Annotated in this window: 96 protein-coding genes and 1 tRNA gene (2 of these 97 only partly in view); 43 read left to right on the top strand and 54 right to left on the bottom strand. The window is 49.6% G+C overall.

The window, feature by feature from the left end; genetic code table 11:
* From ACYVJM_RS23660 to ACYVJM_RS23635, 6 genes are all read right to left on the bottom strand, one after another.
* Positions 1–32 carry the start of a lipocalin family protein gene (locus ACYVJM_RS23660; RefSeq protein WP_461150712.1) on the bottom strand. It extends 478 nt beyond the left edge of the window, so only the first 32 of its 510 coding nucleotides appear in the window; it begins with the start codon at positions 30–32; its stop codon lies beyond the left edge, outside the window.
* A gap of 197 nt (positions 33–229) precedes the next feature.
* Complete coding sequence (locus ACYVJM_RS23655) at positions 230–1,132, bottom strand: LysR family transcriptional regulator (RefSeq protein WP_461150711.1); 903 nt, start codon at positions 1,130–1,132, stop codon at positions 230–232.
* A gap of 169 nt (positions 1,133–1,301) precedes the next feature.
* Positions 1,302–4,235 carry a PQQ-dependent sugar dehydrogenase gene (locus tag ACYVJM_RS23650; protein WP_461150710.1) on the bottom strand — a complete coding sequence of 978 codons (2,934 nt, stop codon included), beginning with the start codon at positions 4,233–4,235 and terminating at the stop codon, positions 1,302–1,304.
* Positions 4,236–4,247: 12 nt separating this feature from the next.
* Positions 4,248–5,201 (bottom strand): sugar phosphate isomerase/epimerase family protein, encoded by a 954-nt coding sequence (locus ACYVJM_RS23645; RefSeq protein WP_461150709.1) that lies wholly within the window; start codon positions 5,199–5,201, stop codon positions 4,248–4,250.
* A gap of 149 nt (positions 5,202–5,350) precedes the next feature.
* Positions 5,351–5,950 (bottom strand): YceI family protein, encoded by a 600-nt coding sequence (locus ACYVJM_RS23640; RefSeq protein ID WP_461150708.1) that lies wholly within the window; start codon positions 5,948–5,950, stop codon positions 5,351–5,353.
* A 68-nt stretch (positions 5,951–6,018) separates the two neighbouring features.
* The gene (locus tag ACYVJM_RS23635; RefSeq protein ID WP_461150707.1) at positions 6,019–8,631 is read right to left on the bottom strand and encodes a TonB-dependent receptor; all 2,613 of its coding nucleotides are present in this window, start codon (positions 8,629–8,631) and stop codon (positions 6,019–6,021) included.
* Between the two features lie 254 nt (positions 8,632–8,885).
* On the opposite strand from ACYVJM_RS23635, the gene ACYVJM_RS23630 reads away from it, so the two are divergent.
* The 3 genes from ACYVJM_RS23630 to ACYVJM_RS23620 all read left to right on the top strand — a co-directional run bounded on the left by ACYVJM_RS23630 (position 8,886) and on the right by ACYVJM_RS23620 (position 11,241).
* On the top strand, positions 8,886–9,953 hold the full coding sequence (locus ACYVJM_RS23630) for a sensor histidine kinase (protein WP_461150706.1): 1,068 nt from the start codon (positions 8,886–8,888) through the stop codon (positions 9,951–9,953).
* Entirely contained in the window at positions 9,950–10,714 is a 765-nt protein-coding gene (locus ACYVJM_RS23625; RefSeq protein ID WP_461150705.1) for a LytR/AlgR family response regulator transcription factor, read from the top strand. Before ACYVJM_RS23630 ends, ACYVJM_RS23625 begins: the two co-directional genes overlap by 4 nt.
* Positions 10,715–10,920: 206 nt before the next feature.
* Positions 10,921–11,241 carry a heavy metal-binding domain-containing protein gene (locus tag ACYVJM_RS23620; RefSeq protein ID WP_461150704.1) on the top strand — a complete coding sequence of 107 codons (321 nt, stop codon included), beginning with the start codon at positions 10,921–10,923 and terminating at the stop codon, positions 11,239–11,241.
* A 117-nt stretch (positions 11,242–11,358) separates the two neighbouring features.
* Here ACYVJM_RS23620 and ACYVJM_RS23615 read toward each other — a convergent pair whose 3' ends face one another.
* A complete protein-coding gene (locus ACYVJM_RS23615; RefSeq protein WP_461150798.1) occupies positions 11,359–11,835 on the bottom strand; it encodes a DUF3347 domain-containing protein in 477 nt (158 codons plus the stop codon).
* A 280-nt stretch (positions 11,836–12,115) separates the two neighbouring features.
* Positions 12,116–13,648, bottom strand: coding sequence for a P-loop NTPase family protein (locus ACYVJM_RS23610; protein WP_461150703.1), 1,533 nt, complete (start codon positions 13,646–13,648; stop codon positions 12,116–12,118).
* Positions 13,649–13,859: 211 nt separating this feature from the next.
* On the opposite strand from ACYVJM_RS23610, the gene ACYVJM_RS23605 reads away from it, so the two are divergent.
* A complete protein-coding gene (locus tag ACYVJM_RS23605) occupies positions 13,860–15,653 on the top strand; it encodes an IPT/TIG domain-containing protein (protein ID WP_461150702.1) in 1,794 nt (597 codons plus the stop codon).
* Positions 15,654–15,677: 24 nt separating this feature from the next.
* Here the strand turns inward: ACYVJM_RS23605 and ACYVJM_RS23600 are convergent, their stop codons facing one another.
* Positions 15,678–16,616 (bottom strand): 2-hydroxyacid dehydrogenase, encoded by a 939-nt coding sequence (locus ACYVJM_RS23600; protein ID WP_461150701.1) that lies wholly within the window; start codon positions 16,614–16,616, stop codon positions 15,678–15,680.
* Between the two features lie 153 nt (positions 16,617–16,769).
* Between ACYVJM_RS23600 and pdxA the strand changes: the two genes are divergently transcribed.
* From pdxA to ACYVJM_RS23580, 4 genes are all read left to right on the top strand, one after another.
* Positions 16,770–18,425 (top strand): 4-hydroxythreonine-4-phosphate dehydrogenase PdxA, encoded by a 1,656-nt coding sequence (gene pdxA / locus ACYVJM_RS23595; RefSeq protein ID WP_461150700.1) that lies wholly within the window; start codon positions 16,770–16,772, stop codon positions 18,423–18,425.
* Positions 18,426–18,520: 95 nt separating this feature from the next.
* Positions 18,521–19,408 (top strand): YicC/YloC family endoribonuclease, encoded by an 888-nt coding sequence (locus ACYVJM_RS23590; protein WP_461150699.1) that lies wholly within the window; start codon positions 18,521–18,523, stop codon positions 19,406–19,408.
* 133 nt (positions 19,409–19,541) lie between these two features.
* Positions 19,542–19,715, top strand: coding sequence for a four helix bundle protein (locus ACYVJM_RS23585; RefSeq protein ID WP_461150698.1), 174 nt, complete (start codon positions 19,542–19,544; stop codon positions 19,713–19,715).
* A gap of 182 nt (positions 19,716–19,897) precedes the next feature.
* Positions 19,898–20,533 (top strand): DNA-3-methyladenine glycosylase, encoded by a 636-nt coding sequence (locus ACYVJM_RS23580; RefSeq protein WP_461150697.1) that lies wholly within the window; start codon positions 19,898–19,900, stop codon positions 20,531–20,533.
* Between the two features lie 17 nt (positions 20,534–20,550).
* Here the strand turns inward: ACYVJM_RS23580 and ACYVJM_RS23575 are convergent, their stop codons facing one another.
* The 8 genes from ACYVJM_RS23575 to ACYVJM_RS23540 all read right to left on the bottom strand — a co-directional run bounded on the left by ACYVJM_RS23575 (position 20,551) and on the right by ACYVJM_RS23540 (position 28,359).
* On the bottom strand, positions 20,551–20,754 hold the full coding sequence (locus tag ACYVJM_RS23575; protein ID WP_461150696.1) for a hypothetical protein: 204 nt from the start codon (positions 20,752–20,754) through the stop codon (positions 20,551–20,553).
* Between the two features lie 472 nt (positions 20,755–21,226).
* Entirely contained in the window at positions 21,227–22,786 is a 1,560-nt protein-coding gene (locus ACYVJM_RS23570; RefSeq protein ID WP_461150695.1) for an ABC transporter permease/substrate-binding protein, read from the bottom strand.
* Entirely contained in the window at positions 22,779–23,513 is a 735-nt protein-coding gene (locus ACYVJM_RS23565) for an ABC transporter ATP-binding protein (protein ID WP_461150694.1), read from the bottom strand. Before ACYVJM_RS23565 ends, ACYVJM_RS23570 begins: the two co-directional genes overlap by 8 nt.
* A complete protein-coding gene (locus ACYVJM_RS23560; RefSeq protein WP_461150693.1) occupies positions 23,510–23,791 on the bottom strand; it encodes a DUF427 domain-containing protein in 282 nt (93 codons plus the stop codon). Before ACYVJM_RS23560 ends, ACYVJM_RS23565 begins: the two co-directional genes overlap by 4 nt.
* 83 nt (positions 23,792–23,874) lie before the next feature.
* The gene (locus ACYVJM_RS23555; RefSeq protein WP_461150692.1) at positions 23,875–25,803 is read right to left on the bottom strand and encodes a CocE/NonD family hydrolase; all 1,929 of its coding nucleotides are present in this window, start codon (positions 25,801–25,803) and stop codon (positions 23,875–23,877) included.
* Positions 25,804–26,121: 318 nt separating this feature from the next.
* On the bottom strand, positions 26,122–26,448 hold the full coding sequence (locus tag ACYVJM_RS23550) for an L-rhamnose mutarotase (RefSeq protein ID WP_461150691.1): 327 nt from the start codon (positions 26,446–26,448) through the stop codon (positions 26,122–26,124).
* A gap of 39 nt (positions 26,449–26,487) precedes the next feature.
* Positions 26,488–27,273 (bottom strand): L-fucose dehydrogenase, encoded by a 786-nt coding sequence (locus tag ACYVJM_RS23545; RefSeq protein ID WP_461150690.1) that lies wholly within the window; start codon positions 27,271–27,273, stop codon positions 26,488–26,490.
* A gap of 105 nt (positions 27,274–27,378) precedes the next feature.
* A complete protein-coding gene (locus tag ACYVJM_RS23540; RefSeq protein ID WP_461150689.1) occupies positions 27,379–28,359 on the bottom strand; it encodes a type I phosphomannose isomerase catalytic subunit in 981 nt (326 codons plus the stop codon).
* A gap of 850 nt (positions 28,360–29,209) precedes the next feature.
* On the opposite strand from ACYVJM_RS23540, the gene ACYVJM_RS23535 reads away from it, so the two are divergent.
* Positions 29,210–29,767 carry an RNA polymerase sigma factor gene (locus ACYVJM_RS23535; RefSeq protein ID WP_461150688.1) on the top strand — a complete coding sequence of 186 codons (558 nt, stop codon included), beginning with the start codon at positions 29,210–29,212 and terminating at the stop codon, positions 29,765–29,767.
* A 56-nt stretch (positions 29,768–29,823) separates the two neighbouring features.
* On the opposite strand, the gene ACYVJM_RS23530 is transcribed toward ACYVJM_RS23535, so the two are convergent.
* From ACYVJM_RS23530 to lysM, 5 genes are all read right to left on the bottom strand, one after another.
* Positions 29,824–30,906 carry a M20 family metallo-hydrolase gene (locus ACYVJM_RS23530; protein WP_461150687.1) on the bottom strand — a complete coding sequence of 361 codons (1,083 nt, stop codon included), beginning with the start codon at positions 30,904–30,906 and terminating at the stop codon, positions 29,824–29,826.
* A gap of 111 nt (positions 30,907–31,017) precedes the next feature.
* Positions 31,018–31,902 carry a S1 family peptidase gene (locus tag ACYVJM_RS23525; RefSeq protein ID WP_461150686.1) on the bottom strand — a complete coding sequence of 295 codons (885 nt, stop codon included), beginning with the start codon at positions 31,900–31,902 and terminating at the stop codon, positions 31,018–31,020.
* A 162-nt stretch (positions 31,903–32,064) separates the two neighbouring features.
* Positions 32,065–32,352, bottom strand: coding sequence for a hypothetical protein (locus tag ACYVJM_RS23520; protein ID WP_461150685.1), 288 nt, complete (start codon positions 32,350–32,352; stop codon positions 32,065–32,067).
* A gap of 101 nt (positions 32,353–32,453) precedes the next feature.
* Complete coding sequence (locus ACYVJM_RS23515) at positions 32,454–33,365, bottom strand: DUF937 domain-containing protein (RefSeq protein WP_461150684.1); 912 nt, start codon at positions 33,363–33,365, stop codon at positions 32,454–32,456.
* A 170-nt stretch (positions 33,366–33,535) separates the two neighbouring features.
* A complete protein-coding gene (lysM, locus tag ACYVJM_RS23510; protein ID WP_461150683.1) occupies positions 33,536–34,003 on the bottom strand; it encodes a peptidoglycan-binding protein LysM in 468 nt (155 codons plus the stop codon).
* 218 nt (positions 34,004–34,221) lie between these two features.
* Here lysM and ACYVJM_RS23505 point away from each other — a divergent pair, with 218 nt between their 5' ends.
* Positions 34,222–35,568: an SGNH/GDSL hydrolase family protein gene (locus ACYVJM_RS23505; protein WP_461150682.1), complete on the top strand. Its 1,347-nt coding sequence runs from the start codon at positions 34,222–34,224 to the stop codon at positions 35,566–35,568.
* 10 nt (positions 35,569–35,578) lie between these two features.
* Positions 35,579–36,370, top strand: coding sequence for an outer membrane beta-barrel protein (locus ACYVJM_RS23500; RefSeq protein ID WP_461150681.1), 792 nt, complete (start codon positions 35,579–35,581; stop codon positions 36,368–36,370).
* Positions 36,371–36,550: 180 nt separating this feature from the next.
* Here the strand turns inward: ACYVJM_RS23500 and ACYVJM_RS23495 are convergent, their stop codons facing one another.
* The 4 genes from ACYVJM_RS23495 to ACYVJM_RS23480 form a co-directional block, all read right to left on the bottom strand.
* On the bottom strand, positions 36,551–37,129 hold the full coding sequence (locus tag ACYVJM_RS23495; RefSeq protein ID WP_461150680.1) for a hypothetical protein: 579 nt from the start codon (positions 37,127–37,129) through the stop codon (positions 36,551–36,553).
* Between the two features lie 354 nt (positions 37,130–37,483).
* The gene (locus ACYVJM_RS23490; RefSeq protein WP_461150679.1) at positions 37,484–37,621 is read right to left on the bottom strand and encodes a hypothetical protein; all 138 of its coding nucleotides are present in this window, start codon (positions 37,619–37,621) and stop codon (positions 37,484–37,486) included.
* 481 nt (positions 37,622–38,102) lie between these two features.
* Entirely contained in the window at positions 38,103–39,116 is a 1,014-nt protein-coding gene (locus ACYVJM_RS23485) for a glycoside hydrolase family 43 protein (RefSeq protein ID WP_461150678.1), read from the bottom strand.
* A gap of 128 nt (positions 39,117–39,244) precedes the next feature.
* Positions 39,245–39,379, bottom strand: a complete 135-nt coding sequence (locus ACYVJM_RS23480) for a hypothetical protein (RefSeq protein ID WP_461150677.1) — start codon at positions 39,377–39,379, stop codon at positions 39,245–39,247.
* A gap of 250 nt (positions 39,380–39,629) precedes the next feature.
* Here ACYVJM_RS23480 and ACYVJM_RS23475 point away from each other — a divergent pair, with 250 nt between their 5' ends.
* Positions 39,630–42,215 (top strand): hybrid sensor histidine kinase/response regulator, encoded by a 2,586-nt coding sequence (locus tag ACYVJM_RS23475; protein WP_461150676.1) that lies wholly within the window; start codon positions 39,630–39,632, stop codon positions 42,213–42,215.
* Positions 42,216–42,642: 427 nt separating this feature from the next.
* Here the strand turns inward: ACYVJM_RS23475 and ACYVJM_RS23470 are convergent, their stop codons facing one another.
* Positions 42,643–43,092 (bottom strand): DinB family protein, encoded by a 450-nt coding sequence (locus ACYVJM_RS23470; RefSeq protein WP_461150675.1) that lies wholly within the window; start codon positions 43,090–43,092, stop codon positions 42,643–42,645.
* Positions 43,093–43,704: 612 nt separating this feature from the next.
* Between ACYVJM_RS23470 and ACYVJM_RS23465 the strand changes: the two genes are divergently transcribed.
* Both ACYVJM_RS23465 and ACYVJM_RS23460 read left to right on the top strand, forming a co-directional pair.
* Entirely contained in the window at positions 43,705–44,235 is a 531-nt protein-coding gene (locus ACYVJM_RS23465; RefSeq protein ID WP_461150674.1) for a hypothetical protein, read from the top strand.
* Positions 44,236–44,637: 402 nt separating this feature from the next.
* Complete coding sequence (locus ACYVJM_RS23460) at positions 44,638–45,867, top strand: multidrug effflux MFS transporter (protein WP_461150673.1); 1,230 nt, start codon at positions 44,638–44,640, stop codon at positions 45,865–45,867.
* 404 nt (positions 45,868–46,271) lie between these two features.
* Here the strand turns inward: ACYVJM_RS23460 and ACYVJM_RS23455 are convergent, their stop codons facing one another.
* Positions 46,272–46,460 (bottom strand): hypothetical protein, encoded by a 189-nt coding sequence (locus ACYVJM_RS23455; RefSeq protein ID WP_461150672.1) that lies wholly within the window; start codon positions 46,458–46,460, stop codon positions 46,272–46,274.
* 222 nt (positions 46,461–46,682) lie between these two features.
* Here ACYVJM_RS23455 and ACYVJM_RS23450 point away from each other — a divergent pair, with 222 nt between their 5' ends.
* Positions 46,683–48,200, top strand: a complete 1,518-nt coding sequence (locus ACYVJM_RS23450) for a DUF4832 domain-containing protein (RefSeq protein ID WP_461150671.1) — start codon at positions 46,683–46,685, stop codon at positions 48,198–48,200.
* 438 nt (positions 48,201–48,638) lie between these two features.
* On the top strand, positions 48,639–48,935 hold the full coding sequence (locus tag ACYVJM_RS23445; RefSeq protein ID WP_461150670.1) for an antibiotic biosynthesis monooxygenase family protein: 297 nt from the start codon (positions 48,639–48,641) through the stop codon (positions 48,933–48,935).
* A gap of 431 nt (positions 48,936–49,366) precedes the next feature.
* Here ACYVJM_RS23445 and ACYVJM_RS23440 read toward each other — a convergent pair whose 3' ends face one another.
* Entirely contained in the window at positions 49,367–49,855 is a 489-nt protein-coding gene (locus ACYVJM_RS23440; RefSeq protein ID WP_461150669.1) for a hypothetical protein, read from the bottom strand.
* Positions 49,856–49,909: 54 nt separating this feature from the next.
* On the opposite strand from ACYVJM_RS23440, the gene ACYVJM_RS23435 reads away from it, so the two are divergent.
* Positions 49,910–50,116, top strand: a complete 207-nt coding sequence (locus ACYVJM_RS23435; RefSeq protein ID WP_461150668.1) for a hypothetical protein — start codon at positions 49,910–49,912, stop codon at positions 50,114–50,116.
* Between the two features lie 805 nt (positions 50,117–50,921).
* Here ACYVJM_RS23435 and ACYVJM_RS23430 read toward each other — a convergent pair.
* Entirely contained in the window at positions 50,922–51,260 is a 339-nt protein-coding gene (locus ACYVJM_RS23430; RefSeq protein ID WP_461150667.1) for a winged helix-turn-helix transcriptional regulator, read from the bottom strand.
* 405 nt (positions 51,261–51,665) lie between these two features.
* On the opposite strand from ACYVJM_RS23430, the gene miaA reads away from it, so the two are divergent.
* Positions 51,666–52,559 carry a tRNA (adenosine(37)-N6)-dimethylallyltransferase MiaA gene (miaA, locus tag ACYVJM_RS23425; protein WP_461150666.1) on the top strand — a complete coding sequence of 298 codons (894 nt, stop codon included), beginning with the start codon at positions 51,666–51,668 and terminating at the stop codon, positions 52,557–52,559.
* 37 nt (positions 52,560–52,596) lie between these two features.
* Here the strand turns inward: miaA and ACYVJM_RS23420 are convergent, their stop codons facing one another.
* The 8 genes from ACYVJM_RS23420 to ACYVJM_RS23385 all read right to left on the bottom strand — a co-directional run bounded on the left by ACYVJM_RS23420 (position 52,597) and on the right by ACYVJM_RS23385 (position 59,740).
* On the bottom strand, positions 52,597–52,890 hold the full coding sequence (locus tag ACYVJM_RS23420) for a rhodanese-like domain-containing protein (RefSeq protein WP_461150665.1): 294 nt from the start codon (positions 52,888–52,890) through the stop codon (positions 52,597–52,599).
* A 104-nt stretch (positions 52,891–52,994) separates the two neighbouring features.
* The gene (locus ACYVJM_RS23415; RefSeq protein WP_461150664.1) at positions 52,995–54,860 is read right to left on the bottom strand and encodes a T9SS type A sorting domain-containing protein; all 1,866 of its coding nucleotides are present in this window, start codon (positions 54,858–54,860) and stop codon (positions 52,995–52,997) included.
* 26 nt (positions 54,861–54,886) lie between these two features.
* Entirely contained in the window at positions 54,887–55,663 is a 777-nt protein-coding gene (locus ACYVJM_RS23410) for a PASTA domain-containing protein (RefSeq protein WP_461150663.1), read from the bottom strand.
* Between the two features lie 86 nt (positions 55,664–55,749).
* Positions 55,750–56,352: a riboflavin synthase gene (locus tag ACYVJM_RS23405; protein ID WP_461150662.1), complete on the bottom strand. Its 603-nt coding sequence runs from the start codon at positions 56,350–56,352 to the stop codon at positions 55,750–55,752.
* 46 nt (positions 56,353–56,398) lie between these two features.
* Positions 56,399–57,160, bottom strand: coding sequence for a class I SAM-dependent DNA methyltransferase (locus tag ACYVJM_RS23400; RefSeq protein WP_461150661.1), 762 nt, complete (start codon positions 57,158–57,160; stop codon positions 56,399–56,401).
* A gap of 58 nt (positions 57,161–57,218) precedes the next feature.
* The gene (locus tag ACYVJM_RS23395; RefSeq protein WP_461150660.1) at positions 57,219–58,157 is read right to left on the bottom strand and encodes a glycosyltransferase family 2 protein; all 939 of its coding nucleotides are present in this window, start codon (positions 58,155–58,157) and stop codon (positions 57,219–57,221) included.
* A gap of 54 nt (positions 58,158–58,211) precedes the next feature.
* The gene (locus ACYVJM_RS23390) at positions 58,212–59,336 is read right to left on the bottom strand and encodes a DegT/DnrJ/EryC1/StrS family aminotransferase (RefSeq protein ID WP_461150659.1); all 1,125 of its coding nucleotides are present in this window, start codon (positions 59,334–59,336) and stop codon (positions 58,212–58,214) included.
* Positions 59,336–59,740, bottom strand: coding sequence for a sugar 3,4-ketoisomerase (locus tag ACYVJM_RS23385; RefSeq protein ID WP_461150658.1), 405 nt, complete (start codon positions 59,738–59,740; stop codon positions 59,336–59,338). Before ACYVJM_RS23385 ends, ACYVJM_RS23390 begins: the two co-directional genes overlap by 1 nt.
* 178 nt (positions 59,741–59,918) lie before the next feature.
* On the opposite strand from ACYVJM_RS23385, the gene ACYVJM_RS23380 reads away from it, so the two are divergent.
* From ACYVJM_RS23380 to ACYVJM_RS23345, 8 genes are all read left to right on the top strand, one after another.
* Positions 59,919–60,563: a DUF1684 domain-containing protein gene (locus tag ACYVJM_RS23380; RefSeq protein ID WP_461150657.1), complete on the top strand. Its 645-nt coding sequence runs from the start codon at positions 59,919–59,921 to the stop codon at positions 60,561–60,563.
* Positions 60,564–60,666: 103 nt separating this feature from the next.
* Entirely contained in the window at positions 60,667–63,111 is a 2,445-nt protein-coding gene (gene pheT, locus ACYVJM_RS23375) for a phenylalanine--tRNA ligase subunit beta (protein ID WP_461150656.1), read from the top strand.
* 94 nt (positions 63,112–63,205) lie between these two features.
* Positions 63,206–63,544, top strand: a complete 339-nt coding sequence (locus tag ACYVJM_RS23370) for a hypothetical protein (RefSeq protein WP_097124013.1) — start codon at positions 63,206–63,208, stop codon at positions 63,542–63,544.
* A gap of 47 nt (positions 63,545–63,591) precedes the next feature.
* Entirely contained in the window at positions 63,592–63,879 is a 288-nt protein-coding gene (locus tag ACYVJM_RS23365) for a cell division protein ZapA (protein WP_461150655.1), read from the top strand.
* A gap of 103 nt (positions 63,880–63,982) precedes the next feature.
* Positions 63,983–65,593 carry a ribonuclease Y gene (gene rny / locus ACYVJM_RS23360; protein WP_461150654.1) on the top strand — a complete coding sequence of 537 codons (1,611 nt, stop codon included), beginning with the start codon at positions 63,983–63,985 and terminating at the stop codon, positions 65,591–65,593.
* Positions 65,594–65,728: 135 nt separating this feature from the next.
* Positions 65,729–66,394 carry a DUF4230 domain-containing protein gene (locus ACYVJM_RS23355; protein WP_461150653.1) on the top strand — a complete coding sequence of 222 codons (666 nt, stop codon included), beginning with the start codon at positions 65,729–65,731 and terminating at the stop codon, positions 66,392–66,394.
* 56 nt (positions 66,395–66,450) lie between these two features.
* On the top strand, positions 66,451–68,466 hold the full coding sequence (locus ACYVJM_RS23350; protein ID WP_461150652.1) for a M1 family aminopeptidase: 2,016 nt from the start codon (positions 66,451–66,453) through the stop codon (positions 68,464–68,466).
* Between the two features lie 232 nt (positions 68,467–68,698).
* A complete protein-coding gene (locus tag ACYVJM_RS23345) occupies positions 68,699–69,904 on the top strand; it encodes a glycosyltransferase family 1 protein (RefSeq protein ID WP_461150651.1) in 1,206 nt (401 codons plus the stop codon).
* 79 nt (positions 69,905–69,983) lie between these two features.
* Here ACYVJM_RS23345 and ACYVJM_RS23340 read toward each other — a convergent pair whose 3' ends face one another.
* Positions 69,984–71,657 (bottom strand): NFACT RNA binding domain-containing protein, encoded by a 1,674-nt coding sequence (locus ACYVJM_RS23340; protein ID WP_461150650.1) that lies wholly within the window; start codon positions 71,655–71,657, stop codon positions 69,984–69,986.
* A gap of 1,289 nt (positions 71,658–72,946) precedes the next feature.
* Between ACYVJM_RS23340 and ACYVJM_RS23335 the strand changes: the two genes are divergently transcribed.
* The 9 genes from ACYVJM_RS23335 (at position 72,947) to ACYVJM_RS23295 (ending at position 89,624) form a co-directional block, all read left to right on the top strand.
* Complete coding sequence (locus tag ACYVJM_RS23335; RefSeq protein WP_461150649.1) at positions 72,947–76,237, top strand: SusC/RagA family TonB-linked outer membrane protein; 3,291 nt, start codon at positions 72,947–72,949, stop codon at positions 76,235–76,237.
* A gap of 80 nt (positions 76,238–76,317) precedes the next feature.
* Positions 76,318–78,066 carry a RagB/SusD family nutrient uptake outer membrane protein gene (locus tag ACYVJM_RS23330; RefSeq protein ID WP_461150648.1) on the top strand — a complete coding sequence of 583 codons (1,749 nt, stop codon included), beginning with the start codon at positions 76,318–76,320 and terminating at the stop codon, positions 78,064–78,066.
* 697 nt (positions 78,067–78,763) lie between these two features.
* Positions 78,764–82,015: a SusC/RagA family TonB-linked outer membrane protein gene (locus ACYVJM_RS23325; RefSeq protein WP_461150647.1), complete on the top strand. Its 3,252-nt coding sequence runs from the start codon at positions 78,764–78,766 to the stop codon at positions 82,013–82,015.
* A gap of 13 nt (positions 82,016–82,028) precedes the next feature.
* Entirely contained in the window at positions 82,029–83,777 is a 1,749-nt protein-coding gene (locus tag ACYVJM_RS23320; RefSeq protein WP_461150646.1) for a RagB/SusD family nutrient uptake outer membrane protein, read from the top strand.
* 125 nt (positions 83,778–83,902) lie between these two features.
* Complete coding sequence (locus ACYVJM_RS23315; protein WP_461150645.1) at positions 83,903–84,163, top strand: hypothetical protein; 261 nt, start codon at positions 83,903–83,905, stop codon at positions 84,161–84,163.
* Positions 84,164–84,265: 102 nt separating this feature from the next.
* On the top strand, positions 84,266–85,474 hold the full coding sequence (locus tag ACYVJM_RS23310; RefSeq protein ID WP_461150644.1) for an AGE family epimerase/isomerase: 1,209 nt from the start codon (positions 84,266–84,268) through the stop codon (positions 85,472–85,474).
* A 101-nt stretch (positions 85,475–85,575) separates the two neighbouring features.
* Entirely contained in the window at positions 85,576–87,993 is a 2,418-nt protein-coding gene (locus tag ACYVJM_RS23305) for an endonuclease MutS2 (protein WP_461150643.1), read from the top strand.
* Between the two features lie 22 nt (positions 87,994–88,015).
* Positions 88,016–88,678, top strand: a complete 663-nt coding sequence (locus tag ACYVJM_RS23300; RefSeq protein ID WP_461150642.1) for an HAD family hydrolase — start codon at positions 88,016–88,018, stop codon at positions 88,676–88,678.
* Between the two features lie 166 nt (positions 88,679–88,844).
* Positions 88,845–89,624 carry a peptidase associated/transthyretin-like domain-containing protein gene (locus ACYVJM_RS23295; protein ID WP_461150641.1) on the top strand — a complete coding sequence of 260 codons (780 nt, stop codon included), beginning with the start codon at positions 88,845–88,847 and terminating at the stop codon, positions 89,622–89,624.
* Between the two features lie 21 nt (positions 89,625–89,645).
* Here the strand turns inward: ACYVJM_RS23295 and ACYVJM_RS23290 are convergent, their stop codons facing one another.
* The 4 genes from ACYVJM_RS23290 to ACYVJM_RS23275 form a co-directional block, all read right to left on the bottom strand.
* Positions 89,646–90,128 carry an MOSC domain-containing protein gene (locus ACYVJM_RS23290; protein ID WP_461150640.1) on the bottom strand — a complete coding sequence of 161 codons (483 nt, stop codon included), beginning with the start codon at positions 90,126–90,128 and terminating at the stop codon, positions 89,646–89,648.
* Positions 90,129–90,482: 354 nt separating this feature from the next.
* Positions 90,483–91,049 carry a hypothetical protein gene (locus ACYVJM_RS23285; RefSeq protein ID WP_461150639.1) on the bottom strand — a complete coding sequence of 189 codons (567 nt, stop codon included), beginning with the start codon at positions 91,047–91,049 and terminating at the stop codon, positions 90,483–90,485.
* 286 nt (positions 91,050–91,335) lie between these two features.
* Positions 91,336–91,406 (bottom strand) — tRNA-Cys (locus ACYVJM_RS23280).
* A gap of 165 nt (positions 91,407–91,571) precedes the next feature.
* Positions 91,572–92,264 carry a hypothetical protein gene (locus tag ACYVJM_RS23275; protein ID WP_461150638.1) on the bottom strand — a complete coding sequence of 231 codons (693 nt, stop codon included), beginning with the start codon at positions 92,262–92,264 and terminating at the stop codon, positions 91,572–91,574.
* Positions 92,265–92,701: 437 nt separating this feature from the next.
* Here ACYVJM_RS23275 and ACYVJM_RS23270 point away from each other — a divergent pair, with 437 nt between their 5' ends.
* Positions 92,702–94,282 carry an aryl-sulfate sulfotransferase gene (locus ACYVJM_RS23270; RefSeq protein WP_461150637.1) on the top strand — a complete coding sequence of 527 codons (1,581 nt, stop codon included), beginning with the start codon at positions 92,702–92,704 and terminating at the stop codon, positions 94,280–94,282.
* A gap of 156 nt (positions 94,283–94,438) precedes the next feature.
* Here ACYVJM_RS23270 and ACYVJM_RS23265 read toward each other — a convergent pair whose 3' ends face one another.
* A complete protein-coding gene (locus tag ACYVJM_RS23265; protein ID WP_461150636.1) occupies positions 94,439–95,191 on the bottom strand; it encodes a porin family protein in 753 nt (250 codons plus the stop codon).
* A 327-nt stretch (positions 95,192–95,518) separates the two neighbouring features.
* On the opposite strand from ACYVJM_RS23265, the gene ACYVJM_RS23260 reads away from it, so the two are divergent.
* The gene (locus ACYVJM_RS23260; protein ID WP_461150635.1) at positions 95,519–96,427 is read left to right on the top strand and encodes an NAD(P)/FAD-dependent oxidoreductase; all 909 of its coding nucleotides are present in this window, start codon (positions 95,519–95,521) and stop codon (positions 96,425–96,427) included.
* Positions 96,428–96,471: 44 nt separating this feature from the next.
* Here ACYVJM_RS23260 and ACYVJM_RS23255 read toward each other — a convergent pair whose 3' ends face one another.
* The 5 genes from ACYVJM_RS23255 to ACYVJM_RS23235 form a co-directional block, all read right to left on the bottom strand.
* On the bottom strand, positions 96,472–97,497 hold the full coding sequence (locus ACYVJM_RS23255) for a glycosyltransferase family 2 protein (protein ID WP_461150634.1): 1,026 nt from the start codon (positions 97,495–97,497) through the stop codon (positions 96,472–96,474).
* A 5-nt stretch (positions 97,498–97,502) separates the two neighbouring features.
* A complete protein-coding gene (locus tag ACYVJM_RS23250) occupies positions 97,503–98,462 on the bottom strand; it encodes a glycosyltransferase (protein WP_461150633.1) in 960 nt (319 codons plus the stop codon).
* Positions 98,463–98,555: 93 nt separating this feature from the next.
* Positions 98,556–99,470 carry a glycosyltransferase gene (locus ACYVJM_RS23245; RefSeq protein WP_461150632.1) on the bottom strand — a complete coding sequence of 305 codons (915 nt, stop codon included), beginning with the start codon at positions 99,468–99,470 and terminating at the stop codon, positions 98,556–98,558.
* An 854-nt stretch (positions 99,471–100,324) separates the two neighbouring features.
* Positions 100,325–102,328, bottom strand: coding sequence for a TonB-dependent receptor domain-containing protein (locus ACYVJM_RS23240; protein WP_461150631.1), 2,004 nt, complete (start codon positions 102,326–102,328; stop codon positions 100,325–100,327).
* Positions 102,303–102,848 (bottom strand): carboxypeptidase regulatory-like domain-containing protein, encoded by a 546-nt coding sequence (locus tag ACYVJM_RS23235; protein WP_461150630.1) that lies wholly within the window; start codon positions 102,846–102,848, stop codon positions 102,303–102,305. Before ACYVJM_RS23235 ends, ACYVJM_RS23240 begins: the two co-directional genes overlap by 26 nt.
* Positions 102,849–102,973: 125 nt before the next feature.
* Here ACYVJM_RS23235 and ACYVJM_RS23230 point away from each other — a divergent pair, with 125 nt between their 5' ends.
* Positions 102,974–103,144 (top strand): hypothetical protein, encoded by a 171-nt coding sequence (locus ACYVJM_RS23230; RefSeq protein ID WP_461150629.1) that lies wholly within the window; start codon positions 102,974–102,976, stop codon positions 103,142–103,144.
* Here the strand turns inward: ACYVJM_RS23230 and ACYVJM_RS23225 are convergent.
* Positions 103,133–106,396, bottom strand: a complete 3,264-nt coding sequence (locus tag ACYVJM_RS23225; protein ID WP_461150628.1) for a two-component regulator propeller domain-containing protein — start codon at positions 106,394–106,396, stop codon at positions 103,133–103,135. The genes ACYVJM_RS23230 and ACYVJM_RS23225 overlap by 12 nt on opposite strands.
* Before the next feature lie 298 nt (positions 106,397–106,694).
* Between ACYVJM_RS23225 and ACYVJM_RS23220 the strand changes: the two genes are divergently transcribed.
* The 5 genes from ACYVJM_RS23220 (at position 106,695) to ACYVJM_RS23200 (ending at position 111,910) form a co-directional block, all read left to right on the top strand.
* Positions 106,695–107,447, top strand: a complete 753-nt coding sequence (locus ACYVJM_RS23220; RefSeq protein WP_461150627.1) for an SDR family NAD(P)-dependent oxidoreductase — start codon at positions 106,695–106,697, stop codon at positions 107,445–107,447.
* Positions 107,448–107,644: 197 nt separating this feature from the next.
* Positions 107,645–108,274: a TetR/AcrR family transcriptional regulator gene (locus tag ACYVJM_RS23215; RefSeq protein WP_461150626.1), complete on the top strand. Its 630-nt coding sequence runs from the start codon at positions 107,645–107,647 to the stop codon at positions 108,272–108,274.
* 78 nt (positions 108,275–108,352) lie between these two features.
* Complete coding sequence (locus ACYVJM_RS23210; protein WP_461150625.1) at positions 108,353–110,542, top strand: hypothetical protein; 2,190 nt, start codon at positions 108,353–108,355, stop codon at positions 110,540–110,542.
* Positions 110,543–110,595: 53 nt separating this feature from the next.
* The gene (locus ACYVJM_RS23205; RefSeq protein WP_461150624.1) at positions 110,596–110,976 is read left to right on the top strand and encodes a hypothetical protein; all 381 of its coding nucleotides are present in this window, start codon (positions 110,596–110,598) and stop codon (positions 110,974–110,976) included.
* A 64-nt stretch (positions 110,977–111,040) separates the two neighbouring features.
* Positions 111,041–111,910 (top strand): sugar phosphate isomerase/epimerase family protein, encoded by an 870-nt coding sequence (locus ACYVJM_RS23200; protein WP_461150623.1) that lies wholly within the window; start codon positions 111,041–111,043, stop codon positions 111,908–111,910.
* 57 nt (positions 111,911–111,967) lie between these two features.
* Here the strand turns inward: ACYVJM_RS23200 and ACYVJM_RS23195 are convergent, their stop codons facing one another.
* From ACYVJM_RS23195 to ACYVJM_RS23180, 4 genes are all read right to left on the bottom strand, one after another.
* On the bottom strand, positions 111,968–112,096 hold the full coding sequence (locus ACYVJM_RS23195; RefSeq protein WP_461150622.1) for a hypothetical protein: 129 nt from the start codon (positions 112,094–112,096) through the stop codon (positions 111,968–111,970).
* A 189-nt stretch (positions 112,097–112,285) separates the two neighbouring features.
* Entirely contained in the window at positions 112,286–114,259 is a 1,974-nt protein-coding gene (locus ACYVJM_RS23190; RefSeq protein WP_461150621.1) for a hybrid sensor histidine kinase/response regulator transcription factor, read from the bottom strand.
* Between the two features lie 28 nt (positions 114,260–114,287).
* On the bottom strand, positions 114,288–114,656 hold the full coding sequence (locus ACYVJM_RS23185; protein ID WP_461150620.1) for a response regulator: 369 nt from the start codon (positions 114,654–114,656) through the stop codon (positions 114,288–114,290).
* A gap of 4 nt (positions 114,657–114,660) precedes the next feature.
* On the bottom strand, positions 114,661–115,343 hold the end of the coding sequence (locus ACYVJM_RS23180; RefSeq protein ID WP_461150619.1) for a tetratricopeptide repeat protein. The gene runs 1,324 nt beyond the window's last position; the window shows 683 of its 2,007 coding nt (coding positions 1,325–2,007); the start codon falls outside the window, past its right edge; its stop codon occupies positions 114,661–114,663.

Here is a 115,343-nt window from a genome sequence, read left to right as displayed (position 1 = left end):
GTCAGTAGTCGGGATGGGATTATGTTTTTCATTTTTCTGGTTGTAAGACGTAAAATCCAGCGGAAGCGATTGCTTTCGCGTACAAATAAAAACGGTTCCTGAATTAAGCCCGAAAATCGTCCCGTTAATTTATTAGAAGAACCCTATTTCATGATTTGATGCAACAGATAACTGAAAACCTCCCTCCTTAAGCGGCTGAGATACCTAATTAGCCGTAGCCATGAAGGTATCACTTATTAAGTTGTATCTGCTGCCCCAGGGCTACCACTGCCGGAGACGAATTGCTGGATAAATACGCTACCACATGCTGGATCTCCAGCTCCGGATAGGGATTATTTTGCGGATTAACCAGAGGGATGGCGACCACACCCGCCAACTGGCTTACGTTGAAATGAGATGGAATCAGGGCTACTCCCTTGCCAAGCTGCACCAGTTCGGCCAGCAATTCGAGCGAGGTTACTTCCTGCACAATGTGCCGCTGGTAACCCGCCTGCCGGCAAAGCCACTCAACCGATTCGAAGACCGGATTAAGCGGGGGCGGAATTTCAACCCATACTTCGTGCTGTAACTGAGCCAGCGAAATGAGACTCTGTTGAGCCAGCGCATGATGCTTCGCCAGTAGTACAGAGGTAGCACCTTTGGTGAAGGGAATGGCCGATAGACTGGCGAACTGCAATGGCAGAATCGTTAGGCCCAAATCGATCGTATTATCAATCAGCGCCTGCTGTACGGCTAGAAAAGAGGGTAGTTCAACCAGTTTGACGGTCGCCTGCGGAACCCGCTCCGACAACAGGTTCATCACATCGATAATACGGCTCCGAAGCAACGTCTTGAAAACGCCCATCCGAATGGGTTGCTGCAACCCCGCCCGCCGGGTAGCTTCTATGGCCTGCTGGCTCAACTGGAGCAACTGGCGAGCCTCTTTTAACAGTACCCGGCCCGCGTCTGTCAATTCCACTTTCCGCTGGATAGTTCGTCGGCTCCGCACAAACAGCTCCACCCCCAATTCGTTTTCCAGCAGTTGTATTTGCTGGCTTAAGGCTGGCTGGGAAATAAATAACCGACCGGCGGCCCGTCTGTAATGCAGTTCCTGCGCTACTTCAACGAAATAACGAAGCTGGCGTAATTCCATAGATGCTGATAACGTATACTTATCACAAAGTAAGAAAGTTCAGCTGGCTACTAATGAATTACCGGGCAAAACGCCGATTATCATCGCCAGTCATAATTTAGTCTACCGGCATCCTAACAAAATTGGCTAGCGTGATGATCACACTAGCCAATCTTCCGTAACCAGACTATTACTTCTCTTTATTCATAAACTTGATACTCGACAGCGACATCAGGGGCTGGAGTTTCTTTGCCTCATCGTTTTTGAAAACGAAATACACGTCATGAACACCTTCGGCATTTTTAAGCGTCATGAACACGGGCGGACGGGCAAAGGGGTTGGGCCGGGGTTTAGCGGGTTCGCCGGGTGTGGCCGGACCAGCAGCAGCGGGGCCTCCGGCAGCGGCAGGACCGTTTCCGCCACCAGCGGGTCGGGGTCCAGCTTCCATCTGCGCCATCAGCTTTTCCATATCCACTTCAGGAGCCAGTTCAACAACCGTTTCGCCAGCGATGGGGCCGGTGGGTGAGTCGAGGTGGATCTCAATGGTACCGCCCGAACTGCCTTCGCGTCGCTGCGCCGACGCCGTCAGTTCAAGCTGTTTGATGCCCGTTAAATCCAGCTTTCGGAAACCGATGTAGCTGTTTGCATACGGAATGACATTCTCTCCTTTTCCCATACCTCTGGCCTTTACGTCGGCTCCGCGAATGACCGCAGCGGTAGCGGCATCGAGTTGTGGGCTCCGCAGCACGAGCAGTTGCTCGCTGGTCTGGGCCGGTACAGGCTTGCCCCCTTTTACTGCCGATTTACCCTGGTCGGTGTAAGCCGCCCGGATCAGTACGGACCCGGTGCCCTTGTCGCCCTCCGGAATTTTCAGGTTATACGTGCCCTCCATGGGTAGGCTGCTGAGGGTTTTCTCGTTGATATGCAGAATGTAGTTCACCAGAATCCCCGCATCGGCAACTGACATGGCGGGGTGACCCGGCATAGCCACATCGCCCCAGACACCTACGCCACCCTGCCGAATTTTGGCAACCAGCCGCCCAGGCGCTGCGGCATCCCCTTTGTATTTGGTGGCAACGGCGGTGAAAGCCGGACCAACCGACTTTGTGTCGATCTGATGGCACACTTTACAATCACTCTGGCTGATTAAGGCTTGTGCCACTGCGTATTGCGTAGACGCATCGACACTGCGCTGGCCCTGCATGACCTCGGCATAATCGAACCCTTCTGAAGTGTAGTCGATGCTCATGGCTACCCGGGCCGGACTTATTTTACCCGGAGCAGTGCCCGATTTGGCGAGGGTACCGTCTTCCTTATCCGACACATTGACCGTATATTGGATAGGCTGATCGGGGAAGAAGAACGTTTTATTTCCGGTTAGATTTACGGCAACAACGGGTGCTTCGTTTCCGGCAATGATGCGTACCGACTGGCTGTTGGCGGCCCCATGCGTATCCGTAACCGTCAGTGTAGCGGTATATACACCGGCTTTATCGAAGGTAACCGACGGGGTAGCGGTTGCAAACACTTTTGGCGCCATACCCGGCGAGGTCACTTTCCACTGGTAACTAAGCGCGTCGCCGTCGTTATCTTTACTTCCATCGGCAGACAACGTCAGTTGCAACGGGATAGTACCGCCTGGCTTACTGGCAGATGCCTGCACAATTGGCTTGCGGTTTCCGCTGTTGTACTCAATCCGAACCAGACGGGCGTTGTCACTCTTGCGGAACCAGTTGCTGCCGTATTCAAGTACGTACAGGTCGCCGTCGGGGCCAAACTTCATGTCGATGGGTTCTACCGGGTGATAGCTAGGCAGCACCCGCTCCATCGACTTGTAATTGCTCTCGGCATCCATGGAAACGGCCATGATCCAGCCTCTGGAAAAATCGGTGATAAGCCACTTTCCTTCGTAATACGCGGGCCAGGGCCGCTTGGCTCCTTTAAAGTCAGCCTGGTGATACACCGGTCCGCCTGTTGCCGAACGCGACCCTGTACCTACCAGCGGGAACTCCTCCGAAACCGCGTATGGGTAGTAAATGAACGACGGAGCCGTTGGCGGCAGATTCGTCAGTCCGGTATTGTTAGGCGAGTTATTGACCGGATTTTTCGGGTCTTTTTTCTCCAGGGGCTTCTTGTTGGCGTAGTCGTACACCGGGAATGCCTGATTATTCCCCACGAACCACGGCCAGCCGAAGTTACCCGGCTTCCGGGCCTGGTTCATCTCATCGTATCCGCGCGGACCGATTTCAGAATCCTTCGTAGCATCGGGACCGATTTCGCCCCAATACACGTAGCCCGTCTTACTGTCAACAGAAATGCGCCAGGCGTTACGATGCCCCATTGAATAAATTTCGGGGCGGGTTTTGGCGGTTCCTTTCGGAAACAGGTTTCCCTCCGGGATAGAATACGTACCATCTGCTTCGGGGTGAATACGCAGGATCTTGCCCCGTAGGTCGTTGGTATTGCCGGCATGGCCCTGATCGTCCCAACTGCTGCGGTCGGGGCGTTCGTCGGTCTGGGCGGCCTGCTGGTTTCCCGTGTTGTTACCCACCGTGAGGTATAGATTACCCGCCCGGTCCCAGGTCATTCCACCACCGGTATGGCAACACACTTCGCGCTGGGTAGTTACTTCCAGCATGACCTTCTGCGAGTTCTCAACCAGTTTCTCGTTGCGGTACTCCCAGCGGGTCAGAATGTGTTTCTTTTCGGTCGGATGTGCGTAATAGAGGTACATCCAGTGATTCTGGTCAAAATTCGGGTCAAGCGACATACCCAGAAGGCCTTCCTCCGCTTCCGATACACGACCCTGCGCCGAGGTGTACTTCGTGTTCACCGGAATAGTCGCGACCAGATCGACCGTTTTGGTAACAGGATCGTATTTTTTCAATGCCCCTTTTCGTTCGATGATGAACGCTGTACCATCTTTAGCTACCTCAAACACCATTGGCTCATCGAGGTCCTCGGCCAGCACGACGGGTGTAAAACGGGTTTCGTCGGGCTTAGCCGGTCCGTCCTGCATCACGAAAGAGGCCAGCCCCATGAACAATGCCGCATGAAGGGACAGACCCAACAGACCCGGAACGCGGGGGCTCCATCTGCCTGTTTTAATTATCGTTTTTTTCATTGGAAGGGCTGGTTAAGCCAGTATCTTTTTCAGATTGGTAATGCTGGTCGTAATGCTTTCAATACCCTGAGGGGCCATGTCCTGCTCCACGAAGAAGTATTTCAGACCCGCTGTTTTAGCCGCCGAAAAAGCCTTTTTGAAATCGACCATCCCGTTACCCACTTCGGTAATTGTTTTGTTGTCGTCTTTAATGTCCTTGATGTGCCAGAGCGGGAATCGGCCTGGCTGCTCTTTGAACAGTGCAACGGGGTCTTTACCCGCTTTGGTGGCCCAGGCAAGGTCCAGCTCCATTTTCACCAGATCTTTATCCGTCTGCGACAGGATTAGTTCATAGGGTGTCTTACCGCCCTCGACGGGATCGAATTCGGTCGCGTGGTTGTGATATGCAAAGCCGATACCGCCTTTTTTAGCCGCTTCGCCCGTTTTTTGAAATACCTCAATGGACTTGTTGATATCGTCAATGGTGCCAACGGGTGTGCTGGAACAAACCAGGTACGACAATCCGCCTTCGTTAGCCTCATCAATCAGTTGCTGGTAATTATCGCGCAGGTTGAGCATGGGCGGCATTTTCGAGAAATCCATAGCCGGACGAGAGGGTGCTCCAGCGGCTCCGGCAGCAGCGGGTGCCGCCGGACGTGGCCGAAATGGTGCACCACCGGCATGGTGTGCCCGCCAGGTCATGCCCAGGTCGCTAACCAGTTTCCGGAACTCTTTAGCCGAATACCCATAATAACCTCCACGCGTATTGAACGCCGATTCTATCTCATTGTACCCTGCAGCCGCTACTTTTTCCAATGTTCCCTTAGGGTCCTCATTCATTGGCTTGAACAGCGTAAACAACTGAATACCAATCGGGTATTTTGGCGCGGCATTAAAAAGATTAGTTGCTCCGGCAAACGTTGGCAGAGCGAGGCCACCAAGTGTCAGGGCGCCGGCATCACGTAAAAAATTCCGTCTCGTTGTCATAAAATCAAGTAAAAAAGATAGAGAATTAGTTGGTTTAGCAAAAAGGATTTGTGTTACTCAGTAAGCAAAAGCGTTGCCCCAACGGGTACCCGTTGGGGCAACGCTTTAAGTGGATAGACGAATTTTATTCGCGCCATTAACTTTTAAAATTACTTCTTTTCTGCAATGGCGGCATCTTGTTTAGTGAACTCACCGTTCACTTTCAGTTCAATTTCATCACTCACAACGACGACCGGAATGGTACCTATGCCGAAATCAGACCGCTTTATGGTACCGCTCGCCTTAAAGCCCGCTTTCTCCTGCTCTTTACCACCCATGCCTTTCATCGCAACAGGACCCACCATGATCACATTGAGGGTCACGGGTTTTGTCACGCCGTGCATCGTTAGATCACCCGTCAGTTTGTATTGCTTTCCTTCTACTTTTTTGAACGACGTGCTCTTGAAGGACAGAGCTGGAAATTTGGCGGCATCGAAAAAGTCGGGGCTTTTGAGGTGACCGTCCCGGCGCTCGTTGTCGGTATTGATGCTGTTTACATCGGCCGTTAGTTCGAACGTGGCATCAGACAAATCAGCTTTTGCTGAAGTGATTTTAGCATCGAACGCTTTGAAATTACCGTCTACGTCAGACAGCAGGTTGTGCGTGAGCGTAAACCCTACCCGAGAGTGAGATTTATCAACAGCCCAGGTTTGCGCGTAAGCAGTAGACAGACTAAGCAGAGCAGCAACGGAGAATAGTAATGATTTCATGGGTTTTGGAATTGGTTTGTGAAAAATCAGTAAACTATGTGAAGACTACGTTAATCGAGCAAGCAACGTTAGCGGGGCCGACCGCCCGCTGGGGCCGCTGCAGGGGCCGCCTGTGGTTGACCACCACCGTCGCCGTCACCTTTTACGTCGTCATTGCTAACCGAACGCCCTTTTTTGCGGGGAGCTTCGAAGGTCATTTTACCGATCCGGTAGGAGAAGGTCACTTTTATATTTGAATTGTACAGGTTGGTAACGCTCACCGACGACAGCGTTGGGGTGTTCAGGGTGGTACGCATGGTTACCCCACCACCAAAGTTTTCAGCGGCCAGCCCAATGCTGCCCCGCTTGTTGGCCACATCTTTCCGAACGCCCACCGAGTACATGTAGAAGCTGCCCATAGTACCCTGCAGTTGAGGGCTTGGTCCCCGGAAAAAGCTGAACGCCTGTGCGCTCCATCCTTTGTCGAGTTGGAGCTGGCTCATCAGTCGTCCGCCAAGGCTCACGCCTGTATTGCTGATCGTGATCGACTTGCCGTCGGCACCCGGCGTCAGGCCCTGCATGTATACATAGTACGCATCAATCCCGCCGTTGACTGTCCATTTAGGCGTGATGCTGGTATTGAAAAAGACGTTGGTGCCAACGGTGCGCTGTACGCCAATGTTTTGAAACGTCGTGATGATCGCCCCGGCCAGCGTGTCGGAGGGTATCCGGATTTGGGAGATGCCATTGTTGGTCAACCGTCCGAAGACCGATGCATTGATGTACGTTTTCTTGACAGTTGAACTTAGGCTCAGCTCCACATTGTCGGTTAGTTCGGGGCTCAGGTTCGGGTTACCCACCATAATCATCTGGGGGTTGGCCGTGTTCACGTTCGGGTTCAGCTGTTGTAAACCCGGCCGCTGAATCCGGCGGTTATAGGCGGCCTTTACGGTCGTTCCACCCTTCAGACTTTTCGACACGTTGATACTGGGAACCAGATTGCTGTAATCGGGGATATTCAGGTTCGTATTTTCGTTTGCCTTAGCCGCAATACCCGTGTGTTCGTAACGGGTACCCACTTTAAACGTGTATTTGCTGGGGGTTACGTAGGTGTACGAAATATAACCCGCACCAATATTCTGGTTGTAGAGCAAGGAACCGGATGGATTCGTTGGGTCGAAAACCAGTTCGCCCGTGCTGCCGCCAAGCTGGTACTGAAACCGGCTGTCGACCTGGCGCATGATGGCTTTTGCCCCAAACTCCAGCAACTGATTTTTGCGGATGGGCGTTTGGTAATCGGTCTGGAAGGTAAACTCCTGGTTGGTGTTGTTATTGAGGTTGCGCTGCCGACTGGTCAGCTCGCCCGTTTGTCCCAGAATATCGGCGTAGAAGTTATTGGTCAATCCCGTGCGGCTATATTGAGTGGAGATCGACCATTCCTGTTGCGGCTTGAAGGTGCGAATGTAATCCAGGTTCATATCTACCGAGTTAGACAGGTCTTTCCGGTTCACATCGCGGTTGGTCATGTTCAGCAGTGCTTCATTGACGTAGGTATTCGTCAACTGCGTTTGCTGCTGAATGAAATTTCGGGTACCGAACCGAACATTGGCCGACAACGACTGATCCTTAGCCAGATCGTAATCTATACCCAGCGTATACTGACCGAAGATCGGTTTGTCGAAAGCCGTACCCTGCTGGCTGGTTCGCAATGTCCTTCCACTTACCTGTGTCGTCTGGTCCAGTGTTGACGAAGCCCCGTTGTAGCCGGCGCGGCCAAATCCACCCAATGTAAGGCCCAGTTTTCCCTGCCGGTAAGATCCGTTCAGGCCCAGGTTCGATGCGCGAAGTCCAGCCCCGGCGTCTACGTTCAGCGTCAGCCCGTGGAGGGTATTCTTTTTCGTGACGATATTAATAATACCGGCGGCTCCCTCGGCATCGTATTTGGCCGACGGACTCGTGATCACCTCTACCGACTTGATCATATCGGCGGGGAGTTGCTTGAGGGCATCGGCTACGTTGGCGGCAACAATCGTCGATGGTTTGTTATTGATCAGTACCCGGATGTTCTGGCTACCCCGCAAGCTGACGTTTCCATCCAGATCAACCGACAGCATCGGTACCCGCTTCAGCACATCCGACGCGTCGCCCCCTTTGGCGGTGATATCTTTATCGGCGTTGAACACGAGCCGGTCAACTTTTTCTTCAATGAGTGCGGCCTGCCCTGTTACCACCACTTCGCCCAGTGTACGCACATCGGCGGGGAGCTTAACGGCTCCCAGATTAAGGTCTGTTCCTTTTACGACGGTGACCTTCTGCGAGTCACGGGTTTTGTAGCCGATAAAGGAGTACTGAAGCCGGTAATCGCCCGGTGCCAGTTTAGTCAATGAAAATTGACCTTTGGCATCCGACGTGGTTCCGTCGATGGGCTTGTTTGTGACAATATTGATGAGGGCAACGGTGGCAAATTCAACGGGTTTGCCCGACGTCGAATCAACTAAAATCCCGGCTATCTTACCGTTCCCTTTTGGCGTTTCTTCCGCCACACCCGTAAATTCTTTTTTACGGCGATTGTCTTGTCCACCAAACCCGCCGGGGCCACCGGGGCCACCACCCGGCGGGCCGAACTGAGCGTAGGTAAGTCCGGGCAGAAGCAGACTCGTCAACATGGCCAGGTGCAGCAGAAGAAGGAATTGTTTTTTCATTGTCAGTTGTATTGATCATTAACAGACCAAAACAACATCTATTCCCGCAACCGTAAAAATGCAATAGACCGCTGGGGTATAAACGTCGACAGAGACCCGGTTTTAACCGATAGAACCGAAACACCGGACACCGGCAGCTCCGAACAGCCATCTATCGGTCGAAATACCGGCCCTATCGGTAAATTCGGGGTAACCGGCGATTGACCGATGGGAAGACTGGAATTTCATGTAAACTTGTGGCTTATCAAGCGATTATGGCTGCTACCCTGTTTTCACGCCGGTATGTTCCGCTCCTGAGTCATGTATTAGGCTGGGGATTACTGGGCTATCTGCTTTTCTTTTCCCAGTCTTTTGGTTCAGAAATACGGCTCCCTACCGTGTTCTGGATCCGGCAGGGCATTTTCTTCTGCCTCATGGTAGGGATGTTCTACCTGAATCTGCAGGTGTTGGTACCCCGATTGCTGCTGCAGGACCAGCGAAGCCGCTATACATTAACGCTTACCGGTGTTATCATTTGCATACTGCTCATTTTATGGGCCGTCGAGAGCTGGTTCAACCTGCCGATTCTGGTGCACAGGGCATTTCATCCCGATGGCAAAGGACAACCCAAAATATACGGCTGGATTCAGCCGAACATGTTCACGATCTTACTGATGCTGGGCATGAGTACCAGCCTGTCGCTGCTCCAGAAATGGCAGGCCGATGCGAACCTGAGACTGGCCCTGGAACAGGCCAAAACAACTTCTGAACTTTCTTTTCTGAAGGCACAGATCAACCCGCACTTTTTCTTCAACACGCTCAACAACATTTACGCGCTCACCCTGCTCGATGTAGAAACGGCCCGTGAAGCCTTGCACCGGCTTTCACGCATGATGCGATACGTACTGTATGATACCCAGTCCGGCACAACACTGCTGAGTAAAGAACTTGCATTTGTGGGCGATTATATTCAGCTCATGCAACTTCGGTTAACGGATAAAGTAACCGTTACTCTTACCCCTCCCAATCCCCTGAATGACCGGCCCATTGCCCCCATGCTCTTGCTTCCCTTCGTCGAAAATGCGTTTAAACATGGGGTCAGTGCCCTGCATTCGAGCCAAATCCACATTACTATCCAACAACAGCAGAATCAGTTGCTGCTCGATGTTCGCAACACCCTGTTTCTGGATAAGTCGCCGTCGCTCGAAACGGGCAACGGCATTGGCCTGACCAACACCCGCCGACGACTCGACCTGCTCTATCCGGGCCGTTATGCGCTACAGATCAATGAGCAAACGCCCGACGGCGAATATCAGGTACAACTAACCCTCGACCTATCATGACCCTTACCTGCATTGCCGTTGATGATGAACCTCTGGCGCTGGGACTTGTGTGTGCCTTTATTGAAAAAACGCCTTTCCTGCATCTGGTAGGCCGATACAGCAGCGCAGTCGAATCCTTGCAGAGCTTGCTGTCCGGCCCTCCCGTAAATGTCATTTTCCTGGACATTCAAATGCCGGATCTGACCGGTCTGGAGTTGGCGCGCGTTCTGGAACGCAGCAACCGGGGGTCGCATACGACACGAATTGTCTTTACAACGGCTTTCGATCAATTTGCGCTGGATGGTTTTCGGGTCGATGCGCTGGATTACCTGCTCAAGCCGTTCAACTACGAAGAGTTTTTACGGGCAGCGAGTAAAGCCCGTCAGTATTTCGACCTGGTTCAACGACCGGAGCCAACCCCGGCGGCTCAGATACTGGCCGCACCCAGCGAAATAGTCGACGATTACCTGTTCCTCAAAGTAGAGTACCAGTTGGTTCGCATCGCCTACAACGACATTCTATACATTGAAGGGCTGAAAGATTACGTGAAAGTATATCGGCAAAGTGAGCCGGACAAGCCCTTATTATCGCTGACGAGTTTGAAGATTCTGGAAGAAAAATTACCAGCGAATCAGTTCATGCGGGTACACCGGTCATTTATTGTTTCCCTACAGCGAATCAGCGCGTTTACCCGCAACTCCGTACAGATTGGGTCGGTGGTTATACCGGTCAGCGATCAATACAAAGACGTATTCAGCCAGTTTATTTCCCGCTGGCTTTAGTATCAACGAACGTGTACGTGTTTCGAAAAATCAATAAGTTTGGCTAGTCTGGCTACCTAATGATATATTTCGGACCATTATCGATGAGTCAGGTGGGGTTAAACTTATACCGGATGTTCGTTCAAACGAACAACTGCCTAACTTTACGAGACACAGGCAGCGATCCGGTATAGAAATCTGCCTTCATAACTTTAGCACGTCGTCCCATGCTTGTAACTACTACCTCAAACATAGAGGGAAAAACCATCATAAAATACGTAGGTCTGGTCAACGGAGAGGCCATTATTGGAGCCAACCTGGTTAAGGATTTCTTCACCAGCATTAAGGATGTAGTTGGTGGCCATTCGGGCGCTTACGTGCAGGCGTTGCGCGAAGCAAAGAGCATTGCACTCCGGGAAATGATCGATCAGGCGACCCGGCTGGGCGCAACAGCCGTAATAGGCGTCGACCTGGATTACCAGACCATTGGCGGCAATGGCTCCATGCTTATGGTTAGTGCCAACGGTACTGCCGTTGTGGTGGAATAAGTTACCGGCACTACGAACCATGAAGGGCCGAATGGCCTTTTTTTTTATGCCCTTGGCATAAGCGTTTACGAGGACCCCGAAAACGAATCGCCTGGGCTGCTTCGGGGTCCTGCCACACTAAATCTCTTCTTTTACAGACCCACACTTCAGCATCTTATCGCCGTAGTATGGATTCCGTACCTCACGCTTATCGCTGAGCCAGAAAGCGCCCTTCCCCTCAGCAGCCATCGGGCAGTACTGCACATAGGTTTTAGCTGGTTTAGTCGCCTTGGCCAGCGCAATCATGCTGGTCGAAAGGGCCTCGAACTGCGTACGTTGTACATCAACATTAGCTGTCCCGCTAATGGAAGCCGCTTTGGCTTTCGCAGTAGCAAGGGCCTTTTTATCCATCGCCGACAGCCTGGCCGCATCGACCTTGCCCAACGCGGCAACCAAAGCCGTTGCCGCCATTTTGGCTTTAGCGGCATCGGTAGCCACCAGAGCATCTTTAACCCTGTAGTAGGCACTTAGCGCCGGAGTGGTTGTCTGCGCTAAAGCAGTCAGGGAAACGATGAATAAGCCGAGCGCAGCAAACGTAAAGCGAGTTGTTTTCATGAGTTTGTCGAATAGGGTGCCCGCCAGAATAACCCCGAAGCGGGTGTTTGTTCTTCTGCGCTCTGGACGCATGTTTACCGGAACAAAGGTAAAGGCTTTGCCGATGAATTAATTCACACAATTAACGAAAACAGCGATGCCAGGTTGCCCATTCCTGTACCATCACATCCGTTACCCTTCTTCGGGTCCTTGTCCGAATACTTGTTTACGTGCGAAGTGAAACAGGAAAGGCGAGCCACGTGGCTCGCCTTTCCTGTTTCACTATATGTTCGTTTATTGACTAGAACCGGTCATCGTCTTCGTCTTCTTCCTCTTCGCCGAAGCTGGTGCCGGGGTTGAACATCGACCCGAGCAGGTCTTTAAACGAAAGGCCTGTATCCATTGCTTTTTTGCCAACCAGCGAATGCTCAGCCAGACCGTGCAGAGCGAACTCCATCATAAACAGCTTCTCGGTTTTGCCCAGACGCGGGTGGAAACCGTCGACCAGATCGTCGAGGCCGTCGATGGTACGGAGCCGGGCTTCGTAATCGCGGTTCGATAGATCGTTGAGGAACTCCATTGTGTTGCCATCACCAAACCAGTCCGTAACTTTCTTGTACGGATTGCCCCGCTTGTCTTTTTTGGCTTTCTCGGGATTGGGGAAATAGGCCAGAAACTGGTTACGGATCGCTTTACCAATCAGGTTTTGGGCCACAATGACCGGCCCTTCCACTTCACCTTCGTAAACCAGCTCAACTTTACCGCAAATAGCGGGAACGACGCCATACAGGTCAGACACGCGCACATACGTTTCTTTCTCCCCGTTGATCAGTGCCCGGCGTTCGGCCGAAGACAGGAGGTTCTCATAGGCCGAGATGGTCATCCGGGCCGATACGCCACTTTTTGAGTCGACGTATTCGCTTTCGCGGGCTTCGAGTGCCACCTGTTCGATCAAATCGGCAACCAGATCATTGGTTTTAACCATGCCTTTCTGCTCGGTTTTTACAACGGCTTCCTGCAACGTAATCTTCTTCCCGATTTCAATGGATTTCGGATAGTGCGTCACGATCTGGGAGTCGATCCGGTCTTTAAGTGGGGTGACAATGCTGCCCCGGTTGGTATAATCTTCCGGGTTGGCGGTAAATACAAACTGAATATCGAGCGGCAGACGTAGCTTAAAGCCTCGAATTTGAATGTCGCCCTCCTGCAAAATGTTGAACAGCGACACCTGAATACGTGCCTGCAAATCGGGTAATTCGTTGATTACGAAAATACACCGATGCGAACGCGGAATCAGGCCGTAGTGAATGGTTCGCTCATCCGAGTAAGGCAGTTTAAGCGTGGCCGCTTTGATAGGGTCGACATCGCCAATCAAATCGGCGACCGATACATCTGGTGTAGCCAGTTTCTCGGTGTATCGCTCGCTGCGGTGCATCCAGGAAATAGGCGTCTGATCTCCTTTTTCGGCAATGATGTCAATGGCAAACCGGGACAGTGGTTGCATTGGATCATCATTTAATTCCGACCCGGCCACAACAGGAATGTACTCATCCAGCAGGTTAATCATCAGTCGGGCAATACGGGTTTTTGCCTGTCCCCGAAGGCCCAGCAGATTGATATGGTGCATGGACAGGATGGCGCGCTCGACATCGGGGATAACCGTGTCTTCGTACCCCCATATTCCCGGAAAAACGATTTCTTTTTCCTTAATTCGGTCAATCAGGTTATCCCGCAGTTCCTGTTTAATTGAGCGGGTTGTATAGCCAGCGGCTTTAAGTTCGCCAAGCGTTGAGATTGTCAGTAATTTTGATGCTTTCAGGCTGCGGTAGTTCATTCGATGATTCTTAGTGAAGAATGTGGAACGATACGTGTAGATCAAGGAATAGCGCTTAACTTAATGGTCTGTCTATTTCTCCATCTTGATGGTCTCTGCACGGATCACCCTTCATTAGGTCTAACAGGCTTTCGGGAGAAATGGTTTTTGGATGGTCAAATTGACTAATTTTACCGATCATGCACCGGAATGCCAACACCGGTTGTCGTTTATGAAATCAACAGTACGAGTTTTCTTTTCGTTTAGCATCCTTCTTGGGTTTTTCAGTTGCCGCGTTCAGCGTAGCCCGCCGGAGTTGGTTAAGATCTCTGTCAATCAGGCTTACGTAGATCAATCCATTACCCTGTCAGGCTATCAGTTTGGTACCGACCCCACCGTTACGTTTGGGGCAGCGACCTCTGCTGTTAACGCGCCCATTGGCAGCCACGACGAAACGTCTATTCGGCTTCAGGTGCCCAGAGTTGCGCCGGGTAAAACCCAGATTCGTGTTCAAACGAAGGAGGGCAGCTCCGATCCGCTCCCTTTTACGGTGCTTCAGCCAGCCCCTATTGTTACCACCATCACGCCAACAAACGGGCTCCCCGGCACGCAGGTGGTTGTTACGGGCGACTACCTAAACCAAATTCGGCAAATTCGATTCAACGATATCGATGCCCTGATCAATGACAGTACAGACCGGAAACTGACGATTACGATTCCTCCAACTGTACCCAGAGGACCGCTGGCGTTTATCATTGAAACATCCGCAGGTACTGTTATCAATCGATTTGTTATTGCCGGAACACCCCAGATTACCAGCATAAGCCCCACCAAAGCCAAACCGGGGGCGGAGTTGGTCATTCTTGGCAAGAACTTTACCGATGGAACAGTCAGCATCAACGGACTGGCTCCCGACAAAGCGCTAACGACAGTAAAAGATACCGAAATCCGTACCATTATTCCCCAATCGGCCACGTCGGGACTGGTACGGGTGCAGGTTTTCGAGTCATTGATAGCCACCAGTACCGACACGCTGAAACTCTTCCAGCCTCCCTTTATTACGCACCTGCAGGCTCAGGACGGCGCAGCAGGCGAAAAACTGGTTATTGAAGGCCGGAATTTTCAGGAAATTTCGACCGTGTCGATTGGTAATGTGTCTGTGCCGTTTCGAGTAATCAACGCAACCCAACTGGAAGCTACCGTTCCGGTCCTACCTGCATCCGGGCGCGTAACGGTAACGGCCACTGGTATCGGCGGCACAACGACGGCAACGGACCCGTTCTTCTTCTTCCTGCCCCCCTCAAATCTGACATTCACCCCCGCCCGGCAATTGCGCGAACGTCCGTTAACGGTGTCAGGCAGCAATTTATACCGGATCACCAGTGTCAGCGTCAGTGGTATTCCTGTACCAATCACCAGCCGCAACGAAGGCGTCGATCTGCTGATCGGCATCCCCGAGATTGCCGTTAGCGGCCCCATTACGGTAACCAGTAGGGCGGGCACCACATCAGCGCCGTTGGTGATCGTTCAGAAAGCGGTGGTTTCGGACCTCCTCCCGTTAAAAGCCCGCCCCGGCGAGCGGGTAGTTATCCGGGGCGACTTTTTATTAAATGCTTCAATTTTATTCACGGGATCCACGACGCCTGCCGCCGATGGGGGTAAAAAAGAGGATAAAGAAAGATGGGTGCTGGTACCGAACGACGCCCAGACGGGGCCATTGCGGGTCACGAACGAAACAAATGATGTGATCACAACAGCCCCGTTTACTGTTCTGCGGCTTATTAGCAACATCGACTTTACGCCCAAATCGGGTAAGGCTGGCGACCAGATCGTGCTGACTGGTCAGAATCTGGCCACTGTTCAGGAGATTCGATTCAGTAACGGAACGTCCGCACCGGCCGCTTTTGCCCTGGAAGGTACCAACATCCGGGTCACCATTCCTGCCGGAGCCACTACTGGACAAATCTGCCTGACCAACGACGCCGGAACGAGTTGCAGCAGCGCTAATTTCACTATTACCCGATAGGTAGAGACAACGCATGCGTTGTCTCTACTGCATCTGCATTTGCCTCACCAGTACCTCGTTGATCCGCACGTAACTCTCATGTGTCCAGCCGGCAACGTGTGGGGTTAATACCACTCGGTCCGACTGGCGGAGGTAGTCGAATGCCTGTTGCTGTTCGGGCGTGAGTTTGGCCAGCTTCTCATTTTCCAGTACATCCAGACAGGCTCCGCGAATTTTCCCGCTCTCCAGCCCACGAACAATGGCAGCCAGCGAAGCGATTTCCCCCCGTGCAATATTGATGAGATAAAACGGCTTGCTAAACTGAGCTATAAAGTCGTCGTTGACCAGCATACGCGTTTCATCGGTCAGCGGAATATGCAGGCTGAGCACATCCGCTTCGGCTTTGATCTGCTCCAGAGAAGCTTCTTCGGCATAGGCATTGCCATAGTTGGTCCGGAATTTATCGTACGCCAGTACGCGACAGCCGAAGCCACTCAATCTGCGGGCTGTCGCCTGTCCATTATTGCCATAGCCGATAAGACCAACGGTTAAGCTTCCGAGCTCATAGCCCCGGTTACCTTCCCGGTCCCAAATACCCTGCCGTACTTCGCGGTCGGCTTTCAGAATATTGGCAAGAAGGGCAAGCAGCATACCAACCGCGTGCTCACCAACGGCATCGCGGTTTCCTTCGCCCGCATGAAAAACGCGAATTTGCCGCTGCTCCGTTGCAGCCAGGTCAATTAAATCCAGACCCGCACCGGCCCGGCCAATAAAACGAAGCCTGGGTGCTTGGGCCAATAACTCTTCATCTACGAAAGTTTTGCTCCGGATGATTAGCCCATCGAACGGCGAAAGAGTGGTTAATAAGTCAGCACGTGTAATTTTCGGCTGATAATCATAGCGATAGCCAGCCTGATCGAGCATGGCAAAGAGCGACGGGTGCATCTCGTCGGCAATGAGAATAGACAGTTGATTCTGGGACATCCGTTGGGTTTTCGTAACTTGCAGCAAATACAGTGAAAAATGAAGAATGAAAAGTGAGGAGTAAACACGTATTTGGTTTATTCCGTTTGTTCGTCACTTTTCATTCTTCATTTTTCATTATTTGCTAACTCTTGGCGAAACTACAAAAAGTGCATGGAACAACGCCAATCCGACGATTCGAATCCAACTCGTACAAATCCATCTGATGCGTCCGCTCCAGACGTTCAACCGCGTGCCAAACAGGCGAATGAACCAGAGCCTACGCCACCGCAAACGGGCAATCAACCCACTGGCAATCGACAAGATAATCCGCAACGGACCAATCGCAACGGCGAACCGCGCAACGGCGAACCGCGCAACGGCGAACCGCGCAACGGCGAAAGCCGTAACGAGCGAAACCGCGATGGCGGACCACGCGATGGCGGACCACGGGAAGGGGGCCGAAATCAACGCGATAACCGACAACAGCAACCCAAAAATGGTCTTGATGATAAGGCCGCTGCTGCAACCGGAGCTAACATGACCGAGAAGCCCGAGCGCGGCCAACGGCCCGGCCAGCCCAACCAGCAACGACCTAAAAATCAACGCGACGGACAAGGGCAGCCCGCCAATGGTCAGCGGCAAGCAGAGAACCGGCAGCGCGATGAAAATCAGAACGATCGCAGCCGTCCGGCTAACGATAACCGGAACGGGCAGCGGAACTCCGTAGTGCCAGAGCCTGGCCTGGCACTACGGGAAGATGGCAGTCAATCTACTCTGGCTGCTGAAACGAATAGCCGGGGCGAACGGCTGGTTATCGGGATTTCGCTGGGTGACTACAACGGCATTGGTCCGGAAGTTATTCTGAAAGCATTGCAATACAACCGGTTACAGAAAATCTGCACCCCCGTCATTTACGGCTCCATGCGAATTCTGAACCGCTACCGCAATCTGCTCAATCTGAAAGACTGGAATCTTAACGGTGCGCAAACGGTGGGGCAGATCAGCCATAAGCTGACGAATGTCATCACGTGCTGGCCCGACCAGAATCAGGATATCCAGCCGGGGCAGGTAACGACGGATGCCGGTCAGGCCGCGCTGGCGTGTTTGCAGCGGGCAGTCGACGACTTAAAGGACGGCAAGATCGATGCCCTCGTTACGGCACCGATCAATAAAAACAACATCCAGTCCGACGAGTTTAAATTTCCTGGGCATACGGAGTATCTGGCTCAGGAGTTCGGGGTTCAGGATAACCTGATGTTCCTCGTCAGTCAAACCCTGCGGGTGGGCGTTGTAACGGGACACGTGCCGCTGGGACGCGTTCGGCAAAACATAACCCGTGAACGAATTGCGCAGAAGTTAACCCTCATGATGCATTCGCTGAAGCAGGACTTTGGTATCGAAAAACCCAAAATTGCCGTTCTGGGCCTTAACCCACACGCGGGTGAAGAAGGCTTGCTGGGAACAGAGGAGAATGACATCATCAAGCCGCTCATCGCCGACTGGCGTAATAAAGGGCAGTTGGTTTTTGGTCCCTACCCTGCCGATGGTTTCTTTGGCACACGGGCCTATACGAAATTTGATGCAGTGCTGGCGATGTATCACGACCAGGGGCTGATTCCGTTCAAAGCCATCGCATTTGAAGAGGGCGTCAACTTTACAGCGGGTATGCCTGCTGTACGAACTTCGCCCGATCATGGTACCGCTTATGACATTGCGGGAAAAGATCTTGCCGACGAAACCTCCATGTTGCAGGCGATCTACACCGCTATTGATGTAGCCCGCAACCGCAAAGAGTTCGTCGAACTGGAAGAAGGCGCTTTAAAGTGAGTTGTTGGTTAGCAGGTTCCTGCCTTCATATTCCGGCAACGTCATACCTAAAAGCGAATAACCGACAACTTAATAACTACTAACTAATTCAACGAATGCTTAAATCAATGACCGGCTTCGGCAACGCAACGGTGGAGGCTGGTGGCCTGTCAGTAACTGCAGAAGTTAAAACCCTGAACTCTAAATTTCTGGATATTTATTGCCGGATGCCACGCCAGTTTTCCGACAAGGAAATTGAACTTCGGGCTTTACTAACCCAGCAACTGGAGCGCGGTAAAGTGGAGCTTTCGTTGAACCTGACCCGTACAAACGCCATTCGACCCGGGGTTTCTATCAATCGCCCGCTGGTGGCGGCTTACGTAGCCGATTTGAAGGAAACCGCCAATACGATGCTTATGAGCATTTCGGACGGCGATGTGCTCCAACTGGCCCTTCAACAACCCAATGCCTACCTCACCGAATCGCCGGACCATTCGGCCGATGTGTCGGATTGGGAAACAGTACTTGAGGCCGTTAAAGAAGCCGTTCGCCGGTGCGATGGTTTCCGTAAGCAGGACGGAGCCGTGCTGGAAAGCAAATTCCAGGAGTATATACAGATCATCACAGACCGGCTCACAGACATTGAAGAGCAGGATGTGAAACGAATGCCCGCCGTGCGTGACCGGATGCGGAATTCGGTGCGTGAGTTGATCGAAAATGAATCGTTCGACAATAATCGGTTTGAACAGGAACTGGTCTATTACGTGGAGAAATTCGACATCTCAGAAGAGAAAGTCAGGCTCAAAAACCACCTCAGCTATTTTCTGGAAGTACTGGCAACCGAAGAAGCCAATGGTAAAAAACTCAATTTTATCTCTCAGGAGATTGGCCGTGAAATCAATACCATCGGTTCCAAAGCCAATGACTCCTCTATCCAGCGGTTTGTGGTGCAGATGAAAGACGAGCTGGAAAAGATTAAGGAGCAGACGATGAATGTGATTTAGTGGCGAACTGGTTAGAGGCTAGTTAAGATTGGTCAGGCTTTGTCAAGGGCTGTTCAACCTACTTTTTTCATCATCCTATGATTCCTGAAGAATTGCAGGTTTATCAATTATCGATGGTACTCTCTGACCAAATATGGGATCGGGTAGTTACCTGGGACTATTCTGTCAAAGACACAATCACACAATCGAAAAACAACTGGTTCGCTCTACAGATTCTATTTCGGCAAACCTCAGCGAAGGGAACGGACACTTTCACTTTAAGGAAAACATCAACTTCTGCTACTACTCCCACAGCTTCCTTCAGTAAACCAAAACGTGGTTAACAAAAGCAAACAGAAGAAGATTAATCACCGACGATGAGTATACCAGCTTCTTTCAGCAGTTGAATACGCTGAGCGTGAAAGTGAATCGTTACATCAACTCCATCGGCCGTCAAACTCCCTGAAAACCCGACAACACCACTCAACCCTTGACCTCTTCTTACCACCCTTGGCAACGCTTGATACTTCTTTTTACCAATCCCACGATACCCTTACCCTGGCTCAACTGCTCTTAGGTTGTGAACTCGTTCATGAATCGGCAGAAGGCACTACAACCGGAATAATTGTTGAAACGGAAGGCTACCTGACCGACGACCCGGCCTGCCACGCCTATCGACGGCAGACGACCCGTAATGCCGCCATGTTTGGCCCCGCAGGTACGTTATACGTGTACCAGATTTATAATCATTACAACTGCATCAACGTCGTGACCGGGCCCGAAGGTGTAGGCGAAGCCGTACTGATTCGGGCCCTCGAACCCACCGAGGGCATCGATCTAATGGCCCTCCGCCGAAACGAAGCCTTTAAAACCGGCTTCGAACGTTACCGCAACAACACTATCGACGCCACAACTGCCGATGGGCAGCGTAACCTCGCCAACGGCCCCGCCAAGCTGACCATTGCGCTGGGCATTTCCAAAAACGAACACAATGGATCGTCCCTGACAACCGGCGGTATTTATATTCGCGGCCCTGTTCTGCACGATTTCGACATGGTCACGACCACGCGCATTGGCCTGACCCACGGTGCCGATCTACCGTATCGGTACTACATAAAAGGGAGTAAGTTCGTGAGTAAAAAGTGACTAAAGGAAGGCACGTCTTATAACTTAACCTCGCTCATTTCCGTCGAATCACCCTCTTCTTCCTTCGACTGAACCAGTTCCGTTCTAATGCCATTGTCTGGATAACGTTCTCTGCTTTGATGAAATAAAGGACCGGCCCCATTGATGCCAATTCCGCACAGGGCCAGTATAATGAGACATACCAGCCCCATTAGCTTGAAAAGCTTTTTAACTCGTTTCATAAGCGGATACGAGGTTTTGGTTGCTACGCCAGTGTAGCATGATGAAGGATAATCTTGAAGACAGCCAAAAGGCGGGGAGAATTAACTTACCAAGGGGCAAGAGGCATCAGCATCTGAAGAGTCAGCGGGAATAGTTTTGCGCTGGATGAATTTGCTGGCTTGTAAAACAGGAACATTCCGACGGCAAGCACTTACCAACCTACTGTTAATCAACTTATTATAAACCGACAAATTTTTGCGCAGGAAAAACTGGCTGGTACACACCGGCGATTTTAAACAGATGCTTTCACGTTTACTACGATGGCTGACTTCCTGTTTGTACGCACCGCATAACTCCGTTCGCGTCGTTTGTTTGAATCGATTTACCGTAGAATAACCACTGCCTAGGCAGGCAAAAAGACTACATAGTAAGGCAAGGACGAGTAGTGCTCTTCTTACTGTACATACCCGTTCAGGACGCGATTGTATCATGTCAGTTTTTGTTAAGGTAGGTCACTAAATCGCCAATTGATTGAATGCCTGTTTTTTGAGCCTGTTCCCGGCGCATCATCAGGCAATAACTATTGTTAAATCCAAGCGGCTTCAGCCAGCTGAGCTGGTATTTCTGCTGAAACTGCGTCCGACAAAACTGGTACACCGAATCGGGCTGCATCGGTAATGTTTTCAGGATGGCCACTGTTGGCTGTAGAACAACCAGCAAACCCGTTCCGGTGTATTCAGGGTAGAAATCAATGGTGCCCGTGCGGAGGGCGTCGAAACAGATTTGCGTACCGCCCAGCCCCGTTTTCGTTACCAGCCGGAGTTGCGTCTGGCCTTCGATCAACTGCCGGTAGATCTCCGCCAGAATGTACTGTTCGGTAAATACTTTTGACCCCATCACAACGGTCTCCGTCCGATTTCCGGGCGTGGGAACTTTATATAAACCTTCTTGTCGTAGAAAATCCTGCGCCACACGCTCCGGCGACTCTTTCCTGAAATCGACCCGGTAGTTTAGAGCCGTCATCACTGAGTCGGTTAGTTTACCCGCCAATAAATTCAGCGTCGGCTCCAGGGCAGGATGCCGCTCGAGGGCGGTTTGTCGAACAACCGGGGCCGCATCGTAGGGAGGAAATGCGTGTTTGGGATCGGCAAGAACCAGCAGGTTGAAGGCCTTGATGCGCCCATCGGTCGAGTAACCACTGATGATATCGACCTGCTCCCGATGGATAGCTTCGTACATCAGATTCTGGTCGATGAGCCGGGGACGCAATTGCAGCCCATAGGTTTTCTGTAAACCCGGATAGCCATCAGCACGCCCGTAAAATTCGTGCGCAAAACCCGCCACGAGCTTATCCTGACGGCCCGGCACCAGATAAAACGCGGATAAGAAGGGAACCAGCACAACGAATACCAATGCACCCACCCGTAGCTTTTTCCCCGATAAGTGTTGCAGTCGCGCCAAGCCAAAATCGAAACCAATGGCCAGTAACGCAGCCGGGATGGCCCCGGACAGCATCATGTTGACGTTACTAAGGGCAATACCACTAAAAATAAACTCACCCAATCCACCAGCCGCCACATAGGCCGCTAGTGTTGCCACGCCTACGTTGATGACGGTTGCGGTGCGGATACCGGCAAAGATGACCGGCAGGGCCAGCGGCAACTCCACTTTCGTCAGGATCTGGTTATCGGTCATCCCCACGCCACGGGCCGCTTCTTTTGTTAGCGCACTTACTTCTGTGATACCAACATAGGTATTGCGAATGATGGGCAGCAACGCATATAGAAACAATGCCACCAGCGCCGGGCCAACCCCAATACCCAGCAACGGAATCAGGAAGCCCAGCAAAGCTACACTCGGCACCGTCTGCAATACCCCCGCAACGCCCAGCACACTGTTCGCCAAGCGGGTTTTTCGGGCGATAAGAATTCCAAGCGGCACCCCGATCAACAACGCCAGCAACAGTGAAACGAATGTTAGCCCGATGTGGGTTAGTGTTTGCTCCAGTAGCTTATCAGCATGGTCGCGGACAAAAGCAAAGAAGTCAGTCATTCAGCCGGTGGGGTTTATCGTCCAGAAAATCCCGCACAAAATCGGTGGCGGGATTAATGAGCAGTTCGTTCGGCGGACCAATCTGGACAATACGCCCTTTATCCATCAGGGCAATCCGGTCGGCAAGTTCGAGGGCTTCGCTAACATCATGCGTCACCAGTACCACCGTTGTTTCGCGCAGTTCGTTCAACCCAAACAACTCCCGCCGAACATGCTTTCGGGTAAAGGGGTCAAGAGCGCCGAAGGGTTCATCCATTAACACCACGGGTGGATTCACGGCCAGAGCCCGAGCCAGACCAACCCGCTGGCGTTGTCCACCGCTCAACTCAGCCGGATAACGATGCAGCAACGAATCGGGTAGTTGGAGCTTATCCATTAGCTCGCGGGTACGGGTCTGAATTCGGGCTGTTTCCCAGTCCAGCAGTTTAGGGACGGTGGCAATGGCATCGGCAACGGTATAATGGGGAAACAGGCCACCATCCTGGATAACGTACCCAATACGCCGACGCAGTGCCGGCCCCGGCTGCTGGCGTACATCAACCCCATCGACGCTGATGAACCCGCTGGTCGGTTCGATCAGGCGGTTGATCATCTTGAGCGTTGTCGTTTTACCACAGCCGCTGGTTCCGAGCAACACGAGCGTTTCGCCCGGTGCCACCGTCAGCGATACGTCGTCAACCGCCGTGTGCGACTCAAAGCGCTTGGTTAATTGCCGAACGTCGATCATTCGACGATCTGAACGCCTTTCCAGAACGCAACCCGGTTTTGAATCTGGCTGGCGGCTGGCTTTGGCTCGGGATAATACCAGGCCGCATCCGGGTTGGTTTTACCATCGACCGTCAGGCTGTAATACGAGGCCAGGCCTTTCCAGGGGCAGGTGGTATGCGTGTCACTATCGACCAGAAATTTCGCTTTGACCGAGTCTTTCGGAAAGTAATGGTTGTTTTCAACAACGACGGTATCGTCGCTTTCGGCAATAGTTTCGCCGTTCCAGATAGCTTTCATGAGTCAGTAAGGTTTGACAGGGTATACCGTCGGTTCTGCGTGAACCGGCGCTTGTATATAACGGAATAATGTCGGTTTTGTCTTTACTTCAGTACCTGTACTTCAATGACCGAATTATCGTACACCCGATGCGTAGCTTTTTGAAAATCGGCGGCATCGGCTTTGTAGATATTCTCCACATATTTCTGTGGATTTCGGTCAATGAGCGGGAACCAGGTACTCTGCACCTGAATCATGACCCGGTGCCCTTTTTTGAACGTATGCAGCACATCCTGTAACCGGAAATTCACATCCGTTACCTCGCCGGACTTGAACGGTTCCGGCTTCTCGAAGGAATTGCGGAATCGCCCGCGCATGGCCTCTGAGCGTACCATCTGCTGGTAATTACCCAGGGTGATGTTCCGATTAGGCATATACGGATGGTTCGGCTCATCGGGCGGATACACGTCAATCAGCTTCACTACCCAGTCGGCGTCGGTGCCCGTCGTGCTCACTTTGAGCTTCGCCATAATCTCCCCCCCCAGGGTCAGATCTTCGGTCAGCACCTCCGTTTGGAAGGTAAGCACGTCCGGCCGACGGCCCGCAAACCGCTGATCTTCGGACATATAATTAAACGGCGTAAAACCCTGCGTGGTAGTAATGTCTTCAGTATACGGAACGGGCTTTGCAGGGTCGCTGACGAACTCCGAGAACCGGTTATTCCCAACTTCCATAGTCCGGTTAGTAGCCAGATTACCATCCGACATCAGGAAGAACTGCTTTTTGGGCGTATCGGCAACGGGCCATTTGTCGAATGTTTTCCACTCATTCCGGCCGGTGTTGAACAGGTACGCTTCGGGAAGACCGCTTTTGCCATCGCCCTCCCCTTTCAGAAAATGCGTGAAGAATTTTGCTTCGATATTTCGCTGGTAAAATGTAGCGATGCTGTCGCCGAAGTAGACGTTACTGTGCAGCGTATGACCCGTCTCGCGCGACCATCGACCATGTCCGAATGGCCCCATAACCAGCGTATTGTAGGCACCGGGACTGTTCTTCTCAATTGTTTTATAGACATTCAGCGGACCGTATAAATCTTCGGCATCGAACCAGCCACCCACCGTCATGACGGCCGGCCGAACATTTTTCAGATGGGGCAGAATGCTCCGTTTCTGCCAGAACTCGTCGTAGTTGGGGTGATTGACGGTTTCCTGCCAGTAGAAGTTATCCTTGTAATATTTGTCGGCGTTTTTCAGCGGCCCCAAGTCATATTGCCATTGGAAACCGTCTTTTGTCCCCGTCTGAATCATCTGGTCGTTGTACCAAGCTTTTGTTGTTGGCTCGGGATGCTGCACGCCAAAGACCGGAAACGTGAACAGGTAAGCCTGAATGAAGGCACCGTTGTGGTGAAAATCGTCGAAAAAAAAGTCGGAAACGGGAGCTTGTGGCGATGCGGCTTTGAGCGCGGGGTGAGCATCGGGCAACGACGCAGCCGTGTAGAATCCCGGATAGCTGATGCCCCACTGCCCTACCCGACCGTTGTGGTTGGGTACGTTTTTCAGCAGCCACTCGATAGTGTCGTACGTATCGGAACTTTCGTCGGGAGAGCCCGCCGTTGAAACGCTTGTCTTCCCTTTTTTACCGCCTTTTTTAGCGGGTGCCGGTGGGTCGGGCAGGTTGGGCGTCATGTTGGTCCAGGTGCCTTCCGACGCCCAGCGACCCCGCACATCCTGATACACAAAGATGAATTTCTCGCGCATGAGCGTAGCCGACGGTCCTACCTGTGCCGGATAGGCATCAGCCCCATAAGGAGCCACGCTATAGCATGTGCGCTGCATCATGAACGGGTACTTCGTCGTAGCCGATGCATCCTTAGGAACGTACACGGCCGTATGCAGCTTGGTGCCGTCGCGCATGGGAATCTTGTACTCGAATTTCTGGTAATTATCGCGGACGAAGTTACCAGTCGAGGTTTGTTGTGCCTGGGTGGGAAGGACACACGCTATCAAAAGCAGTGCGTAGAGCCAGTATCTCATAGTTGTTGACCAGTAGTAAGGGAGTTGATGGTTGTAAATATAGCGATATGCATCACATAGGCTACCATTAGGCTGGCGCGGGTATTAATCAGTCTCAAGCTGGCGCGGGTATTGACCCGCGCTTTCTTATTTGGTCAGCATTCGCTGACAGTTTATGAGTTATATATGCGTCAGCGAATGCTGACCAAATGAAAGGCACGGGTCAATACCCGCGCCAGCATGCATACCCAGGCTAGCCTGAACAAACAAAAAGGGCGCGGGTTGTAACCCGCGCCAGTATGTAAAATCCATGTCAGAATAAAATGTCTAAGCCCGTAGTTACATTTTAAATATCTCTTTCATCAGAACCCACTTTTCACCGGGTTTAGCCATGGGGAGAGCCTGCTGATACGTCCACATCAGATTTTCCCACTCCTGCACCTTTGGGTTGGCCGCATCGGCGGCAGCTTTGGCTTCGAACGAGAAGGTTTCGTTCGTTTCCATGATCATAAACAGCCGGTTACCGATGCGGTAGATTTCCATCTCGGTAATGCCCGACTCGCGGATGCTGGCTTCAATTTCGGGCCGGATCTGTTTATGATACTCTTCATATTCAGCAATTCGGGCGGGGTCATCGATTAGGTCAAGGGCAAAGCAATGGCGCATACACAAGGGTTGATAGAAGGTAATAAAAGTCGGTTTCGGTTAATCGGTAATGGACCGATCCAGATGCGTATAGCCGCCGTCGACGTGTACGAGCTGACCCGTTGTATGGCTCGATTTATCAGACAGTAAGAACGCTACGGCATTGCCCAATTCTTCCGGTGTGGTCATGCGGTGCTCAAGCGGAATTTTGGAGACAATCTGTTTTAGTTTCTCTTCCGGATTTGGCAGCGTTTTAATCCAGTTGGCGTACAAGGGTGTCCAGCTTTCGGCCACGACTACGCAGTTGACCCGGATATCATAGGGCAGCAGCTCGACAGCCCACTCGCGGGTCAGCGCATTACGCCCCCCGTTAGATGCCGCATAAGCCGAGGTGTTTCCCTGACCCGTTTCAGCCACTTTTGATCCAATATTCACGATGGCCCCTTTCGACTCTTTCAAGGCAGGCAAAGCATAGTGGGCCATGAGGTAATAATGCACCAGATTTTTATGCAACGACGCGATAAAGCCTTCATAAGAACCATTTTCAAGGCCAACCCCATCATTCACCCCGGCGTTATTCACTAGCCCATCAATACGGCCGAACTGAGCAAGCGTCTGTTCAACCGCCTGCTGGCAGGCTGATGGCTCTGTTAGCTCCGCTACAAATTGATGCGCCTGCCCGCCCGTAGCCTGAATGGCATTCACCGTATGCATATTATCGACTTCATTACGCCCAATAATTACAGGAATGGCTCCTTCTGCTGCCAGTACTTTTGAAATTCCTTCGCCAATACCTTTGGCACCACCGGTAACTATAATGACTTTGTCCTGCAGGTTTAAATTCATGGTTATTAATTTATGGGATCAAAAAACACCGGAGACGAATAAAGAAAGACGTTTCCCTGTCATTTCTCCTTTCGTCTCCAGCAAGCAATTCAATACATCTCTGTGTTAGGGTACATACGTTTCCAGTACCGTCATATCACCATCGGGCACCAGCGTAACTGTATCGACCGAGGCCGGAATGAGGGCACACTGGCCCATCTTCAAAGGTACCGAATAGCCTCCCGGCGCTTCGATGGTAAGTGCCCCGGCTACACAGATCAGGATGACAAAGCAGTCGATGTGCGTGTAATCATGCTCGACTTCTTGGTTAAAGTTCAGGACGTTCGTTACGAAATAATCGCTCGTAACGGCATTCACACTCTCATTTACTTTGGTCTCGTACTGCGTTTTGTACTCATCGAAATGATGATAATTGATCGCATCAACGGCCAGATCCGTGTGGAGTTCCCGCTTTTGCCCGGTTGTGGCATCAACCCGGTCGAAGTCATAAATGCGGTAGGTAGTGTCGGATGTCTGCTGGATTTCGGCCAGCAACAAACCCTTGCCAATGTAATGAACGCGACCGGCAGGCAGGAAAAAAACATCGCCCGGTTTTGCCGTTTCGATGTTGAGCAAGTCCTGAATGGTGTTGTCGGCTACGGCTTTAACGTACTCGTCTTTGGTAACTTCCCGATTAAAACCTGAGTTAAGCTTTGCGCCTTCGTCGGCCTGCATAATGTACCACATCTCGGTTTTACCAAACCCACTTTTACGTTCAGCAGCCAGTTTATCGTCGGGGTGTACCTGAATCGAGAGGTCATCATTGGCGTCGATAAATTTGACCAGCAGCGGAAACCGGTTACCATAGGTGGCATATACATGCTCTCCAACCAGTTCGCCTTTATAGTGTTCAACCAGTTCGTGCAGGGATTTCCCTTTCAGTGCCCCCTCTTGTACTACAGACACATTTCCCTCAACGTCGGATACTTCCCAGGTTTCGCCACAGTTAGATAAAGGCGAAAAATCTTTTCCCAGAATGGTGTTGATTTTCTGGCCTCCCCAGATCTTGTCTTTGAAAATGGTTTCGAATGTAAGCGGATACAGCATATTGATTTGTAAATATTGACAAGGATGAGTGGCTGGCATACAGCCATTTTAGTAACTGTCGGTTTTCGACAATTGTTGATTACCCGGCTGCCGAAGCGTTGTAAACACCTACCCCGGCTGTATGTACCGGCCCACTAGCGTTCGCGTTAAACAACCATATCCAGTTAGTGTCATCAGTCCAGTCAGTGGCCATAAATGTGTTGGCCATAAACGGAGTGAAGGCGCTGTCTTTAACGGACTCCAGGCAAGTCGGCAATGAGCGGACAGATGTACGCCAACCTTTTTTAGTGCGTAACCTACTGATATACTTTGAAGTGATATTGTAAATAACCTCGTGCATAAAAAACAACTCATATCATTAATTATACTATTTGATAGTACAATATGCATTTTTATTAAAACAAGATACTTGTACCGAAAACCTAGTTTATCTTATGCTGAATTTAAGATACTTCATTAGTAAACAACTTGAAGTTCAATGCATTTTGATTAGAAACTCAGCCTTATTTCTATAAATCACTTAAATCAATTTACTCATTTAAACCGTAGTCGGTACGGTTCTTTCCGCTTGTGTAAGTGCGATGAAAAGTAAACTACAAAAAGTGTGTTATACCCGGCCATATCGTCGTACATCCATTCATTATGTCCCCCCATAAGCCTATCCATTGACAACCGATATACGCTTTTCACTTTTCCAAAGCATACCTTATCTGTTCGGCACCTAAACTCTCCCCGTTTTTCAACAGCCTTGAGCAGCTATTCTGCTTTATAGTCATTGCTCGATCTTGTATGTGAAAATTCCGCTTACCACCGTCTAAACTTGTTAAACTCTTAATGTTCCCTTTATCAAATGAAAAGAAAAACAGTACCTGCAACAACCGTAACCACCACGACTGACTACCACACTAACTGTTCTTTGGACAGCTTCGAAACCCTTTATAGTAACTACGCAAGTAAAATTCATCAAAAATGCCTGATGATGATCAATGACGACGAAACCGCCAAAGATTTCACGCAGGATATTTTCCTTAAAGTATTTACCAAGCTTCACACATTTCAGAACCGGGCCTCTTTCGCAACCTGGATATATGCTATTGCTCACAACTACTGTCTGGATCAAATTCGACTCCGCAAACGATATAGTAAAGAATCGCTGTCAGATGACCTGATGGGTGAACTGCCCGAAAATGACCAACACGAACCGGGTGTTATCCAAATGCAAATTCTGGAAGTTCTCCTGAAAGAGCTACCCGCTCAGGAGGTAACTATGCTGCGACTCAAACACGAGCAGGGATTAAGTGTCAAAGCCATTAGCGAGCAGTACCAATTATCCGAAAGCGCCGTAAAAATGCGACTGAAACGAACGCGGGATAAACTTCAAAGCCTCTGCAACGACTTATACGCTTAACTCCCGATTAACAAGAAATGCCCGCGATATTCCACTGTTGCGGGCATTTTTATGGGTTAAACTACCTGTTCCAGCATATTGATATACCCGTTGACGCCTTCATCCAGCTCTCGCAGATAGATAAATTCATCGGCCGAGTGCGAACGCCCCGAGTGTCCGGGTCCGCATTTGAGGGATGGACAGTCTAACACGGCCTGATCCGATGTAGTTGGTGAGCCATATGTATGTCGACCCAAGGCCAGACCAGCCAGGATAATTGGATGATTATCAGGAATTGACGACGGTTTGAGCCGAATTGACCGAGGCTTTACATCAGCCTGTACGTTTGCCCGAATTGTTTCGATCACTTCTTCGAGGGTATACTGTTCGGTAACGCGTACATCTACAGTAAATGTGCAGGTATCGGGAACAACGTTATGCTGTGTACCCGCATTGATAATCGTTACGGATAGCTTTATGGGACCCAGTGTTGGCGAAACCTTGGGAAATTGATAGGTTGTGAGCCAGTTTATATCCTGAATAGCTTTATAAATCGCATTATCTCCTTCATCCCGGGCAGCATGCCCACTGCTACCCTTGGCCGTACAATCAAGTACCAGCAAGCCTTTTTCGGCAATGGCCAGTTGCATTTCGGTTGGCTCGCCAACGATGGCAAAACTGATAGGAAGCAATTCGGGCAGTAACAGCTCCAGTCCGTCCCGGCCCGAAATCTCTTCTTCGGCGGTGGCGGCCATCACCATATTGAATTTCATGGCCGGGCGATCGTAAAAGTAGACGAAGGTCGCCAGCAGAGAAACCAAACAGCCACCAGCATCATTACTACCCAGACCGAATAACTTCTCATCACGTTCCAGTGGCTCGAACGGGTCGAGTGTCCAGGATTTGTTCGGCTTTACCGTGTCGTGGTGTGAATTCAGCAGAATCGTTGGTTTGGCAGCATCGAAGTGCAGATTCTGTGCCCAGACGTTATTCTTAAGCCGCTGACAGGGGATTTGCTTATCTCGAAAAAACGCTTCGATTTCAGCCGCCGTATTCATTTCCTCCCGGCTGAACGACGGCGTCGCTATCAGACGTTTAAGCAAGGAACGAGCGTCATTGATAAGCGTTACTTTCTGGTTTGATATGTCGGGTTGAGTCATAAGAGAAGCATTGACCGCTCAAATATAAGGCCAACGAACCGAAGTTTCTCTGGTTCCGGTTTCGTCGAATACTGTAAATCCGGGATTAGAGGGTCAGTTGGCATGAACCGCCTAGGCTTCGTAAAACTTCACCTTTTTTTCCCGCAGGAAGGCCTTGATGACGTCTACATGAACGCATTGGCCAACGTTTAGAAACGGGTAGTTTGATACGCGGCTTTTGCGGCCATTGACCAGTACTTCCTGATCTTCAATGTCGAAGCCAAGGTGCAAATGGCGTGTTGCAGACTGCATCCCATAGATAAGTCCGTTTGTATCGAACAATGGCCCGCCACTCTGCCCCCGGAGGCCGGGTGTACTAAGCTCAATACCCGTTATCAGGCCGCTATCTCCCGTTAACCGGGTTACAATGCCGTCAATCGGGAAACTAGGTGAGGTCAGGCGACCCGTTGTTGTCCACTCGATATCATCGGTGCCCGGGTTATACCGGAAATTATTGAATTCAGGAAACGGATAACCCAACCGGCATAAACTCCGGCCCGGCTTAACGCGACTGGTATCGCCCAGAAAAACAGCATGAGACCGGTATAAAAGCCGATTGTATCCCTCAAAACGCAGCAAAGCCAGATCCTGCGTAGGATGGTGATCAATACTCAGTTTTTGAAACTGATCCACGCAACTGATAAAGTTGTTCCTTACCCGAATGATGGTGTCGGCCGTAAGTTGGAATTTAGCTTCCAGCTGGCTAATTAAGTGAGCAGCATTCTTTTCCCGTAATGCTTCCCGACGTGCTCCCTGAAACTCCCGGTACTTATGGTAAATAGGATCGCTCTGACGGATAAGTTCGGCAACATGCTTACAGGTAATGGCGCATCCTTCCTCATTTATAAAGAAAAGCGTAGCCGTGCCGGGTACAATTTCACTGTGGCCGTATAGCCGAACAATGGAATGCATTGGCTGGGTAAACGGATTAACGCGTTCAATGGCGTCAACAAACATAAAAGGGTGTCAATAAGTGAGCCTGCAAGTTAACGAATCCAGAATCACTTAGCGGCCAAAGGAACGTTGACGACTGCCAATGGCCGATTATTTGACATGACCACAGGATAAACCGGCGGTTATGCTATCCTGTTTATCCTGCGATCCTGTCGAAAAATACCCTTATTTCTTTGGTGTTACTTTCACCTCTGCCGGCACAATGGCACCTCGATCGCCACTATCGGGCGGAGCCTGCTGAGGGGCATTCAGTGCATTGTTGGTTGTATCCCCCTGACGACCAAACACCGAACTGTCGCTGGCAGCCGTGGTATCGGTCATGGTAGTTTCGGTACTGTTTTCTGCGGCATTCTCATTCTTCTTCCCGGAACAATTCCAGACAGTCAGGCTGGACCCGACGAGACAGGCCGCCAATAACCAGGACCGAAGCGGTCGTATGCGATTATGAATCATGGCTTTCAAACGTTAGCGTAAATTATAGGCACTAAAACCAATAGCCTCTATCTATGGGCGGTGTTTATGTTTGTCTGTCAGATGGTTCTTACCAGCCTGGCTTATTTTTTAGTAGCAGACGAATCGCGAATGCCAAGGGGTCCGGGGGCCGTTGAATCGCTTACCTGCCCATGAGCATCCTGAATGTTTCTTTTCGTAGCTGCCGATGTGTCCTCAACGGCATTGGGTTCAGCGCGGGCCGTGGAGTCGGTACTGATACCGTCAGTACCATTCTGATTCTCACTGCATTTCTGAATGAGTAACGCCATGACCAGCACGGCAATGGCAATCATAGCCCAGCGCAGCCAACGCACATTTTCATGCCGTCGGTCGCCTTCAGGGCTTTTGGGGATATTCGGATTAACAGCGGTTCCGCTAAAATTATCTGTCCCCTGAACTTCAGTTTGCGGACCGGTTGGTGTTACCAGTTCATCAAATTCCAACAAGCTCGATACGCCGTCCAAGCCCGATGGAACGGCCTTCCTGAACTCGGTTGCCTGACCGAGTAAAAGCGTTTTCAAACTCTCCGCGGTCAATCCTTTCTCCTGTTCCTGGCGTCCCAGAACCCCCATCAGTACCGAACCAGCCAACCCAAGAATAGTCATGACCGACTCGGGCTTTGTACCACTATGCACGCCAATCAACTCCGTAGAACGAACAAGTTTGTCGCCAAAAATATGGTCCAGAAACTCCGCATCAGCGTTGGTGGCCTCAGTTAAAGCTTGGGGCGTGCCCATAACCTGACTTACATCCAGCGGTGTTTTACCATAATCTCCTTTATCCAGAAAATTAACGATCAATGTTGATCCACCTGACTTCTGTACTCGGCGAGTCAATGCTCCCAGTAACGTTGGCAGAACGCCATTAACAGCTTTCAGCGTAGTAGCCGGCGATTCATTCAGGGTAGCACTTAATTTATCAATTACACCTGGTGTAAACTGTTCTTTAAGATAAGATAATAGATGAACGGCCATGACATTTCGTTGAGTTGAGATACATAAAACCGGTCATCTGGCCGAATGTTCTATTTTAAGTTGCTAAGTGAGTAACCAGGCCCCTAAGTAAAAAAGTCGGTAAGTGACCGACGCGAAAGCAATACGCCCGCGTCGGTCACTTACCGACTTTTTTACTTGTTAACTTCTATTTATAACTGAGGTATCCGGAGCACCTGATCCGGATAAATCAGATCGGGGTCTTTCAGCATTGGCTTGTTTGCTTCAAAGATGACGCCGTATTTCATTGGGTCACCATAGACTTCTTTCGCGATTTTGGACAGTGAGTCTCCTGATTTCACGGTATAAAATTTACCTTCGGGCGTAGGCTGATCGACAGACAGTTGATTATCAACGGCCGATACCCCTTCAACGTTACCAACCGCCAGTGCGATTTTTTCGGCGTCCTCCTGCGATTTTACAGAGCCAGTTATGGTAACCGTATCCCCTTTTGTCTTAACGGTCAGGCTATTGTATGCCAGGCCTAACTGCTTCACATGGTCAAGTAACGCCTGAGCACGTACCGGCTCAACAGTTTCAGCTTGCGCCGGGGCTGGTGCGACCTGATCCTTATGAAAGATTTTTTCACCCACCCCTTTAAAGAATGATAATATACCCATTGGTTTAGTAAATTTTAATTGAACATTTGTTTACAGCCAGCAATTACGCCAACTCATACCTGACAAACAACGGCCATGGTCTAATGTTTGTTTAAAAGCATATACTTAACGAAAAGGCATTTAGTAATTAACACCCATCGGGTACGCATAAAGGCTCTACTTTTGCGTTCTTTTTCTGCAAGTTTTTTCACATTTCCACAATCAACACGCGTATACGAATGCTAGTTAAAAATAGGTTTCGGTGGGGTCTAACGCTAACCGTTCTGGTCGGTTTAAGTGCCTGCACGAACAATGACATTGATCCAACAGGAGGTGTTGTCACTACGCCCACGAAAGGGAGTGCCGACTTTACAAAATATGTGGCGGTAGGCAATTCCCTCACAGCTGGCTATGCCGATGGCGGTCTTTACCGCGAAAGTCAGCTCAACTCTTACCCAAACATCCTGGCGGGCCAGTTTGCTCTGGTAGGTGGCGGTAGTTTTGTGCAGCCGCTATTTACAGAAGCCCAGGCTGCCGGATCAGGTTACCTGAAACTGATAAAAGTACCGTCATTAACCGACCCATCCAGCCTGATTTCTTCCATCGGTCAGGTGGCTCCCGGCGCGTCACGGGGTGGACTCACCTCCGGTGGGGCTCCCTTGTTAACCAAGTTTACCGATGCCAACCAGAATTTGGGCGTTCCGGGCATTCGTATAGCGGACATACTGACTCCCGGTTATGGCTCTACCCAGGGAAACCAGTACTTTGAGCGGTTAGTCACGAATCCACTCACCACCTATTTCCAGTACATGAGCGATAACCTGAATGGGGCTACATTCTTTTCGTGCTGGCTAGGCAACAACGATGCACTAGGCTATGCTACTTCGGGTGGAGAGACGCCTTTAACCCCAACAGCTTTGTTCACAACGAACTTTACGGCAGCCATGAACAAACTGACCGAAGGTGGTCGCAAGGGTGTTGTCATGGGCATTCCAACAATTACCACGGCTCCTTATTTTACAACCCTGCCCCTACCGCTGGTGCTGGCGCAGTTAAATCTGCTACTAAGGCCAGCAACGCCCATTACTTCGCTATTTATCCAGACGGCCAATGGTATTCGCAACACCCAGACGGGCGATTTGCTCATGCTGTCGAATGCCCTCGACTACGCAAACATTGGCAGTACATCGGTAGGAACCAAAGTGGGCCCTTATGGCCTTAGCAGCACTAATCCATTGCCGAACCGTATCGTTTTAGATACCAGCGAGGTAACCGCATTGAATGCAGCCATTGCCACCTATAACGGCATTATGAAGGCTCAGGCTGATGCTAAAGGCATTGCCTATGTTGACCCCAACACAATCCTGAACCAGGTTGGATCTGGCAATGGCCTGATTCAGAACGGCATTACCTACACGTCCGCTTTTATTCAGGGAGGGGTATTCAGCCTCGACGGTATCCACCTTACGCCCGCCGGATACGCCCTGATCGCTAATGAAATTATTAAAGGAATCAATGCAAAATACGGCTCAACTATTCCGGCGGTCAACCCTGCCAGCTATCGCCGTGTATTACTGCAACAATAATTACGTATTCATGCAACTAAAACAACTTTCAATAGCGGCTCTGCTGCTGGCAAGTGTATCGACCTCCTTCGCCCAAGTCAAACCGTTTGAATTTGGTATCAAAGGAGGAGGTACATTCACACATGGCTTCACCAAAGTACCCGCTCAAACGATCGGCAACGTTCAGGTACCTGATTTAGAAAACAAGAATAACGGGATTGGTTATGGCTATTCAGGCGGATTGTGGGCCAGAAAGAACTTCAACAGCTTTTTCATCCAGGCAGAAGTTACCTATAATCGTTTCGTGCTGAAGCAGAAAACGAACGTTACACTCGATGTAAACGCCAATGCGACGCTGGCGAATGCACTGCCCATAAGTGTTCAGCCGGGTTTATTGAACGCTACCCTTAATGCAACGTCAGAATCGATTCTGGAAGCCGTCGACGTACCCATTTTATTTGGAAAGCGCTGGATGGGCGGTAAGTTACGTGGCTATGCCGGCCCGAACTTCATCTTTGTGCAAAAAGCGCAGCTTGACCGAACTACGACGGGCGTTATCAACGCCAACTCCTCGGTGAGCTTCCCGCAAACGGATATTCCGGCAACAAGTGCGAGTACGAACCTGCTCAATAAATACGAAGCCTTGAACCTGGAAGTAAAAGATTTTACCTACGCGCTGGAATTAGGCGTCGGTTATACCCCCCTTCCATTTCTGGATGTTGATGTTCGTTATGCTGCTCCTGTAGGTGGTGTGTACAAAGACTCGAATATAACGGGTTTCCTGGGTATAGCAACCGTATCACTCGGTTTTCGCGTGTTCTAATTTCGTCCTGATGGTTATTGGTTAAAAGTCAATCTCTGACTGGCTAGTGCCTGGATTTTCTCTACAAAATTACATCCAACAGGTGGCTGTGCCAAAGCCCTGGCTAGTAGTTAAATTGATTCGTGAGTTGCGCAACGCCCGGCCAAATTTGGCCGGGCGTTGGTATTTGAACGGGGTTAGCTATTTTCCTGTAGTGGACCAATGAGGTAAGTCATCGGCAATTTTATTAAAAACATTGTAGGACGCTCCAATTGTCCTCAAATCATTAAATACATTCACTGTTACTAATGATCCATTCCGCTTCTCGATTTTTTTACCGACAAATTCAGAAATTGTCATATCAACTGCATTCCCTGAAATATGATTAGACATCAGGGCAGGCGGAGTCGTATTGGTTGCTATACCGTAAGCAGTAACCATTTCTTTGGCTGCTTTTATTGAGTCCGCCATGTTTCCATGAAACCATTCAATATTTACGTCATTCATTAAAGGGACGTTTCTTGGATCTTGCCGTGAACGTGCTATTAAAAAACTAAAGTGCATAAGATACGCTCTTTGAGGAGGGCGTAAGGTTGCAGAGACCTTTACAGTGGCCCCAGCCGTTTTTAAGGCACTTATAAATGCCTTTATATTCTCTCGAAAAGGAGGAGAAAGAGTCTCTAAACTCTTCGATGTTGGAAACATTGCAACCCAAACTCTCCCGCTTAAAAGCTTGGGCGCCACAGCAGTAAGGCCATTAGCGGAAACTTCGGTATTCATGTTTTTAACGGTTAGATGATTAAACGCTCAACTGTTCTTAAACTAGTCCGGCCGTTGGCCACTACGTCGACAAGGTCAAATTCCATCATCTCGGCGGTGTCGATAACAGCACCGCCTGCGAACACACCGTAGACATACAAATCAACGTAGTGAAGCCGTTGGACTGCACTTTCACCAGCCACTATACGCCGTTGAACGTCGGGTGAATAAAAACACATCCTCGTCCATTAGTTGGTGGAAAGACAGATACTTAGCTTTTATGCGCAGCCTAACCTCGCAGTAGCGGCCAAGCTTGTTTAATGGCTGTCCCACGGCCAGTAGCATGTAGTGATCAGATCCCAACATGCCGCCCCATCAGCCCCTCAGCGGGTCGTTGGCAGCAAGGTACTTATCAGGCAGGGCCATGCCCTGAACAATCAGTTGTTTGTGGAGTTTGGTTCGCTCGGACACCCGCCCCTGATGGAGCAGCCAGCGTTGTGCTTTCTTCAGCACTAAAATGAATATTAACTGTAATTATCTTAAAAAGAGAAAACTAAAAAAAGGGTCTTTTTACGGGTTTTTATAATCGTAATTAAATCTTGTCAGCGGACTTTTATTACCTATTGATTTGTGAGCTAGTTTGTTGAGAATTTCGGAATGCACCGCTAAATCTTTTGGCTCCTAATTGACCGTTCTACTTTAGGGATAACCTATTGATCCCGTTAATATTCTAAAAATTTATTCATAACCAATTTGGCCCCCAACTATCTGCCTAATGACTCTGAAACTTCTAATCCTGCCCTTGTACATACTTGATACTTGACCGGTTTAGCGTATGCTCTATGCTTGGGGTAGACGAAGGCTCACAAAAGCTCCTCAAAGTGACAAGGAGGAGAGGTGGTCGGGCAGCTACATTAATTGAAACATTTTACAACACAGCAGATGAGTTGACTCGCCATTGACAACCACACTGTTTGCCTTGGTTCACTATAACTTACCGAGCAGTCTTCTCCGGGGTAAACAGGTTCAAATTCCACTCCGAATGCCAGTGAAGCTCCATCTTACCCGCCGGGGTAATGGTAATAGGCAGGAAAACATACTGCGAGTCAGCATGACCGCCCCCGTTCCAACGGTCGCCCATGTAGAGGTAAGCGTTTTTATAGCCCGGAATCTTAAAAATATAACAGGGCTGAGAATTAAACGAGTTGTTTCCCACATCCCCAATAAACGGGTTGCCCTGGCTGGTGTATGGTCCCATAATGCTGGAAGCCGTGTAATAGGTAGCCGGATTAGGGGTCCAGCCGCTGCATCCGCTGGTGAGCAGGTAGTAAACACCTTTTTGCTTGAGAATACCCGGTCCTTCGCAGTGGGCTTCAATATCGGTATCCTGGGCCGTGGTGCTCAGGTAATCGTCCGACAATTCGACCATCCGAATCGTGCGGTTAACATGATCAGCGGCATAGCCAAGATAAGCTTTTTGAGTGTCGGGGTCAATATATAACCCAATATCCCGTGATTCATGGCCATTAGGACGGGCATGGTGCTGGACCACAAAGGGTCCGGTGGGTTTATCGCTGATGGCGACGCCTAGTTCAGCCACCGTATAGCGGCTACCATCGTAATGAAACCACATCACGTACCGATGGCGGGTAGCATCGTAGATGACTTTTGGTCGTTCAAAGACTTCAATCGTTCCTTTCTTGAGGACGACGCCTTCATTTTTCCAGTTATAGAGATCTTTCGATGAGTAACAAGCGGCTCCCCGTGGCTCTCCCCGATGTTCACCGTACCAGTAAAACGTTTTCAGCGAATCACTGTAAATAATATTGCCCCCGTGACAGTCAATGGGCAGCCCATCATCGGCCAGCCACACGGCACCGGGCTTAAAAGAGGTATACGCTGTGGGCTTCTGAGCCTGAGCCGGTACTCGGATCGCACCAATTCCTAGGCCCATTAGCAAAACGGCGAATCCTAGCCGCTCAATAAAACCAAGACTTCGATTGCTCATTTCAGAGGGGGATATTGCGGTTTTCCACCGTAAACGCTGACAAGCCGGTGGCGCGAGGTGATCTCTAGCGGTAAAGGTAGTCGCTCCAGGTAAAAAATGAAAAAGCCAACAGCGGACCTGTTAACGTTCTACCCCGATGGCGACCAGGGGTTGATCGGCAAACCTTCCGCAAGAAGCATACGCAACGAAATTCGCTTTTCACTCAGCAAGGCTAACCAGTCAGGAATCTCTTCGACGAGGGTTGAGGGTTGTAGTGCAGCCATTACAAATTAATCAATGACATGTGCCCGGTTAGGAGCGCGAGTGATCATCTCAAGCCGCTGTGGTTCTGCCCTGTCCACCATTTTTTGCCTGCCAAGTTAGTGGACCGATAAAAGGACGTTTCGCAAGACGTTAGTGGTCTACGGTCTTCTAACCTCTAGTATACTTTTGAATAAGGACAATAATCGACTAACTTAGTGGACTAAAAACGCATCGTAATTTAATGGCTTGCCAAAGTGCCTTTGCCCCGCCATGAACAGCCTACTACAACCCGATCCACTGCATACGGCCGCTCAACAGCGCACTCTAATCCAGAACCAGGCCTTTCAGGCGGCCGTCAACGGCGAGCCACTGGTCAACGCCTTGAACATACTCGCCCGAATGGTCAAGCTCGAGTTGGGCAACCGGGTACGCACGGCCTTTTATCTGGCCTATCCCGACGGCAAACGCTTGCATGCCATCGAAGGGGCGGGCGACATGCCCCCCACCTACACGGCCCCCCTGAATGGCTTTCCCGTTAGCGAAGACTCGTTTTGCAGCGGCTATGCCATGGCTACCGCACGCCCCGTCCACACCCCAGATGTGTTCAAGGTCCCAACCTGGCAGCCCTTTCTGCATTTGGCCACCGCCCATCAGTTTCGTGCCGCCAGCTCCTACCCGATCCTGAACCGGCAGGGCAAAGCCATCGGTAGTTTGGCCCTCTACTTTCCGGACATCCATCAGGCCACGGCCCAGGAATCGGCCCTGGCCAGGGCTATCACCCAGGCCGCGGCCATCATCCTTTCCCAGGATACCCAAACCCTCGAACATACCCGCGCCCAGAATGCCCTGCGCCAATCGCAGGAAAAATATCGCACCCTGTTCGAAACCATCGACGAAGGCTACGCTTTCTGTCAACTCGTGCGCGACCCGACAGGGCAGGTCACGGATTACCGGATTCTGGAATTGAACCCCGCTTTTGAGCAACAAATCGGCATCCAGCGCGCCGACTGTCTGGGACGTACCGCCCGCGAGGTCTTTCCGGGCTACGACGGTTGGTGGATTGACACCTATGCGCGCGTAGTTGACACCAACCAACCGGTGCATTTTGAGCATCTGCTGGACAACACCGGGCGTTGGTATGCCATTTCGGCCTACTCTCACGGGAGTGACTACTTCGCCGTTCTCTTCGATGACATCACCGAACGCAAACTGCGCGAGGAGCAGCAAGCCTTCCTGCTGCGGTTTTCGGATAGTTTGCGCCTGGAGTCCGAGACGGATGCCCTGGCCAACCGAGCCTTGCAACTACTGGCCGAGCAGCTGCAGCTGGATCGCTGTTGTCTGGCCGTTTACCAACTGGCCGACGATCGAGCCGAGATCACCCACCAAGTGGGAAACGACCGGTTGCCCCCTTTGCCCCAGCACCTTCGTCGGTCGGATTTCCCCGACGCCTTTCCGATGGTCCTGGCGGAGACGCTGGTCATCGACGAGGTGGGCCAAACGAAAGGGCTGACCGAGCTGGATCGGCAGCATCTGGGCGCCTGGGGCTTTTCGGCCTTGGTGGTGGCACCCCTGCGGCCGGGAGCGCACCAGCACGGATGGGTCATCCTCGCCATGTCAGCCCGTCCCCGGGCCTGGACACCGGGTGAGATCCAGTTGATCGAAGAGGTGAGTGAACGCACCTGGTCGGCGGTGGAACGGGCCAAAGCCGAAGCTGCCCTGCGGCTAGCCGACCGACGCAAAGACGAGTTTTTAGCCATGCTCTCCCATGAGTTGCGCAATCCCATGGCTACCCTGCACAACACGTTAGCATTGCTGAAGCTGACTCAGGGACAAGACCAGAGCTTGCCCCTGGAGAAGGCCCTGGCTATTATGAGCCGGGAGTCCGGCCACTTGAATCGAATGGTGGATGACCTTTTGGATGTAAGCCGCATCAGCCAGGGCCTGATTCAACTCCGTAAAACACGTATTGACCTGACGACACTGGTGGGTGATGCCCTGGAGGCATCCATGCCTGAGTTTACGCATCGCCATCAGGTTTTAGTCACCAGCCTTGCCAGTGGCCCTTTCTGGGTGGAGGCTGATGCGACCCGACTCACTCAGGTGGTGCGTAATCTATTGACCAATGCGGCTAAGTACACGCCCAACGGGGGACGGATCGAGGTCCGGTTAGCCCAGGAAAACCGGCAAGCTGTACTGCGGGTACGCGATACAGGCATTGGCCTGGCGGCCGATCAACTGGCGGCCATCTTTGAGGTGTTCGTGCAAGTCAGCACCTCGCTGGCTCGCACTGAGGGCGGACTGGGACTGGGCCTTACAGTGGTCAAACAACTGGTCGAACAACATGGTGGCCGGGTTGCGGTCAAGAGTCCAGGCTTAGGCCAGGGCAGTGAGTTTATCGTCACATTACCCAGCCTGGCTGACAGCCACCTAGCCGAGAATCAAGCTGGACGTTCGGCTACTTCCTGCCCAGCCCCTCAACGCATCCTGGTAGTGGATGACAACGCCGATCTGGCCCTGACGACGGCGATGTGGTTGCGTCATAATCAGTATGAGGTTCAAACCTGCCTCAGCGGTGCCGCAGCGCTAGAGGCCATCGAAGGTTTCGCACCTGGAGCCGTGTTACTGGACTTGAGTATGCCGGACCTGGACGGTTATGAGACATGTCGTCGGTTACGGGGTATGGCCTGGGGTAAGCAGGGGGTGATTGTGGCCTTGTCCGGCTATGGCCAGGAGTCTGATAGAATTCGAACGCAAGCGGCCGGCTTTGATGAGCACCTAGTCAAACCGGTTGATTTAAACCAGCTGGTGGAAGTGCTCACGAAACTACTTAGCCCGATGAAGCAAAGTAACAGTTGAACTCCTTTTTCCTAAACGCCCAGTTGTCTGTGCCTTCTACGAGCCATAAGAGTCTAAATAATAGGCAAGCGCTTTCCGTGACATACGTACTGTTCTAAAAGTCGAGCTCAAAACTTCTTGTCAGTGTGCAAAACAGGTTCAAAGGGAACATACTGAATTTAGCGATTATTTCATAGAGATTGTATCCCCAAAAAATTTGCCCGGAAACTGGACGGTGATTCACCAGTTTTGGCCATAAAGAGCCGGCTGAAAATACGCTTTTTTCGGAGGGCTCACGACTTCTTCTACCTTACAGTTGTAAAGCAGGTCTTGTTTTTGACTGTCAAATGGAGTACTTAATCTAGAGGGCGGCCCCGAGCCAGTGATAGTATTTAAGGATTAAGTCGCTTAAGGGCAAAGTGTGATCCAGCTTCCCCTACGGTAAGCCTTAGTCAAATTCGTGCCCTCTGCGTAAGGTTAGGGAGATCTGCCCCGCATGATGCGCCGTGTGAAACAGCACATGGCCCAACAGTCTGGTTCGCGAGACTGTACCGAAAAAAGGCGTTTCAATCAAGTCCTGCCAGGCATCGTCAGCAGTTGTCTCAATATAGGCTTGAAAGAGTTGATACCCCTCTTCGATCAATCGCTTACTAAGCTCGGTATCCTGCCCTTGGCCTGTATCGGTGTGCCCCATGGTCGTATTTTGCACCGCTACGGGAAGGTCAAAAAATAAGCCAAACAGATTCATCATTTCGCCCGTGTGGCGGTAGATAAAGCCAACCGAAGCCGCTTCGGGATTGAGTCGAAGTGTGGCATTGTGGGGTGTAATCTGATCGAAGGCAAACGAACAAGTCGTTTGGTTTTGGGCTAACATGTCAAGTAGAACTTGTTTTTGCATACTGCTTGGTAGAGGTCGTGTATTTGTTTATAAATCTGCACAAATCTATGAGCCGTTCGCGTATTTGAGGGGGTTCTATTACGACAAAGTAAGGGGGTAATTGCCCGCTATATCCTTACGCTCAACCGTACTTACGTGCAGTGGTTGACAAGTATTAAAAAAAGCATTGTATTAAAAAAGGCTCCAATCTGAAATGCATATACGTCTCAATTTGGAGCATTAATGCAGAACAATTGTACTGGCCCCTGTAATTTCGGAAAACAATACCCAGCAGTCAGTAGAAGCTGCTGCCAATAGGTTAACCTCTTGACTTGACTATCCTAATGATCCAGCGCAATCCAAGATAAAAAGTTAAGAAGCCCGAGTAAGAGGCAATTATATTCGTCAGGCGGCTACCTAATGAGGTGCCATAACCTAATCCAATCATCACCAGCCCGATGAATGCAGTTATCGAGGCTAATAGAAGGCGGATATTCGTTGTAAGCTTCATGAAGAGGAAGGACTCAGCATATCTGATGTATAATCTCTTATCTGTTAGCTAAAGTACAGAACTCGAGGTTTACTACTTACGAATTAGTCGTATCTTAAAATGCTCCTATTCGAAACATCTCTATGTATCTCCCCTTATGGGTTGTCGCGATCACGCTGGTGCTGGCTGGGAGCTTTTGGCTCCGAGCGGGGATTCGGCGACTGATCAACTGGACAGCTAGTCCCCCTGTAGGCAAACTGCTCCCTCATCAATCGAGCACCCACTTTGTGGTGACTAAAGCCGGCAAGTTTGCCATCTGGCAGAGCCGTAAAACGTATGGGCAGGCATCGGTGGAGATGCCCATGCCAATCGTTACCTCAGTGCCAACGGGTAAACGATTGTTGATTCACAAAGCCTACTCCAATGTGATGGTCAGTGGTGTGGGCGAAACCCGTTTCCAGTTGTTTACTTTCTGGGCCGGGCCCGGAGACTACCAGCTCGAACTGCCGGACCCTGGTCCAGAGCGAGCTTACGCCCTTGAGATCCGGGCCTATAAGCCAACCTATCCAATGGTTTTGGCTATTCTGTTGACCATCCTGGGGGCGGCAGCTCTACTCGTAGGCATCGTTATACTGATTCAAAGCGTACGGCCTGAAAGCCAATCATTGCCTTAGCGTAACTGCTATCAAGGCTCCTAATGCAAAGAGATTTCTCACCAAAGGCTCTTCAGTGAGACGATAAAGGTTTCATGGCCAGCTTCTCATTGGGCGTTTAAGGCAACGGTCAACTAACCAGCGTGAACCAACCAATCGGGGTAAAGGGCCAGCCTTACAACCAGAACTGACTTGGTATAGTGATTCAAAAAGAGGTAAGAGAAAAAGAGACCCGATCAACTTTTCTGGCCACGAAGACTTTTTTTGATATAACCCCTGGCCGTTCCTGAAATTATTCAGCCTGATTTCCTGTATCTATACTAGCGGTGAATCGACTGGAATTCGGCTGCTTCTCCATTTGGCTGGTGCGGGTTTTAGCTCATTCGGTCTAGATCCTGCTTGCTATCACTTGATTAATTTCCAATGCCCAAAAAGACTTATTTCTTATTAATTCTAATATTAGGCAGTTTAACCGCTCTGGGGCCATTTTCTATTGATATGTATCTGCCGGGCTTCCCCGCCATTGCTAAAGATCTGCACACTACCTCAGCTAAAGTCTCCCTGTCCTTATCCGGATTTTTCATTGGTATTTCGGTAGGTCAGCTTCTGTACGGACCACTGCTTGATCGGTTTGGCCGAAAGAAACCGTTATACATCGGGCTTATCGTTTACATCCTGGCTTCGGCGGGCTGCGCGTTAACAACGAGCATCAACGGACTAATCGGTATGCGTGTCATTCAGGCGATTGGAAGTTGTGCCGCAGCGGTTGCTTCGGTGGCTATGGTACGGGATTTATTTCCGGTAAAGGATAATGCTAAAGTATTTTCACTCTTACTTCTCGTGGTGGGCGCTTCGCCAATGATCGCCCCAACTATCGGGGGCTATGTGACCTCCGCCTTGGGCTGGCAATCGGTATTTTGTATCCTGACGGGACTCGGCATCGCTATTCTGATAGCCGTTTACTTCGGGTTACCCGCTACTTATAAACCCGATGAGACTATCTCGTTGAAGCCAAGACCGATTTTGCGCAATTTCTGGCAGGTATTAAGTGAACCTAAGTTTTACACCTATGCCTTCACCAGCGCCATTGCCTTTTCCGGCCTGTTTGCCTATGTTGCGGGCTCACCGATTTTGTTTATGGACGTATTCCATACCGATGAAAAAGTATACGGATGGATATTTGCCTTTCTTTCGGTTGGTTTCATCGGATCGAGTCAAGTGAATACCTTACTACTGGGCCGCTACAAGAGCGAGCAGATTGTCAACACCGCGTTAATTGGCCAGGTACTCATCGGATTAACTTTTCTGGCCGTGGCGTTAATGGGTTGGCTGACGCTTCCGATCACGATAATTTTTCTATTCCTGTTTCTGTGCTGTATCGGTTTTACCAACCCGAATGCCGCTGCCTTATCGTTGTCACCGTTTGCCAAAAATGCCGGAAGTGCCTCGGCATTGATGGGGGCCCTTCAAATGGGAATGGGCACACTCATATCAGTGTTTATCAGTGTGTTTGAGACGCCTTCGGCTCTTCCAATGGTGCTGGGTATGGCAGGCTCGTCAATTATTGCGCTGCTGGTATTGGTGACGGGCCGAAGGCGGATAACCACTCAAGTAGAGGTTAGCAAGAACGCAGATACGGCCTTACTTCATTAGTTCGGCGGCTGGAAGATGCCCCTCAACGACATTGATAATCAGGCCAATTACGACTTAAGCTGAATGTTGGCGTTTCCCTGATTTGAAGCCATGGGTTACCTAATCTCACTAAACGCTCATTCGTGAAACGGCTTTAAACACAGCAGCTGCAAACAACAAATCACCTGACTCTTTTACGGCGTACCGTGCAAGTGCCATACATTTCCGTAAAATCAAGCTGAAGCAACCAAGTACGAAATGAACAAGTCATCCCAGAGAGCCGAAAACCAGGAAGCTAACCTTTCGGAAATAAAATGCAAAATAGCTCTCTTTCCCTTGCACACTGCACAATAAGGGAGGCAAAACCAGCGTTTATCAATCATCAAGTTTGTTGAGCCCCGGTAGTCTGTCTGCCGGGGCTTTTTTTATACCAGGCGCAGGATGGCCACCAAGCGAGCAGCTATAAGTGGGGAAGTCGTTTGCAACTCACGGTACGCAATCGCACCGGTCACCATGTGCGTGTCTCGGTTCCAACCAAACGTTAGGGTGAATAAGCTCGTCGAAAGAAACAGGCCGGTTAGCAGCATTAAGTCGATGAAGCGGTTCAGAAGCAATCAAAAGAAAAGCTCTCAAGGTAATGTTCTGCTTTCTCCAGTACAACCAGTTCCCCGAGTAGATTGCTCATCAATAGCTGAATGAATCGTGTGTTTGTTCTGGTACTGCCTCAATTAACGATTCACCCGTCAATCCCTCGAATAAATTTCACCAGCAACTCGTTGCCGTGCACGCTTATACTTTTGCTTAACTTTAGCGTGAATCCCGTTTTTTCTTCCCCCATGATTTACTCAACATACCGGTTGCTGGGAATATGCCTATTCCTGCTAATGGGTCAGCCAACGCTTCAGGCGCAGAACCGTCACCTCACGTATGCGCAGAGCCAGCAGGATTTCCCCAATCCCGAACGGGGCTTTTACATCCCTATCAGCACCTCCTCGGCTCGTTTCGTTCCTCTCGATCTTGCCAAGCTGATCACCTATCGTACACAGGATCAGCGCATGGGTAAAGCCAGCTACACAATTCATTGTTCACTGATCTATCGCAGTTATCGGCTGGAAACCTTCAAAAACAGCCCCTTAAGCGACGACTTCCTCCAGAAGCTCAATAAGGACTTTGCCATTGCCCGCCAGGCGGGTGTCAAGCTTATTCTCCGGTTCGCCTATACCGACCAGGCCAACTCAGGCAACTGCCCGGATCAATACAAAATATGTCCGCCCTATGGCGACGCTTCCAAAGCCGTTGTGTTGGCCCATATCAACCAGCTAAGGCCCTTGCTGCAACAGCATGCCGATGTGATCGCCGTGCTGCAAATGGGGTTTATCGGCATCTGGGGTGAGAACTACTTTACCGATTATTTCGGCGATGCCTCCACCAATGGTCTTGGCGTGGTGCCGGACAGCAGCTGGCAGGACCGCCACCAGGTGCTGGCTGCTCTGCTGAATGCCCTGCCCAAGGACCGCATGGTGCAGGTACGTACCCCCCAGATCAAGCAGCGGTTCATCTACGGCCCCAAAGCACCGGTTACTTCAGCCGCCATGGATGTTCGGGATGCCTACCGGGATACGGATCGCGCCCGGATCGGGTTTCATAACGATTGCTTCCTGGCCAGCGCGGACGATTATGGGACCTTTTATGATGTCGGCCACTCGTCAGCCAAACGAGGCCCGGCTACCGCTCCCCTCCGCCGGTATATGGCGCAGGATAGTCGTTATACAGCAGTGGGGGGTGAAACCTGTGATGATGCGTTCAGTCCGCAGAATGACTGTGCTCCTATGGGGCGGGCCGAGCAGGAGATGGCCCTGATGCACTACAGTTACCTGAATGCCAGCTACAATAATGAGGTCAACAATGACTGGCAAACGCAGGGGTGCATGGACAACATCCGTCGCCGGCTGGGCTACCGGTTCGTGTTACAGTCGGCCACTATCCCCGGGCACATCAAGGCGGGGCAGCCGTTACGGGTCGAGCTGGCGCTGACGAATGTGGGCTATTCGGCACTTTTCAATCCGAGGCCCCTTCAACTTGTCCTGCGCAATGTGGCTGATGGGACGCTTCACCGTGTAACCCTGGAACAAGACACGCGTCGCTTATCACCTGGCCGGCACCAGCTACGCCACGTGCTACAGCTCCCGACCGCGGTAAAAGCGGGTCGGTACGAACTGCTGCTGAATCTACCGGACGGCTACCCCTCGCTGGCTCAGAATCCGGCTTACAGCATCCGACTGGCTAACACGGGTCTTTGGGAAGAGCAGACTGGTTTCAACAAACTGAACCATACGCTTGTAGTTGGGCCATGACCAGGCACCGAATGCCTGCAAATCGATCAAAACAGCAAGACGGGGTCATCTTACAATGGGCAACTCCCCCTTATCTTCTCCTGATTTTATTCGGAGGTCAACTGTACTGAAGCCCACAAGCCGAATAATTAAACAAGATGCTATTCTCTACCCATAAGCCGAGTAATAGTTAGATGGAATTTTTCGTAGGTAAAGCAAAGTTTCTGTTCGAACTAAGCTGCGTGTCACCGTATACTATCGAGGTATCTGTTTATCGGTTAACTGGGTGCTCTTCCTAAAGTAAGTTGGCCCTTATGTAGCCATGGTATACAACGACTAGCTGTGCCTCGTCCAGAAATCATTCAGGTGTTTAAAGTTTATCCAGTAGGATATGCCCATACTTTGGTTTACTATCTGTCCTAGGTTACTTCATTTCACTCATACTCAACTCTGACGATTATGTACACCCGACTGGTTCAAGTGTCCCTTCAACCTCAAGCCCTTGCTGAAGCAACGGATTATTTTCGTACCCAAGTCGTTCCAGTCCTCCAAGAGCAGGCTGGTTTTGTCAATGGCAGTTTCCTGGTCTCTGAACAGACCCACCGCTGTGTCATGCTGACCTATTGGGAGTCGGCCGAAGCCCGGACGGGAGCCGAAACGAATGGGTTTCTTCAAAGTGTGCTGGAGAACATGAAGCCCCACTTTGCGGGCTCCCCAACGATTGACTACTATGAGGTACCAGTTCAAATCAACTAATATGGCTGTCCTGTCCTGAATTTATACGGACGTTATTCTGAATGGTGATTGGGTAGGCGGTCAGATCCACAAAACTGCTTTCCTGAATTCCAATCAAACCGTTCATCCTACGAGTTTACGATTTTGCTCTCAAGTTTGCTTTAAGTGGACAACTATCGGTCAACGAAAGACGTCTGATTGGAAGGAAAATAATAAAAGGTAATCCTCAGACGCAATACCTCGACTCAAGAACTGGTAGGAGTTACAAACCAGGAAGGTCCGTTCTAGTCTTGTGACAAACCAAAGCTAGTGGAAAACGGCAGCGAATCCACCGACGAAGTGTCGTCCGAAAAAGAAGATGGCTTACCTAGGAAAGACCGGGTTGAAAAACGGCCTTGCCCTGAATCGACGAAAGACAAAGAAGCCCTGAGTGATCAGGGCTTCTTACCTGCCTACTCGGCAACAGAGGCCTGTTTAGACTTGCGGCCCCTTGGCTTACCCGCGTAAGGGACTTTGTCTACCGCTGTCTGCGGAGCTATGCGGAGCTCAAAGGCAGTTGTGCCCTCATACTCGAAAAGGCGAATCGTAAAGTCATGTTTCGTGTTCGCAAAATCAATGCCGCTCTTCTTTAAGAGAAAAGGCAGGGCCAGGGTATAGCTTTTGGCTGCTTGCTCAAAGGTGAAGGCTTCCTCCTGGGTACTGGTTGGCACTAAGTACAGCGATTTAGCTTTCCGCTTGCCCTCGTCCATGCCTACCTTAAAGAACGTTTTCCCCAGATCAATCCCTAAATAAGCCACGGTTCTGGCGGGTAAAACGAGTTTGCCAGCGGCCGAAATATAACCGGTTAACGTTACGTTAGCCGCTTTGGCCGCTTTTTCGGCTTTAGCCTTTGGTGGTTGGTTATCCGTAGGTAAGAAGAAATGAATTGTCAGGGGTTTCATGCAGTTGGTTTTGAGACGTTAATGAGAGAACAAAAATAGTCAATCGCGTATTGCATGAAGACAACCCATGAATTCAAGCTCAACGATTTAGTTATTTTGAGTAACCCAAAGGCGGCTCAAGAGTTAGAAGCGGCCAATCCTGACATTGACTGGCCCGTGCCGGTAATCAGTCAGTATGGGCAGCGTGTGCACTGCTGGAACAGTCAACGGCGCGAATTTACCATCACCCTAAGTGCGACCGAAATCAGGAAAGTTGGTTGATCAGACCAATTAGCCAACAGGCGCACTCGTTTACCGTCCCTGACGAAGAGCCCCTTATCACCTCCATGATGAACGTAGTGCAGTAACTACGCATGCTTTAGTTACTGCACCGATCGAGTGATCAGCAAGCTGTACTACAGGGTGTAGGACAAAGCTCGCTTTTATCCTACACCCTGTAGTACTTACCGTACAAGAGGTGGCTATTGCAAAAGTCTGGTTGGATGCCGGAGGACCAGGCTTACCCGTTAAATACCTGCCACAAGATGGCTAAAAAGTCCGGATCAGCGAAGCGTAGAAAGTGGCATAGCGACTTTTGCAATAGCCACAGAGATTATACAATAGAAGTAGCCCTTACTATTGACAGCCTTCCTGAACGAATTGTGCTGGCAAAAGCACTATCACTATCTAAGTTCGCATGTCGGGAATATGATGCTCGCGAACCAGCGACAATAAGTTGATAGCGCGTTAATTAATAGCTCCAGATAGGGCTACGTTAGCATTGCCTTCACCGTGTACCGAGAAGCCCGCAAATTACGCGTGCGCTTGTGATCTGCAGCCGCAGCGGCAAATGCATATATACTGAATCGTACTAATTTAGTATAGCTGAGTTCAGCAGGAACGAATGGGAGTCTGCTTACGGAAGAAGTCCGGTGAACAGATGCAGGTCTAAGGGTACGCCAACTACTGCTTTGAGCTGGTTGGGCAAGCCATACCAGACTCAACAAAAACAGCCTACTTTATTACTCGTTGTCCCGTCTGCTCCTCTTGATCCGGAACGGCAAAGGGACAAAATGAGTAAATCAATCTAAGGTTCCATAAACAATTCACCAATTGCGGTCAACTTTAGTAAGGTAGGTAACACCTGTAGTCCTTTCTCGGTTAAACTGTAATCAACTCGGGGCGGCACTTCACTGTACGACTTTTTTTCAACGACACCCAGACTAACCAGCGCCTTAAGTTCCTGAATTAAAACCTTTTCACTGACAGCTGGAATCATGCGACGAAGCTCTCCGTATCGTCTGGCTTCGGTGCCTAGCTGATATATAATATACAGTCGCCATTTTCCACATATTATATCTAATGTTTTTTGAAGAGCTAAATGCTTGGGGTCAATAGGGTGTTGTTTACTTACTTGATCGTTCATGAGGAAAATATCACTAACCTTTTGGTGCGTAACATACTGATTAAAAGAGAGTTACAGTAACATGAGCAAATATAGATATTTGTATTAAATCTATAGCATAGCTTTTAAAGTGAAGACTATAGAAACAATTTTACGGCTGATAACTCGCTATTAATCAAGACCAAAAATTTTTACCCAAACTATTTATTCCACTTTTGAAGAAGAGGGAATAGACAACTACGATATAAAAATCTAGGTCAGAGGCTTAACAGGTAACTGCCTTGATGTACGTTACAACCAGTTGAGAGTATAAAGAGAACTTACAGAAGTAGAATAGTTAGGTAATGGGGGTGTACTTTATGAGCTAATCATCTAAGTCCGGGAAGAATAGCTTTATTTTGTTTGTTTCAACGTCAACCATTTTTATTGAAAACGCTGCTTGTTATTGCTGGCCCGACCGCCGTTGGTAAAACCAGCTTATGTGTCCGTCTGGCCAAACGACTTCACACCGATGTTGTTTCAGCAGACTCCCGTCAACTCTATCGGGAGCTATCCATTGGGACGGCTAAACCGACTTTGGCTGAAATGGACGGTGTGCCCCATCACTTTATTGATTCGCATTCTATTCTGGACCCTGTCAATGCAGGACGTTATGAACAGGAATGCCTTCGTGTACTAAACGCTCTGTTTGCCAAAACCGATATTGTTATTTTATCAGGAGGGACTGGCTTATATATAAACGCCGTTTGCGCTGGCCTCGACGACATGCCGCCAGTTGACCCGGCTTTGCGGGCACTGTTACTGGCTCGTTTTCAGCAGGAAGGCCTGAGCAAATTACAGGACGAGTTACGGGAATTGGACCCTGTTTACGCACAAACTGCCGACTTGCAGAATCCAATCCGGGTAACCCGGGCACTGGAGGTGTGTTTGTCAACCGGCCAGCCTTACTCGTCATTCAGGCGTCGGCAAACGACCGGGCGTCCATTCAAATCTGTGTTGATTGCTCTCGGACGCCCGCGTGAAGAACTTTATTCCCGGATAGATAGCCGAATGGATGCAATGCTTGAGGCAGGGCTTATCGACGAAGTAAAATCGCTTGTACCCTACAGGCATTTATCGGCTTTACAAACAGTTGGCTATCAGGAGGTATTTCCTTACCTGGATGGTGCGTATGACTATGATGAAATGGTTCGTTTACTAAAACGAAACTCCCGCCGGTACGCCAAACGGCAACTCACCTGGTTCCGGAACCAGGCAGACTATCAATGGTTTGCCCCGGACGAAGACGAAAAAATCATTAGCGGTCTGAATGATGTATAATGTAGTGCCCTGTATCATACATCATTCAGACCGCTTCTTATTGGGCGCGGTAGGCAAGCATTCCGCCAATGACATTACGGACATTATTGAAGCCATTTTCTTCCAGAATCTGCTGGGCCATGCCGCTGCGTTTACCCGACCGGCAATGGACAATAACCTCTTCATCCTGTAAGCCATCGAGCTCGTCCAAACGGTACGACAATTCGCCAAGGGGAATAAGGGTGGCGCCAATATTGTCTGCTTCGTATTCGTCCGGCTCGCGAACGTCGAACAAATTCATTTCTTCCCCTTTATCAAGTCGCTCCTTTAACTCCTGTACTGTGATATCCATGATTTTGGTTGATAAGCTGAAATAATACGCGTTTAAGTAGTTAAGGCAGGTAGTCCTGATGCGCCAGCCGATTACTACTTAATCGCTTATTCCTCATAACTTTTTTAATGTTGAATAATCAATTTATGCACCGCTGTTCGTTTTTCGGCAAATAGCCGGATTATATAAAAACCATTGGGCAGATAACTTAAATCTAACGTTTGCTGACCACGACTTGGTTCGAAACTACTTAGTAAACGGCCACTGCTGCTCATCACCTCAAGCCGGTTCAGTTTGGGCTCATCCCACCGAATAAGCCCGGCGGTCGGGTTAGGGTATGTTTGTAATGGCAAAAAGGGTTCTGGTTCCGGAATAGCCGTTACGACCGTATCGGGTTTGGCCCCCATTACAGGCCGGAGCATAAAGGCACCCCGCACATTCAGTGAAGCCGAACTCCCGTTCTGATCCCAGCTCGACCCGCTGTTGTAGAATATTTGTGAGCCAAATGGGCTGTTCTTATCGAATCCCAGGCGCAGCAACGCCGTATCGCTACTACTGATCTGCTGATAGCCGACGTAAAACGTATCTTTAACCGAGACACTCTTGGCGAATTTGTAATCAACAAACCCATTTCGCGACGCCGGGTACTGCGTCGAAAATGATTGCTGGTAAATGGTATTCCCTGGCCGCCCGCCCCGGTTATTGTACACATTGATAACAAAGGATTGACCCGTCTGATTGTTCATAAAGGGCACAATGCACGCCCGAACACCCCCAATGGCATCGGGTTTGTTCAGAATAAACCGCACGGCAATCTGTTCGCGCTGTCTTATTTGTTGAGCATACTCCCACGATCCATCGTCGTACGCATAGTAATCGTCAAGGGCGGCCACCGCCGATATAGTATCGTTGATCCGAAGGTTAACGCCGGGGATAGACGGATTTTGATCGTCGCTGGTTAACAAATCGACTTTGTACCGCAACATGGCTCTGGTGGCCTGGCCAAATCCTGCCACCGGAGCGGGTTTTATTAATTTACGCTGCGAACTGAGGGAAGGGATCAGGGTTGAGCTCGTCTGTGGGTCATCCTGCACCAGTCGCCCCGATACCTCATCGCGAACGGTAAAACGGAAAGTCGTAAAGTTGAAATTATTGAACAGATTGTTAATATCCGTTGTAACGGTATCCGCCATTTCGGCAGCCGGATTGACAACATACTGCGAAAGCGGCATGGCTGTATACCGTTTCAGTAGTGGCGACAATGCCTGTCGCACGGCTACATCTTTTACGAACCGATCGTTAACGGACCTGCCTTTATTCAGGTAGATGTAATCAATATGCCAAGTATCGAAAGGGCCAGATTCTCGACCGAAGGTTCGGAAGCGAAAGGCAAATCCGGCGTGAAAGTAAATCAGACTCCGAACAGGGATGAACACCTGAAGAAAATTATTGTTGATGACACCGCCTACTTTCGCCCAGACCGTTCGCCATTTATTCGTATTATCCAGAAACTGAACGGTCAATGAATCGCCCGCTTGTCGGCTCAGCGAATCGCCGGGATCGGGCAACTCGCCTTCACCTTTAGCCTGCCAGAAAAAACTCAGATAAACGGAATCGGCAGCCGTCAGCCCGGCAAGATTGATCGGCCGCGATGTCAGGGTATCCGTATATCCCTGTGCCAACGCGTTATTCTGCACATAGGGCCGACCGTTGGCGGCCAGGCCATCAAATGAAGCAACGTTTATAGTTGGCTGATTGATGGCCATCGTGTTATTGATATACACGCCACTGCCCGGCTGCCAACGGGCAGGGTCGGGCCGGTCGATACCGGGGCGACCGGTTGCCGTTGAAAAATCCTCAAAAAATGGAATACTGAGCGATCCTTGTCCCCGACCCGTCGAATAAGAAAAGATCAATAGCACAAGCAAAAAACCGCGCAGACAGCGTCCGGCAAACGACAAAGGCGGCTGATAAAGGAAATCGATTCTCATCTGGTAATAAAGGCCGGAAGTAGTGTTTATTGGTCCGGTTCAATTGGCCCCACGATCCACAAATCCATTGACTCGCCAACGCGGATACGCTCGCCAGACCGGGCTTCGGGCCGCTGCCTGACTACAGTGCCAACCTCCTTCTCGGGATCATCAACGGAAATTTTCGTGCCAACTTTCAAATTCGATCCGCGAATAGCGGCTTCGGCTTCGTCGACTGGTAATCCTACAACGTTCGGAATCTCAAACATCGTACTTCCTAACCCATCACCTACTTCAAGATCTATCTGAGCACCTTTGGGAATGGGCGTTCCGGCCGCAATTTCTTTACCGTTATACAATTGCCGAAGTACCGCGTTTTTGGCCACATCGGGCACATAAATAGGCGGGCCACTTAGTAAATCCAGTGACTTGAGATTAAGCTCAGCGCTACGGAGTGTTAAATTGACCAGGTTGGGCATCTGCACCATCGGGGCTACCCGTTTGGTGATCGTAAGGTAGATCTTACGCCCCTCTTTAACTTTTGCATTTGCCCGTGGATATTGTTGAATAACCATCAATGGCTGCGCGCCGGCAACGAAAGTACAGTCACTGACTTCATAACGAAGATCCCGGTCGTCAAGCAGGTTTTCCATCTCATCCAGACTCAAACGCGTTACATCCGGAACAGTGATCGTTTGGCCATGATTCGTTGTATAGGGCAGGTAGACAAAGAAGAATACCAGAAACAAAGCAGCTATCAGGGCCAGAATAATGCCAATATGGATCAGCAGGTCAAAAAAGGAGCGGGTGCTGATTTTAGCCATTCGGGTGTGGTGATTGGTGGAGCGCTATCGGCTCACTACGTTAATTTGTTTACTTAATTCACAAAAGTAGCAGAATCCGCCACCGCCTATCGATAGCCCGCAAACATTTTTTTGAGGTACTTACCAACAATATCGAACTCAAGATTCACCATATCACCCACCTTTAAATCCCGAAACGTCGTGTGATTGTAAGTGTACGGAATGATGGTCACCCTGAATCGATTGTCTTCTGAGTTGAAAACGGTCAAACTGACTCCATTAATACATATTGATCCTTTTTCGACGGTTATGTTGCGATTGGCGGGGTCATTCCCCAGCTCGTATTCGAAATCAAAGAGCCAGCTGCCGTTAACGTCCTGTATGCTGGTACATATCCCCGGCTGGTCGACGTGTCCCTGTACAATGTGCCCGTCAAATCGGCCATTGGCAGGCATGCACCGTTCAATGTTGACCCGGTCGCCAACATTGAGCTTCCCCAGATTGGTTTTTTTCAGCGTTTCGTCGACGGCTGTTACGGTGTAGCTTCGGTCGTCCAGGCTGGTAACCGTCAGGCAAACGCCGTTATGACTCACACTCTGGTCAATTTTCAGTTCAGGGGTTAACGACGACCCGATCCGAAATGTCAGATTAGTACCTTCTGCTTCAATAGCCTCTACAAGACCGGTTGTTTCAACAATTCCAGTAAACATAAATAGATATAAGTTGGTAAGTCGATAAATGAGTAAGTCCGCTTACTCATTTGCCACACACGATGAACAGCGAACTGCCAAAGGGGGTTCGTACCAGTAGTTTTTGCTCAGCCCGAACAATACCAAGCAACAATTTATTGAGCCATCGACTTGGCAAATAAACATCCGACTTAGCTTCTTCAGGTGTATGCCAACCCAATTTTAACTGAAGCTGCTGCCATTGTCTAATCAGTATGATTGGCAGTGAAAGGACGAAGCTCCAATAGGTGGATGACTGGATTTGCAGTCCGTATGGAGGCATTAGTCGTTCGAAATCACGTAAAACAAATCGCCGAGCAATACCAACCGCCAGATCATGCTCTCCCCGAAAGGCGTTGAAAGCGTTGTTATTGCTGATCAGGATGCCCCCCGGCTTTAACCGATTAGCCAATGCTGCTATCAGCGGCAGCAGGTCAACGTCCGAAAAGTAACAGAATACATCGTTACAAACGATAACATCGTAGGTGACCGTCGGTTCGAAATCAGCCAGGTCGTTCAAATTGACGAGCGAGACGGGAAGCCCTCGCTCATGACAGCATGCAACGGCATCGACAGACCCGTCAATCCCTCGCAGACGACTGTAACCCAACTGGCGCAGGAAGTGCATCAGCCCACCCGTTCCGCAGCCAGCGTCGAGGATGGCGACATCCCGGTTTTCACCAAACTGACGCAGGAGCCTCTGCCCTACCCGTTCATGTAGATGGCGGTACCACCACAACTGGCCCTCCAGCCTGAACATTTTTTCATATTCTCCCGAACGACCAATCATGTGTAAGAACGTGTGCAGAGGTTTATGGTGGGAGATTAGGCAATACCGTTGACCCCCATTATTGCCGTACGACCTGCTCCTTTCGCGAACCGCCACGCTTGATAACATAGGGCGGCAATCCGCTGTGGGCCATAAATAACTTGCCGATGTACTCACCTAATATGCCCAGAAAAAGCAGTTGAACACCTAAACCAGTCATCAGTGCCCAGGTAACGATTAGCCAGCCAGCTAATTCAATTCGATTAGTCAGCCAGCCCACGATGAGCGATAGACCACTCAATAAGCTCAGACTAACCAGCACCACTCCTAAAACAGTGAACAGGCGGATGGGCCAAAGTGAGTAGCCAATAAACACGTTCATAAACAGGGATATGAGTTTACGAGCCGTGTAATTTGAACGTCCTTCAGCCCTGGCATTGTGCGGCACGTCAACGCTCCCAACTGTGGCGGTAGTTCGAAAGATCAGTCCATCAATATAAGGGTAAGGCCCTTTGTAGCGGCAGATTTCTTCCACCACGTCACGACGGATGACCTTAAAGCTTGACAGGTACAAATCGCTGGGCTTCCCAATGGAATACGTTGTAAGCTTATTGACGACCCGGCTGCCCACATTTCGAAACCAGTGATGCTGTTTTTGTGCATATCGGCTGTAGACAACATCGTACTGCCCACTCTCAGCAGCCTCAACAAGCGCCAGGATAGCCTCGGGAGGATTCTGGAAATCGTCGTCAATAATGGCTACGTACTGCCCCACCGTATGATTCAGGCCGCACAATACCGCATTGAACTCGCCAAAATTACGACGAAGGGAGATAGCCGTCACATTGTCATACTGATGCTCCAATTGCTGACACACCAGTTCCGAACGATCGGCGCTTCCATCGTTAACCAGAATAATTTCAAACGCCAGTTCAGACAACCACTGTTGCAGCCGCTCTGTCAGTAGGGTAATGGTACGCTCGCTATTATAAACGGGAATGACGACGGATAAAAACATGTAGTCAACAAGATAAACGGGCTAAGAAGCAAAGCAAATAGTTTTAACAGCGGTTTAAACCTTCACTTCTTCACTCATTAAGTTAATTGTCTCAATTATAAAATCGGCCTCATAATCCTTCAGTACCGGGTTAAGGGGTAAACTCAGGCTGTTTCGATGCAACTGTTCGGCAATTGGCAGAGACAGATGAGCGAAGGCTGCATAAGCCTGCTGATGATGGGGCGGAATAGGATAGTGGATGTCTGTTCCAATGCCTTTCTCCAGTAGATACGCTCGGAACTCGTCGCGCCGGGGATGCTGAATAACGAACAAGTGCCAGGCATCGAGTTCGATCTGGTCGGCCAGTGGCAGTACAACGTCCGGGTTCCTGATACCGGTGAGATACCGTTTTGCCAGTGCCTTCCGGCGGTCGTGTGCTTTGGGTAACATTGGCAGTTTAGCGGATAGCACGGCCGCCTGAATCTCATCCAGACGGCTATTAAACCCCAGGTAGTCGTTTATGTATTTATGCCCTGACCCATAGTTCCGCAGGGCGCGTAAACGCTCGGCCAGTGCACTATCATTGGTTGTAATAGCTCCTGCATCGCCCAGCGCACCCAGATTTTTAGTTGGATAAAAACTCCAGCCGGCGGCATCACTCAAGTTACCTGCCCTCCGATGAGGCACAGCCGCTTGACTGCCTGCATAGGTAGCTCCGTGCGCCTGAGCCGCATCTTCAAGAACATGGAGGTTATACCGTTTTGCCAGCTTATTAATGGCTTCCATATCGCAGCAACGGCCATACAGATGTACGGCCAGAATAGCTCTGGTATCAGGTGTTATAGCCGCTTCTATGCAGCTCGGGTCGAGTAAGTACGTGCGTGGGTCAGGCTCAACAAAAACAGGCGTTAATCCGGCGTGTGTAATACTGAGTACCGAAGCAATATAAGCGTTGGACGCAACGATGACCTCGCTTTTAGCCGGAAATGCCCAGGCATTCAGTACCAGTGTTAATGCTTCCAGACCATTGGCAACGCCTACACAATGCTTTGTCTGGCAATAGGCAGCAAACTCATTTTCAAATGTTTCGACCTCTTTCCCCAGCACATACCAGCCTGATTCTAGGACCCGCTTCATGGCCGAATTAATGACCTGTGAATAAGGCGCATTAATCTGTCTTAAATCTAAAAATGGGATCATTACGAAGCAGCCATCGATAAACCGGGAGCCATTTGACTGTTCGAGTAAGGTTCGTAGATGTAATCGTCTTTATCGTACAATTCATTTGAAACCACCAGCAGAATGGCATCTTCAGAGAACTCATCCATGCTGTGCCAGTCTTTGGGTTCAAGAACCAGACATTGACGGGGGGTTTCGAGTCGAATTACCTCTTCCAGTATTCCGTCATTGTTATAAATCCGGCAACTACCCCGTAAACAAATGAGCGCATTCCAGGTCCGGTGATGTCGATGACCCGCTCGGCTGCCAGTCCCAGTTTCATAGATATAGAAGACACGTTGAATAACACCCGGGATAATCTTTTCAAAAACGGTTAAGTTTCCGGTGTCGGATTCGTATGTTGTGAGTTCGTAAAGTTTGGCCATCCGCGCAACTGTTTGACTAATTTGGTAAGTTATATCGGTGGGTATGAATTCAACTGCACTAGTTAATCTTATTAAAAAGCAATTAACTAATTTTCAATGAAACACCTACAATTATCTATAAAATTCGACCATTAAAGATTATATCACAGAGTTGAAGTCCCTTTTAATCCAAAAAATCATGCTTAAAAACAAATTCTTCCTTACCGGATTATTTCTACTTGGCCTCATCGTCTTGTATTACACCTTTTTCGACGGGGGGAACATGACCTCATCCAGTGGCGTAGATGCCCTGATTGACCCGGCTTCGTACCGTCAGCAGATGACCGCCAAGCGTACTGAAAAAGACAAGTTTATGCAGACTAGTGCCGAGTCGCCGTTCACGGATAAGTCGACTTTTAAGGGACTGGCTTATTTTGCTCCCGACCCGTCTTACCGAGTTACGGCCCGGCTCGAACCCTTCGCCGATAAAACTCAGAAACTGGTCGTCAGGATGAGCGACGGAAGTGAAGAGGTATACGAAAAGTTCGCTCACGCAGTTTTCAGCCTGGATGGGGAAGCCCACCGGCTGTTGATTGTGAAGATGGAAAACACCTACTCCATTCTTTTTCGGGACGCTACATCGGGTAAAGAAACCTACGGAGGAGGGCGTTATCTGGAGCTTGCCCCCGCTACGATCACAGATACCCGCACCATACTGGATTTCAATACTGCCTATAATCCATACTGTGCCTACAACGCTGGGTTTGCCTGCCCGTTACCTCCAGCCGAAAACACCCTTAAAATAGCCATCAAAGCGGGCGAAAAATACATACCCCATGACTAATCGGCGCAGGATCCGTTAGTTTTTTGATATCAATTACCTGAATGAGCAAGTAGCCAATCAACCAAATGGCTAACTTTGCGCTAATTATCTGCTTTGCCGCTGTATGGAAGTTTCCTATAAATGGTTACAAGAGTTCATTGAATTACCTGAATCGCCCGAAGAAGTTGGTAAACTATTAACCGCTACGGGGCTTGAAGTTGAAGGAATAGAAAAAATAGATGCCGTACCCGGTGGACTGGCAGGCGTGGTTATTGGTCAGGTGCTAACCTGCACGAAACACCCCGATGCCGATAAATTGAGTCTCACTACGGTCGACGTAGGTGCCGAACAGCCCTTGCCTATCGTCTGCGGTGCGCCCAATGTAGCCGCTGGTCAGAAAGTAGTCGTGGCGCTTGTGGGAGCTACACTGCACCCTAGCTCCGGTGAGCCCTTCCAGATCAAAAAAGCCAAAATCCGGGGCGCAGCGTCCGAAGGAATGATTTGCGCTGAAGACGAAATTGGTCTGGGTACATCTCACGCGGGTATTATTGTGCTGGACCCGAACGGCCCGGCGGCCCAGCTTCCGAACGGAACGCCCGCAGCCCGCTATTTCAACCTCGAATCAGATTATCAGATTGCCATCGGGTTAACGCCCAACCGCATTGATGCCGCTTCTCACTACGGAACCGCCCGCGATTTGAAAGCCGTACTGAAACGGCCGCTTCGCCTGCCCAATGTAGACGCATTTGCCGTGTCCAGCACAAGCCTGACGCTCGATGTTCGCGTAGAGGATATGACAGCCTGCCCGCGTTACGCCGGGGTTACCTTAACGGGACTGACGGTTGGCGAATCGCCCGACTGGTTGAAACAACGCTTAGTGAGTATTGGACTGAACCCCATTAACAACATCGTCGACGTAACCAACTACGTTTGTCACGATCTGGGGCAGCCACTTCATGCCTTTGATGCCGACAAGATTGCCGGGAGTCAGGTGATCGTCAAAACGCTACCGGAGGGTACTCCGTTTGTAACCCTGGATGGCGTAGAACGAAAACTGACGGCTACCGATCTGATGATCTGCGATGCCGAAAAACCGATGTGTATTGCCGGTGTTTTTGGCGGTCAATATTCGGGCGTATCGGCCCAAACGACCAGCATCTTTCTGGAATCTGCTTACTTCTTGCCAACGTCTGTCCGTAAAACGGCCCAGCATCACGGGTTAAAAACGGATGCATCGTTCCGGTTCGAGCGTGGTATCGACCCTAACATCACGGTCTTTGCTTTAAAACGGGCCGCTCTGCTTATTCAGCAAGTGGCTGGTGGAGTGGTCAGTTCAGCGGTTACGGATATTTATCCCGATCCAATTGAGCCATTTCGGGTGCCGGTTCGCTACCGAAACATAGACAGGCTTATCGGGATCAAAATCGACCATTCCGAGATTCACCGGATTCTCGAAGCACTGGATATTCAGGCTGAAGAAAAGACCGATGAGGGATTCCTGGCCATTGTTCCGCCCTACCGCGTCGATGTAACGCGTGAGGCCGATGTCATTGAGGAGATACTCCGAATCTATGGGCTCGATAACGTTCCGCTGTCGGTAAACCTTGCCGCTGACTCCCTGTCCGAATTCCCCAAAACAGACCCTGACCAATGGCAAAGCCGGGTTGGCCAGTTGATGGCCGCCAACGGTTTTTACGAAATTCTGACCCTGTCGCTAACCCGTCCGGCCTATAACGATGCCATCCGGTCGTCGTTGCCCGGCGAAGACGTAACGCTGCTCAATCCACTCAGTGAGGAGTTGTCCGTTATGCGGCAAACGTTGCTGTTCTCGGCACTCGAAACGCTGCTGTACAATCTGAACCGGCGGCAGAAAGACCTGAAAACGTTCGAATTTGGCAAGGTTTATCATAAAGTAAAACTTGAAGATTCGACCACGAAGTACGTTGAACGGATGCGCTTAAGCCTGGCTATTATCGGCAACCAGCAGCCCGAAAGCTGGCTTCAGAAAGGTCAGCCAGTGGCGTTTCATGATCTGGCAACGGCCGTTCAGCGGATACTGAATCTGTTTCGCGTCAAAGCCTACGATACCCAACCAGCCGACCCTGCTCTTTTCCAGTATGGTCTAACGTACATCGTCAATAAAAAACCATTGGTTAGTCTGGGGCTGGTAAATCCGAAACTGACGAAGTTAGTTGACCTGAAGCAGCCCGTATTCTACGCCGACTTTGACTGGCAGGCCTTACTCAAGCTTGCGAGCAGCAAAGTACGCTATGAGGAAGTGTCCAGATTCCCGGAGGTTCGGCGTGACTTATCGCTGGTACTTGACAAAGCGGTTTCATTCGAGCAGATCAGTAAGCTGGCCCATCAAACCGAACGGAAATTATTACGGTCGCTGAATGTGTTTGACGTGTATGAAGGGGAAAATCTGGGAGCTGATAAAAAGGCTTATTCCGTCAGCTTTATGCTGCAAGACACCGCTCAGACCTTTACTGATGTAACAATCGACAAGACGATGCAACGACTCATGACTGCCTTTGAACAGGAGTTGGGTGCGGTAATTAGAAAATAATAGTTAATTGGTTAACTGGTGGAGTACTTTCAACCACTTCACCAATTAACCAATTAACTACTCCACCAATTAACCAATTACTTTATAAACAACTGTGGTTAGCGAACATCAAATTATTGCACTGGTTGAGCGCTTTGAGCACAAACTCAAAAAGCTTAGGGAGGGTTATGGTGATGCGCAGAAGCAGATTGAACAGTTGGAACTGGAGAACGCAACGCTTCAGGAAAGCTTAAGAGAACAACAGGATCTGGTCAGGCAACTGCGGAAAAAACCTGTTAATTCGGAAAAAAATACACCAAAGTCGAAAGATGTTGGTATAATTGTAAAAGACAATCTGTCTGAGACAGATACGAATGCTGAATTAAAACGACAACTCGACGAGTATATCCGGGAATTGGAACGGTGCATTGCTCATTTGAGTAGTTTGTCATAAACCCAAATTGGCTCCGGGGTAACGACCCATCTGAGCCGACTGCAGCGATGGAAGAATTGCCAATTCGCGTAAAAATTGCCGATCGATTCTACAAATTAGCCGTAGAACCGGACTCGGAAGCTATTGTACGCGAAGCCGCCAAGCTGATTCAGGAAGAACTGAAGCAATATCGGGAAAAGGGGCTCAATGATACACAGGAAGCCCTGGCAATGATAGCCTTCGACTGCTTGGTAACCAAGCTCAGAGGAGAAAGACAAATGCAGCGATTACAACAAATGGTGTTTGACAAAATAACTCAATTAGACCAGGTTATCACGCCGGTCGTCACGACATAAACAACGGCGGGATTCCATCCCACAATACCGCGAGTAAGCGTTCAGGGCACTCGTATCGCAGCAGGTTGATGATTTATTTGTTCAATCCTAACGATATAGTCCAATGGACATTCCAATTTGGTTAACGATTCTTGCCGCTCTTGCAGGGGGTGGCATTGGCATATTAATTGGCCGCCAAACCATGGCGGGCGTTCGCGCAAAGCACGAAAAAGAGGCAGAAGAGAAAGCAGCAGCTATTTTAAAAAATGCTGAATTACAGGCCGAAACGATAAAGAAAGATCGGATACTGGAGGCAAAAGAGAAATACCTGAAGCTGAAAACCGAATTCGAAGAAACAACGAATCAGAAGCGAAATCTACTTCTTCAAAACGAAACGAAGCTCAAGCAGCGCGAACAGCAACTCGCTCAGCAGGCCGATCAGCAGCGTACCCGCGAAGGTGAATTGAACCAGCAGCGCAATGAACTGGGTCAGCAAAAGAATACGCTCGCTCAACAGATCGAAGCCCTCAACAAACGTCGGGAAGACGTCGACCGCCGGCAACAGGAAGCAGACCGGATGCTGGCCGACCAGGTGGCGCAGCTTGAAAAAATTGCGGGTCTCTCTGCCGAACAGGCGCGTGAGCAACTCGTAGAAACACTGAAAGCCGAAGCCGAAAGCCGGGCCTCTTCTTACATCAAAAATATCATTGAAGAAGCGAAACTGACCGCTACGAAAGAAGCGAAGAAGGTGGTTATCGAAACCATTCAGCGGACAGCTACCGAGCACGCCATTGAAAACTGTGTGTCTGTTTTCAACATCGAGTCGGATGATGTGAAGGGTAAAGTTATTGGCCGGGAAGGTCGTAACATTCGTGCCCTCGAAGCCGCTACCGGCGTTGAGATTATCGTTGATGATACACCCGAAGCCATCATCATTTCGGGCTTCGATCCGGTTCGACGCGAGATTGCCCGGCTTTCGTTGCACCGGCTCGTACAGGACGGCCGTATTCACCCCGCCCGGATCGAAGAGATCGTTGCTAAAACCCGCAAAAATATTGAAGACGAAATCGTCGAGATCGGTGAGCGTACCGTTATCGACCTCGGTATTCATGGCCTCCACCCGGAACTGATCAAGATGGTTGGCCGGATGCGTTTCCGATCGAGTTATGGACAGAACCTGCTCCAGCACTCCCGCGAAGTCGCCAAACTTTGCGCTACCATGGCGGCAGAGCTGGGGCTGAACGCCAAGCTGGCTAAACGGGCCGGACTCCTTCACGATATTGGCAAAGTGTGGCCCGAAGAAGCCGAACTACCCCACGCTATTCTGGGTATGGAGCTGGCCAAGAAGTACAAGGAGAACCCGGAAGTTATCAATGCCATTGGTGCTCACCACGACGAGATTGAGATGACCAGCATGATCTCGCCGATCGTTCAGGTTTGTGACGCCGTGTCGGGCTCACGGCCGGGCGCGCGTCGTGAAATGATGGAATCGTATATCAAACGGCTCAAAGAACTCGAAGAACTGGCCGGTAACTTCCCCGGGGTGACCAAGTGCTACGCTATTCAGGCTGGTCGCGAACTGCGGATTATGGTCGACGCTGATCATGTATCCGATGAACGCGCTGGTATCTTATCGTACGAAATCTCACAGAAAATAGAGAAGGAAATGCAATATCCCGGTCAGATAAAAGTTACGGTTATTCGGGAAATGCGGGCAGTGGCTTACGCCAAATAAACCGTACCGGTTAATGAACCGCATGGGCGGCCCCGAATGGGCAATGTAAGATGGACAGCTTCGTCCAGATTCATTGCCCATTCGGGGCCGCCCATGCGGTTCATTAGTCCTTACTCATTTTACATTTAGCCAATTATGGATTTCCTAACTACTGTTTTATTACTGCTCGTTGGTGCTGGCGGGGGTGTTGCCCTGTCAAACGCGCTGCGTAAACGTACAGGCATTACCAACGTTCGGCATGACTCGGTGATCCTGCTGGAACGAATCGAGAAAGTTTTTAAGGTAGTGATGGCGGAAGGGTACTTCTCGGAAATTTATAATTATCAGGATCAGAAAAAGATTTTGTACCTGCTCAATGATCCCAAGAAAGCGATGATCATCGCCCGTTCCAAAGTATTGGTTGGTTTCGATTTTGCCAAGGTACGGTTACGGGCCCCGGACGATGGTGAAAGGAAATTGATTATCGACTCATTTCCCGAACCTGAAGTATTGTCGATCGATACGGATTACAAGTTTTACGATATTCAAGCCGGTATCCTTAATCACTTCAGCGGTGATGACTATACGCAGATTCTGGAAGAAGCCAAACAAGCCATGAATGAGCGGGCCATGCAGAGCGATCTGCCTAAAATTGCCAATAATCAGATTCAGTACATGATGTACCAACTGGCCAGTTCAATGGGGTGGCAGCTTCAGTTACCCGAAGCCGAACAGCAAAAACTGGAAGCGCTCAAGGCTCAGGCAGAAGGTCAGGCACAATCCACAAAACGACTGAACACAGGCAATTCGTCCGAAATCTAATCGTTTTCTAACGGACTGATTATCTTTTTGGTTAACTGGGAAATTATTCATCCGTCATGCGCATCTGCTACCTGTTTCTGTTTTTTCTCCCCAGTTTAGTCCAGGCCCAGGCTGCTGCCGACGGAGGTCTTTTCTGCCAGATGGGGAAAGTGCGTTATTATGGACAGTTAGCCGCTAACCCCAAGGCAAGACTGGCCTATCCGGGTGATGCATCCATCGATGTAACGTATTATGGCCTCGACTTACGGCTGACCACCTCCCCCAACTCCATGCGGGCCGCCACGACGGTAACGCTTAAAAGTACGGTGGCCGCCCTGACCAGCTTTTACCTCGACCTGAATTCGGCTACGGCAACTACCGGCGAGGGCCTTCGGGTTGACTCAGTAAAAGCGGGCAATCAGAGACTAACCTTTCAGCATGCGGAAAACAAACTGACCATCGCCCCTCCGCAGCCGCTCACAACCGGACAGGCATTAACCGTAACGGTGTTTTATCAGGGTATTCCAAACGGTGCGGCCAATGGCAGTTTCAAGTTTGACAAGCATGAAAGTACGTCCGATCCGGTAATCTGGAGTTTGAGTGAGCCTTACGGCGCTTCGGACTGGTTCCCCTGTCGGGATACCCCCGCTGATAAAGCCGACTCGTCATCAGTTCGTATCACTGCTCCGGCCCGGTTGGTATCTGTCTCCAATGGTACGCTCGTCAGCATGACAAAAAATGCCGACAGTACCCGTACTTATTACTGGCGCAATAGCTACCCTATTGCCCAATACCTGATTTCAATAGCCGTCTCCAATTACAGCGAATACAACACCCCCTACACGAACGGAAGTCAGACCATGCCCGTCGTGCATTACATCTACCCCGAAAACCTGGCTCAAGTGCAAGCCAGCCTCGACAGGACGCCGGGCCTGATTCAGCTGTTTTCGAACCAGTTCGGTCCCTATCCCTTTTTGCGTGAAAAATACGGCCATGCTCAGTTTGCGCGCAACAATGGCGGTATGGAACACCAAACCATTAGTTCAATGGGTTTATCGTCACTGACGCCAACGGTTATTGCCCACGAACTGGGCCATCAATGGTTCGGCGATAAAATCACCTGCCGCGACTGGCAGAACATTTGGCTCAACGAAGGATTTGCCTCCTACACCGAAGCCATTTACACCGAATCGGTAAGTGGGCAGACTGGCTACCAGAACTACATGAACAGTTTCATGAGCAGTGCCCGAAATGCCCGTGGCTCCATTTATGTGCAGGACATTTCTGACTTCAATAATATTTTCAACAGTTCGCGGAGTTACGCCAAAGGTGCTTCTGTCCTTCACATGCTGCGGGGCGTTTTAGGCGACAGTGCCTTTTTCCGTACGATGCGAACGTACGTGGCATCGCCAACGCTAGCTTATAAGACGGCCGTGACCGAAGACTTTCAGGCCGTAGCCGAGCAAGTTTCCGGTCGGTCGCTTGATTACTTCTTCAAGGAATGGATTTATGGCGAAGGCTATCCGGCGTATAAAGCAACAGTATCGCCGGGGAGTACGGCCAAGACCGTCACTGTACGGCTGGAGCAGCGCAATGCCGTTGCAACGAATCCGGCTTTCTTCACTATGCCGGTACAACTCCAAATCAAATCGGCTGCGGGCGATACAACCGTTACAGTAGTCAATGATCTGGCCGACCAAACGTTTACACTGCCCGTTAAAGGAACGGTATACGGACTGGCGATCGACCCTTCCAGTTGGATCCTGAAAACCGTCGAAAGTATCTCAATCGCTTCTTCGCTTACGCCTTCTGTAGTCACAGCAACTGACGAGCTTGAGTCAGGTAGCTTCCGGGTCTACCCAAACCCAACATCAGAAACCCTACTGGTTGATTTTAACCTGCCGTCCCGCGGAGCTGCTACGATTTCGCTCATTAATCTACTGGGACAACGAGTTCAGACATTAACCGAACCAATGCTCCTATCCGGCAAGCATACAAAAACATTGTCTCTTCGCAGCTTACCAGCCGGGCGGTACACGGTAACCATTGAAACATCGGACGGTCGACAAAGCCGGGTAATCCTGGTCAACTGACCCGAACGGCTGCTCGACCGGGTAAAGACCGAAAATCGATAACAACCACTGAGGTTTCGACTACATTTTAAGCACAAAAAGAAGCGTTTACGAAGGCTGGAACCGCTTCCTCAATTAAATGAAATGAGGATTAACATTTCATGACTGGTTTGGTTTGGTAAATAGGCGTCTATGGGCTGGTCAATTCAATTGATGAGCAGACTATTTAACTCAATACCCTACACGAGCAAACATGACAGTATCATCCTCAACGAACGATTTGGCAAATAGCACCACCCTATTTGTTCAATCAACTAAATCTACAAATAATTCTCTCTTAGGTTCTATCGGTCAGGGTATCCCTGATCTTATTTGCTTCTCGCACTTACGCTGGAATTTCGTTTATCAGCGTCCTCAGCATTTGCTAAGTCGGGCGGCCAAAAACTACCGGGTCTGGTTTCTGGAAGAGCCTATGTGGAGTGATAAGCTGCACATGAGTGTGAGCAAGCAAACGGATCGGCTAACAGTTCTGGTACCGCACTTGCCGCATGGTACAAGTCCTGAAGAAGCCATTCGTTTACAACGCCAGTTGCTCGACGAATTTATTGCCAGTGAAACAATCCGTTCGTTTGTTGCTTGGTACTACACACCTATGGCGATGCTGTTTAGTGACCATTTGCAGCCAAGCTTAACGGTATATGACTGCATGGATGAATTATCCGCATTCTGGGGCGCTCCTCCTCAACTGTTGCAGCAGGAAAGACTACTGATGCAGCAGGCAGACGTTGTTTTCACCGGTGGCTACAGCCTGTACGAGGCCAAACAGAACAGACACCCGCATGTGTTTGCATTTCCAAGCAGTATTGACTTTGCTCACTTCTCATCAGCCCGTAAACCACAACCTGACCCCGTCGATCAACGTCAGTTGGCAACTCCCCGAATTGGATTTAGTGGCGTCATTGACGAACGATTCGACTATAAGTTGATGGGTGAACTAGCCGAACGTCGCCCGGATTGGCAGTTTGTGCTTCTGGGTCCTATCGTTAAAATAGATCCGGCTCTTCTGCCCCATCAACCGAATGTTCATTATCTGGGCATGAAGTCTTATAAGGATCTACCGATGTATTTCAGCAACTGGGATGTAGCCATACTGCCTTTTGCACTCAATGAATCAACTCGGTTCATCAGCCCTACCAAAACACCTGAGTATTTAGCAGCTGGTCTACCGGTTGTATCGACGCCTATCCGGGATGTGATCCGAACTTATGGTAGTAAGGAATTGGTCGAAATTGCAGCAAATGCCGAAGCTTTCGAGAAGTCTATTGAGGATATGCTGACTAAAAAGTCGTCTAACTGGCAATCTATCGACTCGTTTCTGAAAGAAAACTCATGGGATCACACTTGGAGTGAAATGAATCGGCTAATGGTAGCTCAGTTAAGTGTTGTCGTTGATCAGTAAAGAATATAAGTTATAAAGGGCAAAGTGGCTGGTATGTGCGGAATACGCCTACGTCAGCCACTTTGTCATTTACAGCTTATTATTCCCCTTTTGGCACAACCAGGACAACGTCTTCTTTTTCGACTATCACCTGCCCTTCAGCTAAACCTTTTGGCTTACGAACAAACTTTTTAGGGGTTACTATAACAGGGCATAAGCTATCCATCCGGCGTTTGGAATACCAGGCGGCCAACTCAGCGGCCCGTTCAATAACCCGTTTGGGAAACACTTTACCGGCCTGAAATTTAATAACTACGTGTGATCCGGAAACGTCGCGTGCGTGAAGCCATAAGTCATCCTTATACGTGTATCGCTGGGTAAGGAGGTCGTTATTCTTTGCGTTACGACCGATCAGGATTCGAAACGATTCAAAAACAACTTCTTTAAAAAGTGAGGCAGCTTCACCTGCATTGGCATAATTGGCTTCCACCAGCAAATTGTGCTGTTTAACATATCGACGAAGGTCTTTCAGGGTTTTAACACCCTCCAAATCGATCTTTTGCTGGTCTATGCGGATAATTTCAGCTTCCCGAGCCGCTATCTGATCAGCAAAATGCTGCTCTTCCAGCTTTTCATTTTTAGCTTTCCGGTAATAGTTCTCCGCATTCTTTTGCGGAGTGAGATCAGGCTTGAGTTTAATGACCAGCGGCTGATCCCGATAAAAGTCGTATAGGGTTACACGTTCCGGCGATTTGAGACTGGGGGTTGATGGTATCTCGTGTAAGTTAGCCATCAGAATATGTCCTTTCTCTTCATGACTGGCGCCTTCCTCCTTCGATATCATACGCTGCATAGACACGTCTATTTGCGATTCAGCCCTTTTCCGACGTTTTTCGAGCAGTTTCAGCAGATTTGCTTTCTCATGTTCAAATACAGTCAACCCATTGAAGGAGGTATAGAACCGGTTGGCGGCTTCCAGAGGATCAGTAAACTCACGTTGAACTACATCGGCAGGGAGATCCCCAAACGGCAGTAAGCTAAGGGTCGGCTTATGTTCCAGCCGAATCAGGTAGTAATGCGGATGGTCAAGGAGGTACAAAGCCTCCTGAATAACTGGCCATTTTTCAGGTCCTTCCGGAACGTCCTGAGCCTTTTGCTTCTCGTCGATCCACTTGTTTACGACTTTACCAAACGTTGGGAATAGCTTTCTATGATCGAAATCAGCCCATTCAAAAGCGGCATACGATTGGTCGATGGGGCGGTCGAAGCCATCGAGCAGAAGCAGAGCATCGGTTGCTAGCTGGCGGTTGAACAGATCAACCACCTCATTACCCTGGAATGCCAGCAAATTGGGCCGATTACCAAAAAACTTAAAAACTAACGTGACATCGCCATCCAGTTCGATTGCCAGACAGCGCTCGTTCAAAAACGTTCTCACACCCACAACAGCCCGCTCCTGACCAGTCTCGCCAACAATGGATTCAAACAGATCTACGCTGTTTGTACGAGCACGCTGTACACTCTCCGGGAAAAACAATCCGGAGAAGTCAGGACGGAGACTTGCCTTGATATAAAAGGGTTTATAGTAATTTATTTTTCCTTTAGCCTGAGCAAACACGAGAACTACCTCATCCCGGTCCTGACTGAAACAGGCCATAAAGCGAAGACCACCTGTCGATTCTTCAATAGTGGAATCCGGAGCCAGCGTGCGCAGTAAAAGGTGTCTTTCAAGAGCGGGTCCAAGTTGCTTAAGGAAATAATAATTGGTATGCATGAGTACTCAGAAAGGTAAGTAAAATAGCTGAGACAGCCACCCCTTGTATCTATAGAATGGCAAAATTATGCGTCATAAAATACGAATCAGCAAGAACCTAATCTGACCTATTTATAAAAGAATAAAATACAATTATATACCCTTCCTTAGTTACTATGTATATTTAAAATAAGAATAAATTACTTTTATAACCTTAAAGTTCAATTAATGAAGTTTCCTCGTTTAATTTCTACCGATTTTAATGAAGCATCTTTCACTAAAATCATATTGGTAAACAAAATAACCTGATTACCTTATTGCCAGTAAGCTATCATTAATTTATCGAGATAACAGGCTGACCTAAAATTTGTACGGTATCAAATGTGGATCTCTTTAATTGCCCTATCTATTTAACAATTCTTACTTTTTGTAAGTAGTTAAAATTAATTTCAGCTCGGCTATATATCGACTGATTAAAACAATACCATAGTACGTAATTCAACCTGTAGTGAGTAATTCCCTTAAATTTATACATGAATAATACTTAAAATTCTCAAATTTTTTCTAAGTATACATACGGTAAAATACCTGAAAAAATTAAATTAATTCAGACAGGTTAAAATTTTTGTTTAATGATTCGAGCTGTTTGATATGAGCTTTACAATTTGACTTAATTTTATTCTCCAGTACTAATACGTATCAACGCAAAATATTACTCAAAACACTGGAAAAACACTTTTTTACGTATATAGCTACACATACATGGCAATGATTACTAGCCATTAAGAACACCATTTACGTTGATATGACACAGTGAACTATAACATCCATGCGTTTAAAATGACACCTATTCCAGTTATTAATCATTGCTCTATAAAGAACCAACTTATATTAGGTATAAAAGTGTATTTGAATGACATAAATATAAATAGTGAGCAAACGTTACTAAGTATAATCTGCAATTCTGCCAGAAATTTTTAAGTAAAAATTATTAAAAAAATACCTAGTATTTAATTCCATATATACCCAAAATATTTTGCATAACTACTTAAGTAATAGAATAATATTTTTTTATTTATATTACATATCAAAATAAATAAATATAAACAATTCAATAAAGCAAAGTACCATTAGCTGAACAACATATTGTCTAATAGTCAGTTAGCAAAAAAGCTTATATAACAATAAAGATAATTAATTTAATTTTAATAGATATAACACTACTATATTGTTACTATTTCTTTTTGAAATACAATTTATCATCCTTAATATTGATTCGTTTTATTAAATAATTAACCAACCTATTTTTCATGAAAGCATCGTTCTACAGATTTCTGCAGACCGCTTTTCTGGGTACAGTATTATTACTGTGGAGCTTAAATGCTTCCGCCCAGGACCGTCGCCTAACGGGTAAAGTCACAGGCGTTGATGGCGCCGTTCCAGGGGCTAACGTTGTACTCAAGGGTACCCAAACGGGTACTGCCACTGATGCTGATGGAAACTATGCACTAAACATTCGGGGTGCTAACCCGGTGCTGGTGATCTCGGCCATTGGTTTCAAAACTCAAGAAGTAAGTGTAGGTAACCGTACGTCTGTCGACGTAACGTTGGCCGACGACGCTACCGCCTTGAGTGAAGTAGTTGTAACGGGTTATTCGACAGAAAATCGTCGGGATGTAACTGGTGCAGTATCAACCGTCAAACCAGCGCAGCTGAAAGTTGTACCGTCAACAAACGTTGAACAACAGCTTCAGGGTCGCGTTGCCGGGGTAACCGTTATTACCAACGGACAGCCCGGTACGACCAGCCAGGTTCGGGTACGGGGTTTTGGTTCGTTTGGCGGTAACCAGCCTTTGTACGTTGTTGATGGTGTACCGACCCAGAGCATCCAGTACATTGCTCCGGATGATATCGAGTCGACTACGGTTCTGAAAGATGCGGCCTCTGCATCCGTTTATGGAGCACGTGCCGCATCGGGCGTTATCGTCCTGACGACCAAGAAAGGCCAGCGTCGTGCACAAAAACTGAGCATCAGTTACGACGGCTTGTTCGGTGTTACTGACCCAGGTCATGGTCAAAAAATTCTGAATCCGCAGGAACAGGCTGACTGGACCTGGCAAGCTCGCAAAAACGACATCTTCCAGGCTGGCGGAACGGTCGGTCCAACAAGCTTCACGGGTATTGCCAATGGCCAGTATGGCTCAGGACAAACCCCTGTTCTGCCGGATTATCTGCTGGTAGGCAGCCGGACAGGCGTAGCCGCATCGGCGGTAGATTTGGAAGCAGAGCGGGCTAAGTACAACATTAACCCTGCCAACGGCGCTATCTACAATGTCATTCCCGCCAATAAGGCAGGAACAGACTGGTACGGAGCCATTACGCGGGTAGCTCCCCTGATGCGTCATACACTGGGCTTCTCCGGTGGTACAGAGTCGAGCCGGTTTTACCTTAGCTTGGGTATGCAGAAACAGGCTGGTATCATTACCTACAACGATTTCTCGCGTTATACCTTACGCGTAAATACCGAATTTGATATTACGAAGAAGCTGCGATTCGGTGAGAACATCCAGCTAGCCTATGTGTCTACAACAGGTCTGCAGGGTAGTACAGGAAGCACGCTGGGTAATGGAACGAACAACAACTCCAGCGTTGCAGCCGATGAAAATGATATCCTCCTGGCGTTCCGTCAGGCACCGATCATCCCGGTATACAACTCATTTGGTGGCTATGCCGGTACCGCAGCTTCGGGCTTCAACAACGCCCGTAACCCTGTAGCTAACCGTATCGGAGCGAAGGATAACCTCAACTACAACCTGATTGCGTTTGGTAACGCTTATCTGGAGTACGATGTAATTCCGGCGTTAACGCTGCGCAGTAGCCTGGGCGGAACGTACTTCAGCAACTATAACAATTCGTATAACCGGGCTCAGTACGAGAACTCGGAAAACAACACGAACTACGTGTATAACGAATCGTCAAACGTTGGTTTAGCCTGGACATTTACCAATACGGCTCAGTTCAAACAAAAGTTTGGCATTCATGACGTTAGTGTGTTAGCGGGTATCGAAGCGCTGAACACCGGAAGTGGTCGCGGCATTAATGGTTCCGGTCTGAATCCATTCACGACAGACCCTAACTATGTAACCATTGGCACAACCACACCGGGTGCTACCCGTGGCGTAAACAGCTACTATGGCAAGGGCAACAATTTCTATTCCTTATTTGCCCAGGCACGTTATACATTCAATGACAAGTATATCCTTACAGGTGTTGTTCGCCGGGATGGTTCATCACAGTTTGGTTCGCAGAACCGCTACGGGGTATTCCCCGCTGTTTCGGCAGCCTGGCGTCTTTCTTCAGAAGAATTCATGAAGAACCTGCCTTGGATCTCTGACTTGAAAGTGCGTGGTGGATACGGTCTGATGGGTAACTCGAACTACCTGAGTTCGACCAACCAGTACAACCTGTTTGGTTCCAACGCCGGTAACAGCTACGACATTGCGGGTGCCAACACATCGGTACAGGCTGGCTATTACCGTAGCCAGATTGGTAACGCTGCTGCCAAATGGGAAACCAGTATTACCTCGAACGTTGGTATCGATGGTGCCTTCTTTAACAATAAGTTAGAAGTAGTGCTTGATTTCTGGCAGAAAGATACCAAAGACCTGCTCTATCCCCTTGCGCTCCCAGGAGTAGTTGGTGTTCGTGCCAACGCACCTTATGTGAACGTAGCCAGCATGCGTAACAAAGGAATTGACCTGCTGATTACGAACCGGGGCAACATCGTTGGCGATCTGGGCTATGAAGTTACGGCGGTTGGTAGTGTTCTTGACAACAAGATCACGGCAATTGCTCCATCCGTACCTTACTTTACGGCCAATGGTCAGCGGTTGAGCTCGCCGGTTGTTCGCAACCAGCCTGGTCATGATCTGTCGTCTTTCTACGGCTACAACGTAATTGGTCTCTTCAACAGCAAAGCAGAAGTTGATGGCGCTCCCACGCAAAGCGGTGCAGCTCCGGGCCGTTTCCGTTATCAGGATATAAACGGTGATGGTAAAATTGACGACAACGACCGTACATTCCTGGGAAGTCCGATTCCTAAGTTTACAGGAAGCTTGACGCTGACATTGAAGTACAAAGGTTTCGACCTGAATACCCAGGTGTATGCTTCTCTTGGCAACAAGATCTTCAACAACTCGAAATGGTACACCGACTTCTATCCTTCCTTCCCTGGAGCAGCTGTTAGCGCACGGGTGAAAGATTCGTGGTTGCCAACACACACGGATACGAAAGTCCCCATTTTTGAGAATACCTCAAATTTCAGCACCAACACCGAATCGAACTCTTACTATGTAGAGAATGGTTCGTACGGCCGGATGCAGTATCTGACGCTGGGGTATACCTTCCCGGCTACCCTGTTGAACCGGGCAAATTTGAGCCGGTTGAGACTGTCGCTGTCTGCTACTAACCTGTTTACAATTACGAAGTACTCCGGTTTGGACCCAGCCGTTGGCGGCTCGGCTGACCAGAACTTCGGTATCGACATCGGTAACTATCCTGTTACCCGTGGCTATAACGTAGGCTTGAGCTTCGGTTTCTAAAACAACGGATCAGCCGTGAGTTTGACCACTCAAACTCACGGCTCTAATGAAACATTATCTAATCGTAGGTAAGTCAAATCATGAAAAAAACCATTTTAAAGGGCACAATCGTAACATTGGTACTAACAATGGTTGCGTTTGCCTGTAAAGACAAATTCCTGGATGTACCGGCAACCGGACAGTTGGCCAGCAACCAGTTAACATCCAAAGCCGGACTGGAAGGTATCCTTCTCTCCTCTTATGCACAATTGAACGGCCGGGGCTTTTCCCGCGCTACCAGTTCTTATAACTGGGTACGGGGCAGCGTTTCGGGCGGTGAAGCCAACAAAGGCTCCAACTCCGGCGATGGCGGTGGTAACACCAATTTCTCGACCTTCCAGCGCTACGAAATATTACCTACAAATGGTGATATCAACGATAAGTGGCGTGGCATGTATGAAGGCATCAGCCGGGCCAATGCCGTTCTGCGGACGTTGCCTTCAGCAAGCGCTGATGTATCGGACGCCGACAAAAAACGGTTAGCTGCCGAGGCTCGCTTTCTGCGCGGACATTACTATTTTGAGCTGAAGCGATCGTTCAACATGGTTCCCTATGTAGATGAAACGCTGGATTATGGAACGGGTATTGAGCTGGTTAAAAACGATGTAGACATCTGGCCAAAAATTGAGGCAGATTTCAAATTCGCTCAGGACAATTTACCCGAAACCCAAGCTGCGGCCGGCCGGGCCAACAAATGGGCTGCTATGGCTTATCTGGCCAAGACATACCTGTACGAAAAGAACTATACGGCGGCTAAACCGCTGTTCGATCAGGTAATTGCCAACGGTACAACTACGAATGGTAAGAAATACGGCTTGGTAACCAACTACACGGACGTTTTCAACGCGGCAAAAGATAACAGTGAAGAGTCGGTATTTGCGATTCAGGCGGCCGTTAACACGGGCGATGTAGCCAATTCGGCCCAGGAGTTGGATTTGAACTTCCCTTACAATACAGGGTCGAACGGTCCCGCCGGTTGCTGCGGTTTCTTTGCACCAAGCTTTGAGTTAGCTAACTCGTTCCGGGTTAACGCCAACGGTCTACCTTTACTGGATGGCTCTTACAACAGCGGAGCTAACCAACTGAAAAATGATCAGGGTATCGATTCGAAAGCCGCCTTCACTCCCGATGCAGGTCCTGTCGATCCTCGCCTTGACTGGTCAATTGGACGCCGTGGCATTCCTTATCTCGACTGGATGGTTCACCCAGGTCTGGACTGGATTCGCGATCAGAGTTATGCAGGTCCATTCTCTCCCAAGAAGTTTGTCTTTTACCGGTCTCAGGATAAAACCCTGACGGATGGTAGTTCCTGGACGGATGGTTACTCGGCTATTAACTACAACATCATTCGTTTTGCCGATGTATTGCTAATGGCGGCTGAAGCCGAAATCGAAGCAGGCAGTCTGGAAGTAGCCCGTGGCTACATCAACCGGGTCAGAACCAGAGCGGCTAACGCCGATACCTGGGTTAAAACATCGGATGGCAAGAATGCGGCTAACTATGTGATCAGCACCTACACAACTCCCTTCGCAAGCAAGGACGCAGCTTTAGCCGCTGTTCGGTTTGAACGGAAGCTTGAATTGTCGGGAGAAGGTCACCGTTTCTATGACCTTGTGCGTTGGGGAGTGGCAGCACCTGTGCTGAATGCTTTCCTGAGCTATGAAAGCCAGAAGCTGCCATTAGGGTATGCCGGTGCCAAGTTCACTGCCGGTAAAGACGAGTATTTCCCAATCCCACAAGTTCAGATGGACTTGCAGAAAGGGGTCTTCAAACAAAATCCCGGATACTAAGCCAACTGCTTAGGTTCTATAACAGAAAAAGGCCGATCTGCTAAGCAGATCGGCCTTTTTCTGTTATAGAACTATTTTCCAGACGCGCTCCGAACCTTTACAGAAAAACTGCGAGCGAAGACCATGATGCCGAATTGCCGCCGACCAGTTTCATTACTGAAGCGAACAAAATTACACCCTTGCCGGGACACCCTGCACTGTTTACCGATACAGTACCCTTTATAGGTTCGATGGAAAAAGTATAGTTCGATTACAGGGTGAACAACACCCTAACTTAAAGCTGAATTACTACCCGTATACACAAAAATTAGTACAAAAAAAGTAGGAATATAGTATCCTTATAAAAGCATACAGTTGTAACTATCTAGAAGATATATTAAATTATATTAAGAGTTATATATCCGGTAAATACTTAACATAAACTGTATTAATACTCATAATGAGTATAATTTCACATTTATTAAAATATAAATACTCAATAAAATAAATATAAGCAATTTTAGATGCACAAATTGACAAAAAAAGTTAATCAATTAATATTCAGCTATTTACTTAAAAATCAAATATAAATTTATTGTTATTTTATTTTCCTATATCAAGTGCAAGATGAGTTTATTGTTACTATTTCTTTTTGAAATACAATTTGCATTACTTAATATTGATGCGTTTAACCAAATTTTTAACCAACCTAATCTTCATGAAAGCATCGCTCTACAGGTTCCTGCAGACCGCTTTTCTGGGCGCAGTACTACTGCTTTGGGGCTTATCAGCCTCTGCCCAAGACCGTCGTGTGACGGGTAAAATTACGGGTACTGATGGCCCGGTACCAGGGGCCAACGTTGTTCTGAAAGGAACACAAACCGGTACTGCGACGGATGCCAACGGCGACTTTTCGCTGAATATCCGGGGTGCTAACCCGGTACTGGTCGTATCGGCTATTGGCTTCAAAACGCAAGAAATTGCAGTGGGGAACCGTACCGCTGTTAACCTCAAACTCGAAGACGATGCTACGGCGCTGAACGAGGTAATCGTGACAGGTTATACCACAGACAGTAAGCGCGACAATACCGGTGCTGTTTCGACGGTAAAGGCACGTGCGCTAACGGCTGTACCCTCGGGTAACGTTGAGCAACAGCTTCAGGGCCGCGTTTCTGGTTTAACAGTAATTACCAATGGACAACCCGGAACCGCCAGTCAGGTGCGTATTCGTGGATTTGGTGCCTTTGGTGGTAACGAACCTCTGTATGTCGTTGACGGTGTGCCCGTTGGCTCTACTAACTTCCTGGCTCCCGACGACATTGAAACCACGACGGTACTGAAAGATGCGGCTTCGGCGTCTATTTATGGAGCGCGTGCCGCCAATGGTGTAATTGTTTATACCACGAAAAAAGGGTCGAAAACGGCTAAACGGCTAAGCATTACCTACGATGGTCAATATGGTGTAACGGATCCGGGTAAAGGACCTAACAACCTGAATCCAACTGAGTTTGCCGACTGGACCTGGCAGCAGTACCGGAACACAGCCTATCAAAACGGCACTACGCCTATTTATAGCCATCCGCAGTTTGGCACGGGCAGCACTCCGGTCATCCCCGATTATATCAATGTTGGAGGCCAGGCTGGTGTTACGGGTAACATTGATCTAGCGGCAGAAAGACTCAAATACAATGTTGATCCAACAGCAGGTGCTATTTATCAGGTAGTGCGTGCTAACAAGGCAGGAACCGACTGGTTCAAAGCCATTACACGTCAGGCAGCTCTTCAACGTCATTCGCTGGGTTTTTCAGGTGGCAGTGAGAACAGCCGTTTTTACATTGGTATGAGCGCACAAACCCAACAGGGTATTTTGCTTGAGAACGACTTCAAGCGGTACACCTTCCGGGCTAACAGCGAATTTAACCTCTCCAAGCGTGTTCGGATCGGCGAAAACCTTCAGTTTACCTACCTCTCAATTCGGGGTCAGGGTGGTGCTGCGGGTGGACAGGGTGTTGCTGCGGATGAAAACGACTTCAACTTAGCCTACCGTATGCCTTCCATCATTCCGATCTACGACGAATTTGGTGGCTATGCCGGTACAGCTGCAAAAGGGTTTAACAACCCGCGTAACCCGGTTGCCAGCCGTTTGGGCCAGGCGAACAACAACAACTTCAGCATCAATGGTTTTGGTAACGTCTATGCCGAATATGAGCCGATTGATGGATTGACGTTGCGTACCAGCATCGGTGGTCAGATCAACAACAACTATGGTGTGAGCTATGGCCGGATCCAGTACGAGAACTCGGAAAATAACTCGGCAACGAGTTACAATGAAAATGCCAGCTACAATTATTCGTATGTATTCACCAATACCGCGAACTACAAGCGTCAGTTTGGATTGCATAAACTCGATGTATTACTCGGTCAGGAAGCCCTTAACACAGGTGTAGGTCGTAACATGTCGGGTAATGGACAAAATCCATTCTCATTCGACCCTAACTTTATCACCCTGAACACGGTATCCTCAACGGGCCGGACAGTGGGTAGTGGTTATGGCCTGGGGGTTAACTTCTACTCCCTCTTTAGCCGGGCCAACTACTCGTTCAACGATAAGTATATTGTAACGGGTCTTGTACGGAGAGATGGTTCGAGCCGCTTTGGTGCGCAAAACCGCTATGGTGTGTTCCCGGCTGGTTCGGTAGCCTGGCGTATCTCGGGTGAAGAGTTCATGAAAAACCTGCCTTGGGTTAGCGACCTGAAAATCCGGGGTGGTTACGGTATCATGGGTAACTCAAACAACGTGGACCCAAACAACCAGTTCAACCTGTACACAGCCAACCTGGGTAACTCAGCCTACGACATCAACGGCAGCAACTCCAGTACGGTAGACGGCTATTATCGGTCACGTATCGGTAACCCCTCGGCCAAATGGGAAAGCTCCATTACAACCAACATTGGTTTAGATGGTACGTTCTTCAACGGTAAGCTGGATGTTATTTTAGACCTTTGGCAAAAAGACACGAAAGACTTGCTCTTTCCTGTGCCAATTCCTGACGTAATTGGTAACTACGCGGCTGCGCCATCCGTAAACATCGGGCAAATGCGTAACAAAGGGATTGACCTTCAGATTATCAACAGAGGAAAAATTGGCGGTGAAGTAGGCTACGAAGCCAACGTAACAGCCAGTGTTCTCAGCAATAAGATTGTCTACCTGGCTCCCGGCCTGACGTATCTGACCAGCGTAAACCCAGGTTTCCGTGGTATTAACCCGATCCGAAACCAGTTGGGCTATTCCATCTCGTCCTTCTACGGATACCAGACGATAGGTCTATTCCAGAGCAAAGAGGAAGTTGCTGCGGCTCCCAAACAGGACGGAGCGGCTCCGGGTCGTTTCCGCTTTGCCGATATTAATGGCGACGGCAAAATTGATGCTGATGACCGGACGTTCCTGGGTAGCCCTGTTCCAAAATTCACGGGTGGCTTAAACCTGCGATTTACCTACAAAGGCTTCGATGTTGAAACCTATGCCTACACCTCGATTGGTAACAAAATCTTCAACGTATCGAAGTGGTTCACTGATTTCTACCCCTCGTTTGCCGGTGCGGCTATCAGTGCCCGCGTAAAAGATTCGTGGCTGCCAACCAACCCGAATCCAAACGCAACTGTACCCATTTTCGAATCGGCAGCTAACTTTAGCACCAATGGACAGTCGAACTCCTACTACGTAGAAGACGGCTCGTACTTCCGGCTACAAAACTTCTCGATCGGGTACAACTTCCCTGCATCGCTTCTAAATCGCCTGAAGCTGCAGCGCGTTCGGGTATTTGCTTCAACCAATAACTTGTTAACGATCACCAAATACTCGGGCATTGATCCGGGTGTAGGTGGTAACGCCGATACTAACTTCGGTATCGATGTAGGTAACTATCCCTTAACGCGGCAGTTCACAGGCGGTTTGAGCATTGGCTTCTAATCAAAAACATCAAATGAATCTTAAAAAACAAGTTCTCATTCTTGGCTCTACCGCAGCGATATCGCTGGTGGGAGTTGCCTGTAAGGATACCTTCCTGGAGGTACCCGTAACGGGGCAATTGAGTGTTGCCCAGCTTAATACCAAAGCAGCCATTGAAGGCTCTCTGGTCTCTGTTTACTCACTGCTCAATGGCCGGGGAGACCGGAATGCTTCGTTTGCCAACTGGGTTTGGGGTGGCATACGGGGTGGCGATGCCAATAAAGGCACCGACTTTGGCGACGGTACAAACTTTGTACCCATACAACGCTTCGAGACGATCCCAACGGGTGATGTTGCCGGTACATGGGCCCGGAAATATGAAGGTATTTCACGCGCGAATTCAACCCTGCGGCTTTTAGCTACGGCTGGCTCCGATGTATCTGCCGCCGATAAAATCCGTATCACTGCCGAAACGCGTTTCCTACGTGGCCTCTACTACTTCGATCTGAAGCGGCTTTATAACATGGCCCCGTACATTGATGAAACGGTAGACTACGGCACAGGGATCGAAAAAGTACCGAACAATACGGACCTGTGGCCGAAGATTGAAGCCGACATTAAGTTTGCCTACGAAAACCTTCCGGAAACACAATCGGCGGTGGGCCGGGTAAATAAATGGGCAGCTGCCGCGCAATTGGCTAAGACATATATGTATCAGAAAAAGTTTTTGGAAGCCAAAACCTTGTATGATCTTATCATTGCCAATGGTAAAACGTCTAACGGTAAAAAATATGGTCTGGTAGCCAAGTACGCTGATCTGTACAGAGCCACGAATGACAACAACGAAGAATCTGTATTCGCGATTCAGGCGGCTGCAAATACCGGCAACGTCAATAATGCTAACCCGGAGTTCGATCTGAACTACCCATACAACACCGGACCGAACGGACCAGGAAACTGCTGCGGATTCAACCAGCCAAGCTTCGAGTACGTAAACTCGTTCCGTACCGATGCCACTGGACTGCCTTTGCTCGACAACTCGTATAACTCCGGTGCCAACCAGGTGAAAAACGATATGAATATCCTGAGTAAAGATCCATTCACACCCGATGCAGGTAACCTCGATCCTCGACTCGACCACGCTGTGGGTCGGCGTGGTATTCCGTACCTCGACTGGCAGGATCACCCAGGTGCCGACTGGATTCGTCTGCAAACCAGCGGTGGCCCTTACTCACCTAAGAAGTTCACCTACTACAAGTCGGACCGTGGTTCGCTGCAAGACAACAGTTCCTGGACACCAGGCTATACGGCGCTTAACTTCCCGATCATTCGTTTTGCTGACGTATTGCTGATGGCGGCTGAAGCCGAAATCGAAGCGGGTTCATTAGCAAAAGCACGGGATTACGTAAACATGGTACGGAAACGGGCTGCCAATCCGGATGGCTTTGTTAAGCGGGCTAATGGAACACCGGCGGCTAACTACGTCATCTCGGAGTATCCAGCCTCGGTGTTTGCGTCGAAAACATCCGCAACAACGGCACTTCGGTTCGAGCGTCGTTTAGAGCTAGGCGATGAAGGACACCGTTTCTTCGACCTCGTACGCTGGGGAGTCGCTGCCCCTGTGCTGAACGCATACCTTCAATATGAAGGCGCGTCGGCCAGGCTTCCAACAGCCTTGGGAGGAGCTAAATTTACAGCCGGAAAAGATGAGTACCTGCCCATTCCTCAGGCGCAAATCGATATTCAGGGTAAAGATATCCTGAAGCAGAACCCAGGCTACTAAGCCAATTGCTTACTGAGTTAATCCCAATACGAAAAGCCCGATCTGCACAGTAGATCGGGCTTTTTTGTCGTAAACATTTTTATCGCCCGCACGTTAAAAGTCTACTCAACAAATAGAGATTTATCATGGCAAATCACAAAACCACAGACCAGCCGGGTTCAAAGGATTTACAGGCAAATCACGATCGAACCCGTAACTACGAAGCGCACGACACCGGAAAAGACCGCCCGAATGGAGAACGGTCGATGTCGGATTCAGACAAGAGTGTACAGCGCGAAGAAGAGAATCATGATATTGACGCAAAGAGCGTAAACGAACTTGCTGAAGAACGCGGAGGCCACGGCCACTCAGGGCATAGCAGCAGTCGGAATGGCAGCCGGAAATAACAGTAGAAAAGGATGAATGATGAATTATGGATGATGATGGACAATGGATTCTATTGATAGACCCACCAACCTTTCGTCATTCATAACTCATCATTGATCGTAATGGACTTAAAGCAACTTCGCGCCGAACTGCGTCAGGAACACAAAGACATACTCGCTTACTGGACCCGCTACGCCCCCGATCCTGAACATGGCGGTTTTTACGGCCGGGTTAACTACCAGAATCAACCCGATCCCAATGCCGAAAAAGGTATTGTACTGAACGCCCGCATCTTGTGGACATTTTCGGCAGCCCTTCGGCATACGCAGCACGAAGAATATCGCCCCATTGCCGATAAAGCTTTTCAGTATATTCAGAAATACTTCGTCGATCCCGAATACGGCGGCATCTACTGGTCGGTGGATGCCTTGGGGCAACCAAAAAACACGCTTAAGCACCTGTATGGACAGGCTTTCACACTATATGGCTTGAGCGAATATGTTCGTGCTACTAAATCGGCGCCCGCGCTCGCCCTGGCTAAAGACGTATTCCAGCATATGGTTAAGCATGCTTATGACCCCAGAAAAGGCGGGTACGTAGAAGCCCTCGCCCGCGACTGGTCGCCGGCTAAAGACTATATCATCAGCAAGTACGACAACCAGGAGATAAAGACGATGAACACGCACCTCCACATTCTGGAGTCGTTCACGTGTTTGTATCACGTCTGGCCGGACAAATCCGTGGCTGAGCAGATGCGCGGCATGCTGCACATGTTTCAAATCCATATCATCGACCCGACAACCTACCGGATGAATCTGTTCATGGACATGAACTGGAAAGTCCGGCGAACGGCCGTTTCCTACGGTCACGACATTGAAGCCTCCTGGTTGCTCCCCGAAGCCGCTGACCTGCTGGCCGCCAAAAATCCATCGGACAAGCCGTTGCAAAAAGCCTTTCAGCACATTGGGGTGAAAATGGCGCGAGCCGCATCCACCGGCTACGACCCTACCGACGGCGGTATGAACTACGAGCTGGAGCCCGACGGCCACCTGAATAAAGAACGATCGTGGTGGGTACTGGCCGAAGCTATGGTCGGATTCATGAATGCTTACCAGCTCACACACGAGAAGCCGTTTCTGGATAAGTCCGTAAAAAGCTGGGAGTTCACCAGGAAGTACTTACTCGATCGCCAGAACGGCGAATGGTACATGGGCGTTACCGGCGATCATCAGGTAGTAGGGAAAGATAAAATCAGTATGTGGAAGTGTCCTTATCACAACAGCCGTGCCTGTCTTGAAATGCTGGAGCGACTGGAGCATCTGCATGGATAGAACGAACCCAGTGCCCTCCCCTACTGTTATCTATGTACAGCATTTACACCTTGCTTATATAGAACTCTTTGCTGCTCCGGCATATCGGAGCTTACTACTTAATGCTTTATCCCAATACCTTAGAAAACAAGCTAGGTTTCGATACCATCCGCGAACGACTCAAAGAGGCCTGTGTCAGTCCACTGGGGCAGGACTACGTCGAGAAGATTCGCTTTACCGATAACGTCCAGCTCATTGATAAACTGCTTCGGCAAACGACCGAATTCAAGCAGATCGTTCAATACGAACCGGACTTCCCGACGAGCAACTACATCGATGTTCGTCCGCACCTGAACCGGGCACGCGTAGAGGGACTAGCCCTGACCGAAGCCGAATTTTTCGACCTGAAACTCGCGTTGCGGACCATTCAGGACTGTCTGCGCTTTTTATCCAAGCGGGAAGAAGACAATAATTTCCCCTTTCTGCGCGAACTGGCCGGCCCGATCGGTGTGGATAAAAAGTTGACGGATGCACTCGAACGCGTTGTCGACGACCGGGGCAACATCCGGGATTCGGCCTCGCCGGAGCTGGCAAGCATCCGTCGGCGTATTATTGGCGAACAGGCTAACCTCCGCAAACGGCTGGACAGCATTCTGCGGCAGGCCCGGCAAAACGGCTGGATTCCCGACGACCTGTCGCTGACAGTGCGCGGAGGGCGGCTCGTGATTCCGATTGCCGCCGAACACAAACGAAAGATCAAAGGGTTTGTCCACGACGAATCCCAGACCGGGCAAACCGTATTCCTGGAACCGGCCGAAGTATTCGACGCCAACAACGAAATACGCGAACTGGAGTACGAAGAACGACGCGAAATTTACCGGATTCTCCTCGCCCTCACCGACCAGATTCGCCCTCACCTGGACGATCTGAAGAAAGCTATTAACTTTCTGGCCCAAATCGACTTCATCCGCGCCAAGGCCAAACTGGCGGTTCAGCTGGACGCTATCATGCCTAAACTGCACGAACGCCCGTTTATAAACTGGACCATTGCGCGCCACCCGTTGCTTTACCTATCGTTTTCGAAACAGGGGAAGACGGTGATTCCACTTAGCGTAAAGCTGGACGAAAAGGCCCGAATCCTCATTATATCAGGCCCGAACGCCGGAGGTAAGTCGGTATCGCTGAAAACCCTTGGCCTCATTCAGTACATGCTTCAATGCGGCCTGCTGGTGCCCATGGCCGACTATTCGGAAATGGGCATTTTCCAGAACCTCTTCATCGACATCGGTGATGAGCAATCGCTGGAGAACGACTTAAGTACGTACTCCTCGCACTTAACGGCGATGAAGCAGTTCCTGATCGGTGCCAATAAGCGCACCCTCTTCCTGATCGATGAATTTGGAACGGGTACGGAGCCGGGCCTTGGGGGGGCTATTGCCGAATCGATTCTGGAAGACCTCAATAAATCGGGGGCGTATGGAGTCGTTAACACGCACTACACGAATCTAAAGGTGATGGCCGATAAAACGGCGGGTCTGATCAACGGAGCCATGCGTTTCGACGGTGAGCATCTGGAACCGCTTTATAAGCTGGAAATCGGTCAGCCGGGTTCATCATTTGCTTTTGAGATCGCGCAGAAAATTGGCCTGCCCAAAGGTGTAATAGACCGGGCGAAGGACAAACTGGGTACGCAGCAGGTCAATTTCGAAAAGTTGCTGAAAGAGCTGGACATTGAAAAGCGCGTTTTTTCGGAGAAAAATATCGAGATCGGTATCAACCAGCGTAAACTGGCCCAGCAACTCGCTGAATATACAGCGCTGAAAGAACGCCTAGATAACGACCAGAAAAAGATCGTTAACGACGCTAAACAGAAAGCGAAAACTCTCGTTCAGGAAGCCAACCAGCGTATTGAGAACACCATTCGTGAAATCAAGGAGAACAAGGCGGAACGCGAAACGACAAAACAGGTTCGGCAGGAACTGGAACGGTTCGAGCAAAAAGAACTGAAACCTGAACCCATCGTTCTGGAAACACCAAAACAACCCGAAGAAGAGTTCGAGAAAGACGGCGGAGCCATTTCGGTTGGGAGTTATGTTCGGATAGCAGGTCAGAATACGATTGGCCAGGTGCTGGCCTTGCGGGGTAAAGACGCTGAAATCCGTATTGGCGATCTTAAATCGAATGTAAAATTAAATCGGCTCGAAAAAGTCAGCAAGAAGACGTTCAAAGAAGCAACCGATGTTCGGGATGATCGCCCGCGCAGCCAGGGTGTCGATATGAACGAGAAGATGCAGAACTTCAGTTTCAATCTCGACATCCGGGGGAAGCGCGGGGAAGAAGCCATTGGTGAAGTGGACCGCTTTTTCGATGACGCCCTGATGCTCGGCTACCCGGAACTGCGCATCGTGCATGGTAAAGGCGATGGTATTCTGAGAACCCTCGTTCGCAATCACCTACGCGGCTATAAGCAGGTGGGTAAGATGGAAGACGAACACGCCGACCGGGGTGGTGCCGGGGTTACAATTGTGAGAATGAAATAAGCTTACCCAAAACCTTTATTAGATGAAAGCAGTAATTTTTGACATGGACGGGGTTATTGTTGACACAAACCCGCATCACCGCATCGCCTGGCGCGAATATTACCAGCGCTACGGCAAAACGCTGAGTGATGAAGATTTTGTGCAACATGTATCGGGTAAGCATAACAATGACATTTTAGGTCATCTTTTCGCCGGACAAGCCCTCAGCCCCGACGAAGCGAAACGGCTGGCGCACGAAAAGGAAGCGCTATTCCGGGAATTGTACGAGCACGATATTACGCCTGTTGCAGGCCTGATTCCCTTTCTGCAATCGCTGAAAGCTGCCAATATTCGTACGGCAGTAGCCACATCAGCCCCGGTCGAAAACCTCGACTTTGTGATGGACGCACTTGGCATCCGGTCTTATTTTGATGTCCTGCTGAACGAAAGTATGGTAAGCCATCCAAAGCCCGACCCCGAGATTTACCAGAAAGCCATGAGTCTGCTGGGTGTAGAACCAACGGAAAGCATCATTTTTGAGGACTCCATGACGGGTATTCAGGCAGCTAAGGCAGCCGGTGCCACTGTTGTTGGTATGTCCACGACACAATCGCCCGACGAACTGTGGCCGTTTGTTGACGACGTTGCACATGACTTTACAGACATGACCGTTGATCGGCTGGAAAAACTGGTTAAGGTTTTTTAACAGCAATAAATGCAGCCAAACTGTATTTTTGTATTTACTGGCTGGCGTGGTAAGTTGATAAGTGGCAAGTTGTAATGGATGGTGATACCAAGGCATTTTCCCGGCGTCAGCTACTTATAACTTACTGCTTTATATTTACCACCTGAAAACTTTAGTCTAAGTCCAAATGCCTATCAAACCCCAGCTATTCCTTTGTCTAATCTGTCTTTTAGGCTGGGCGGGTGGCGCACGGGCACAAGGCAAATACGTGGTTGGAACAGTAATCGACCAGACGACAAAAAGTGGCGTTGATAAGGTGACTGTTGTCAACCAGCGAACCCGTCAGCGCGCCCGGACGAATACAGACGGACGTTTTTTTCTGACTATTCAACCGGGCGATTCGCTCATTTTAACCAGCCAGTTATATAGCCGCACGGGTATTCGCTATGATGGGTCGGACAACCCGACCATCATTGCCCGCGCCCTGCCGCCAATGCCGTACCGGGTGGTCGATCTGGCTGAGGTAACTGTAAAGGGGAAGCGCTACGAAGAAGTAAAGCGGGAAATTCAGCAGGTTCTTGAGGAGCCCACAGCCTCCAAAAAAGTTACCGGCGAGCAGGCATTTGACCGATTGGCCGACGGTGCGGGCGTAACCTTGCTCTATGAGCTATTCGCCAAACGGCCCAAGTCGGATCGGAAAGCTTACTACATTATGCAGCAAGACCGCCGACATGCATTAGCCGTGGAGCGGTTCCGGCTTCTGGTTGAGCAGTCGACGACCCTAAAACCCGACGAGGTGGACCGATTTTATGACTTCTGTGATTTAGACGATGAATTTCTGCTCAAAGCCGAAGATTACGACCTGATCAATACCATCCAGCAATTACGCAATCGGTATGGCAAAGGGTTCAACCGACCCAGCCGGATATCAGCCGACCCCGGTGCAGGGGTCCCCAGGCAACCGTAAGTCTGTAACAACGCGCCTGCCTTAAGGCTGGACAACAATAATCTCCTTCCCCACGCTTATTTTTCCACCCGTCAGTACTTTGGCGGTCATACCACCATGCCCACGCATGGCATTGTACCCGCCGGGGCCCAGCGCCGTTTCCATTTTAGAACAGGGATGACACTGCCCCGTTATCTGAAGAATCGCATCGCCAATCCGGATCTTCTGATCTTTAAGCGCCAGCAGATTCAAGCCCGACACGACGATGTTTCGTCGGACTAAAGCCGGATCGAGCACATCACGACCGGTCAACGCGGCCACCACGGGTAAGTGTTCCGCCTGAATCAGGGTAACATGACGATTGCCGCTCTGTCCGCTATAGTGGTCGCCGAGAATCCCTTTTTTTTCAGTAACGTCTATTGCCTCGACAACCGTTACAGGTTCGCGTCGTACAGGCCGGATGCCGATCCACTCCACGCGACCAGCGCGGGGAAATACGTTGAATAAGTCTTTAATATTGTCCAAAACCGGAATTTCAAGAAGATTGAAAAGATTTACAAGATTAATCGATAATAGCTAGGATTTTCAATCCTGTAAATCCTTTTAATCTCCTTAAAATCCCCGTTATTAGTTCACATAGGTATTCTCCACCGTCCCGTCGTCATACAAATCAACCAGAGCGTAACCCATAGAACTCACCCAAATAGGATTGCATGTCCCGATAGAAACAGTATACTCCTAGTTGGAGTCAATCCATCCGGAAGTGGATACGTCTTTGCTTTGAGACTTTATACTACTTTTTTATCGCCTGTTTGGTTTTGTCCACAGGCGAAAAAAACAACTGTTCAGACTGAAGTCTATATGTATTTCGTAATTTACTTAGCAACCGCCTTTTCGAGGAGCCCGCTTATAAATTATCTTACTGTCTCGCTCTACATAGTCGCCCGATACTATTGGATATGAATACTTAGGCGCGTGCATTACACTATGGCTTCTTATACTTATTTTGTCGTTAACGTTCAGGCTACACAATTGCTGAAATTCATTGTTAACATTCAAAGAATTCCCGTCAGACTTTTCCGACCCAAAACTGAGAATGTAATCGTCCCCATTAATCCTGACCATCATTCCGAAACCTAATCGCGAGCCTGGTGGTAGAGAAAGAGAGGTTACAACAGCTTCCATATTAGTAAAAGCACTTAAATGCTTCCTTATTTTAGCTTCGCTGGCAAACACTTTTTTACCATTGGGAGACGCTTCCCATTTTTTGTACTTTATACCATCAGGGGTAGCCTCCCATCTTTTCAATGCCGCTTTCCTTTCAGCAACGGAGGGGGGGGCTGAGGGTGACTTTTTAGACACCTCATTTTTAATTTCACGATTAGCAAGTACGAGTCCGCTTACCACAACCAGCGGTAAGATCAGCGCATAAATTATTTTTTTCATTTTTTTATAAGGTGAATTAAAACAGTTGTACATCCTGATCAATCAGATCCAGCGAAGTGATTTACGCCTTTAGTTTAGGCTATAAAGCTAAAAGCTGCTATTCTATCGCCTGTCAATGACCTGTAAAAGAATGTTGTCGAAACGTAAAAGCTGCTTTTACAGCCTGCTGTAGATTTTTGCACCGAGCTAAATGGGTCTACGGAATAGCAAAACCACCCACTTGTATATTGCCGGATCAGGAATCAAGCCACCGCTATCCTAGCCACTGGACGACAGGTGCATAAAGAGGTCCGTCCCGGATTCGAACCGGGGGTATAGCTTTTGCAGAGCTGCGCCTTACCACTTGGCCAACGGACCAGATAAAGAAATTTCGCCTTTAAGAATTCTGTGGGAGTAGCAGGACCGATCAGACGCTACAGCGGCCCGGCGACGACACCGATAAGAGTTGTCCACTTTGATCCGTTGCCTGGTGAGGCACGTACCAAAGCTACTCAAGATTGAGCCGCGTTAGGGAAAACGTAGTCACCAACTTCGAAGCTCTAAGGGAATCGTCCCTTTGATTTTCGCCAAACCAGGTCCCTCTCGATGAATAAGCACTTGATGGGGATAAAACCCCAAAACTGGGTACGATCCCTTATCTGCATCGGCTGTACGAGCCGTTATGAAGAGTCCAACAGCTCTGGCTTTCCCAAATTGATAAGCTTTCTCAAACTCAGTAATGGATCCGCCAACATCGCCACTCAGGTTACAACTCGTACACAAAGGGGCGCTGTAGTTACGATGATTCCACATTGGTTCGGCCGCATTGGATTCAAAGGATAATTCCAGGCCTTCGAACAACGATCGCCAGGCCTCCTCCAGTAACAAGCCCTGATGAGTGCCGTCTTTAAGGGTGCTTGACTGCATCGTTTCGGGGTGAAAGCGTACCCGAATAAAGCTACCGGTTAAGGTCTTGAACTGGTCAAACCGGTTGAATTCAGCCGGTAGCTGGTCCGTCTGGGCTTGAGCAACAAACTTGGCTAAGCTACCAATAGCCGTACCGTAATGCTTACCCGATAGCCGGACTTTGGTCGCGTCTAATTGTTGAACCCCCTTCCGGGTAGGCGCTGCCAGCAGGGCGAACACCCGGGGCAGTTGAACCAAGATCGGTCCCTGGTGAATCGCTATTGTGGCAACGGCCAGGGCTGCCGGCTCGCTAAGGGGAATAATAGTCATGGCCTGACCAAAGTTGCTGGTACCAATTGGATTCCCTTTTCGGATTAACTGGCCTAGGACCAGATCCTGCCAAGGGGTTGTTAGTCTGCCTTTAGTGAAGCAGAATCACGATGGTAAAACAACAAAAGGGTCACCACTTAAGAAAGCGGAAAACTGCCTGTTTAGGCGCGTATAATTACGGAATGCTGCATTGAACAGCTTCTTTTGGGTATGTTGTATGTTAGTCCAGCTTGTGGAATCTTACTTCCTGCAGACTTTACAAGAACTACCTTTAACTATAAAATCTACCTACGCTGCAAACGCCTGAACCGGGATCGGGTTAAGATTGTATAAGTACACTTGAGAAAGAATTTCATAAATATACTTGTCCTTCACCGTACGCCTTTAGATTTGCTTCTGCACTACGTAACGACTAGGCAAACAATCAAAACTACTTTATGAAACACATACTAGGTTGGCTGTGTCTGTTAGTTTCCATGTTCACGCTTAACAGTTGTCAACATCCTCTTACTGAAACACCTGCGCCCGTCACTCCTGTCACTTTTAGCGTGGCTGCCGACTCGATTCATTTAAATCCCTACGGATATACCCCACTAGCCGCTCTACTTAACTTCTCAACTCCCCTCGTGGGCAGAACATTTATTCGAGTTAGGGGAAAACATGGCAACTTGACTACAATTGACCATCTATTTACTGACACAGGCACTAGTCACTCAGTCCCTGTAATTGGGCTCTACCCCAACTATGCCAACCTAGTTGACATAAGGATTGTCGATGAGGGTGGCGATACGCTTGCTCAAAGTACGATCACGATTTTGACAGGCGATCTACCGCCCAACATGCCTCAATCCATTACAGTTACCCGTTTTGATGAAACCAAGGTAGCAACCGGTCTGATTTTAGTAAGCAACTACAGTACATTGGGAACGGGCAGTCCCTCCACCCCTTATTTGATGGATGCCTATGGCGATATCCGTTGGGTATTAGATTACCGTAGTCATGAAAAATTAAAGACCTTGAACTTTGACGATGGCATTGGGCGTCTAAGAAACGGTAATTTCTTTTTTGGCGACATTAATACGTCCGTGATTTACGAAGTTGACTTACTCGGGAAGGTGATTAACCAATGGGGGACATCGGGTTACCTTTTTCATCATGAGGTCAGCGAGAAGCCTGATGGAAACTTCTTGCTTACGACCACTAAACCCAGTAGTACCTATGCAAATGAGAATCCGGCTATTGAAGATTATGTGATCGAAATCGATCGTCAGGACGGCACTATCTCAACCGTCTGGGATTTAAAAGAATCGCTGGATGAGACTCGATATGCCGTATCAGATGACGGGCTTCAGGGCCCTTCGGACTGGTTTCATGGTAACGCAGTCACTTATGATTCAACCGATCATACCATTGTCGTATCAGGCCGTTCACAGGGCGTTGTAAAATTAGATTATACGAACCATGTGAAGTGGATTCTGGCTGCCCATAAAGGATGGACGACGAATCGCAGGGCGGAAGACTTAACTCAGTTCCTGTTACAGCCTCTTACTAGCAATAATGATCCTATTTCATCAATGGCCGTTATCGAAGGGACATCAATAGCCCCTGATTTTGAATGGCCCTGGTATCAGCATAATCCCAACTACATGCCAAATGGTGATCTGTTGCTGTTTGATAATGGGTCGAGACGGGAATTTAATGAGAATGCGACATCTAAATATAGCCGAGTGGTAGCTTATAAAATTGACCCAATTAACAAAACGATCAAGCAGACATGGACGTACGGAAAAGAACGGGGAGTCGAAACCTTCTCCAACATTGTCAGCAGTGTTCAGTATCTTCCCCAGAGTAATCATGTCGTGTTCAGTCCCGGATATCAGGTTGCTAATAGTGATGGGAAAGGCGGTAAAATCGTAGAAATAGAGTATGCTACCAGACAGGTCGTTTCTGAGATAAGCATCTCGTCAGCTAATGGTTGGGGATTCCACCGGGCAAAAAAAATGAGTGCTTACCCTTGACCAAAGATGAAATCGCGATGATTCATAGCTTTCCGTATAACTCGTTACTATACGGGTTACAGGTTACTTTTTAAAGTAATAAAGCGCTCGATACCTCAAACATTGTAGGGTAGATTTTATTACCCAGATCAGGCTGTTTAGATAGTGAGGTAGACTTTAAAACGATATCAATACCCCCCCTGAAGCGTAATTAATCCAGGTGAAGTTATAGATCTGATCATTATTGGCCCCTCCCTCGACAACGCGGTAGCCTAACTTTACACCGACATTCGGATTTATGTGGTAGGATATGCCAGCAAAAATATCTTCAGCCCTGCCAAATTTGGAAGCTAAGGCATCTCCTTCCAATATGGCTGTCCAACGCTCGTTTGGTTTGTAACCGACATAAAAGTTCACCAGAGGGACAAAACCAACATTACTGAAATGTTGGTCATTTGATGCATTGCTGTATCTGACATCTGCGTCACGGATCTTAGCAGTCAGACCAGCACCAACTCGCCAACGCTTATTTGCAATGAAATCATACCGATAAGTCAATCGATATGAATTGAACGTATAATTCACGCTTACATCTTCATTTCTGCGGTAGATAACCTTATTAAAGTTGACATCCTGGTCGAATGACCCGTCATAATTTACGGTAAGAGGTGCATATAATGCTGAAATTGTGTGCCTGTTTGCAATCGTGTAACCTGCCCGAAGCCGGTAGAAAACCTGAGGCTTTACCGTAAGCTGATCACTTACATCAATGAGCGTCCCACCAATACCGGGTATCCGGATGTCATTATAATTGGTACTGAACACTAAGCCTCCTTCTAAATCTAACCGGAATTGCGCTTTTAGAGGCTGAAATGCCAATAAGAGCAGGCACATTGTCATTAATCTTGAAGTCATTTTTATATAAGCCATATAGGTGGCAATATGTTAGCCACGGCAGTACTTATTCGTATAGTTCAAACAACTTTTAGAGGAATTGTCTCCTCAATTACTTAATCTGACAGACCTACATTACCCTATTGTCACCCAGGCATGTTCGATTTAATACTATTTAAAGTTTAATCCATTCTGCAGACCTATGTCTTTAATGCAACATTGTTGCATTTACGAAATTCTCACCTATATTTGTCAATCGTTATTGACATCAATAACTTATCGGGAAGCCAGTCAACTAAGTAAGTTTATTAATACGGCACGACCGCGGCTTCTCTTCTACCCGCTTTTATAAAATCCAAGTGTATGAATGAGAACACGAGTTACGAGGTAATTATCGTCGGTGGAAGTTATGCCGGGCTTGCCGCTGCCATGGCCCTGGGCCGTTCGCTGCGGACTGTACTTATTATTGACAGCGGATTGCCCTGCAACCGCCAAACACCCCTTTCCCATAACTTCATTACCCAGGATGGGGAAAAGCCAAGCGTGATTACCCAAAAAGCAAAAGAGCAGGTCTTACGCTACAGCACCGTAACTTTTTTGAGTGATCTGGCCATCAGCGGACAGAAAGATCAATCCGGCTTCACAATTACCACGCAATCGAATGGATCGTTTCAGGCCAGGAAACTGGTTTTCGCATCCGGCATTAAAGACATTATGCCCGACATTACCGGGTTTGCAGCCTGCTGGGGAATCTCGGTAATCCATTGCCCTTACTGCCACGGCTACGAATTTCGAGGTCAACACACCGCCCTGATCGCCAATGGTGACCGGGCGTTTCACCTGGCTTCCCTGATCGCTAATCTGACGCCAAAACTGACCATTTTGACGTCCGGTAAAGCGGCCTTCAACCCAGAGCAACTGGTGAAACTGACCCGACACGGAATCAGCATCGAAGAAGCTAAAGTTGTTGAAATTGAGCACCAAAACGGTCATCTGAATAAGATCCTTTTCGAGAACGGACATAATCGCGTCTTCGATGCTGCTTATGCGGCAATCCCCTTTGTGCAGCACTCGGACATTCCAGTTTCGTTAGGCTGTGCACTGACCGAACAGGGTTATATTAACGTAGATGCTTTCCAGAAAACCACGCTAGCCGGGGTATATGCCTGTGGTGATTCCACGTCCATGATGCGGTCGGTGGCCAGTGCCGTTTCGAGCGGCAATATGACCGGGGCTATGGTTAATAAAGAGCTTACGGAGGAGCTATTTTAATCACCCGTCCCGCTACAGCAATAACCGAAATATGACCCCGGAACTCAATCCGCAGCCGTTGCAGCGAGCAGCTTCTTTCGCCATAGCTCTCTAAGGAACCGGTAGCCAAGCCGCCACGAACCGGTTCGTATGAGCAGCCAGATTCCTTTGTCGAGCCTTAGCTGATGAGTGAAATAGCGCAGGATAAAGTCCCGTTTGCCGCGGGCAGCTTCCTCAACTTTCTGCGGGTCCAGATTCAGATTGGGCGTCGCTGAAATCCGCTGGCTGATGTAGGCTAATTTCGCCAAACACTCAACAATACGGCTCACGCTATTTTCCTCAAGGAGGGGATTGAAATTGTGGCGCAGGCATTCCAGTTGGCTCATCGACAGGTGAAAGTCATCGCCCGTGTAGGATCGAATGCTGCGCATCACCTGAGCCTGCTGCGCTTCTTCATACTCCCGTTTATGCACTACCTGATGCAGACTCTGCGCACTCAGCCGGTAATCGAGTAATACCGTCTCGATCGTATCCATTTTGTAGGCCCTTGACAGGGCCCAGAAGAGAGCATAGTCTTCCGAGTAGCGTTCGCTATACCCGCCAACGGCCAGGACGGCACTACGCCGGTACATCACGATGGGGTGATAAATCCAGCACATGAACGTCAGATTGTAGTAATAGTAGGCCTTTGGGAAGACATCGAGCCGAACAAAGGCTTTCTCTTCGTCGACAACCCGAACCCAGGCCGACAGTAGCGCGCAGTCTGGGTGAGCGATCATGTACGCATACTGTTTTTGCAGCCGGTCCGGATAGCTCACATCATCGGCATCCATGCGGGCAATCAATTCCGTTGGGGCTTCGGCTATGCCCCGGTTGAGGGTAGCGGAAATACCCATATTGTGTTCGTTCTGGCAAAACACGATCCGAGGGTCACTGTAAGCCCGTATAATGGATGGACTGTTGTCGGTTGAGCCATCGTCAATAATCAAAAAAACAAAGTCCGTAAACGTTTGGGCCAGTATACTATCAATCGCTTCCGCCAGATGCTTTTCGGCATTGTAGACGGGCATCAACACGGTTAAAGCAGGCATAGGCTTTATCGGGTAAGGTTGAATGTACGCCGGATAAGCCGCTTGGCTACGGCAGGCATCAGCTGTTTGGCCCGGTGTGTCAATTCATGCGTCAGGGTGTGGCTGAGGAAGTAAGCGACGGGTTGATGATACGGCATCAGATTCCGGCGCACCAGCCGAAGCAGCTTTTTGTCGGCCACGCCATTCGCTTTCAGGTAGGCATAGTACCATTCCAGGAAAAACCGGCGCACCTGTGCATAGTTTCCCTGTCGAATCACCGTTTTAACGATCGAATCGGGCCGCTGCCGATATAAGTTATGGCAAGATGAGGAGATGTATATCGCTTCCCGAAGATAAATCTTACTCAGAAACGCCTGATCTTCGTAGAGCTGATACATGCCCGTAAATGATTCTTCAAAGCCACCGGCCCGCCGGATGGCCTCTCGGGTCAACAGCCAGGCGCAGGGACCGGGTGCAGCGCCCTTCCCCAGCGGATATAGCTGGTAAGCCAGCTGAGGAGGAGGATACAGCCGATCCGCGTCTGTACCAATTGGGGTAAGCTGGTCTTTGCCGGGTGGTGTTAGCCAGGAAGACCACTGAATGGACGCTTCCGCAATCAGGCCAGCGCCGGGATACTGTTGGTGGATAGCCACCTGAGCGGCTAATTTTTCGGGTAACCATACATCATCCGCATCCAGAAAGGCAATCAGGTTACCCGTCGCTTTTCGAATACCGGCATTTCGGCTGGCACTTAATCCCTTATTGGCCTGGTTCGCATGCGCGCAGTACTGTATTTTGTCAGGGAACTCCAGGCTGTAGGTCCTGGCAATCTGGGTACTTTCATCCTGGGAGCCATCGTCTACCAGGATCAATTCCCAGTGGATGTAGGTTTGCTGAATGACACTCGTGATCGCTTCAGCAAGAAATCGCTCTTCATTCAGAAAACAGATGACAATAGATACAAATGGGTGGGGCTCAGCAAGCATATGATTTAATAGCTCTGGCGGTGATAATAACCGGATAGTGAGGGTGCACATGCGGCACGTCGCTTTGGTGCAGCCATGCAGGGCCGTACTTTTTTACGAACGCTTTGACAGGGGCAGTAGCTGAAGAATCCAATAACTGAGATAGCGTTTAAGGTTGTACCGTTTTAACATAGCCAGCGCCGACTTTTTCATTTGTTTCGGAATTGCACCGGCGGGTTGAGCCAGGAGGGCTTCATAAACCAGTGTCCCGTAATAGTCCCGCCAATTGGCTCCGCCCTGTCGATAGGCCTTTCGTTCCTGCCGACTCCTCAAGGCGCTTACCTGCCTGGCCAGCACATGCAGCACACGATCTAACATCATGGGCACATTGGCCGACATATTACCCCCGTGAATGCGGTAGGCGGCAATGGGATGGGTATGGTGCAGCACCGGATGATGGCGGGCAATACGCAGATACAGATCGTAATCTTCGCAGGCTTTCAGGGAGGGGTCAAACCGAAACTGATCGAACAGTGAGCGTCGGTACAACACCGTAGCGTGCATCCCAATGTAGTTACATTGCAGCAGCTGGCAATAGTGATCCTGTCCCACCGGTATTTGCTCCCGGGCAAGCAGGTGTCCGGACGAGTCGACCTTGTCATGGGCACCCGAGACAAAAACAGCCTGGGGGTTATTCTGAAGTTGACGCACGTTGAACTCGATTCCATCGGCAAACAACCAGTCGTCGGCATCCAGAAAAGCCAGGTACTCGCCCTGACTTCGCTGCAAGCCCGTGTTGCGGGCGGCCGATAGCCCCTGGTTGGGTTGATAGACATACTGCACCTGAGGAAATTGACTGGCCACCTGGCGGGTGTTATCGGTTGAGCCGTCGTCGACGACAATGATTTCGCAGCGTAACCAGGTCTGTTGGAGAACGCTCTCGACGGCCTGAGCAAGAAATTGGCCTTGATTAAAACAGGGGATAACAACCGAAACCAGAGGTAAGGTCGCACGGGCTAGAGATGCCATAGGTAAACTATAGGCTGTGTGGAATAAATACTGAACGGAAAAATAGTTTTATATCAGGCGAACGCCATAGAATTCTGAGTGAACAGGCGTTTTATGAGTGAGTGGCACCGCCAGACTTGGTCACCGATCACTAACCTATTTGTAAATAACTCAAATACCAGGACGTCAGACAACATAGATACCTTTACCTGACGGAGTGCTTTCTTCGGGTTTACCTACCTATCTTCCCCTATTACAAACCCAGGCATTTATGCAGAGTATTTTAACTTAATATTACATTAATAAGATAATTAGTCCATTATATAAGCTATCAATTAATTATACGGTAACAAACCTGTATGTTATTGAACTAGGTTTACAACTCACCGGCCTGCTTCCCGGTAACCTGGTTGTACATGGTGTCAAACGCCTTGGTTTTTAAATTACTCAGTAGCTAAGTAGTTCGCTGCTCAATGGGTCTAAGCAACGCCTGTGCTAATTCAATCGTATCCGCCTGTACATCGCGGAGTACCATTTCAGCGGGATGTAAATCTAAAAACGACAGGCCTTGATAAAACTATTCCTACTCGTATTACAGAATAGGGTATACCCACAGGGCCTACCCGAAGCCCTGAACGACAAGTCTACGTGTTCGATACGATAATCTGCGGTATTTACGCTTGTTGAACGGAATTGGCTATTAATCAATATGAGCTTTTCTCGATGCGTGATGCTGATAGTGATCCCCGACTTATTTTATCAGTTTGGGCTATTACGAGACGACTAGACTGCTAAACCTGCTTTTTTCACGTACCACCAGGGATTAATCCATGAGCTGGGCAACTAAGGGTAGACCGTTAAGGTGTAGGAAGCCGTCAATTTTCCTCGCTGAGGGATTTATTTTTCTTCACCTTGGCTGCGTTCAGGCTACCGAATTTATAACTGAAGGTGGCTCGAACGCTGGAGTTATAAATGTACTGGCGAAAGTCCTGGTTAAACTGGGCAGAATTTAGAACAGAGGTAAAGCCCATTCCCTGGGTCAGAAAATTCTCCGCCACGAGGCCGATGCTGCCCCGTTTATTGGTAAAACTTTTTCGGGCGCCCAGCGAATACTGAGCGAAGCCAATTCGATAGCCCTGCAAAGCAATGTCCTTACCCCGGTAACCAATATTGGCCTGTAACACCCACCCTTTATCGAATTGCATCTGGGTATCCATACGGCCACCCCAACGAAATCCCTGATTGCTGATACTGGTCGATAGTCCATTAATATCCAAAGCCAGACCCTGAAGATAGCGGTACATAATATCGAGGTTAGCATTTACGCTCCAGCGGGGAGTCAGATTAACCGTGGCAAACAGATTCGTGCCATAATTGTATTCTTTACCCAGGTTGGTCACCCGCGTCACGACAGCCCCCACTAAGGTGTCCGAACGCTGACTAATCGATTGAATATCATCGGTGTTCAGTCGGGTGTAAAGCGAAAAGTTCAGGTAAGTTTTCTTGAGCTGGGTGCTGTAACCGATTTCGATCCGGTCTACTGTTTCAGGTTTCAGGTAGGGGTTGCCCACACGGATATTAAGGGGATTAGCCGTATTGAAGTTGGGGTTCAGGTCGTCGATAAACGGTCGGCGGATACGGCGTGTATACCCAAATTTAAGGCTGCTGCTCTCCCCCACTTTTTTGCCCACATTGATACTGGGCAATAAGCGCCCGTAGTCGGGAATTGAAATAGATGTGGGTTCACTCCCAGATGATGCTCCCGTCTGGGACACTCCTGTCTGGGACACTCCTGTCTGGGCCTGGATACTGGTGTATTCATAGCGTAAGCCAGGCTTCAGAACGATCCCACCGGGCAGGGTAAACGTGGTGGACAAGTACGCAGCGGCAATGTTCTGATCATAATTAAGCAAGCCCGACGGGCGGCCGGGATCAACGACAAAGTCGGTTGCCGGCCCGGCCAGCAGGTAGTTGTAGTCACTGGTTACCTGGCGAAGCGTGTTTTTTGCACCGAACTCCAACTGGAGCGCTTTACTGACTGGGGTTTGGTAATCGGCCTGAACGATAAATTCCTGGTTGGTGGCATCATTGAGGTTTTGTTGCCGGGTGCGGATGAGCCCCAGGGTATCCAGGTTGTTAGCCTCAAAGTTATTGGTCAAGTTATTTCGGCTGTACTGAGTTGAAAAGCTTAACTCTTTCGAAGACCCCTCATAGGTATGCAGGTAGTCCAAATTCACGTCAATTGAATTGGATAAATTCTGCGTGTTGACATCCCGTTTAGAGGGGACAGCGACGCGTTCGCTGGAGAGTGTGTTGGTTAGTTGATGTTGATCCTGACTTAAATTACGAATACCCAACCGGACCCCGCCCGTTAGCGATTGATTTTTCGCCAGATCATAATCCAATCCTAAGGCATACTGCGCAAAGGTGCCTTTGTCGAATGCGTCGATTCGCTGACGGGTCTGAACCGGTGTTGCCCCGGATGCCAAAAAAGTTGTTTGATTGAGGTCAGATGCTGACGGGTTATAAATGAGTCGACCATTGCCGTTAAGATTAAGGCCCAGATTACCTTTTCGGAAACTCCCATTTACTCCCAGCGTTGAATTGCGATTACCCGTTCCGCCGTCCACGTCGAGGTGCAGCCCCTGGAGTGTGTTCTTTTTGGTGATGATATTGATAATTCCCCCACTTCCTTCCGCATCGTACTTGGCGGATGGAGAGGTAATAACTTCCACCGTTTTAATCAAATCCGCCGGAATCTGCCGCAGGGCATCGGCCAAATTACCGGCCAGAATAGAAGATGGTTTATTATTGATCAGTACCCGCACGCTGCTACTACCTTGCAACGAAACGTTACCTGTCGGATCGACCGAAAGCATCGGTACTTAAAATGTCAATAGCGTCACCTCCTTTGGCCGCCACATCATTATCGGCATTATAGATTAGCCGGTCTACTTTGTCTTCAACCAGCGCTTTTTTTCCCGCTACGGTAACTTCACCCAGTGTACGCGTACTGGCAATCAGCCGAATAACACCAATGTCTTTTGTTTGGCCCTTGCTTAGAACAATATTGTCAACGGACCTGGCAGCGTACCCTAAAAATGAAATCAGTAGTTTGTAGGTGCCAGGGGTTAATTTGGTGAGCGAAAATTTTCCCTTTTCATCCGCCACGGCTCCATCCACTAACTTACCGCTCGTCGTTTCATACAGCGCTACATTGGCAAATTCAACCGCTTTGGTCATGGTCGAATCAATAGCATAGCCCGTAATTTTTGCGTTACCTTTCGGCGCTCCATCGGAGACGACCGTTTTAAGTTGATCGGCAGGGGGAGCCGCTGATTGGGCGGCCGCTTGACCGGCCAGTAATAAACTGAGTATCGTATAAGTCAGGTGTCGCATAGCGCTCTCTATTCCAGGTTGTATTCTTGGACACAAAGAGACAGGCTACCAAGGTAATAAGCTAAAAAATTGGCGCAGAAGGCGAATTTTCAAGGCTAAGTCCCTAAAATCGACCGCTGAATTAAATGGCAAACGAAGAATTCATGCCAGTACCAGGCAACAACTATGTATATGGGACAGAGGCATGGGGCCTGGTCACAACCAATAACTACGGCTACAACCTGACCCACGGAGAGACCGTTTCCCCTTCTGATCAATTCAAGCTAGCTCCCCCACGCCTGGTTTTACGTCGGTAGGCTCAGCGTGAAGGTGGTCCCCTTGCCCTCCTCACTAACTACTTCAAGACAACCTCCCAGCAGCTGCGCATAGTCCTTACAGATCACCAGCCCCAAACCCGTACCCTGATAAGCGGTGGCGTTGCGGGCTCGAAAGAACTTTCCGAATAATTGGGCCAGTTGATCAGCCGGAATACCGATGCCTTCGTCCTGAACTAACAGTCTTACGTCTTGTTCCCCGAAATGAATCCTTAAGGCCGGATTTCGGGTGGAAAACTTAAAGGCATTACTCAACAAATTCGATAAAATATGGCCCAGCAATTTTTTATCCAGCATAACCCCAACGGGCGTACCCTCCACGCTTAGATCGACCCGACGTCCATCGGGTCTTTCCCCGAAAGAAGCCATTACCAGCGTTTCACAAAACGATACCAGGTCCGTCTCTTCCGGGTTGACCTCCACTTTTCCGGCCTCCACTTTGCTGATGGCCAGCGTATCGCCAATTAACTCATCCAACGACTGCACCTTACTGGTAATGGCTTGCAGATGTCGGCCAATGACAAGCGTCACCTGATTGTGGGGAACATGGCCGAGGTAATGCTGAATCAACTCGACACTCAAACTAATGGCCGTCAGGGGAGTACGGAACTCATGGGAGGCCGTGGAAACAAATTGCGACTTTAGCTGATTCAACTCCTTCTCCCGCTTCAGCGACTGCTGAAGGATGCGCTGCGTCTCTGTTTGTTGAGTAGCCTGACGGCTTTGCTGGACCAGCTGGTCTTGAAGGGCGAGCTGGGTGGCGTGGATATGCTTCATCCGAAGCCGGTACAGCCAGGACAAGCTGCCGATCAGCAACAGGCTTACCAGACAGGTAAACCAGCCTGTTTTCCAGAAAGGAGGCTTAATGTGTAAATTCACGTAGGTGCCCCGCTGATTCCACACCCCATCATTATTCGAAGCGATGACCCGGAAGACATAATCACCCGGGTCCAGATTCGTATAGGTAGCTATGCGCTGGGTTCCGGCCTGGATCCAGTGCTGATCGAATCCGTCCAGTTTATAGGCATATTGATTCTTTTCCGAAATGGTATAATTCAGGGCCGTAAACTGAAAGCTAAGTACCGATTGCTGGTACGATAGCGTTAGTTGGCGCGTATCCCCGATGGGTCTGGTCAGCACCGAAAGACTATCCCCCACCCGAACCGACCGGTTGAATAGCTGAAAGTCCGTCAGATAAACCGGCGGAACGACCATGTTATCCTTTACCGAATCGGGATGAAACCGATTGAGCCCCCGTTGTCCTCCGAAGAAAATCTCGCCCTTTGAGCTTTTATAACAAGCCCTCTGGTTAAAGGGACTTTCCTGTAGGCCATCGCGGGCATCATAGTGGCGAAAGTAACCCGTTCTGGGGTCAAAGCGGCTTATCCCTTTGTTGGTACTTAGCCACAAGCGGCCCCGCTCATCTTCCAGGATAGCCTGAATCACCGCATTGGGCAGGCCCTGATTCTGCCCGTAAGCCTGAAACGTCTGCGTACGGGCATCATACCGGTTAAGGCCGCCATTCGTCCCAATCCAGAGTTGGCCGGTGGTACTTTCAAACAGGCAGTTCACCTGGTTATTACTTAAACTGGTGACCCGATGACTCTCCCGCTTAAATTGAGTAAACTGATTCCGGTCCGGGTGGAACACATTGATTCCGCTGCCATCGGTACCCACCCAGATATCACCCTTCTGATCTTCCCACAAACTGGTAATAGTGTGGTAGGTCAGCTGGCCGGCCTGGGTCGGATGCGGCTGATACCGGACCACCGAGCCCGTCGTTGGGTCGTAGCGAATCAACCCCTCCTCGTAAGTGCCCAGCCACATCATCCCTGACCGGGCTTCTAAAATGGTACTGATACTGAGCGGGCTAAAGTTCCCTTTTGGCTCAAAGGCATCCCTTACCGGATTATAGAGCCTGAGGCCACCTTTATAATGACCGGCCCAAATTCGTTTTCGGCGGTCTTCATACAGCGTAAGGACGAAGTTGTCGCTATTCGATGCCGCTAGCCGGCTCGTATCCTGATAGGCCTTGAAAACCGCTTGTCCTTTTCGAAGCCGGTTAATCCCGCCCCCATCGGTACCCAGCCACAAATCGCCCCGCTGATCCTGGAGAACCGTCAGGATATTATTATTCGTGAGCTTATGGGTGTTACCTGGTGAACGTTGATAGAGGGTAAATTTGAGCGGTGTTGTATCCAGTTTGTTCACTCCGCCGGAATAGGTACCAATCCACATGGTACCCAGCGGATCCCGGTAGAGGGAATAAATGGAGCCGCTGTTAAGCCCCCAATTCGAATCAACCTGATAGGCGTAATGGGAAAAGGTACCATCCGCATGGAGCAGATTGATGCCCCCATTCTGGGTACCAATCCAAAGGGTATGGTTATTGTCCTCGGCCAGCGCCTTGACATCATTGTGACTTAGCCGACCGGGACCCTGTAAATAGCGGGTAAACAGGCCCTTCTGCCGGTCCAGCAAATTTAATCCCTCTTCGGTAGCTACCCAGAAACGCCCGCTGGCGTCTTCCAGGCAGGCGCTAACCCGGTTCTGACTAAGTGAGTGAGCGTCCTGCGGATGATGAACGTAGTGCGTAAACGTTGAGCTGCCCGGATTGAGTTTATTTAAACCACCCCCTAAAGTACCCACCCAAACGATGCCGCTGCGATCGATCAAAACCGAGCTTACCTCATTATGGCTTAGACTACCGGTTAGATTCGACTGATGAACATAATGCGTAAATATTTTTTTCCGGATGTCGAACCGATCCAGTCCCCCGCCACCCGTTCCCACCCATAGGTTTCCATTGGCATCCTGCGCAATGGCCACTACTTTATTATGCGCCAGACTGGTTGTTTGATCAGCGATGTGCGTATAATTAGTAAACGTTTCCGAAATCGGATCAAATAAACTGAGTCCCCCATTATCAGTGCCTACCCATAAACGGCCCAGTTTATCCTCTACTAACGCATGCACATAACTATCGCTCAGGCTTGTGAGCTTAGAAGGGTCATTTCGATATACGGTGAACGTATAGCCATCAAACTTATTGAGCCCATCCCGGGTACCAAACCACATGAACCCTTTCCGGTCGCGTAAAATGCAGGTGACATTGTTCTGAGAAAGCCCCTCATTAGTCGTCAGGAAGGTAAATCGTGCGTTTGATGGCTGCGCTTGACTTCGCTGAGCAAACCAGCACAGGCCCACCAGTAGGCTGATCGTACGAACAAACATCGAAACGGTATGAGTACGGATAGAGTAGAAATATTCTCTAAATATAGTAACAATTAGGGGTTAAATATTAAAAAACGTAACAAAATGAACGTCTGATTTAGAAAACACAGAAAGCGGGGTGGGATGAATTGTAGTTAGCAGATAACCAGCTAGATGGCTAACTGAATGCACCGTATCGTCTACGGCTTATTTACAAAGAGTAAACGCGTTCACAAATACCAAATGTTGTCGTTCAATGGGCCGATTTTGAGTAGGACCGAGACGTCATTGGCATTTTTACCAGGGATCTTACATCAAAATGAGAAAAAAAATTCTTGTATTAGGGGCTAGCTCGGGGATTGGAAGAGCCATTGCCGAACGATTCGCCAAAGAAGGCTGGCAGGTGTTCCTGACGGGTACAGAGTCTGATCAATGCGATGCTGTACTGGATAGCCTGTCCGGAGAAGGTCATCAGGCGTACGTGTTGGATGTACGGAGCCAACCCGACATCCAGCAAATGGGGCAGCATCTTGAGCAGGAGTTTGGCCCAATTGATGCATTGGTCAATAGTATTGGTATTTCACAAAGTATCCCTCTCATCGAATCCGATTTCACTACCTGGGACACTACGCTACAGGTGATGCTTTATGGAGTTGTTCACGTTTGCCGATCCCTGGTACCCCTGCTTAAGGACGGCGGTCGTATCATTCATATCACCTCCATCCACCATGAACGAGTGGCCTTTGGCAGTTCGGCTTATGGCATGGCCAAAGCTGCGATTACCCAACTCACCCGATCGCTGGCCCTCGAACTGGCACCCAGACAAATACTGGCCAATACCATTGCACCTGGTTTTGTCGACACCCCCATGTCCAGAAAAGCTGACGGGCAAAATGAACTGGAAAGTGAGTGGTTTACCGACAATTATATCCGCTACGATCACCTGCCGCTTAAACGGGCCGCAAAACCTGAGGAAATAGCCGGTGTTGCCTGGTTTCTAGCCGGTCCGGATGCCAGTTACATGACCGGTTCTGTATTAACGGTAGATGGAGGACTAACCATTACATTTTAAAAGAACATCGATAAACGGTCGCATTGACGACATGGAAGCGCCTTTAGCTTGATGCGTGCGGATGCCCTATGGCCATACGTTGTCCGTAGCCAGTAAGCTTCTTAAAAATGAATAGGAAAATTTGTTTGTAAAAATATTTTCCTATTCATTTGCTATGGAAAATAAATCAAGAGTAATATTTTCCATGATACGCTCTTATGAAGGATGAAATTTTACAAGCTTCGCTAAACCTGTGCTTACAGCATGGCATCCGGCAGATGTCCATTCAGAAGCTCGTTGAGTCGCTCAACATTTCCACGAAAACGGTTTATAAGTACTTTAAAAATAAAGAAGAGCTTCTGGAAGCGGTGCTGTATCGCTACCACGGCGAGCAGTACCACATGCTGGAAAACCTCCCGGCCGGGGAAAACGCGGCCTGTCTCTTTTTTACGATCTGGCAAATTGCGATGGACCAGGAGTACCAGATCAATAAAGTCTTCTACGAGGATCTGCACAATTACTACCCCGAGTTAGAACAGAAGGTGAATGCCGTGATTAGTCAAAAATTTGAGCAGTACTTCCTGGTCGTTATCCACCAGGCTATGAACGAGGGAGCCTTCCGAGCCGACATTCTTCCCCAGGTTGCTTTGCAAAGTGTGCTGGTGCTTCATCAGGCTGCCGTTCGGGGCGAGAGGTTTAACCGGTTTGGTTTATCGGCCCAGTCCTTAATGATCCATACGACCGGCCAATACATCCGGAGTCTTTGCACACCCGGCGGGCTTCAGGCCGTCGACGAGCATATACAGGCGGTGCTGGCAACGCCCGTCGCGGTGCTGGCCACCGAGTAAAGGCATTGTCCGAATGAGTAACCGGTCTCTAGCCTTTTCCAACCTACTGGATAGCCTCTTTAACCCAACGGTAAACCAATGAAATCAGTCCATCTATTTTCGCTCCGTCATTTTTTTGTCTTACTGGGGGCGATGACCACTTTCCTTGGTCAGGCGCAAAACAACCTGCCCCAGCAAAGTGTGGCACTCGCTAAACAATACACCACCAAAGACACGCTGTTTAGTAAGCCTTACGTGGATAAGGATGAGTGGCGGGATAAACCCGTGCGACATCGCTATGTACACGGTGGTTTTACCGGAACGGACGCCCGTTTCTCATTTTACTTCCCGCCGAAAGAAACCTACCAGGGCCACTTTTTCCAGTACATCACGCCCTTTCCCGACGATGAAAATTTGTCGCAGGGCGCCACCGGTGAGGAAGACAAAATTGGCTTTTCGGTCTCGCACGGGGCCTATTTTATCGAAACCAATGAAGGCGGCAAGATCGACTTTGCCAAGCCACAAGCCCGGGATGCGAGCATAGGTGCCTACCGGGCGAATGCGGCATCGGCTCAGTATTCGCGGGTGATCGCGGCCCAACTCTACGGGGGGAAGCGTCCGTTCGGTTATGCCTTTGGAGGCAGTGGCGGGGCTTACCGTACGGTGGGTGGCATCGAAAATACGGAGGGCGTTTGGGACGGTGTCGTGCCCTATGTGCTGGGTTCACCCATGGCCATCCCCAACGTCTTTACGGCTCGGATGCATGCCATGCGGGTCTTGCACGATAAATTTCCTCAGATCATTGATGCTCTCGAACCCGGTGGCAGTGGCGACATGTATGCGGGGCTGAATCAGGAAGAGAAAGAAGCCTTGCAGGAGGTAACCAAAATGGGCTTTCCACCCCAGTCCTGGTTTGGCTATAAGACGATGGGTATCCATGGATTTCTGGTGCTGTACAAAAGTATTGTCGGCATTGATCGGGCCTATTTCGACAAGGATTTCTGGAATACGCCCGGCTATTTGGGAGCCACCGCACCAGCCTCCCTCCTGAAAGCACGTATTCAGCAGGTCAGTACCATAAAGGCCGGTGTCACTAGTGACCAGGCGGTAGCGTTAGGTTTAACGAAGGCGATGTCAGCGCAGGACCGGGGCACGGCCGATGCCGCCTGGAAAAGCCTGGGCGGGGTCGAAGGCGCTATGCCCGTTGGCTTTCAACTACAAAACCAATTACCCGATATTGACTTTTTAGGAGGAGACCTGCTCATTAAAAGCGGGGCCGCAGCTGGAAAGAGCCTGCAGCTAACCAAAATTTCGGGCGACCGGGTCGTTCTTGGCCCGGTCGATCCGGCCATACTGGCTCTGGTGAAACCGGGCGACAGCGTCCAGGTAGACAATTCGAACTTCCTGGCGGTACAAACTTATCACCGGCATCAGGTACCCGACAAAGCGTACTCCGTATACGACCAGTTTCGGGATGCTTCCGGGAAACCGATTTACCCCCAGCGCCCCATGCTCCTGGGCCCTATCTTTACCCGGGGAGCGGCTGGTGTATTGCCAACAGGTAAGTTCACTGGAAAGATGATTTTACTCGAATCCCGCTGGGATCGGGAAGCGTTTGCGTGGCAGGCGGATTGGTACCGTGCCCGCGTGAAGGAGAATTTAGGCGACAAAACCGATCAGAATTTCCGACTCTGGTACACCGACCACGCCCTGCACGGGGACGTGGCCATTGAAGATGACCCCACCCGGACGGTTAGTTATCTGGGTGTCCTTCAGCAGGCATTGCTGGATTTGAGTGCCTGGGTGGAGAAAGGCATCGAACCGGCCTCTACTACCCGCTATACGATCGTTGACGGACAGGTCGTCATTCCGGCAACGGCAGACGAGCGCGGAGGTATTCAGCCGGTAGTCAACGTGTTGGCCAATGGCGGAAAACGAGCTGTGGTGAAAGTGGGGCAAGCGGTTCGCTTCACCGCCGAAATAGCCGTGCCCAAAAACAAGGGTAAAGTCGTGAAAGCGGTCTGGAATTTCGAGGGGTTACCAAGTGGCTTCACCATAAGTGATCTTCATGGCTGGAACTTCGACAGTTCGGATGTCTTCCCCGTACCGGCCCGGCTCAAGTCGTCCGACAAAACCGGTTCCTCTGTGCAAGTCACCTCTACGTACACCTTTACCAAACCCGGCACCTACTTCCCAACCCTTCGCGTCGCGGCTCAACGGGAGGGCGATGCAAAAACCCGCTTTACCCGCATCCAGAATCTGGACCGCGTCCGGGTCATTGTCGAATAAGACCCAGACTTTTCTATCTAAGAAAACTTATTACACGCTAACCAATAGTTGCTATGAAAAACGTAAGTATCCTTATTCTGTTCCTGATCGTTGGCATTGCTCAGGCTGGTTTTTCGCAAACGACGCCCCCTGCTGATTTCTTTGCGGGTAAATGGGAAATCAGTGCCGTCGGAACCCCCGTTGGCGATGTAAAATTTACGACGGACTTAGTCCGCAAGGCGGGTAAACTGACGGGTGAATTAACAAATACGACGGATCCTGGCCAGGCCAAACGCCCCCTCATCCGGGTCGAGGAGAAAGGCGATAAAATGGTGATGTACTTTGAGTCATCTCAGGGAGGGGAAATTCCTATTGACCTCACTAAAGTAGATAACGATACCCTAAAAGGTACCTTATCTACATTCGACGCGACGGCCAAACGGCTCAAACCCTAACGGAAAGTTGCCCTGCTTTCCCACGTCCAATGCCTGGTCAACTCACCAGTAAACCCGTAAAAAAATGTCATTTTCCCGCAACGTATCCCGCACCGAATTCCTCCGTACCAGTGCCTTGGCCCTTTCCCTACCGTTCCTGAGTAAGGTCGATGTTGCCGCTAAACCGATGAAAAAAGTGGGCCTGCAACTCTATACTCTCCGCAACGAGTTGAGTAAAGACCCCGAAGGGACGCTAAAAAAAGTAGCTGAAATTGGCTACAAAGAAGTAGAAACGTTTGGCTACGCGAATGGTAAATTCCTGGGCAAAACGCCGGGTGAATTCAAGTCGTTTTTGAGTGGACTGGGTCTTTCGACGCCCAGTGGTCACTATATGCCCAACAACCTTAAAAAGGATTGGAGCATGGTTGTTGACCATGCGGCCGAAGCCGGTCAAAAATACATGATGTGTGCGTTTCTGTTTCCCCAGGATCGCAAAACCGTCGATGACTACAAAAAATTGGGGGAGCTATTCAACCAGTCAGGAGAAGTGTGCCGGAAAGCAGGCATTCAGTTTGGCTACCACAACCACGATTTTGAGTTTCAACCGCTGGACGGTCAGTTGCCGTACGATTTGCTACTGAAAGAAACGGACCCCAGGCTGGTAAAAATGGAACTGGACCTGTACTGGGCTACCCATGCTGGCATTGACCCGCTGGAGTTGTTCAAAAAGAATCCGGGTCGTTTCCCGCTGGTACACCTGAAAGATATGGCAAAGACCCAGAAGCGGGAGTTTGCCGAGATAGGAACCGGCACCCTTGACTTTCAGCGCATCCTGGATGCCCGCAAACTGGCTGGTATTGAGCACTACTTTGTCGAACAGGATGCCGTTACCAAAGGCACCCCACTGGAAGCCATTGCCATTAGCTTTCAAAACGCACAAAAACTTCGGGTGTAACCTTTCCTGTTAGCGGGAAAGAAAAGCTTATATCAATCATTGACCCAATGCTTGCAGCTACGCCGTCTCAGCCCAATCGCTGAGCAATCCTGAACAACCGTAACCCGGCAAATGCCCTAAACCGAGGCTTTGCTGGAAAAAGTAGTCAATATCGATAGCGGCACGCTCAACCTCGAAGGCGTCCATAACGTAGACAAGCTCATGGTCGCTGAGTTAGACATGCTAGGCTTTAAAACCGAGTGGGTGTCGCTGTTTACGAAGCGGTTCAGATTGTCAATGAGTTTCGTTGCAACCTATCCATGAAGAAAATCTCACGTCTCCATTGGTGTTAAAGGTATGATGGCAGCAACTAAAACGCCTTACAAATCACTTGGTTTAAACCCCGTTCAGCACATAATAGGTAGGTGTTTGCCCGTACACTTCTTTAAAAGCCGTGGCAAAGTTGGTTGGATGCTCAAAACCGACCAGGTAGGCCGTTTCAGAGACACCATGCCCTGCTTTCAGCAATTCTTTCGAACGATTCAGCCTATACGTTCTAATCAGCCGGGCGGGGCTTACCCCTACCAGCGTACTCAGTTTGCGCGTCAGCGTGCGTACGCTCATTGCCACTTCTTCGGCCAGCGACTCCGCCCGGAAAGTAGATTCGTCCAGGTGCGCTTCGATAATCTCATAGAGCTTTTTCAGAAAAGTATCCTGGCCAGCCAGCCGTTCCGCCGATTCTGCTTCCAGAGGAGTCGCTTTTTCGTCAGGATTATTCAACTGCCGCTGATAATAGCCCTGCAACTTCTGCTGTCGTCGCAGCAGGTTACGCAGCCGCAACTGCAATTCGGTTAAGTCGAAGGGCTTGGTCAGGTAATCGTCGGCTCCTTCGCGCAAGCCTTCCTGGCGGTGCTGAACTGCCGTCCGGGCGGTCAGCAGAATCACAGCGATATGGTTGGTTTCGATGTTAGCCTTCAGGGCATGGGCAAGCTGGAAGCCATCCATTTCGGGCATCATCACATCCGATACCACAATGTCGGGCAACTCACGCAGGGCTATCTCCAGCCCCTGTTGGCCATTCGCGGCCGTCAGCACCCGGTATTGACTCATAAGTGATTCGGCGATGAACGTTACTAATTCAACATTGTCTTCTACCAACAAAATCAGGGGCTGAGTCAGATCGTCGTGCTCGTAGGTGGTTACCGAAACAGCCTCCCAGGGAGGCAGACTAGGCTGCGGTTGAAGGGCCGGCTTAGTCCGATTGGTACTGATTACCTTCTGAATGGGCAGTTCTACCGTGAAGGTCGTACCCTTTCCAGACTGGCTTTCGACCGATAGCTGACCTCCCAGCCGACGTGTGAGCTCATAGGCCAGAGCCAGACCAATACCCGACCCTTCGTAAGCTCGGGTATTGGAGGCATCTACCTGGTAAAACCGATCGAAAATACGACTTTGGTGTTCGGCCGGTATGCCAATACCGGTGTCGGCGACTGTTAGTAGTAACTGTTGCTGGCCAACCATGCAGGTCACTTCTATTTTCCCGTTGGCGGGTGTAAACTTGATGGCGTTGGAGACCAGATTACTCAGGATTTTCTGCCATTTATCGGCGTCGAAAAGGATTTCCTGCTGGCGAACGTTGCAGCTAAAACTCAGCACGAGTTGTTTCTGGTCAGCCATTACACCAAAGGAGTTGACCATTTCTTCCAGAAAAGTGATGATGTCGCCCGGTAACTCATTTACCGGCAACCGGTTTGCTTCCAGTTTGGCCAGGTCAAGCAGCTGATTAATCAGCGTGAGCAGTTGGTAGGCGTTGCGCCGAACGGTGAGCAGGCTCCGGCGGGTCGACTCATCGAAGCGGGGGTTCTGCAACAAGTGGTCCACGGGAGCCAGAATCAATGAGAGCGGAGTCCGAAATTCATGGGTAATGTTGTCGAAAAAGCGGGCTTTGAGTTCGGCGACAGCCTTGTCATGAATCGAACTCCGCAATTGCCGCACATACTGGGCAGTTTTATCGATAGTCAGTTCCAGATCGTGGAAGTCGATGGGTTTCATCACGAAATCGAAGGCGCCCCGGTTCATGGCTGTCCGGACATTGGTCAGATCGCCATAAGCCGACACCATCACAGCCCGGCTATTGGGAACCAGTTCGGGAAGTTGGCTGAGTAGGGTAAGCCCGTTGATGTCAGGCATGTTAATATCCAACAGGAGTACGTCTATTTCCGGTTCATTGCTCAGCATGGCCAGCGCTTGTTGTCCACTTAACGCAAAGCGGAACGTATAATCGCCAGCCTTGATTTTCCGACGAAAACGCTGTTGCATCAGGGGTTGTAAACTGACTTCGTCATCAACGACCAGGATGGTAGTACTCATGGGATCAGGGAGTAGGAAGGGACTATGATTAGGCGTATTCGATCAATTTCTGTTTCAGATAGGCAAAATCAAGGGGTTTGGTCAGGAAATCGTTGGCCCCAAATTGAGCAGCTAACTGCCGATTTTGGGTATCGCCATAAGCGGTAATCATAACGACGGCGGGTGGGCGTTGTGGATAAATGAGTCGAATTCGACGCAGGAGTTCCAGTCCGCTTATGCCAGGCATGTTGATATCGGACAGGATCAGAATAAGCTCAGAATCGGCCAGCTTCATCAGTGCTTCTTCACCAGAATGGGCAAAAGTCAGGTGAATGAGTCCCTGGCTGATTTCGCGTCGTAAGCGTTGTTCAAAAAGGGGTTGAATCTGGACTTCATCATCTACGACCAAGATATTCATAATTTCACTGAGTTATTGGTAAAGTAATCGTAATTTCCGCAAAAAGTCCATATTGACTTTCCACGCGCATCTCGCCCCTATATACCTTATTTACAATATCATAGCTCAGACTTAATCCCAATCCGGTACCTTCTCCCGCGGGCTTAGTGGTAAAGAACGGCTGGAAGATTTTAGACTGAATAGGCTCAGGAATACCCGGTCCATTGTCGCGCACGCGAAGCTCCACCGCCCGGCGACCCGACTCATCAGACACTGTTCGGGTGCTAACCCAAACTGTGGGCTGGTAAGCTTCTTCATCGCCCATCGCGATCAACTGCCCTTTGGCTTTCTGACTCAACGCGTAAAAGGCATTGTTGAACAGGTTCAATAACACCCGACCCATATCCTGAGCCACCACTTCAACGGTGGGCAAGTCGGCGGCAAAGTCGGTGATGAGTTCACACTGGAATTGGTTATCCTTGGCCCGGATACCGTGATAAGCCAGCCGCAGGTACTCCTCAGCCAGGGCGTTGAGGTCGGTGGGCTGGCGCTCACCGGTGCTGGTGCGGGAGTGCTCCAACATGCCTCGCACGATGTTGCTGGCCCGCTGGCCATTCTGAACAATGTGGTACATGTTGGCCCGTAGGTCGGTGGCTAGTTCCAGGGCATCCGTCTTATCATCGGCTCGTACACTCTGGTCAAGTTCCT

The sequence above is a fragment of the Spirosoma pulveris genome (assembly GCF_054781875.1).
This window is presented reverse-complemented; position numbering and strand designations above follow the sequence as displayed.

What these genes read in the sequence shown, in the direction of transcription:
- ACYVJM_RS23470 (WP_461150675.1), bottom strand. Translation starts at nt 43,092, where the DNA reads ATGCAAAAACAAGTTCTACTTGACATGTTAGCCCAAAACCAAACGACT.
- ACYVJM_RS23265 (WP_461150636.1), bottom strand. Translation starts at nt 95,191, where the DNA reads ATGGCTTATATAAAAATGACTTCAAGATTAATGACAATGTGCCTGCTC.
- ACYVJM_RS23640 (WP_461150708.1), bottom strand. Translation starts at nt 5,950, where the DNA reads ATGAAATCATTACTATTCTCCGTTGCTGCTCTGCTTAGTCTGTCTACT.
- ACYVJM_RS23395 (WP_461150660.1), bottom strand. Translation starts at nt 58,157, where the DNA reads ATGTTTTTATCCGTCGTCATTCCCGTTTATAATAGCGAGCGTACCATT.
- ACYVJM_RS23355 (WP_461150653.1), top strand. Translation starts at nt 65,729, where the DNA reads ATGGATTTCCTAACTACTGTTTTATTACTGCTCGTTGGTGCTGGCGGG.
- ACYVJM_RS23610 (WP_461150703.1), bottom strand. Translation starts at nt 13,648, where the DNA reads ATGAACTACCGCAGCCTGAAAGCATCAAAATTACTGACAATCTCAACG.
- ACYVJM_RS23230 (WP_461150629.1), top strand. Translation starts at nt 102,974, where the DNA reads ATGGCAAACGAAGAATTCATGCCAGTACCAGGCAACAACTATGTATAT.
- ACYVJM_RS23480 (WP_461150677.1), bottom strand. Translation starts at nt 39,379, where the DNA reads ATGGCTGCACTACAACCCTCAACCCTCGTCGAAGAGATTCCTGACTGG.
- ACYVJM_RS23350 (WP_461150652.1), top strand. Translation starts at nt 66,451, where the DNA reads ATGCGCATCTGCTACCTGTTTCTGTTTTTTCTCCCCAGTTTAGTCCAG.
- ACYVJM_RS23485 (WP_461150678.1), bottom strand. Translation starts at nt 39,116, where the DNA reads ATGAGCAATCGAAGTCTTGGTTTTATTGAGCGGCTAGGATTCGCCGTT.
- ACYVJM_RS23600 (WP_461150701.1), bottom strand. Translation starts at nt 16,616, where the DNA reads ATGTCCCAGAATCAACTGTCTATTCTCATTGCCGACGAGATGCACCCG.
- ACYVJM_RS23390 (WP_461150659.1), bottom strand. Translation starts at nt 59,336, where the DNA reads ATGATCCCATTTTTAGATTTAAGACAGATTAATGCGCCTTATTCACAG.
- ACYVJM_RS23545 (WP_461150690.1), bottom strand. Translation starts at nt 27,273, where the DNA reads ATGAATTTAAACCTGCAGGACAAAGTCATTATAGTTACCGGTGGTGCC.
- ACYVJM_RS23405 (WP_461150662.1), bottom strand. Translation starts at nt 56,352, where the DNA reads ATGTTTACTGGAATTGTTGAAACAACCGGTCTTGTAGAGGCTATTGAA.
- ACYVJM_RS23435 (WP_461150668.1), top strand. Translation starts at nt 49,910, where the DNA reads ATGAAGACAACCCATGAATTCAAGCTCAACGATTTAGTTATTTTGAGT.
- ACYVJM_RS23655 (WP_461150711.1), bottom strand. Translation starts at nt 1,132, where the DNA reads ATGGAATTACGCCAGCTTCGTTATTTCGTTGAAGTAGCGCAGGAACTG.
- ACYVJM_RS23590 (WP_461150699.1), top strand. Translation starts at nt 18,521, where the DNA reads ATGCTTAAATCAATGACCGGCTTCGGCAACGCAACGGTGGAGGCTGGT.
- ACYVJM_RS23565 (WP_461150694.1), bottom strand. Translation starts at nt 23,513, where the DNA reads ATGATCGACGTTCGGCAATTAACCAAGCGCTTTGAGTCGCACACGGCG.
- ACYVJM_RS23385 (WP_461150658.1), bottom strand. Translation starts at nt 59,740, where the DNA reads ATGGCCAAACTTTACGAACTCACAACATACGAATCCGACACCGGAAAC.
- ACYVJM_RS23310 (WP_461150644.1), top strand. Translation starts at nt 84,266, where the DNA reads ATGGACTTAAAGCAACTTCGCGCCGAACTGCGTCAGGAACACAAAGAC.
- ACYVJM_RS23260 (WP_461150635.1), top strand. Translation starts at nt 95,519, where the DNA reads ATGAATGAGAACACGAGTTACGAGGTAATTATCGTCGGTGGAAGTTAT.
- ACYVJM_RS23220 (WP_461150627.1), top strand. Translation starts at nt 106,695, where the DNA reads ATGAGAAAAAAAATTCTTGTATTAGGGGCTAGCTCGGGGATTGGAAGA.
- ACYVJM_RS23540 (WP_461150689.1), bottom strand. Translation starts at nt 28,359, where the DNA reads ATGCTGTATCCGCTTACATTCGAAACCATTTTCAAAGACAAGATCTGG.
- ACYVJM_RS23555 (WP_461150692.1), bottom strand. Translation starts at nt 25,803, where the DNA reads ATGAGATACTGGCTCTACGCACTGCTTTTGATAGCGTGTGTCCTTCCC.
- ACYVJM_RS23365 (WP_461150655.1), top strand. Translation starts at nt 63,592, where the DNA reads ATGGAAGAATTGCCAATTCGCGTAAAAATTGCCGATCGATTCTACAAA.
- ACYVJM_RS23245 (WP_461150632.1), bottom strand. Translation starts at nt 99,470, where the DNA reads ATGGCATCTCTAGCCCGTGCGACCTTACCTCTGGTTTCGGTTGTTATC.
- ACYVJM_RS23625 (WP_461150705.1), top strand. Translation starts at nt 9,950, where the DNA reads ATGACCCTTACCTGCATTGCCGTTGATGATGAACCTCTGGCGCTGGGA.
- ACYVJM_RS23645 (WP_461150709.1), bottom strand. Translation starts at nt 5,201, where the DNA reads ATGACAACGAGACGGAATTTTTTACGTGATGCCGGCGCCCTGACACTT.
- ACYVJM_RS23285 (WP_461150639.1), bottom strand. Translation starts at nt 91,049, where the DNA reads ATGAAAAAAATAATTTATGCGCTGATCTTACCGCTGGTTGTGGTAAGC.
- ACYVJM_RS23505 (WP_461150682.1), top strand. Translation starts at nt 34,222, where the DNA reads ATGCTAGTTAAAAATAGGTTTCGGTGGGGTCTAACGCTAACCGTTCTG.
- ACYVJM_RS23195 (WP_461150622.1), bottom strand. Translation starts at nt 112,096, where the DNA reads ATGGACGCCTTCGAGGTTGAGCGTGCCGCTATCGATATTGACTACTTT.
- ACYVJM_RS23520 (WP_461150685.1), bottom strand. Translation starts at nt 32,352, where the DNA reads ATGATTCATAATCGCATACGACCGCTTCGGTCCTGGTTATTGGCGGCC.
- ACYVJM_RS23495 (WP_461150680.1), bottom strand. Translation starts at nt 37,129, where the DNA reads ATGAATACCGAAGTTTCCGCTAATGGCCTTACTGCTGTGGCGCCCAAG.
- ACYVJM_RS23560 (WP_461150693.1), bottom strand. Translation starts at nt 23,791, where the DNA reads ATGAAAGCTATCTGGAACGGCGAAACTATTGCCGAAAGCGACGATACC.
- ACYVJM_RS23400 (WP_461150661.1), bottom strand. Translation starts at nt 57,160, where the DNA reads ATGATTGGTCGTTCGGGAGAATATGAAAAAATGTTCAGGCTGGAGGGC.
- ACYVJM_RS23585 (WP_461150698.1), top strand. Translation starts at nt 19,542, where the DNA reads ATGGGATCGGGTAGTTACCTGGGACTATTCTGTCAAAGACACAATCAC.
- ACYVJM_RS23315 (WP_461150645.1), top strand. Translation starts at nt 83,903, where the DNA reads ATGGCAAATCACAAAACCACAGACCAGCCGGGTTCAAAGGATTTACAG.
- ACYVJM_RS23445 (WP_461150670.1), top strand. Translation starts at nt 48,639, where the DNA reads ATGTACACCCGACTGGTTCAAGTGTCCCTTCAACCTCAAGCCCTTGCT.
- ACYVJM_RS23420 (WP_461150665.1), bottom strand. Translation starts at nt 52,890, where the DNA reads ATGGATATCACAGTACAGGAGTTAAAGGAGCGACTTGATAAAGGGGAA.
- ACYVJM_RS23275 (WP_461150638.1), bottom strand. Translation starts at nt 92,264, where the DNA reads ATGACTATTATTCCCCTTAGCGAGCCGGCAGCCCTGGCCGTTGCCACA.
- ACYVJM_RS23250 (WP_461150633.1), bottom strand. Translation starts at nt 98,462, where the DNA reads ATGCTTGCTGAGCCCCACCCATTTGTATCTATTGTCATCTGTTTTCTG.
- ACYVJM_RS23620 (WP_461150704.1), top strand. Translation starts at nt 10,921, where the DNA reads ATGCTTGTAACTACTACCTCAAACATAGAGGGAAAAACCATCATAAAA.
- ACYVJM_RS23300 (WP_461150642.1), top strand. Translation starts at nt 88,016, where the DNA reads ATGAAAGCAGTAATTTTTGACATGGACGGGGTTATTGTTGACACAAAC.
- ACYVJM_RS23525 (WP_461150686.1), bottom strand. Translation starts at nt 31,902, where the DNA reads ATGTTTGTTGACGCCATTGAACGCGTTAATCCGTTTACCCAGCCAATG.
- pdxA (WP_461150700.1), top strand. Translation starts at nt 16,770, where the DNA reads ATGGAACAACGCCAATCCGACGATTCGAATCCAACTCGTACAAATCCA.
- ACYVJM_RS23415 (WP_461150664.1), bottom strand. Translation starts at nt 54,860, where the DNA reads ATGAGAATCGATTTCCTTTATCAGCCGCCTTTGTCGTTTGCCGGACGC.
- ACYVJM_RS23185 (WP_461150620.1), bottom strand. Translation starts at nt 114,656, where the DNA reads ATGAATATCTTGGTCGTAGATGATGAAGTCCAGATTCAACCCCTTTTT.
- ACYVJM_RS23255 (WP_461150634.1), bottom strand. Translation starts at nt 97,497, where the DNA reads ATGCCTGCTTTAACCGTGTTGATGCCCGTCTACAATGCCGAAAAGCAT.
- ACYVJM_RS23535 (WP_461150688.1), top strand. Translation starts at nt 29,210, where the DNA reads ATGAAAAGAAAAACAGTACCTGCAACAACCGTAACCACCACGACTGAC.
- ACYVJM_RS23615 (WP_461150798.1), bottom strand. Translation starts at nt 11,835, where the DNA reads ATGAAAACAACTCGCTTTACGTTTGCTGCGCTCGGCTTATTCATCGTT.
- ACYVJM_RS23295 (WP_461150641.1), top strand. Translation starts at nt 88,845, where the DNA reads ATGCCTATCAAACCCCAGCTATTCCTTTGTCTAATCTGTCTTTTAGGC.
- ACYVJM_RS23465 (WP_461150674.1), top strand. Translation starts at nt 43,705, where the DNA reads ATGTATCTCCCCTTATGGGTTGTCGCGATCACGCTGGTGCTGGCTGGG.
- ACYVJM_RS23205 (WP_461150624.1), top strand. Translation starts at nt 110,596, where the DNA reads ATGAAAAACGTAAGTATCCTTATTCTGTTCCTGATCGTTGGCATTGCT.
- ACYVJM_RS23450 (WP_461150671.1), top strand. Translation starts at nt 46,683, where the DNA reads ATGATTTACTCAACATACCGGTTGCTGGGAATATGCCTATTCCTGCTA.
- ACYVJM_RS23325 (WP_461150647.1), top strand. Translation starts at nt 78,764, where the DNA reads ATGAAAGCATCGCTCTACAGGTTCCTGCAGACCGCTTTTCTGGGCGCA.
- ACYVJM_RS23340 (WP_461150650.1), bottom strand. Translation starts at nt 71,657, where the DNA reads ATGCATACCAATTATTATTTCCTTAAGCAACTTGGACCCGCTCTTGAA.
- ACYVJM_RS23635 (WP_461150707.1), bottom strand. Translation starts at nt 8,631, where the DNA reads ATGAAAAAACAATTCCTTCTTCTGCTGCACCTGGCCATGTTGACGAGT.
- ACYVJM_RS23270 (WP_461150637.1), top strand. Translation starts at nt 92,702, where the DNA reads ATGAAACACATACTAGGTTGGCTGTGTCTGTTAGTTTCCATGTTCACG.
- ACYVJM_RS23215 (WP_461150626.1), top strand. Translation starts at nt 107,645, where the DNA reads ATGAAGGATGAAATTTTACAAGCTTCGCTAAACCTGTGCTTACAGCAT.
- ACYVJM_RS23440 (WP_461150669.1), bottom strand. Translation starts at nt 49,855, where the DNA reads ATGAAACCCCTGACAATTCATTTCTTCTTACCTACGGATAACCAACCA.
- ACYVJM_RS23430 (WP_461150667.1), bottom strand. Translation starts at nt 51,260, where the DNA reads ATGAACGATCAAGTAAGTAAACAACACCCTATTGACCCCAAGCATTTA.
- ACYVJM_RS23515 (WP_461150684.1), bottom strand. Translation starts at nt 33,365, where the DNA reads ATGGCCGTTCATCTATTATCTTATCTTAAAGAACAGTTTACACCAGGT.
- ACYVJM_RS23235 (WP_461150630.1), bottom strand. Translation starts at nt 102,848, where the DNA reads ATGCGACACCTGACTTATACGATACTCAGTTTATTACTGGCCGGTCAA.
- ACYVJM_RS23190 (WP_461150621.1), bottom strand. Translation starts at nt 114,259, where the DNA reads ATGAGTACTACCATCCTGGTCGTTGATGACGAAGTCAGTTTACAACCC.
- ACYVJM_RS23210 (WP_461150625.1), top strand. Translation starts at nt 108,353, where the DNA reads ATGAAATCAGTCCATCTATTTTCGCTCCGTCATTTTTTTGTCTTACTG.
- ACYVJM_RS23550 (WP_461150691.1), bottom strand. Translation starts at nt 26,448, where the DNA reads ATGCGCCATTGCTTTGCCCTTGACCTAATCGATGACCCCGCCCGAATT.
- ACYVJM_RS23575 (WP_461150696.1), bottom strand. Translation starts at nt 20,754, where the DNA reads ATGAAACGAGTTAAAAAGCTTTTCAAGCTAATGGGGCTGGTATGTCTC.
- ACYVJM_RS23305 (WP_461150643.1), top strand. Translation starts at nt 85,576, where the DNA reads ATGCTTTATCCCAATACCTTAGAAAACAAGCTAGGTTTCGATACCATC.
- ACYVJM_RS23475 (WP_461150676.1), top strand. Translation starts at nt 39,630, where the DNA reads ATGAACAGCCTACTACAACCCGATCCACTGCATACGGCCGCTCAACAG.
- ACYVJM_RS23500 (WP_461150681.1), top strand. Translation starts at nt 35,579, where the DNA reads ATGCAACTAAAACAACTTTCAATAGCGGCTCTGCTGCTGGCAAGTGTA.
- ACYVJM_RS23345 (WP_461150651.1), top strand. Translation starts at nt 68,699, where the DNA reads ATGACAGTATCATCCTCAACGAACGATTTGGCAAATAGCACCACCCTA.
- ACYVJM_RS23605 (WP_461150702.1), top strand. Translation starts at nt 13,860, where the DNA reads ATGAAATCAACAGTACGAGTTTTCTTTTCGTTTAGCATCCTTCTTGGG.
- ACYVJM_RS23225 (WP_461150628.1), bottom strand. Translation starts at nt 106,396, where the DNA reads ATGTTTGTTCGTACGATCAGCCTACTGGTGGGCCTGTGCTGGTTTGCT.
- rny (WP_461150654.1), top strand. Translation starts at nt 63,983, where the DNA reads ATGGACATTCCAATTTGGTTAACGATTCTTGCCGCTCTTGCAGGGGGT.
- pheT (WP_461150656.1), top strand. Translation starts at nt 60,667, where the DNA reads ATGGAAGTTTCCTATAAATGGTTACAAGAGTTCATTGAATTACCTGAA.
- ACYVJM_RS23410 (WP_461150663.1), bottom strand. Translation starts at nt 55,663, where the DNA reads ATGGCTAAAATCAGCACCCGCTCCTTTTTTGACCTGCTGATCCATATT.
- ACYVJM_RS23380 (WP_461150657.1), top strand. Translation starts at nt 59,919, where the DNA reads ATGCTTAAAAACAAATTCTTCCTTACCGGATTATTTCTACTTGGCCTC.
- ACYVJM_RS23330 (WP_461150648.1), top strand. Translation starts at nt 76,318, where the DNA reads ATGAAAAAAACCATTTTAAAGGGCACAATCGTAACATTGGTACTAACA.
- lysM (WP_461150683.1), bottom strand. Translation starts at nt 34,003, where the DNA reads ATGGGTATATTATCATTCTTTAAAGGGGTGGGTGAAAAAATCTTTCAT.
- ACYVJM_RS23335 (WP_461150649.1), top strand. Translation starts at nt 72,947, where the DNA reads ATGAAAGCATCGTTCTACAGATTTCTGCAGACCGCTTTTCTGGGTACA.
- ACYVJM_RS23200 (WP_461150623.1), top strand. Translation starts at nt 111,041, where the DNA reads ATGTCATTTTCCCGCAACGTATCCCGCACCGAATTCCTCCGTACCAGT.
- ACYVJM_RS23240 (WP_461150631.1), bottom strand. Translation starts at nt 102,328, where the DNA reads ATGCTTTCGGTCGATCCGACAGGTAACGTTTCGTTGCAAGGTAGTAGC.
- ACYVJM_RS23320 (WP_461150646.1), top strand. Translation starts at nt 82,029, where the DNA reads ATGAATCTTAAAAAACAAGTTCTCATTCTTGGCTCTACCGCAGCGATA.
- ACYVJM_RS23530 (WP_461150687.1), bottom strand. Translation starts at nt 30,906, where the DNA reads ATGACTCAACCCGACATATCAAACCAGAAAGTAACGCTTATCAATGAC.
- ACYVJM_RS23650 (WP_461150710.1), bottom strand. Translation starts at nt 4,235, where the DNA reads ATGAAAAAAACGATAATTAAAACAGGCAGATGGAGCCCCCGCGTTCCG.
- ACYVJM_RS23570 (WP_461150695.1), bottom strand. Translation starts at nt 22,786, where the DNA reads ATGACTGACTTCTTTGCTTTTGTCCGCGACCATGCTGATAAGCTACTG.
- ACYVJM_RS23460 (WP_461150673.1), top strand. Translation starts at nt 44,638, where the DNA reads ATGCCCAAAAAGACTTATTTCTTATTAATTCTAATATTAGGCAGTTTA.
- ACYVJM_RS23630 (WP_461150706.1), top strand. Translation starts at nt 8,886, where the DNA reads ATGGCTGCTACCCTGTTTTCACGCCGGTATGTTCCGCTCCTGAGTCAT.